The organism is Pseudomonas syringae pv. tomato str. DC3000 (assembly GCF_000007805.1).
In the GTDB taxonomy this organism is placed as follows: Bacteria; Pseudomonadota; Gammaproteobacteria; order Pseudomonadales; family Pseudomonadaceae; genus Aquipseudomonas; species Aquipseudomonas avellanae.
This window is the reverse complement of sequence record NC_004578.1, coordinates 2906634-3021233: the sequence shown is the minus strand read 5'-3', so window position 1 is coordinate 3021233 and position 114600 is coordinate 2906634. Positions and strand designations below refer to the sequence as shown.

Annotated in this window: 100 protein-coding genes, 2 tRNA genes and 6 pseudogenes (2 of these 108 running past the window's edge); 52 read left to right on the top strand and 56 right to left on the bottom strand. The window is 59.7% G+C overall.

Features of this window, described 5'->3' with window-relative positions:
• Both PSPTO_RS14075 and PSPTO_RS14070 read left to right on the top strand, forming a co-directional pair.
• Positions 1–63, top strand: the 3' portion of a protein-coding gene (locus PSPTO_RS14075) for a Gfo/Idh/MocA family protein (RefSeq protein ID WP_011104158.1). The gene continues 1086 nt to the left of window position 1, outside the view; only the last 63 of its 1149 coding nucleotides appear in the window; the start codon falls outside the window, past its left edge; its stop codon occupies positions 61–63.
• Between the two features lie 105 nt (positions 64–168).
• Positions 169–948: a TSUP family transporter gene (locus PSPTO_RS14070; protein ID WP_005737718.1), complete on the top strand. Its 780-nt coding sequence runs from the start codon at positions 169–171 to the stop codon at positions 946–948.
• Here the strand turns inward: PSPTO_RS14070 and nudC are convergent.
• Both nudC and PSPTO_RS14060 read right to left on the bottom strand, forming a co-directional pair.
• Positions 916–1752, bottom strand: a complete 837-nt coding sequence (gene nudC, locus PSPTO_RS14065) for an NAD(+) diphosphatase (protein WP_005762586.1) — start codon at positions 1750–1752, stop codon at positions 916–918. The two genes, PSPTO_RS14070 and nudC, sit on opposite strands and share 33 nt — an antisense overlap.
• A 52-nt stretch (positions 1753–1804) precedes the next feature.
• Complete coding sequence (locus tag PSPTO_RS14060) at positions 1805–2617, bottom strand: crotonase/enoyl-CoA hydratase family protein (RefSeq protein ID WP_011104157.1); 813 nt, start codon at positions 2615–2617, stop codon at positions 1805–1807.
• Between the two features lie 220 nt (positions 2618–2837).
• Here PSPTO_RS14060 and PSPTO_RS14055 point away from each other — a divergent pair, with 220 nt between their 5' ends.
• Together PSPTO_RS14055 and PSPTO_RS14050 are read left to right on the top strand one after the other, a co-directional pair.
• A complete protein-coding gene (locus PSPTO_RS14055; protein ID WP_007244012.1) occupies positions 2838–4322 on the top strand; it encodes an ATPase domain-containing protein in 1485 nt (494 codons plus the stop codon).
• Positions 4319–6349: a response regulator gene (locus PSPTO_RS14050; protein WP_011104156.1), complete on the top strand. Its 2031-nt coding sequence runs from the start codon at positions 4319–4321 to the stop codon at positions 6347–6349. The genes PSPTO_RS14055 and PSPTO_RS14050 overlap by 4 nt, the downstream gene beginning before the upstream one ends.
• Positions 6350–6376: 27 nt before the next feature.
• Here PSPTO_RS14050 and PSPTO_RS14045 read toward each other — a convergent pair whose 3' ends face one another.
• The 5 genes from PSPTO_RS14045 to PSPTO_RS14025 all read right to left on the bottom strand — a co-directional run bounded on the left by PSPTO_RS14045 (position 6377) and on the right by PSPTO_RS14025 (position 13039).
• Positions 6377–6754, bottom strand: a complete 378-nt coding sequence (locus PSPTO_RS14045; protein ID WP_003382842.1) for a response regulator — start codon at positions 6752–6754, stop codon at positions 6377–6379.
• 91 nt (positions 6755–6845) lie between these two features.
• On the bottom strand, positions 6846–8027 hold the full coding sequence (locus PSPTO_RS14040) for a hybrid sensor histidine kinase/response regulator (RefSeq protein ID WP_011104155.1): 1182 nt from the start codon (positions 8025–8027) through the stop codon (positions 6846–6848).
• Positions 8021–8635 carry a chemotaxis protein CheB gene (locus tag PSPTO_RS14035; RefSeq protein WP_011104154.1) on the bottom strand — a complete coding sequence of 205 codons (615 nt, stop codon included), beginning with the start codon at positions 8633–8635 and terminating at the stop codon, positions 8021–8023. Before PSPTO_RS14035 ends, PSPTO_RS14040 begins: the two co-directional genes overlap by 7 nt.
• Positions 8632–9453 carry a CheR family methyltransferase gene (locus PSPTO_RS14030; protein ID WP_046463499.1) on the bottom strand — a complete coding sequence of 274 codons (822 nt, stop codon included), beginning with the start codon at positions 9451–9453 and terminating at the stop codon, positions 8632–8634. The genes PSPTO_RS14035 and PSPTO_RS14030 overlap by 4 nt, the downstream gene beginning before the upstream one ends.
• Before the next feature lie 73 nt (positions 9454–9526).
• On the bottom strand, positions 9527–13039 hold the full coding sequence (locus PSPTO_RS14025; protein ID WP_011104152.1) for a response regulator: 3513 nt from the start codon (positions 13037–13039) through the stop codon (positions 9527–9529).
• Positions 13040–13385: 346 nt separating this feature from the next.
• Here PSPTO_RS14025 and PSPTO_RS14020 point away from each other — a divergent pair, with 346 nt between their 5' ends.
• Positions 13386–13745: a response regulator gene (locus PSPTO_RS14020; RefSeq protein ID WP_005762602.1), complete on the top strand. Its 360-nt coding sequence runs from the start codon at positions 13386–13388 to the stop codon at positions 13743–13745.
• A complete protein-coding gene (locus PSPTO_RS14015; RefSeq protein WP_005762604.1) occupies positions 13738–15060 on the top strand; it encodes a glycosyltransferase in 1323 nt (440 codons plus the stop codon). The genes PSPTO_RS14020 and PSPTO_RS14015 overlap by 8 nt, the downstream gene beginning before the upstream one ends.
• Here the strand turns inward: PSPTO_RS14015 and cobF are convergent.
• A complete protein-coding gene (gene cobF, locus PSPTO_RS14010; RefSeq protein ID WP_005762606.1) occupies positions 15045–15830 on the bottom strand; it encodes a precorrin-6A synthase (deacetylating) in 786 nt (261 codons plus the stop codon). The two genes, PSPTO_RS14015 and cobF, sit on opposite strands and share 16 nt — an antisense overlap.
• Positions 15831–15957: 127 nt before the next feature.
• On the opposite strand from cobF, the gene PSPTO_RS14005 reads away from it, so the two are divergent.
• The 8 genes and pseudogenes from PSPTO_RS14005 to PSPTO_RS13970 all read left to right on the top strand — a co-directional run bounded on the left by PSPTO_RS14005 (position 15958) and on the right by PSPTO_RS13970 (position 25390).
• Positions 15958–16863, top strand: a complete 906-nt coding sequence (locus tag PSPTO_RS14005; RefSeq protein ID WP_005762608.1) for an AraC family transcriptional regulator — start codon at positions 15958–15960, stop codon at positions 16861–16863.
• 240 nt (positions 16864–17103) lie between these two features.
• Positions 17104–18426, top strand: a complete 1323-nt coding sequence (locus PSPTO_RS14000; protein ID WP_003382856.1) for an ABC transporter substrate-binding protein — start codon at positions 17104–17106, stop codon at positions 18424–18426.
• 87 nt (positions 18427–18513) lie between these two features.
• The gene (locus PSPTO_RS13995) at positions 18514–19446 is read left to right on the top strand and encodes a carbohydrate ABC transporter permease (protein ID WP_011104151.1); all 933 of its coding nucleotides are present in this window, start codon (positions 18514–18516) and stop codon (positions 19444–19446) included.
• A 10-nt stretch (positions 19447–19456) separates the two neighbouring features.
• Entirely contained in the window at positions 19457–20290 is an 834-nt protein-coding gene (locus tag PSPTO_RS13990; protein WP_003382858.1) for a carbohydrate ABC transporter permease, read from the top strand.
• A 31-nt stretch (positions 20291–20321) separates the two neighbouring features.
• Positions 20322–21435 (top strand): annotated as a pseudogene (locus PSPTO_RS13985) (ABC transporter ATP-binding protein).
• 18 nt (positions 21436–21453) lie between these two features.
• Entirely contained in the window at positions 21454–22935 is a 1482-nt protein-coding gene (locus PSPTO_RS13980; protein ID WP_005762615.1) for a mannitol dehydrogenase family protein, read from the top strand.
• Positions 22936–22945: 10 nt separating this feature from the next.
• Positions 22946–24427, top strand: a complete 1482-nt coding sequence (gene xylB, locus PSPTO_RS13975) for a xylulokinase (protein ID WP_005762617.1) — start codon at positions 22946–22948, stop codon at positions 24425–24427.
• A 24-nt stretch (positions 24428–24451) separates the two neighbouring features.
• A complete protein-coding gene (locus PSPTO_RS13970; protein ID WP_005762619.1) occupies positions 24452–25390 on the top strand; it encodes a carbohydrate kinase family protein in 939 nt (312 codons plus the stop codon).
• A gap of 487 nt (positions 25391–25877) precedes the next feature.
• On the opposite strand, the gene PSPTO_RS13965 is transcribed toward PSPTO_RS13970, so the two are convergent.
• Both PSPTO_RS13965 and PSPTO_RS13960 read right to left on the bottom strand, forming a co-directional pair.
• Entirely contained in the window at positions 25878–26432 is a 555-nt protein-coding gene (locus tag PSPTO_RS13965; RefSeq protein WP_005762621.1) for a hypothetical protein, read from the bottom strand.
• Positions 26433–26611: 179 nt separating this feature from the next.
• Positions 26612–29506: pseudogene (locus tag PSPTO_RS13960) on the bottom strand (EAL domain-containing protein).
• A gap of 290 nt (positions 29507–29796) precedes the next feature.
• Between PSPTO_RS13960 and PSPTO_RS13950 the strand changes: the two are divergent.
• From PSPTO_RS13950 to PSPTO_RS13940, 3 genes are all read left to right on the top strand, one after another.
• Positions 29797–30873, top strand: coding sequence for an NAD(P)-dependent alcohol dehydrogenase (locus PSPTO_RS13950; protein WP_005762626.1), 1077 nt, complete (start codon positions 29797–29799; stop codon positions 30871–30873).
• 323 nt (positions 30874–31196) lie between these two features.
• Positions 31197–31583, top strand: a complete 387-nt coding sequence (locus tag PSPTO_RS13945) for an NUDIX hydrolase (protein WP_005762628.1) — start codon at positions 31197–31199, stop codon at positions 31581–31583.
• Positions 31584–31694: 111 nt separating this feature from the next.
• Entirely contained in the window at positions 31695–32756 is a 1062-nt protein-coding gene (locus PSPTO_RS13940) for an SDR family oxidoreductase (protein ID WP_005762629.1), read from the top strand.
• Positions 32757–32881: 125 nt separating this feature from the next.
• Here the strand turns inward: PSPTO_RS13940 and PSPTO_RS13935 are convergent.
• Both PSPTO_RS13935 and PSPTO_RS13930 read right to left on the bottom strand, forming a co-directional pair.
• A tRNA-Val gene (locus tag PSPTO_RS13935) sits at positions 32882–32958 on the bottom strand.
• Between the two features lie 165 nt (positions 32959–33123).
• Positions 33124–33200, bottom strand: a tRNA-Val gene (locus PSPTO_RS13930).
• A 182-nt stretch (positions 33201–33382) separates the two neighbouring features.
• Here PSPTO_RS13930 and PSPTO_RS13925 point away from each other — a divergent pair.
• Positions 33383–34666 carry an NAD(P)/FAD-dependent oxidoreductase gene (locus tag PSPTO_RS13925; RefSeq protein ID WP_007246020.1) on the top strand — a complete coding sequence of 428 codons (1284 nt, stop codon included), beginning with the start codon at positions 33383–33385 and terminating at the stop codon, positions 34664–34666.
• 71 nt (positions 34667–34737) lie between these two features.
• Here PSPTO_RS13925 and PSPTO_RS13920 read toward each other — a convergent pair whose 3' ends face one another.
• Complete coding sequence (locus PSPTO_RS13920) at positions 34738–35433, bottom strand: peptidase C39 family protein (protein ID WP_011104148.1); 696 nt, start codon at positions 35431–35433, stop codon at positions 34738–34740.
• A 219-nt stretch (positions 35434–35652) separates the two neighbouring features.
• Here PSPTO_RS13920 and PSPTO_RS13915 point away from each other — a divergent pair, with 219 nt between their 5' ends.
• Complete coding sequence (locus tag PSPTO_RS13915) at positions 35653–35832, top strand: hypothetical protein (protein WP_011104147.1); 180 nt, start codon at positions 35653–35655, stop codon at positions 35830–35832.
• A gap of 101 nt (positions 35833–35933) precedes the next feature.
• On the opposite strand, the gene PSPTO_RS13910 is transcribed toward PSPTO_RS13915, so the two are convergent.
• Positions 35934–36695 carry a TerC family protein gene (locus tag PSPTO_RS13910; RefSeq protein ID WP_011104146.1) on the bottom strand — a complete coding sequence of 254 codons (762 nt, stop codon included), beginning with the start codon at positions 36693–36695 and terminating at the stop codon, positions 35934–35936.
• Between the two features lie 34 nt (positions 36696–36729).
• On the bottom strand, positions 36730–36972 hold the full coding sequence (locus tag PSPTO_RS13905; protein WP_011104145.1) for a lipoprotein: 243 nt from the start codon (positions 36970–36972) through the stop codon (positions 36730–36732).
• Positions 36973–37104: 132 nt separating this feature from the next.
• On the opposite strand from PSPTO_RS13905, the gene nhaR reads away from it, so the two are divergent.
• On the top strand, positions 37105–38007 hold the full coding sequence (gene nhaR / locus PSPTO_RS13900; RefSeq protein ID WP_011104144.1) for a transcriptional activator NhaR: 903 nt from the start codon (positions 37105–37107) through the stop codon (positions 38005–38007).
• Here nhaR and PSPTO_RS13895 read toward each other — a convergent pair.
• Both PSPTO_RS13895 and PSPTO_RS13890 read right to left on the bottom strand, forming a co-directional pair.
• Entirely contained in the window at positions 38004–39158 is a 1155-nt protein-coding gene (locus PSPTO_RS13895) for an MFS transporter (RefSeq protein WP_011104143.1), read from the bottom strand. The two genes, nhaR and PSPTO_RS13895, sit on opposite strands and share 4 nt — an antisense overlap.
• 263 nt (positions 39159–39421) lie before the next feature.
• The gene (locus tag PSPTO_RS13890; RefSeq protein ID WP_005762644.1) at positions 39422–39931 is read right to left on the bottom strand and encodes a DUF1993 domain-containing protein; all 510 of its coding nucleotides are present in this window, start codon (positions 39929–39931) and stop codon (positions 39422–39424) included.
• 155 nt (positions 39932–40086) lie between these two features.
• On the opposite strand from PSPTO_RS13890, the gene PSPTO_RS13885 reads away from it, so the two are divergent.
• On the top strand, positions 40087–40752 hold the full coding sequence (locus PSPTO_RS13885) for a YceH family protein (protein ID WP_005762646.1): 666 nt from the start codon (positions 40087–40089) through the stop codon (positions 40750–40752).
• Positions 40753–40776: 24 nt separating this feature from the next.
• On the opposite strand, the pseudogene PSPTO_RS13880 reads toward PSPTO_RS13885, so the two are convergent.
• Positions 40777–41593: pseudogene (locus PSPTO_RS13880) on the bottom strand (shikimate 5-dehydrogenase).
• Between the two features lie 201 nt (positions 41594–41794).
• On the opposite strand from PSPTO_RS13880, the gene PSPTO_RS13875 reads away from it, so the two are divergent.
• Positions 41795–42151, top strand: a complete 357-nt coding sequence (locus tag PSPTO_RS13875) for a hypothetical protein (protein ID WP_003410180.1) — start codon at positions 41795–41797, stop codon at positions 42149–42151.
• 172 nt (positions 42152–42323) lie between these two features.
• Positions 42324–42506 carry a hypothetical protein gene (locus PSPTO_RS13870; RefSeq protein ID WP_005737770.1) on the top strand — a complete coding sequence of 61 codons (183 nt, stop codon included), beginning with the start codon at positions 42324–42326 and terminating at the stop codon, positions 42504–42506.
• A gap of 102 nt (positions 42507–42608) precedes the next feature.
• On the opposite strand, the gene PSPTO_RS13865 is transcribed toward PSPTO_RS13870, so the two are convergent.
• Complete coding sequence (locus PSPTO_RS13865) at positions 42609–43169, bottom strand: hypothetical protein (RefSeq protein WP_007246013.1); 561 nt, start codon at positions 43167–43169, stop codon at positions 42609–42611.
• Between the two features lie 261 nt (positions 43170–43430).
• Between PSPTO_RS13865 and pbpG the strand changes: the two genes are divergently transcribed.
• Positions 43431–44372 (top strand): D-alanyl-D-alanine endopeptidase, encoded by a 942-nt coding sequence (gene pbpG / locus PSPTO_RS13860; RefSeq protein WP_010213291.1) that lies wholly within the window; start codon positions 43431–43433, stop codon positions 44370–44372.
• A gap of 75 nt (positions 44373–44447) precedes the next feature.
• Here pbpG and PSPTO_RS13855 read toward each other — a convergent pair whose 3' ends face one another.
• From PSPTO_RS13855 to PSPTO_RS13835, 5 genes are all read right to left on the bottom strand, one after another.
• On the bottom strand, positions 44448–45878 hold the full coding sequence (locus PSPTO_RS13855; RefSeq protein ID WP_011104140.1) for an NAD-dependent succinate-semialdehyde dehydrogenase: 1431 nt from the start codon (positions 45876–45878) through the stop codon (positions 44448–44450).
• Positions 45803–46015: a hypothetical protein gene (locus PSPTO_RS13850; RefSeq protein WP_285390681.1), complete on the bottom strand. Its 213-nt coding sequence runs from the start codon at positions 46013–46015 to the stop codon at positions 45803–45805. Before PSPTO_RS13850 ends, PSPTO_RS13855 begins: the two co-directional genes overlap by 76 nt.
• Positions 46016–46314: 299 nt before the next feature.
• On the bottom strand, positions 46315–47160 hold the full coding sequence (locus PSPTO_RS13845) for a lytic transglycosylase domain-containing protein (RefSeq protein ID WP_032640670.1): 846 nt from the start codon (positions 47158–47160) through the stop codon (positions 46315–46317).
• 330 nt (positions 47161–47490) lie between these two features.
• Positions 47491–48351, bottom strand: a complete 861-nt coding sequence (locus PSPTO_RS13840; protein WP_007246009.1) for a glucose 1-dehydrogenase — start codon at positions 48349–48351, stop codon at positions 47491–47493.
• A gap of 94 nt (positions 48352–48445) precedes the next feature.
• Positions 48446–49585, bottom strand: a complete 1140-nt coding sequence (locus tag PSPTO_RS13835) for a glutathione-independent formaldehyde dehydrogenase (RefSeq protein WP_011104138.1) — start codon at positions 49583–49585, stop codon at positions 48446–48448.
• 286 nt (positions 49586–49871) lie between these two features.
• Between PSPTO_RS13835 and PSPTO_RS13830 the strand changes: the two genes are divergently transcribed.
• The 6 genes from PSPTO_RS13830 to PSPTO_RS13805 all read left to right on the top strand — a co-directional run bounded on the left by PSPTO_RS13830 (position 49872) and on the right by PSPTO_RS13805 (position 54830).
• Complete coding sequence (locus PSPTO_RS13830) at positions 49872–50462, top strand: amino acid synthesis family protein (RefSeq protein ID WP_005762667.1); 591 nt, start codon at positions 49872–49874, stop codon at positions 50460–50462.
• 34 nt (positions 50463–50496) lie between these two features.
• Positions 50497–51345, top strand: a complete 849-nt coding sequence (locus PSPTO_RS13825; protein ID WP_007246008.1) for an alpha/beta fold hydrolase — start codon at positions 50497–50499, stop codon at positions 51343–51345.
• Positions 51342–52823, top strand: coding sequence for an aldehyde dehydrogenase (locus PSPTO_RS13820; RefSeq protein WP_011104137.1), 1482 nt, complete (start codon positions 51342–51344; stop codon positions 52821–52823). Before PSPTO_RS13825 ends, PSPTO_RS13820 begins: the two co-directional genes overlap by 4 nt.
• 13 nt (positions 52824–52836) lie before the next feature.
• Complete coding sequence (locus tag PSPTO_RS13815) at positions 52837–53322, top strand: flavin reductase family protein (RefSeq protein ID WP_003382778.1); 486 nt, start codon at positions 52837–52839, stop codon at positions 53320–53322.
• Between the two features lie 190 nt (positions 53323–53512).
• On the top strand, positions 53513–54265 hold the full coding sequence (locus tag PSPTO_RS13810; RefSeq protein WP_011104136.1) for a GntR family transcriptional regulator: 753 nt from the start codon (positions 53513–53515) through the stop codon (positions 54263–54265).
• Position 54266: 1 nt separating this feature from the next.
• On the top strand, positions 54267–54830 hold the full coding sequence (locus PSPTO_RS13805; RefSeq protein ID WP_005762680.1) for an NUDIX hydrolase: 564 nt from the start codon (positions 54267–54269) through the stop codon (positions 54828–54830).
• Between the two features lie 99 nt (positions 54831–54929).
• Here the strand turns inward: PSPTO_RS13805 and PSPTO_RS13800 are convergent, their stop codons facing one another.
• Positions 54930–55220 carry a DUF1330 domain-containing protein gene (locus PSPTO_RS13800; protein ID WP_005762682.1) on the bottom strand — a complete coding sequence of 97 codons (291 nt, stop codon included), beginning with the start codon at positions 55218–55220 and terminating at the stop codon, positions 54930–54932.
• Positions 55221–55314: 94 nt separating this feature from the next.
• Here PSPTO_RS13800 and ribBA point away from each other — a divergent pair, with 94 nt between their 5' ends.
• The 5 genes from ribBA (at position 55315) to PSPTO_RS13775 (ending at position 60653) form a co-directional block, all read left to right on the top strand.
• On the top strand, positions 55315–56424 hold the full coding sequence (gene ribBA, locus PSPTO_RS13795) for a bifunctional 3,4-dihydroxy-2-butanone-4-phosphate synthase/GTP cyclohydrolase II (protein WP_011104135.1): 1110 nt from the start codon (positions 55315–55317) through the stop codon (positions 56422–56424).
• Between the two features lie 289 nt (positions 56425–56713).
• Positions 56714–57739, top strand: coding sequence for an ABC transporter substrate-binding protein (locus PSPTO_RS13790; protein ID WP_005762684.1), 1026 nt, complete (start codon positions 56714–56716; stop codon positions 57737–57739).
• Complete coding sequence (locus tag PSPTO_RS13785) at positions 57724–58680, top strand: ABC transporter permease (RefSeq protein WP_005762686.1); 957 nt, start codon at positions 57724–57726, stop codon at positions 58678–58680. Before PSPTO_RS13790 ends, PSPTO_RS13785 begins: the two co-directional genes overlap by 16 nt.
• 6 nt (positions 58681–58686) lie before the next feature.
• A complete protein-coding gene (locus PSPTO_RS13780; RefSeq protein ID WP_011104134.1) occupies positions 58687–59502 on the top strand; it encodes an ABC transporter permease in 816 nt (271 codons plus the stop codon).
• Positions 59499–60653, top strand: coding sequence for an ABC transporter ATP-binding protein (locus PSPTO_RS13775; RefSeq protein ID WP_005762690.1), 1155 nt, complete (start codon positions 59499–59501; stop codon positions 60651–60653). Before PSPTO_RS13780 ends, PSPTO_RS13775 begins: the two co-directional genes overlap by 4 nt.
• 46 nt (positions 60654–60699) lie before the next feature.
• Here the strand turns inward: PSPTO_RS13775 and PSPTO_RS13770 are convergent, their stop codons facing one another.
• Positions 60700–61605, bottom strand: a complete 906-nt coding sequence (locus PSPTO_RS13770) for a LysR substrate-binding domain-containing protein (protein ID WP_007246000.1) — start codon at positions 61603–61605, stop codon at positions 60700–60702.
• A 112-nt stretch (positions 61606–61717) separates the two neighbouring features.
• Between PSPTO_RS13770 and PSPTO_RS13765 the strand changes: the two genes are divergently transcribed.
• Positions 61718–62812: a tartrate dehydrogenase gene (locus PSPTO_RS13765; protein WP_011104133.1), complete on the top strand. Its 1095-nt coding sequence runs from the start codon at positions 61718–61720 to the stop codon at positions 62810–62812.
• A 5-nt stretch (positions 62813–62817) separates the two neighbouring features.
• On the opposite strand, the gene PSPTO_RS13760 is transcribed toward PSPTO_RS13765, so the two are convergent.
• Complete coding sequence (locus PSPTO_RS13760; protein ID WP_005762697.1) at positions 62818–63696, bottom strand: putrescine utilization regulator PtrR; 879 nt, start codon at positions 63694–63696, stop codon at positions 62818–62820.
• A 102-nt stretch (positions 63697–63798) separates the two neighbouring features.
• On the opposite strand from PSPTO_RS13760, the gene PSPTO_RS13755 reads away from it, so the two are divergent.
• Positions 63799–65190, top strand: coding sequence for an aldehyde dehydrogenase family protein (locus PSPTO_RS13755; RefSeq protein ID WP_005762699.1), 1392 nt, complete (start codon positions 63799–63801; stop codon positions 65188–65190).
• A gap of 282 nt (positions 65191–65472) precedes the next feature.
• Here PSPTO_RS13755 and PSPTO_RS13750 read toward each other — a convergent pair whose 3' ends face one another.
• Positions 65473–66057 carry a flavin reductase family protein gene (locus PSPTO_RS13750; RefSeq protein WP_005762701.1) on the bottom strand — a complete coding sequence of 195 codons (585 nt, stop codon included), beginning with the start codon at positions 66055–66057 and terminating at the stop codon, positions 65473–65475.
• A gap of 142 nt (positions 66058–66199) precedes the next feature.
• On the opposite strand from PSPTO_RS13750, the gene PSPTO_RS13745 reads away from it, so the two are divergent.
• Entirely contained in the window at positions 66200–66823 is a 624-nt protein-coding gene (locus PSPTO_RS13745; RefSeq protein WP_005762703.1) for a nucleotidyltransferase family protein, read from the top strand.
• Here the strand turns inward: PSPTO_RS13745 and PSPTO_RS13740 are convergent.
• From PSPTO_RS13740 to PSPTO_RS13725, 4 genes are read right to left on the bottom strand one after another with little or no spacing between them, the layout of a single operon-like run.
• Positions 66804–67772: an XdhC family protein gene (locus PSPTO_RS13740; protein ID WP_007245995.1), complete on the bottom strand. Its 969-nt coding sequence runs from the start codon at positions 67770–67772 to the stop codon at positions 66804–66806. The genes PSPTO_RS13745 and PSPTO_RS13740 overlap by 20 nt on opposite strands.
• Positions 67773–67774: 2 nt before the next feature.
• A complete protein-coding gene (locus PSPTO_RS13735; protein WP_007245994.1) occupies positions 67775–69991 on the bottom strand; it encodes a xanthine dehydrogenase family protein molybdopterin-binding subunit in 2217 nt (738 codons plus the stop codon).
• 9 nt (positions 69992–70000) lie between these two features.
• Positions 70001–70984, bottom strand: a complete 984-nt coding sequence (locus PSPTO_RS13730) for an FAD binding domain-containing protein (RefSeq protein WP_005762709.1) — start codon at positions 70982–70984, stop codon at positions 70001–70003.
• Positions 70984–71661 carry a (2Fe-2S)-binding protein gene (locus PSPTO_RS13725; protein ID WP_005762712.1) on the bottom strand — a complete coding sequence of 226 codons (678 nt, stop codon included), beginning with the start codon at positions 71659–71661 and terminating at the stop codon, positions 70984–70986. The genes PSPTO_RS13730 and PSPTO_RS13725 overlap by 1 nt, the downstream gene beginning before the upstream one ends.
• Positions 71662–72542: 881 nt before the next feature.
• Here PSPTO_RS13725 and mqo point away from each other — a divergent pair.
• The 3 genes and pseudogenes from mqo to PSPTO_RS13710 all read left to right on the top strand — a co-directional run bounded on the left by mqo (position 72543) and on the right by PSPTO_RS13710 (position 77897).
• Positions 72543–74180, top strand: a pseudogene (gene mqo / locus PSPTO_RS13720) (malate dehydrogenase (quinone)).
• Positions 74181–74541: 361 nt separating this feature from the next.
• The gene (locus tag PSPTO_RS13715) at positions 74542–77523 is read left to right on the top strand and encodes an ATP-binding protein (protein ID WP_011104130.1); all 2982 of its coding nucleotides are present in this window, start codon (positions 74542–74544) and stop codon (positions 77521–77523) included.
• Positions 77520–77897: a response regulator gene (locus tag PSPTO_RS13710; RefSeq protein ID WP_011104129.1), complete on the top strand. Its 378-nt coding sequence runs from the start codon at positions 77520–77522 to the stop codon at positions 77895–77897. Before PSPTO_RS13715 ends, PSPTO_RS13710 begins: the two co-directional genes overlap by 4 nt.
• A 28-nt stretch (positions 77898–77925) precedes the next feature.
• Here the strand turns inward: PSPTO_RS13710 and PSPTO_RS13705 are convergent.
• The 5 genes and pseudogenes from PSPTO_RS13705 to PSPTO_RS13685 all read right to left on the bottom strand — a co-directional run.
• A pseudogene (locus PSPTO_RS13705) lies at positions 77926–78057 on the bottom strand (hypothetical protein); the annotation flags it as partial.
• Between the two features lie 63 nt (positions 78058–78120).
• Positions 78121–78972, bottom strand: coding sequence for a CAP domain-containing protein (locus PSPTO_RS13700; protein WP_046463494.1), 852 nt, complete (start codon positions 78970–78972; stop codon positions 78121–78123).
• Positions 78973–79091: 119 nt separating this feature from the next.
• Positions 79092–79559, bottom strand: a complete 468-nt coding sequence (locus PSPTO_RS13695) for a hypothetical protein (protein WP_005762727.1) — start codon at positions 79557–79559, stop codon at positions 79092–79094.
• A complete protein-coding gene (locus PSPTO_RS13690) occupies positions 79559–80299 on the bottom strand; it encodes a hypothetical protein (protein ID WP_005762729.1) in 741 nt (246 codons plus the stop codon). Before PSPTO_RS13690 ends, PSPTO_RS13695 begins: the two co-directional genes overlap by 1 nt.
• 63 nt (positions 80300–80362) lie before the next feature.
• Complete coding sequence (locus tag PSPTO_RS13685; RefSeq protein WP_005762731.1) at positions 80363–81091, bottom strand: TetR/AcrR family transcriptional regulator; 729 nt, start codon at positions 81089–81091, stop codon at positions 80363–80365.
• A 288-nt stretch (positions 81092–81379) separates the two neighbouring features.
• Between PSPTO_RS13685 and PSPTO_RS13680 the strand changes: the two genes are divergently transcribed.
• The 4 genes from PSPTO_RS13680 to PSPTO_RS13665 are packed head-to-tail and all read left to right on the top strand — an operon-like array spanning position 81380 to position 85882.
• Positions 81380–82969, top strand: a complete 1590-nt coding sequence (locus PSPTO_RS13680) for an FAD-dependent oxidoreductase (protein ID WP_005762732.1) — start codon at positions 81380–81382, stop codon at positions 82967–82969.
• 59 nt (positions 82970–83028) lie between these two features.
• Positions 83029–83808 (top strand): MipA/OmpV family protein, encoded by a 780-nt coding sequence (locus PSPTO_RS13675; protein WP_005762734.1) that lies wholly within the window; start codon positions 83029–83031, stop codon positions 83806–83808.
• A gap of 50 nt (positions 83809–83858) precedes the next feature.
• Positions 83859–84560: a response regulator transcription factor gene (locus PSPTO_RS13670; protein WP_011104125.1), complete on the top strand. Its 702-nt coding sequence runs from the start codon at positions 83859–83861 to the stop codon at positions 84558–84560.
• Positions 84557–85882, top strand: coding sequence for a sensor histidine kinase (locus PSPTO_RS13665; RefSeq protein ID WP_005762738.1), 1326 nt, complete (start codon positions 84557–84559; stop codon positions 85880–85882). The genes PSPTO_RS13670 and PSPTO_RS13665 overlap by 4 nt, the downstream gene beginning before the upstream one ends.
• Before the next feature lie 96 nt (positions 85883–85978).
• Here PSPTO_RS13665 and araH read toward each other — a convergent pair whose 3' ends face one another.
• The 4 genes from araH to PSPTO_RS13645 form a co-directional block, all read right to left on the bottom strand.
• Complete coding sequence (gene araH / locus PSPTO_RS13660; RefSeq protein WP_003377005.1) at positions 85979–86944, bottom strand: L-arabinose ABC transporter permease AraH; 966 nt, start codon at positions 86942–86944, stop codon at positions 85979–85981.
• A 40-nt stretch (positions 86945–86984) separates the two neighbouring features.
• A complete protein-coding gene (araG, locus tag PSPTO_RS13655; protein WP_011104123.1) occupies positions 86985–88508 on the bottom strand; it encodes an L-arabinose ABC transporter ATP-binding protein AraG in 1524 nt (507 codons plus the stop codon).
• A gap of 55 nt (positions 88509–88563) precedes the next feature.
• Complete coding sequence (locus PSPTO_RS13650) at positions 88564–89577, bottom strand: substrate-binding domain-containing protein (RefSeq protein ID WP_007245978.1); 1014 nt, start codon at positions 89575–89577, stop codon at positions 88564–88566.
• 161 nt (positions 89578–89738) lie between these two features.
• Positions 89739–90611, bottom strand: coding sequence for an SMP-30/gluconolactonase/LRE family protein (locus tag PSPTO_RS13645; protein WP_011104122.1), 873 nt, complete (start codon positions 90609–90611; stop codon positions 89739–89741).
• Between the two features lie 299 nt (positions 90612–90910).
• Between PSPTO_RS13645 and PSPTO_RS13640 the strand changes: the two genes are divergently transcribed.
• Positions 90911–92059, top strand: coding sequence for an aldose epimerase family protein (locus tag PSPTO_RS13640; RefSeq protein WP_007245976.1), 1149 nt, complete (start codon positions 90911–90913; stop codon positions 92057–92059).
• Between the two features lie 49 nt (positions 92060–92108).
• On the opposite strand, the gene PSPTO_RS13635 is transcribed toward PSPTO_RS13640, so the two are convergent.
• From PSPTO_RS13635 to PSPTO_RS13590, 10 genes are all read right to left on the bottom strand, one after another.
• Complete coding sequence (locus PSPTO_RS13635; RefSeq protein WP_011104121.1) at positions 92109–93005, bottom strand: metal ABC transporter substrate-binding protein; 897 nt, start codon at positions 93003–93005, stop codon at positions 92109–92111.
• A gap of 11 nt (positions 93006–93016) precedes the next feature.
• Positions 93017–93886 (bottom strand): metal ABC transporter permease, encoded by an 870-nt coding sequence (locus tag PSPTO_RS13630; protein WP_003376994.1) that lies wholly within the window; start codon positions 93884–93886, stop codon positions 93017–93019.
• Positions 93883–94632, bottom strand: coding sequence for a zinc ABC transporter ATP-binding protein AztA (gene aztA, locus PSPTO_RS13625; protein WP_011104120.1), 750 nt, complete (start codon positions 94630–94632; stop codon positions 93883–93885). The genes PSPTO_RS13630 and aztA overlap by 4 nt, the downstream gene beginning before the upstream one ends.
• On the bottom strand, positions 94629–94775 hold the full coding sequence (locus PSPTO_RS13620) for a hypothetical protein (protein WP_154072970.1): 147 nt from the start codon (positions 94773–94775) through the stop codon (positions 94629–94631). Before PSPTO_RS13620 ends, aztA begins: the two co-directional genes overlap by 4 nt.
• Positions 94776–94843: 68 nt before the next feature.
• Complete coding sequence (gene metC / locus PSPTO_RS13615; protein ID WP_011104119.1) at positions 94844–97639, bottom strand: cystathionine beta-lyase; 2796 nt, start codon at positions 97637–97639, stop codon at positions 94844–94846.
• A gap of 197 nt (positions 97640–97836) precedes the next feature.
• The gene (locus tag PSPTO_RS13610; protein WP_011104118.1) at positions 97837–98430 is read right to left on the bottom strand and encodes a cysteine dioxygenase family protein; all 594 of its coding nucleotides are present in this window, start codon (positions 98428–98430) and stop codon (positions 97837–97839) included.
• Between the two features lie 27 nt (positions 98431–98457).
• The gene (locus PSPTO_RS13605) at positions 98458–99294 is read right to left on the bottom strand and encodes an amino acid ABC transporter ATP-binding protein (RefSeq protein ID WP_011104117.1); all 837 of its coding nucleotides are present in this window, start codon (positions 99292–99294) and stop codon (positions 98458–98460) included.
• A complete protein-coding gene (locus tag PSPTO_RS13600) occupies positions 99281–100069 on the bottom strand; it encodes an amino acid ABC transporter permease (protein WP_005762766.1) in 789 nt (262 codons plus the stop codon). The genes PSPTO_RS13605 and PSPTO_RS13600 overlap by 14 nt, the downstream gene beginning before the upstream one ends.
• Positions 100059–100793 carry an amino acid ABC transporter permease gene (locus PSPTO_RS13595; RefSeq protein WP_011104116.1) on the bottom strand — a complete coding sequence of 245 codons (735 nt, stop codon included), beginning with the start codon at positions 100791–100793 and terminating at the stop codon, positions 100059–100061. The genes PSPTO_RS13600 and PSPTO_RS13595 overlap by 11 nt, the downstream gene beginning before the upstream one ends.
• A 43-nt stretch (positions 100794–100836) precedes the next feature.
• On the bottom strand, positions 100837–101679 hold the full coding sequence (locus PSPTO_RS13590; RefSeq protein WP_011104115.1) for a transporter substrate-binding domain-containing protein: 843 nt from the start codon (positions 101677–101679) through the stop codon (positions 100837–100839).
• A 242-nt stretch (positions 101680–101921) separates the two neighbouring features.
• On the opposite strand from PSPTO_RS13590, the gene PSPTO_RS13585 reads away from it, so the two are divergent.
• From PSPTO_RS13585 to PSPTO_RS13575, 3 genes and pseudogenes are all read left to right on the top strand, one after another.
• Positions 101922–102794: a LysR substrate-binding domain-containing protein gene (locus tag PSPTO_RS13585; RefSeq protein WP_005762770.1), complete on the top strand. Its 873-nt coding sequence runs from the start codon at positions 101922–101924 to the stop codon at positions 102792–102794.
• Positions 102795–102865: 71 nt separating this feature from the next.
• Positions 102866–104084: pseudogene (locus PSPTO_RS13580) on the top strand (putative DNA modification/repair radical SAM protein).
• A complete protein-coding gene (locus PSPTO_RS13575) occupies positions 104081–104920 on the top strand; it encodes a TIGR03915 family putative DNA repair protein (protein WP_011104114.1) in 840 nt (279 codons plus the stop codon). The pseudogene PSPTO_RS13580 and the gene PSPTO_RS13575 overlap by 4 nt, the downstream one beginning before the upstream one ends.
• A gap of 141 nt (positions 104921–105061) precedes the next feature.
• Here the strand turns inward: PSPTO_RS13575 and PSPTO_RS13570 are convergent, their stop codons facing one another.
• Positions 105062–105904 carry a PhzF family phenazine biosynthesis protein gene (locus tag PSPTO_RS13570; protein WP_005762776.1) on the bottom strand — a complete coding sequence of 281 codons (843 nt, stop codon included), beginning with the start codon at positions 105902–105904 and terminating at the stop codon, positions 105062–105064.
• A 166-nt stretch (positions 105905–106070) separates the two neighbouring features.
• Here PSPTO_RS13570 and PSPTO_RS13565 point away from each other — a divergent pair, with 166 nt between their 5' ends.
• Complete coding sequence (locus PSPTO_RS13565) at positions 106071–106916, top strand: NAD-dependent protein deacetylase (protein WP_011104113.1); 846 nt, start codon at positions 106071–106073, stop codon at positions 106914–106916.
• Here the strand turns inward: PSPTO_RS13565 and PSPTO_RS13560 are convergent.
• A complete protein-coding gene (locus PSPTO_RS13560) occupies positions 106913–109276 on the bottom strand; it encodes a DNA polymerase II (protein ID WP_011104112.1) in 2364 nt (787 codons plus the stop codon). The two genes, PSPTO_RS13565 and PSPTO_RS13560, sit on opposite strands and share 4 nt — an antisense overlap.
• A gap of 224 nt (positions 109277–109500) precedes the next feature.
• Between PSPTO_RS13560 and PSPTO_RS13555 the strand changes: the two genes are divergently transcribed.
• Positions 109501–109941, top strand: a complete 441-nt coding sequence (locus tag PSPTO_RS13555) for a CBS domain-containing protein (protein ID WP_005762782.1) — start codon at positions 109501–109503, stop codon at positions 109939–109941.
• Positions 109942–109995: 54 nt separating this feature from the next.
• Here PSPTO_RS13555 and PSPTO_RS13550 read toward each other — a convergent pair whose 3' ends face one another.
• Both PSPTO_RS13550 and PSPTO_RS13545 read right to left on the bottom strand, forming a co-directional pair.
• A complete protein-coding gene (locus tag PSPTO_RS13550) occupies positions 109996–110529 on the bottom strand; it encodes a DUF4174 domain-containing protein (RefSeq protein WP_005762784.1) in 534 nt (177 codons plus the stop codon).
• 123 nt (positions 110530–110652) lie between these two features.
• Entirely contained in the window at positions 110653–111855 is a 1203-nt protein-coding gene (locus PSPTO_RS13545; protein WP_011104111.1) for an aspartate aminotransferase family protein, read from the bottom strand.
• 103 nt (positions 111856–111958) lie between these two features.
• Here PSPTO_RS13545 and PSPTO_RS13540 point away from each other — a divergent pair, with 103 nt between their 5' ends.
• Positions 111959–112864 (top strand): LysR family transcriptional regulator, encoded by a 906-nt coding sequence (locus tag PSPTO_RS13540; protein ID WP_005617775.1) that lies wholly within the window; start codon positions 111959–111961, stop codon positions 112862–112864.
• Positions 112865–112940: 76 nt separating this feature from the next.
• On the opposite strand, the gene PSPTO_RS13535 is transcribed toward PSPTO_RS13540, so the two are convergent.
• Positions 112941–114600, bottom strand: partial view of a HAMP domain-containing methyl-accepting chemotaxis protein gene (locus PSPTO_RS13535; protein WP_046463299.1) — the 3' portion only. The gene runs 266 nt beyond the window's last position; the window shows 1660 of its 1926 coding nt (coding positions 267–1926); the start codon falls outside the window, past its right edge; it ends in the stop codon at positions 112941–112943.

The window sequence follows — 114600 nt, the reverse complement described above, 5'->3', positions numbered from 1 at the left end:
CTGGCCACCGCCATTCGCCTCGCCGCGCACGAACAGCGCTGGGTCGCGCTCGACGATATCTGAGGTGCTGTAACAGGCTTCCTGCAACAGTGAGCCAAGGGGTAGAATGCGCCACGTTCGGGCAGCCATTCTGCCCCTTGCCGCTTTCTGCCATAAGCCTCTCGCCTCATGCCTTTTGAACTTAGCGTAGACCTGACCACCCTCGCCATTCTGGCTGTCGTCGCCTTTGTGGCGGGCTTTATCGACGCCATTGCCGGTGGCGGCGGACTGCTCACCACCCCTGCATTGATGACCGCCGGCCTGCCGCCGCATCTGGTGCTGGGCACCAACAAGCTCAGCTCGACCTTCGGCTCGGCGACCGCCAGCTTCACCTTCTACCGCCGCAAGCTGTTTCACCCCCGGCAGTGGCTACACGCGATCGTCGGTACAGCCGTGGGTGCGGCACTGGGCGCGATCATCGCCCATTACCTGCCCGCCGAATGGCTGAACCAGATGCTCCCGGTGATTGTGTTCGGTTGCGGGCTGTACCTGCTGTTCGGTGGCACGCCCAAGGCACCGCTGGACAGCGACGCGCCCATCAAGAAGAAATGGCAACTGCCGCAAGGGCTGGGCCTGGGTTTCTACGATGGCGTCGCCGGGCCAGGCACCGGCGCTTTCTGGACGGTCAGCACCCTGCTGATGTACCCGGTGGATCTGGTCAAGGCCAGCGGCGTTGCGCGAAGCATGAACTTCGTCAGCAATATCGTGGCGCTTTCGGTGTTCATCTTTTCCGGTCAGGTGGACTACATCATCGGCCTGACCATGGGCCTTGCGGTAATGCTGGGTGCCTACTTTGGCGCAGGCACGGCAATCAAGGGCGGTGCAAAGTTCATCCGCCCGGTGTTCATCACCGTGGTGCTCGGGCTGACCGTGCGCCTAGCCTGGCAGCACTGGTTCGGGGGCGCCTGAGCGCTCGGCCAGATACGCTTCGATCAGGTAACGAGCAATAGACCTATTGGCCGGTAATGGCGGCAGGTCATCGATATGGAACCAGCGCGCGTCTTCGATTTCGTCGACCTGGGGTACGATGTCGCCGCCTGCATATTGCGCATGAAAACCGAGCATCATCGAATGCGGAAACGGCCAACACTGGCTGCCCATGTACTTCAGGTTCTTGATGCGCACCTGAACCTCTTCCATCACCTCGCGATGCACGCAGTCTTCGGCAGACTCGCCCGGCTCTACAAACCCGGCCAGCGCGCTGTACATCCCGCTGACAAAACGCGGTGAACGGGCAAGCAGTACTTCATCGCCCCGGGTGACCAGCACAATCATGCTCGGCGAAATACGCGGGTACAGACGCAGATTATCGTGCTCGCAGTACATCGCCCGCTCGCCCGCAATCTGCACCGTTGCCCGCCCGCACGCCCCGCAAAAGCGGTGTTCCCTGGCCCAGGTAGCGACTTGCGCGGCGTAACCGAGCATCTGGAAGACCGCAAAGTCACCTTCCAGCATGAACTGACGCAAACCCTGCCAGGCACACCCCTCGACAACCACCGAGTGTTGCAGAACCAGCAGGTAGACCGGCTCACCGTCGAAGTAACCGATACCGTGCTCGCTCTGCACCGGCAGATCCAGCGCCCGCAACCAGCTTCGGGGAAACAGTGCCCCGTTACTGTCCAGCAAGAAACCCTGATCCCCCTGAACCACGGCCAGACCACCGTCGGCCTCGACATCCAGAACTGCAGTTGTCCAGCGCTGCGGGCGTGTCATGAAAAAACTCCTTTGCCAACACTCAAATACTCGGACGTAATAGTGTCGAGCTTCAATTATCAAAGACCGGCTTGTGCTTGCTCATCTGCGCAACCATTGCCAGTTTCAGGTCAGGTGATTGCAGCATGGCTGCGTTCCAGATGGCAACGTGTTCAAGGCCGTCTTCGACCCTGTGGTCACGCATATAGCTGATCATTTGCTTGGTGCCTTCGATGGCCAGCGGGGATTTTTCGGCTATCTCCCGCGCCACCGCAAATACGCCCTGCAAGAGACCTTCGGTGTCATCGAAGGTGCGATTGACCAGGCCAATGCGCTGCGCTTCCTCGGCACCGACGGTGCGCCCGGTGTACGCCAGTTCACGCAGCACACCGTCGCCGATGATCCTCGGCAACCGTTGCAATGTCCCTACATCGGCAGCCATGCCCATGTCGATCTCGCGAATGGCAAACTGCGCATCAGCGGCGGCATAACGCATGTCGCAGGCCGAGATCAGGTCGATGGCACCGCCCAGGCAATAACCCTGAATGGCGGCGAGTACCGGCTTGCGGCACGTGTCCACGGCAGTGAACGACGCCTGCATGTCACGAATCTTGCGCCTCAACAGCCGCGCGTTGCGTCCGGGATCCTTGCCCATCTGGCTGGCGACCGACGCCAGCAAGGCCAGATCGATACCCGAGGAAAAATGCTTGCCCGCGCCGCTGAGCACCACCACGCGCACTTCATCGTTGCGCTCGATCCAGTCGAATATCTCGATGATTTCGGTCCAGAACGCGTCATTCATGGCATTGAGCTTTTCAGGCCGGTTTATCTGTACGTGAGCAATACTGTCAGCCAGCTCGAACCGGAAACTCTGATAATCGGACACGACGTTTTCCTCAGGCTTTTTTTATGTTCAGACGCCGGACTATAACAATAGTCGGCTGCCTGTCGTAACCGGACTGAAGTGCCATTTACTGTGCCCTCGCCCCCCAGTACGAATATGTTCAGCGGCCCAGCTACCCTTAAATAGGGTGAACGGTCAGAATATCGAGCGGTCCAGTGGTGTAGTGATATCAAAACCGATAATGGTTACTAGAGGGTGATACTTGAATACGTCAAAAGCGGAAACCGGGATTGAAGGTCTGGATGACATCCTGTCGGGTGGTCTTTCACGCAGTCATGTTTTCCTCCTTGAGGGAGAGCCCGGAACCGGTAAGACAACCGTAGCTTTGCAATTTTTGCAGGCCGGTGCAGCGGCGGGAGAAATCTCGTTGTATATCACCTTGTCCGAGACCGAGCGCGAACTGCGCGCCGGGGCTGCGTCGCACGGATGGGAGCTTGACCCGCAGATCCATATATACGAGCTGACGCCGCCTGAAAGCCTGCTCGATGCGGAGCACCACCAGAGCCTGCTCTACTCGTCGGACCTGGAGCTGGGCGAAGCCACACGGCAGATATTTGAAGTGGTCGAACGCATCAAACCGTCAAGGGTGGTGATCGACAGTCTTTCGGAAATCCGCCTGCTGGCGCAAAGCTCGTTGCGCTACAGGCGGCAGATTCTGGCGATCAAACATTACTTTACGCGTTATAACGCGACTGTATTGCTGCTGGACGACCTGACCACCGAAGCGCTCGATAAAACCGTGCACAGTGTTGCCCACGGCGTCATTCGCCTTGAGGCACTGACGCCCACTTACGGTGCCGAGCGCAGGCGTTTGAAAATCGTCAAATACCGTGGCCAGAAGTACCGTGGTGGTTTTCACGACTTCACGATTGCCGAGGACGGCATCCATGTATTCCCGCGCCTGGTGGCCGCCGAGCACCGCTCGAATTATTCACGCGCCCAGTTGAGCAGTGGCATTCGAGAACTGGACAACCTGTTGGGTGGCGGCATTGAAAGCGGCTCCAGCACCCTGATTCTCGGCCCCGCCGGTACTGGCAAGTCGCTCATCTCGCTGGTCTTCGCCGTGCAGGCAGTGGCCCGTGGCGAACGCGTCGGGTTGTTCATATTCGATGAAGAGATGGGACTGCTGTTCGAGCGCATGCTCAAACTCGGGATTGACCTGCGCGCGCTGCAAGAAACCGGCAATCTGGTCGTCGAGCAGATCGACGCAGCAGAACTGTCTCCCGGCGAGTTCGCGCACCGGGTACGAAGCGCAGTGGACCGCAAGCAGATAAAGACCGTGATCATCGACAGTATCAACGGTTATCAGGCAGCAATGCCCGAGGAGAGCGCACTGGTGCTGCACATGCACGAACTGTTGCTGTACCTCAACCGTCAGGGGGCTGCTACCTTCATGACCGTCGCGCAGCATGGGCTGGTGGGCGACATGCGCTCGCCGGTCGATATCACTTACCTTGCCGACAGTGTGATTCTGTTGCGCTACTTTGAGGCACTGGGCCAGGTGCGCCGTGCCATTTCGATCATCAAGAAGCGTACCGGCACTCACGAATCCACCATCCGCGAGTACCGCATCAATTCCAGCGGACTGAAAATAGGTGAGCCGCTCGAAGCGTTCCAGGGCGTTTTGCGCGGTGTTCCTTCGTACCTTGGTGACATGAAACCCTTGTTGGCGGACGACGACCAGTGAGCGCTAACGGATTACTGTCGGAACGCGCGATCATTCTGGCCCCCAGAGGCCGCGACAGTCAGATTGCCCTGCGCATTTTGAACGAAGCCGGCTACCCGGCGACGGCGGCGGCTGACCTGTTCGAGCTGGTCAAAGAGCTGACCGCCGGGGCCGGTTTGGCGATTATTGCCGACGAAGCGCTGCGCAACGGCGATATCAGCCCGTTGCTGGCGCTGCTCGGCCAGCAGCCCGCCTGGTCCGACCTGCCGATTGTCTTGCTGACCCATCACGGCGGCCCTGATCACAACCCGTCTGCGCGGCTGGGCAACATGCTGGGCAACGTGACCTTTCTGGAGCGCCCTTTTCATCCGGTGACGCTGGTCAGCCTGGTGACCACAGCGGTACGTGGCAGACGGCGCCAGTACGAAGCCCGCGCACGCATGGAAGACCTGCACGAAAGCGAGGGACGCCTGCAAAACGCGCTGAAAGCCGGCAGGCTGGGGTCATGGGTGCTCGAAGCAGAACATCTGCGGCTGACTTCCTCGACCATCACCAAAGCTCACTACGGTCGCGACGATGGGGACAGTTTTGATTATCGCGACTGGCTTGCCGCCGTTTATTCTGAAGACCAGCCGCGAATGCAGTCTGCGCTCCAGCGCAGCCTGGATACCGGCGTCGATTTCATCATCGAATACCGCAACGTCTGGCCTGATGGCTCGCTCAGTTGGGTCGATGTGCGCGCTCGTGCCATCCGCGGCAAGAACGGCATGGTCAGTTCCCTGGCAGGCGTGACCTCGGACATCACCGAGCGCAAGCAGGCTGAATCGCAATTACGACGCCTCAACGAAACGCTGGAACATCAGGTCGAAGAGCGCACCTCTCAATTGCGGCAAAAGGAAGAGATTCTCCGCCAGTCGCAGAAAATGGAAGCCGTCGGCCAGTTGACCGGCGGGATTGCCCATGACTTCAACAATATGCTGACCGGCATCATCGGCAGCCTGGAATTGATACGAAGGCGGGTATCACGAGGCCATACCGAAGACCTGAACAGCCTGGTCGACCTCGGTGTGACATCGGCGAACCGTGCCGCAGCCCTGACTCATCGCCTGCTGGCTTTTTCACGGCGCCAGTCGCTGGACTCCAAGCCGGTCGAAATAAACCACCTGGTCGACGCGATGGACGAACTTCTCCAGCGCAGCGTCAACGAGAGCATTCACTTGCAGCTGCGTCTTGCCGGTGATCTGTGGACCGCTGAAGCCGACCCCAACCAGCTGGAAAACGCCCTGCTCAACCTGGTGCTCAACGCCCGCGATGCCATGCCTGACGGCGGCACGCTGGTGGTCGAGACCTCCAATCAGCAACTGGACACATCCTTCACCAACGCCCACGAAAACCTGCTGCCGGGTGACTACGTGGTGCTGAGCGTCAGTGACAATGGCTGCGGCATGCCAGAGACGGTCATCAGTCGGGCCTTCGATCCGTTCTTTACCACCAAGCCCATTGGTCAGGGCACCGGCCTGGGCCTATCGATGATCTATGGCTTCAGCAAGCAGTCGCATGGTCACGTTTCGATCAAGAGCGAAGTCGGTCTGGGCACTACCGTGCAGCTGTTTCTGCCACGCTTTCAGGGGCTCAAGGAAGAAGCCGAGCCAACCTTGCAGAGCAGTGCACTGTATGCCGAGAACGGCGAAACGGTGCTGATCGTCGAAGACGACCCTGCTGTTCGGGCGCTGGTCAGTGAAGTGCTCAGCGAGCTGGGGTATGCGTTTATCGAGGCCAGCCAGGCGACAGATGCAGTGCCGATACTGGAATCCGCTCAGCGTATCGACCTGCTGATCAGCGATGTCGGGCTACCGGGCATGAACGGCCGGCAACTGGCAGAAATCGCCCGGCAACTGCGCCCCGCACTCAAGGTGCTGTTCATTACCGGCTATGCAGAACACGCCGCCGTGCGCGCAGGCTTTCTGGACACGGGCATGGAACTGATCACCAAACCCTTCGCCTTCGACCACCTGACCTCGAAAGTGCGGCAAATGATCGAAGCCTGAGCACCGCTCAAGGGCTCAGGCTGCTGGTCAGGCCAGCAAGCGCTGAATCTGCGACTGCAGCGTTTCCATGGTGAAGGGTTTGGCGAGGATCGGCGCTTTCAGCGCAATGGGGCTGCCTGAATCGAGAATTTCCGCCGGATAGCCGCTGATGAAAATCACCTTCAGTTCAGGCCGTAGCATGACCGCGGGCTCGGCAATCTGCACACCCGAGATACCACCGGGCAATCGGTAATCGGTGATCATCAAATCAAGGTGGGGCTTGGTTGCCAGAATCTCAAAAGCCTGCTCGCCATTCTCGGCCTGCAGAACGCGATAGCCCTCACCAGACAGATAATCGGCCAGCAACATCAGGATCAGGGGTTCGTCTTCGACGATTAGTACGACGTTTTCTGCATCAGCGCTCATTGGAACTGCCTTCGATCGTGTAGATAGCTGCCATTACGACCACGGCTTGCATGGGAGGTTGCGCCGGCCTGTGATTTAACTTGATCGCTCGTCACAAAGGCAGGCAAATCCGGAACACCGAGCCCTGGCCCTCTTCACTTTCCACCTCGATACGGCCGCCATGCGCCATGACGATCTGCTCGGAAATAAACAGCCCCAGGCCCAGCCCGGCGACCGCATGATTGCTCGTGACCCGCTCGAACTGTTGAAAGATGCGCTTCTGGTTTTCAGCGGTAATACCGATGCCCTGATCCCTGACCTCGATGAAAGCCTCGGCTTCCTTGCTGTACACATGCACTTCGATCGGCTTGCGCGCGCCATAGCGCAGCGCGTTGGTCAGCAGGTTGGCGACCACCTGCTCGATGCGAAACTCGTCCCAGACGCCAATCACCGGCCCGTCGGCAAACTGTCTGATGGTGGAGTTGGCGGCGGCGATCTGCGCGGCGAAGCTTTCCAGCAACTGACTGACCAACTCGCTCAAATCGAACGGGCTGGGCCTGATCGACAACTTGCCGGTGCGGATCCTGGATACATCAAGCATGTCTTCGATCAGGCGGATAAGGCTCTGAATCTGCCGCTCGTCGCGATCGACCATGGCGCGCAGTTTTTCCATGGTAAACGCCGATTCGTTGTCCTTGGCCAGGTGCAGCTTGCGTAGCTGGGTTTCCAGAATCAGGCCATTGAGGGGCGTGCGCACCTCATGGGAGACGATGGACATGAAGTCGTCACGCATGCGAATCGCGTGCTCCAGCTCGCCCTGAGTCGATTGCAGGCGTTTGAGCAACACCTCCTGCTCCTGGCGGCTGCGTTCCAGCTCCTCGACCTGTATTTTCATCGCCTTGCGCTGCCGATACAGATCAACGAACACGTTGACCTTGCTCTTGACCGCATGAATGTCCAGGGGCTTGTGCAAGAAGTCCACTGCGCCGCTTTCATAGCCTTTGAAGGCGTAATTGAGTTCGCGACCGGCGGCGCTGACGAACACAATCGGGATGCTCTTGGTCTTTTCGGTACTGCGCATCATCTCGGCCAGTTCAAAGCCGTTCATGCCGGGCATTTGTACGTCAAGGATGGCCAGGGCAAATTCGTGCTGCAACAGCAGCGACAGCGCCTCGTCCGCCGACAGCGCCTTGTAGACGATGCGATCGGCACGCTTGATCAGCGCTTCGAGCGCCAGCAGGTTTTCCGGCAGATCGTCAACGATAAGCAGTTTTGCCTGAATTTCACTTAACATGCGGTTCGTTCCAGCTCGACCAGCAAACGGCCAATATCGTTCAGGGAAAGAAGGTAATCCGGCGCATGCAGCGCCAGGCCAGCTTCGGGCATGGTCGACACCTGCGCCTGCGAGGGGTCCTGAATCACCGTGAAACCACCATACTTCTTGATCTGCATCAGCCCTCGAGCGCCGTCATTATTGGCGCCGGTCAATAATATGCCAGCCAGTCGCGGGCCATAGGCATCGGCGGCCGAGCCGAACAGAATGTCGATGCTGGGCCTTGAATAAAACACCCGATCCTCCTGGCTCAATGACAGAGAAAAATCAGACTCCACCGACACGTGATAACCCGGCGGCGCGAAATACAGGGTGCCCGGCACAATATCCTCCTTGTCATCGGCTTCCTTGACCGGGATCGCCAGACGATTCTGAAACACATGGGCCAACTGGCTGCGGCGATCTTCCGGCACGTGCAACACCGTCAGGATCGGCAGACCGAAATCCGGTCCCAAATAACTGAATATCTTCAGCAGAGCCTCTACACCGCCTGCCGAGGCACCGACAACGATGGCATCGACCACAGGCAGGTCATGAGAAGACGGGGCATCGCCAAACGTAGTTCTCATCGCTTTCGGTAAATCCGCTCGGGCTTTACCAATGTCTCGAAGGCATCGCCGTAGGCAGAGAAATCCACGGTTTCCTTGCTGCCCAACGCCAGAAAACCGCGATGACACAGCGAGTCATGGAACAGCCCGAAAGCCCGGTCCTGTAATTTTTTATTGAAGTAAATCAATACGTTACGACATGAAACAAATTGCGTTTCGGAGAATACACTATCTGTTGCCAGGCTGTGATCGGCGAAGGTGACGTTCTCGCACAGGGTCTTGTCGAAAATCGCGTAATCGTAGGCCGAGGTGTAGTAATCGGCAAAATTGCGCTGGCCACCCGAGTGGCGGTAGTTCTCGGTGTAGGCCCGCAGGTTGTCCATGGAAAAAATGCCCTGCTTGGCCTTGGCCAGCGAGCTGGGGTTGATGTCGGTCGCGTAAATGATGGTGCGTTCCAGCAACCCCTCTTCGCGCAACAGAATGGCGGTGGAGTACACCTCTTCCCCGGTGCTGCACCCGGCAATCCAGACCTTGATCGAGGGGTAGGTGCGCAGTACCGGCACGACTTCCTTGCGGATCGCCAGAAAGTGCGACGGGTCGCGAAACATCTCGCTCACCGGAATGGTGAGAATCTGCAGCAACTGCATGAACGCCGCTGGGTCGTGCAGCACCCGTTCCTGCAGGGCCGAGATGGTCGCGCAGTCGAACTGACGCAACGCATGAATGACCCGGCGCTTGATCGATGCCCCGGAGTAATCGCGAAAGTCGTAGCTGTACTGAAGATAGATCGCCTCGATCAACAGACGCAGCTCGATCTCGACACTACGGTCAAGGTGCATGGTGACGTCCGTTACTGTCATCGGAAGCATTCTCGAAAGCAGCATCGAAAACACGCCTGCGTTTTACGCCCATTCAAATGCGCTCCATTTTCGGCAGCCAGACGCGAATCAGCGAAAACAGCCTGTCCAGATCGATAGGCTTGGCCAGGTAGTCGTTGGAACCGGCCTGCAGGCAGCGCTCCTGATCGTCCTTCATGGCCTTGGCGGTCACGGCGATGATCGGCAGCTTGCGCCAGCGTGGGTCCTTGCGAATCTCGATGGTGGCTTCGTAGCCGTCCATTTCGGGCATCATCACGTCCATCAGCACCAGATCGATGTCCTCGACTTCATTGAGTTTGGCAATCGCCTCCAGGCCATTACGGGCGATTTCCACCACGGCGCCCTTGTGCTCCAGCGCGCTGGTCAGGGCAAAGATGTTGCGCACGTCGTCATCGACCACCAGAATCTTGCGCGCCTCGAAGACCTTGTCGCGGCTGCGCGCGGTCTTGAGCATTTTCTGCCGCTCGCTGGACAGCTGCGACTCGACCTTATGCAGGAACAGCGTGACCTCGTCGAGCAGGCGTTCCGGGGAGCGCGCGCCCTTGATGATGATAGAGCGCGAATATTTCATCAGCTCGGCTTCTTCATCGCGGGTCATGTTGCGCCCGGTATAAACGATTACCGGTGGAAAGGCGCAGATATCTTCGGTGGACATGCGCTTGAGCAGCTCGTTGCCGAGCATGTCCGGCAGTTTCAGGTCGATGATCATGCAGTCATAAATGTGGTCGCGCAGCAGGTCCAGCGCCTGTTGCGCGAAACCTACGGCGGTGATTTCGATGTCATCGTCGCCGATCAGCCGCGCAATACTGTCACGTTGCAGGTCGTCGTCTTCGACCAGCAGGATGCGCTTGACCTTCTGGGTCAGCTTGGCCTCCAGCTTGGCAAATACATCCTTGAGCTCTTCGCGGGTTGTCGGCTTGACCGCATAGCCGATGGCGCCCATGTGCAATGCCGCTTCCTGACGGTCCTCGACGGAAATCACATGCACCGGAATATGCCGCGTGGGGGCGAGCTCCTTGAGGCGCTGCAGCACGGTCAGGCCCGAGTGATCCGGCAGGCGCATGTCCAGTAGAATCGCGTCCGGCGTGTAGCGCGACGCCAGGTTGAAACCGTCATCGGCGGCATGCGCCACCAGACAGTCGTAACCCAGTTCATGGGCCAGATCGAAGAGGATCTGGGCGAACCGCACTTCGTCCTCGATCACCAGAATGCAGCGCCGCTCGAACGGCGCCTTGTCACGGTCATCGGCAAATACGGCGATAGGCGTCTCGACAGGCGCTGGCAGCGGCGGCTGGATGACCGGCGCCGCGGGAACCGACAGTTGCAACACGGCAGGCGTGTGCATGACCAAAGGCTCGCTGCCCGGCGCCTGAGGGTCCTGCTCGACATACTGCTCCGGCAGCACCAGGGTAAAGATACTGCCCTGCCCCGGAGCACTGGTAACACTGATCGATCCGCCCAGCAGCGCGGCCAGATCGCGGGAAATCGACAGGCCCAGCCCCGTACCGCCATAACGCCGGTTGGTGGTGCCATCCGCCTGACGGAACGCCTCGAAAATACCTTGCTGATGCTCCTCGGCAATGCCGATGCCCGAATCGCGCACACTGAACACGATGCCAGCGCCCGGCTGGCGCGAAACCACCATGCTGACCGCGCCCGCTTCGGTGAATTTGATCGCGTTGGACAGCAGGTTCTTGAGGATCTGCTCCAGACGCTGGCGATCGGTGAACAGCATGGTCGGCGCGCCGGCCTGGATGTCGACCGTGAACGCCAGCTTCTTCTCCGCGGCCAGCGGCTGGAACAAGCCACGCAAGCCCTCGACCAAGCGTGACACGCTGCTGTTTTCCGGGCGCACTTCAAGTTTGCCGGCTTCGACCTTGGAAATGTCCAGAATGTCGTTGATCAGGTTGAGCAGGTCATTGCCCGCCGAATAGATCGATTCAGCAAACTTGACCTGCTCGGCGGTGAGGTTTTCGCTCGGGTTCTCGGCCAGCAACTTGGCAAGGATCAACGAACTGTTGAGCGGCGTGCGCAGCTCGTGGGACATGTTGGCAAGGAACTCGGACTTGTACTTGCTGGCACGTTGCAACTCGTCGGCACGGGCCTGCAACTCGCCTTGGGCAATATTCAGCTCTTCATTGTTGCGGTCCAGCGCATCGCGCTGATCGGCCAGCGCCTGACTTTGCTCGGCGAGTTGCTCGTTGGTCTGTTCCAGCTCGGCCTGCTGGGTCTCCAGGTGCGCCTGGGACTCCTTGAGAATGCGCGACTGCTCTTCCAGCTCTTCGTTGGCCGTGCGCAGTTCTTCCTGCTGCACCTGCAACTCTTCGTTGAGCTGTTGAGTCTCGGCCAGGACTTCCTGCAGACGCTGGCGATAGCGAGCCGCTTCGATGGACGTACCGATGTTATCCGACACCAGTTCAAGAAACTCGACGTCCTGCTCGGTCAGAGGGCGCAGAAAACCCAGTTCAACCACGCCGTTGACCTGATCGTCATTGCTGATAGGCACCACCACCACACTGCGCGGTGAACCCTCGCCCAACCCGGAAGCCACCTTGAAATAATTCTCCGGCAGCTCGTCCAGCGTAATGATCCGGTCCTGCGATGCGGCCTGTCCCACCACGCCTTCATCGCTGTGAATGGTCTGATCCTGTTGCTCCTGCTCGCGGGAAAACCCGTAGGAAGCCGCACGCGTCAAGCCGCCGTGGTCCTGACGGATGTACATCGCCGCCACCGAAGCGCCGAGGTATTGCGTCAGAAATTGCAGAATATTGCGGCCCAGCATGTTCAGCGTCAGTTGCCCGAGCACCTGTTCGGCCAGCTCGCTCTGGCCGTTGCGCAGCCATGCCACTTTCTGCAGACGCTCGGCATTGACTTCCTGCTGCCTCAGATTTGCGCTGTAGGTGGCCGAAAGAGACAGCAGATCCCTGCGTCCTATGTACGCCAGAATGCCGCTGACGATCACCACAAATATCAGGTACAGCGTGACGGAAATGACCGTGCTGCGCGTGACCTCGGCATTGCGGGTCAGGCGAAGTTGCTGCTCCATCTCGACAGCCTGTTCGTACTCGGTGCGAATCTGATCGGTAATGCGCTTGCCACGTCCGGCCAGCACCGGCGTCTGAAAGTCGCCGTTGTTGCGCCGCAGGTCGATCATGTCCTGAGCAAAGACGTTCCACTCCTGCTGCATGGTGAACAAGCGCCTGAACCGGTCCTGTTGCGTCGGGTTGTCCTTTACCAGGTCCTGGAGGCCGTTGAGTTCGGCAACCAGCAACGGCTTGGCGATTTCATAGGGATCGAGAAAATGCTGATCGCCTGTGAGCAGGAAGCCGCGCATGCCGGTTTCCATGTCAATCGACAGCTTCATCGAGCGGTTGGTGTTGTTGATCACGCGGTCCGTATGTTCAACCCACTGAATGGCGTTAAGCAGATAACTGATCAGCAGAATGAAAAAAACTGCGCTCAGTACGCCGACACCCAGCGGCAACCCGACATTGCGCCCCAGCAATTTTCGAAAGCGCTGCTCATCGACGGAAGGCGTCCGATTCATGAAATATCCCTGACAAGTGGATCAAAACCACGGAGTTTGCCGTAAACCTACAAAAAACACTCTTATTTCTGACATAGAGGATTGAAATTTCACACATAAATCGGCGATAAGCTCGGGCACGTTCTGTGTGCTGGCTCAGTGATGGCTGGGCAGGCTGTGAATCGTCGCCACGATTCTCGGCATTTGTCGGTTGATTGAACTTCCATGCAGGTTTTATTTACTGATACAGGGACGATATCAACAGTGAACAGGCCGGGCTCGGTTATGCTGAGTCGGCGAGAAAGGATGCATGGCATTCCACTCTGTTTGCGCTACAACCATTTTTCAGGTTTAAAAGGAGTCAATCATGCCGGACACCGCCCGCACCATTCTCGTGGTCGAGGACGACGCCATTGTGCGCATGCTGATTGTCGACGTGCTCGAGGAGCTGGAATACACCGTCCTGGAGGCCGAAGACGCCACCACAGCCCTTGCCATCGTTACCGACAACGCTAATCACATTGATCTGCTGATGACAGATCAGGGGCTGCCGGACATGAAAGGCACTGCACTGGCCAAAAAGGTCATTGAGCTGCGCCCTGAACTGCCGGTACTGTTCGCCAGCGGCTACTCCGAAAACATCGACGTGCCGCCAGGCATGTACGCGATAGGCAAGCCGTTCTCGATCGACCAGTTGCGCGACAAGGTAAAAAGCATCCTTGTCTGATATCGATACTGCCGCTGCGCACCGCAGTGAAGCCCCCACAACCCGTTTGCTGATCATTGGCTACGTCTGGCCCGAGCCTGGTTCGTCGGCTGCCAGCGGTCACATGATGCAGCTGATTCAATGCTTTCTCGAACAGGACTGGCACATCACCTTTGCCAGCCCTGCCACCGAAGGCGAGCACCGGGCCGACCTGATCAGCCTGGGCATCCACGAAGTCCGTATTGCGCTCAACGACAGCAGCTTTGACGTATTCGTGAGCGAGCTGCAGCCGCACGTGGTGCTTTTCGACCAGTTCATGATTGAGGAGCAGTTTGGCTGGCGCGTCGAACAGCAGTGCCCTGACGCTCTGCGCATTCTGGAAACGTCGGACTTCCAGAGCCTGCGTCACGCCCGCCATCAGTTGGTCAAGAGCGCGCCGGATGATCTGCAGAGCGTTTTCGGCTGCTCGCAAAGCGCACTGTTTCGCGAGATAGCCGCCAGTGACCTGGCGCAACGCGAAGTCGCCTCGCTCTACCGCTGCGACCTCAACCTGATGACCTCAGACGTTGAAATAGCCCTGCTGACCGGCATGTTCAGCTTGCCCGCCGCGTTGCTGCACTGGTGCCCGTTGATGATCGACGGCGTACCCGACAGCTTCCGGCCGTTCGCCGAGCGCGCGCACTTTCTCAGCATCGGTAATTTCCGTCACGCGCCCAACTGGGACGCCGTGCTGTGGATGAAAACCGCCATATGGCCGCTGATCAGGCAACAACTGCCGGCCGCGCAGTTGCACATTTACGGGGCCTACACGCCACCCAAGGCAACGGCCTTGCACAACGCAGCGCAGGGTTTTCACGTGAAAAACCGGGCTGAGGATGCCTTGCAGGTGATGGCCGGTGCGCGGGTCTGCCTCGCCCCCCTGCGCTTCGGTGCGGGCATCAAGGGCAAGTTGATGGACGCCATGGTGTGCGGCACCCCGTCAGTCACCACCCCGATTGGCGCGGAAGCCATGAGCGGAGATCTGGCCTGGCCCGGGCTGATTGCCGACAACCCGCAGCAGATCGCCGCAGCAGCGGTCAGGCTTTATCAGGACGAGAATCTCTGGCTGGAGGCGCAACACGCAGGCCAGGCGCTGCTGCAGTCGCGCTTTCAGCACCGGCAACACTGCGAGAGCCTGATGGCGCGTATCCAGACGTTGCGCGACGAACTGCCCGAACACCGGCTGGCGAACTTCACCGGCAGCATGCTTCGGCACCATCACCATAAGAGCACCAAGTACATGGCGCAGTGGATCGAAGCCAAGAATCGCAACCCGCTCAGTCAGCCAGACGCCTGAACGGGTTTACGCAACAGATAGGTGTCCATGATCCAGCCCTTGCGACTGCGTGCTTCGGTACGCAGTTGCTTGATCTGCTCGCAGACCTCATCGAGTCGGCCCGCCACCAGTAGTTCATCCGCAGTGCCCAGGTACGCCCCCCAATAGATGTCCAGCCCCTGCCCGACGTAACGCTCGAACGTGCAGTGCGCATCCAGCATCACCACCACATTGTGGTGGCTTTCAGGCGGATCGGCCGCCAGACGCCGACCGGTGGTGATCAGAATCGACTCGCCAATGCGATTGAGCGGTATCCGGTGCTGCGCCACCAGGCTTTGCACGCTGGTAATGCCCGGTATCACCTGATACGTGAAGGCCTGCGCACCGCGCGCCAACACCTGGTCCAGAATGCGCATTGTGCCGTCATACAGCGCCGGATCGCCCCAGACCAGAAACGCGCCGACCTGATCATCACCCAGCTCATCGGTCAGCAGCCGCTCGAACAATACCGCGCGCTGGTGATGCCAGTCCTCGACGCCTTGCGCGTAGGCGCCGGATTCGCCTTCACGGCCTGCATGCCCGCGAACCGGGTCCTGAACCTGAACCAGCCGATAGCGATCGTGAGTGATGTAGCGCTGACAGAGCGCCTTGCGCAGACGCAGCAGCTCGTCATCGACATAGCCCTTGTCGATGATGAAAATAACCTCGGCGCGATTCAGGGCAGTGACGGCCTGTAAGGTAATCTGCTCCGGATCACCGGCGCCCATGCCGATCAGGAGGATCTGTTTCATTGGATAACCACTCCATTGTGGCAGTCATGTCAGGTGCCTGATCGTAGGCGATTTTGCCAACGACCGGGCATCGAAACAAAAAATCAGGCACATTAACGCGCTGGCAACTGCTGAATAGAATGACGCCATGAGTAAAACAACAAAAATTACTGACCCTTCCTACGAGCTGATGGACGACCATAACGGCTTGTCGATCATTTATCGCGAGCATGGTTTTCCGTGCCCGCTGGTGCGCTGGCACTTCCACAAGGAATACGAGCTGCATCTGATTGTCGCCAGCTCCGGCAAGGTCTTCGTCGGTGACTACATCGGTAACTTCAACCCTGCCAGCCTGTTCCTGACCGGGCCTAACCTGCCGCATAACTGGATCAGCCAGGTTGACGAGGGTGAAGTCGTGGCGCGGCGCGACATGCTGGTCAATTTCACCGATGAACTGCTGGAAAGTGGCAATCAGGTGTTTGCCGAACTCAAGACCCTCACCCCACTGCTGGAACGCGCCCGCTACGGCATCGAATTTCGCTGCAAGCGCACAATTCGTCAGGCCATGAAGCAGATGCAGAAAATTGCCGACTCGCGCGGCATTACACGTCTGGGGCACTTTTTCATTCTTCTCGAGCTGTTGGCCGCCAGCGATGATTATCAGTTGCTGTCAGGCACCGCCGTCGCCCACACGGCCGATGAGCACAGCGTCGATCGTACCAACCGCGCAGTGGATTATATTTTTGCTCACTACAGCCGGGAGCTGCCGCTGGAAGAAGTTGCCGAGTACCTGGGCATGAAACCCACTTACTTTTCCAGGGTATTCAAGCAGGCCACGGGGCGCTGTTTCGTCGAGTTCGTCAATCGGTTGCGCATCAGCAAGTCCTGTGAACTGCTGGCCGACGGCGACAAAACGGTCACTGACGTGTGTTTCGAGTCCGGTTTCAACAATATTTCCAACTTCAATCGGCGTTTCCAGCAGCTCAAGGGCATGACCCCCTCGCACTATCGTCGCCTCGCCGTTCAGCGCCTGACCGAACAAAACCTGTACTGATTTGCCCTGCCGTTGCGCTCAGCGTCTACGCTTGCGTTGCGCCGAAGCCAGCCTATGGGCGATTCAGCGATGTTTACATTTTAGGTCGCAGTGCAAAAAAGTATCAGTCAGAGTGCTGCGCAGGATTTGTCTTTCGACCCGAACGCCGTTGTAATCAATACACATCTTCCTCACCTCCGGAAGAGAAAAAAACAATAACCATCCTTCTGCAGCCTGTTGGGCGTAGAAGAGGAGTGATCAATGAAGACCTCAGCAAAGCTTCTGCTCGCCAGTTCCGTCCTCAGCACCTGTTTCGTGTTCAGTGGCAGCGCCACGGCCGGGACCGTGACCATCGCCACGGTCAACAACAGCGACATGATCCGCATGCAGCGCCTCTCCAAGACCTTCGAAGAAAAGCACCCTGACATCAAGCTCAACTGGGTTGTGCTCGAAGAAAACGTGCTGCGCCAGCGCCTGACTACCGATATCGCCACCAAAGGCGGTCAGTTCGATGTATTGACCATCGGCATGTACGAAGCCTCACTCTGGGGGCAGAAAGGCTGGTTGCAGGAAATGAAAGACCTGCCCGCCAGTTATGAGCTGGACGATGTATTCCCTTCAGTGCGCGATGGCCTGTCAGTGGACGGCAAGTTGTTCGCCCTGCCGTTCTACGCTGAAGCGTCTATCACTTACTACCGTACCGACCTGTTCAAGGCCGCTGGCCTGACCATGCCGGAACGCCCGACCTGGACCCAGATTGCCGAATTCGCCGGCAAACTGACCGACAAGTCCAAGGAACAGTACGGCATCTGCCTGCGCGGCAAGGCGGGTTGGGGCGAGAACATGGCGCTGATCACCACCCTGGCCAACGCCTACGGTGCACGCTGGTTCGACGAGCAGTGGAAACCACAGTTCGACCAGCCGGAATGGAAGAACGCGCTTAACTTCTACGTCAACACCATGAAGCAATCCGGCCCGCCGGGTGCTTCCAGCAATGGTTTCAACGAAAACCTGGCGCTGTTCAACAGTGGCAAGTGCGCCATCTGGGTCGACGCCAGCGTTGCCGGTTCGTTCGTGACCGACAAGAAGCAAAGCAAGGTTGCCGACAGCGTCGGCTTTACCTACGCCCCGCACGAAGTGACCGACAAGGGTTCTGCCTGGTTGTATTCGTGGTCGCTGGCGATCCCGACCAGTGCCAAGAACACCAAGGACGCTGCCGAATTCACCCAGTGGGCGACCTCCAAAGAGTACGCCAAACTGGTGGCCGACACCGACGGCGTGTCCAACGTACCGCCAGGCACCCGTGCCTCGACCTACAGCGATGCCTACAAACAGGCCGCGCCGTTTGCCAATATCACGCTGGAGTCGCTCAAGGCTGTGACGCCCAAGTCTCCGACGCTCAAGCCTGTGCCTTACGTCGGTATTCAGCTGGTTACCATCCCTGAATTCCAGGCCATCGGCACCAGTGTCGGCCAGCAGTTCTCGGCCGCGCTGATCGGCCAGTCCACGGTTGAAAAAGCCTTGGAAAATGCGCAGACCGCCACCGAGCGGGACATGAAACGAGCCGGTTACCCTAAAAAGTAAACGCTCTGCAACAGGGTGAAGGCCGCGGCTTTCACCCTGCCGCTCAACTGCGCAACAACCCTGGTGCAATCCGGTTCGGAGCTCCCCATGAATACCTCAGCCTCCCCTGAACGCTCGGACCTGTCCGGCGAACAGCCACCGCTCAAAAGTCGTCGATTCAAACCTGGCTGGTTTCTGGTCAGCCCCTCTGTGCTGCTTTTGCTGGTATGGATGATCGTACCGCTGGGCATGACCATTTATTTCTCGCTGATCCGCTACAACCTGCTGTCACCCGGCGAAAACGAATTCGTCGGGCTGGAAAACTTCCAGTATTTCGTGACCGACAGCGGCTTTCTTCCCGGTGCCGGCAATACCTTGTTGCTGGTCGGCAGTGTGCTGGCGATCAGTGTGATCCTCGGCGTACTGATTTCGGCGCTGCTCGAAGCCAGCGAGTTCTTCGGACGGGGCATCGTTCGCGTACTGCTGATCTCGCCCTTCTTCATCATGCCCACGGTCAGTGCGCTGATCTGGAAAAACCTGATTTTCCACCCGGTCTCCGGCGTGCTCGCGGCGGTGTGGAAATTCTTCGGTGCGCAGCCCATCGACTGGTTTGCCCATTACCCGATGCTGTCGATCATCATCATTGTGTCCTGGCAGTGGCTGCCGTTCGCCATCCTGATTCTGATGACCGCCATGCAGTCGCTTGACCAGGAACAAAAGGAGGCCGCGCGCCTGGATGGAGCCGGCCCCATCGCGATCTTCTGGCACCTGACCCTGCCGCACCTGGCGCGGCCGATAGCCGTGGTGGTCATGATCGAAACGATCTTCCTGCTCTCGGTGTTCGCTGAAATCTTCACCACCACCAACGGTGGCCCTGGCTTTGCCTCGACCATCCTGGCGTATCTGATCTACATCCAGGCGCTGCTGCAGTTCGACGTCGGCATGGCCTCGGCGGGCGGGCTGATTGCCGTTGTCATCGCCAACATCGCGGCGATCATCCTGATTCGGATGATCGGCAAAAACCTCACCGACAAGTCATGAGGACCTTGCCATGATGACCCTTAAACAATCGCGTCGTTTACAAAGCCTGCTGCTCGGGACCTTGTCTTGGCTGATCGCCGCCCTGGTGTTCTTCCCGATCTTCTGGATGGTGCTGACCAGCTTCAAGACCGAGATCGACGCGTTTGCGACACCGCCGCAGTTGTTCTTCACCCCGACCCTGGAAAACTACCTGCACATTCAGGAACGCAGCGATTACTTTCACTTTGCCTGGAACTCGGTGCTGATTTCCTTCAGCGCCACGGCGCTGGCCATGCTGATCGCCATCCCTGCGGCGTATTCCATGGCATTTTTCGAGACCAAACGCACCAAAAGCACGCTGCTGTGGATGCTCTCGACCAAAATGCTGCCGCCAGTGGGCGTGCTGATGCCGATCTACCTGCTGGCCAAGACCTTCGGCCTGCTGGATTCGCGATTGGCGCTGATCATCATCTACACGCTGATCAATCTGCCGATCGTGGTGTGGATGATCTACACCTACTTCAAGGACATTCCCGGCGAAATCCTCGAAGCCTCGCGCTTGGACGGCGCCAGCACCCGGCAGGAGATCTTTCGCGTGCTGATACCGATCTGCAAGGGTGGTCTGGCATCCACCGCGTTGCTGTCGCTGATTCTGTGCTGGAACGAAGCGTTCTGGTCGCTGAACCTTACCTCGTCTGCCGCTGCGCCCCTTACCGCGCTGATCGCGTCCTACTCCAGCCCCGAAGGGCTGTTCTGGGCCAAGCTCTCGGCGGTCTCGACCCTGGCGTGTGCGCCCATCCTGATTTTCGGCTGGATCAGTCAGAAACAACTGGTTCGCGGCCTGTCGTTCGGCGCTGTCAAATAGCCCCGGCCCCAAGAACAATAAGGAGTCCAACATGGCTAACCTGAGCATCCGCAATCTGCAAAAAGGCTTTGACGGTCACCAGATCATCAAAGGTATCGATCTGGACGTGAAAGACCGTGAGTTCGTGGTGTTCGTCGGGCCGTCGGGCTGTGGCAAGTCCACCCTGCTGCGGCTGATCGCCGGGCTCGAAGAAGTGACCTCGGGCACCATCGAACTCGATGGCCGCGACATCACCCAGGTCACTCCGGCCAAGCGTGACCTGGCGATGGTGTTCCAGACCTACGCGTTGTATCCGCACATGACAGTGGGCAAGAACCTGTCCTTTGCGCTGGACCTGGCCGGGGGCGACAAGGCCGAGATCAAGAGAAAGGTCGATGAAGCCGCGCGCATTCTGGAGCTCGGCCCGCTGCTGGAGCGCAAACCCAAGCAGTTGTCCGGCGGCCAGCGCCAGCGTGTGGCCATCGGCCGGGCCATCGTGCGCAACCCGAAAATCTTTCTGTTCGACGAACCGCTGTCCAACCTCGACCGCCCGCGCTGCGCGTGCAGACCTCGTCTGGAAGCCTGTCGCGCCCTGCACAAAGAAGCTGCAGGCCACCATGATTTACGTGACTCACGATCAGGTCGAAGCCATGACCCTGGCCGACAAGGTGGTGGTGCTCAATGGCGGCAAGGTCGAACAGGTCGGTTCGCCGCTGGAGCTGTATCACCACCCGGCCAACCTGTTCGTCGCAGGTTTTCTCGGCACGCCGAAGATGGGCTTTCTCAAGGGCAAACTCAGCCGCGTCGACAGCGCCAGTTGCGAGGTCGAACTGGACGCCGGAACGCGCATCAGCCTGCCGGTCAACGGTGCGGGCCAGAGTGTCGGCGCGCCGGTCACGCTGGGCATTCGCCCGGAGCACCTGAATCTCGCCCAGAACAACGACTGTCAGTTGCAGGTCATCGCTGATGTCAGCGAGCGTCTTGGCAGCGACACCTATTGCCACGTGCGTACCCGCTCGGGCGAGCCGCTGACCCTGCGTATTCGCGGTGACCTGGCCAGCCAGTACGGCGAGACGCTGAACCTGCACCTCGATAGCAGCCAATGCCATCTGTTCGACGCTCAAGGCCTGGTGATTGCCAAAGCCTTGCAGACTGCCGCCGCCTGAGTTCCGGAGAGCCTTTTCATGAAACTGAACAAGAACAATATTTCACGACTGGACGCAGACATCGCCCTGCCCGCCTACAGCGCCGACGACACCCGCCAGGGCATTGCCCATATCGGCGTCGGCGGTTTCCACCGGGCGCATCAGGCGTTTTACACCGATGCACTGATGAACAGCGGCGAAGGCTTTGAATGGAGTATCTGCGGCGTAGGCCTGCGTGCCGAAGACCGCGCCGTGCGCGATGCGCTGGCGCAACAGGATTATCTGTACACGCTCTATGAACTGGGCGACACGCCAGATACCGAAACCCGCATCATTGCCTCGATCAGCGGCATGCTGTTGGCCGAAGACAGCCCTCAGGCGCTGATCGACAAGCTGGCCAGCCCGGACATCCGCATCGTCTCGCTGACCATCACCGAAGGCGGCTATTGCATCGACGACAGCAACGGCCAGTTCATGGCCCACCTGCCGCAGATCCAGCACGACCTCGCCAACCCCAACCAGCCGAAGACGGTATTTGGCTTCCTCTGCGCGGCGCTGGCCCGCCGCCGCGCCGAAGGCACGCCCGCGTTCACCCTGATGTCCTGCGATAACCTGCCGCACAACGGCGCAGTGACCCGCAAGGCACTGCTGACGTTTGCGGCCTTGCGCGATGCCGATCTGCATGACTGGATCGCCGCCAACGTGAGCTTTCCCAACGCGATGGTCGACCGCATCACGCCGATGACCAGTGCGGCACATCGCTTGAAGCTGGCGGACGAAAAGCACATCGACGACGCCTGGCCGGTAGTCTGTGAGCCATTTGTGCAGTGGGTGCTGGAAGACAAGTTCGTCAACGGCCGTCCGGCCTGGGAAAAGGTCGGCGTGCAGTTCACAGACGACGTGACGCCCTACGAGGAAATGAAGATCAAGCTGCTCAACGGCAGCCACTTGGCCCTGACCTACCTGGGCTTTCTCAAGGGTTATCGTTTCGTCCATGAAACCATGAACGACCCTTTGTTCGTGCGTTACATCCGTGCCTACATGGACAAAGATGTCACCCCGCAACTGGCGTCGGTGCCCGGCATCGATCTGGAAGGCTACAAGGACACGCTGATCGAGCGTTTTTCCAATCAGGCGATTGCCGACCAGTTGGCGCGGGTCTGCTCGGACGGCTCATCGAAATTCCCTAAATTCACGGTCCCAACCATCAATCGGCTGATCGTCGATCAGGGCAATTTCCAGCGCGCCTCGCTGGTGGTCGCTGCCTGGGCCCTTTATTTGAAGGGCGTTGACGAAAACGGTGTGACCTACACGATTCCCGACCCACGCGCCGAGTTCTGTCAGGGGCTGGTGGCTGACGATGCACTGATTGCCCAGCGCCTGTTGCAGGTGGAAGAAATATTCGGTCTGGCCATTCCTCAGTCGCCCGAATTTGTTGCGGCGTTCGAGCAGAACCTCGCTGATCTGCGCGCGCTGGGTGTAAGTGGCACACTGGAAAGAATTCTGGCCAACGGCCTCTGAGGGACGCCCCATGTTTCTTGGAATCGACTGTGGCACACAGGGCACCAAGGTGCTGGTGCTCAATGCCGAAAGCGGCAAGGTACTGGGCGAAGGTTCAGCACCCCATAGCCTGATCAGCGACCATAACGGCCGCCGTGAGCAGGACGTCCAGCAGTGGCTGGACGCACTGCAACAGGCGACCCGCGATGCCTTGGCGCAGGCGGGCGTGTCAGGGCAGCAGATTCAGGGCATCGGTGTTTCGGGCCAGCAACATGGCCTGGTGCTGCTTGATGCTCAAGGTGAAGTGCTGCGCCCGGCCAAATTGTGGTGCGACACCGAGTCCGCCCCGGAAAACCAGCGTTTACTGGATTATCTGGGCGGCGCACAGGGTTCGCTGCAACGCCTCGGTCTGGTCATCGCGCCGGGCTACACCGTGTCCAAGCTGTTATGGACCAAAGAGCAGCACCCACAGGTGTTCGAGCGTATCGACAAGGTGCTGCTGCCCCACGACTACCTGAATTACTGGCTGACCGGGCGCTGCTGCACCGAGTTCGGCGACGCGTCGGGCACTGGTTATTTCAACGTGCGCAGCCGCGAGTGGGACCTGCCATTACTCGCCCATATCGACCCTAGCGGACGGCTGGGCAAAGCGCTGCCTCAATTGCTTGAGGCCGACGCGCCGGTTGGCACGCTGCTTCCCGACATCGCCCGGCTGCTGGGCCTCAACCCGGACGCCCTGGTGTCCAGTGGCGGCGGCGACAACATGATGGGCGCGATTGGCACCGGCAACATTCAGCCAGGGCTGATCACCATGAGCCTGGGCTCGTCGGGCACGGTGTACGCTTATGGCGATGAGGTGCGGGTCAGCGAACATGAGTCGGTCGCCACGTTCTGTTCGTCGTCCGGCGGCTGGCTGCCGTTGATCTGCACCATGAACCTGACCAACGCGACCACGGCCATCCGCGAGCTGTTCGCCCTGAACATCAAGGATTTCAATCAGGCCATCGCTCAGGCACCGATCGGCGCAGAAGGCGTGTTGATGCTGCCGTTTTTCAATGGCGAACGCGTGCCCGCCCTGCCCGACGCTACCGCCAGCATCGTCGGGCTGGACAGCACCAACCTGACCCAGGCCAACCTGTGCCGCGCCGTGGTCGAAGGCACCACGTTCGGCTTGCGCTACGGCCTGGACCTGCTGCGCGACAGCGGCATCAAGAGCGAGAAGATCCGGCTCATCGGTGGCGGTTCGAAAAGCGCAGTGTGGCGACAGATCGTCGCAGATATCATGAACACCCCGGTCATCTGCACCGTGCAGCCGGAAGCCGCCGCGCTGGGCGCGGCCATTCAGGCGGCCTGGTGCCGGTCGAAGGCTGACGGTACGCCCGAGGCGCTGCTACAGCTGTGCGAACGGTGCGTAAGCCTCGATCCAGACAGCGAGACCCACCCGGTTGCGCAGAACGTGGCAACCTATCAGCAGGTCTATCAGCGTTATCAGGCGCAATTGCGCAAGGTTTGAACCCAGTCTTTTCATGGAGCACTTATGTTTCTGGTTTGCGGCGAAGCACTGTTCGATATTTTCACCCGCGCTGACGACGGCGGTTCCCTGAACAGACTGGGGTTTGACGCCATTGCCGGCGGCTCACCCTTCAATGTGGCCATCGGTTTGCGCCGGCTTGGCGTGGAGGCGGCATTTTTTGCCGGGCTGTCCACCGACTATCTGGGGCGCCGCCTGCGCGCCGTGCTGGAACAGGAAACGGTCAATGCCGAGCACCTGATCGAATTCGATGCGCCTACCACACTGGCGATGGTTGCGGTGGGCAGCGACGGTTCGCCTACCTACAGCTTTCGTGGCGACGGCTGCGCAGATCGACAGTTACGACTGGAACACTTGCCGGAACTCGATGAGCGGGTACGCGGGATTCATGTGGGGTCGTTTTCGCTGGTGGTGCAGCCAATTGCCGACACGTTGCTGGCACTGGTCGCCCGTGAGAGCGCCAGGCGCCTGATCTCGCTGGACCCCAATGTGCGTCTGAACCCGGCACCGGACATCCAGCGCTGGCGCACGCAGATTGCCGCGTTCGCCGAACATGCGCATCTGATCAAGGTCAGTGACGAAGACTTGCACCTGCTGTACCCGGACAGTGATCCACAGCAGATCGCCGAGGGCTGGCTTGGCAAGCGTACGCAACTGGTAATCGTCACCCGTGGCACTCAAGGCGCCAGCGTGTTTACCCGCCAGCACGGCACCTGGTCAGTGCCCGCCAAAACCGTGGTGACTGCCGATACAGTGGGTGCTGGAGACACGTTTCAGGCCGCACTGCTGACCTTTCTGAGCGAACGTCAGCTGGACACACCGCAAGGCCTGTCGACGCTCTCGCGAGAAACGCTGGATGAGATGCTCAATTTCGCCGTCGGCGCAGCCGCGCTGACCTGCACCAAAGTCGGCCCGGATCTGCCGTATCGGCATCAGTTGGGCTGAGAAGGCTTAAACCCAATGACTGGCGGGCCGATTCCAGGCACGCGGTGCTTTTGCAGGAGCTTCAGGAGGTTACGACGGCTGCGATGGGCTGCGAAGCGGCCCTTCTCGGTTGCTTCAACTATCGTGCGACGCTCCGCGTCGCATGCAGTTCTGGACGCTCTGCGTCCTCTTTGTGGCGCTCCGCGTCACACAGCGGTTCTGCAAGGTCAGTGATGTTTGTTTACGGCTCAAGGCACCTTTTCGCCCCTCTGCGCCCTGTCGCTTACGTCGCACTCTGCGTCGTCAGTGATATCGCGGCGAAGAAGCGCTTTGTTTATGTGCAGTGAATACGGGGCAGGCGTGACGTTGCGTGGCAGCTTGGTTGTGACGCAGAGCATCACGGATGCATGCCAATGCGGGCATTGGCACGATCGTCAAAGACAGGCTTCGTGAGCAAGTGAAGAGGCCATTACAGTCAATGAACAAACAACTGAGCAGGTTACCTCGATCAGGCCACCATTCCGGCCTTGATACCCCTGATGCGCGTGTTGATGTCATCCGCCACATCGTTCTGTTTGTCCTTGAGCGCGTCCTGGACTTTCTGGTCGATTGCCAGTTGGTCCTGAGGTGCCATGGCGTCGTAGTCTTTCTGGCTGACGCCTGTCAGCTTCTCGCGCACTTTCTCTTCGGCTGTCTGCTTCAGAGAGTCCATGAATTTCTGTTCTGCCGAACCCGTCGATGCGACATCGTTGGCGCTGGTGGTGTTAGCCACTGAACCGATGACGCCGTTGTCGCGATCAGCCGTCTTTTCCGACAGTGACGTATCACCGGCAGACTTGAGGTTGATCATCATCCGTGCAAAGGATTCGTTGTAACCGCTGTTGTCCTGCTTGCTGTCCTGCGATGTCGAATTGCTGGTTTGCGCAACGACCGGTGCCGTGCCTGAATTCAGGCCAGCGGCGGCGACCGCGCTGAAAGCGTCCTGGGACACCTCATCGACGGTCTTGTGCCCAACCACAGCCCGGGAAACAAGCTGTTCAAGCGCACTCGTGCCAATAATCATCTTTCACCTCCTGATGAACATGCTGCGCAGGTTCAAAAGCAAGTCTGGTGCCAAGTACGCACTATGGCGCTAACCTGTTGATTCTTATGGTGACCCTAAAAATGCACGGTGGTTGATACCGTCAATAATCGGATAAGCCTTGCCCTGTGCGGCAAGTCTTCGCCGGAAAAACGTGTTTTTCAGCCTGCCGCACGACCCGCGCTGATCACCAGTTGCTCAATCGGCAAGGGCGCCGAGAAGTAGTAGCCCTGGGCCTGGGTCGCGCCAATCTCGCGCAGCAGCTCCAGCGTTTCGAGGTCTTCGACGCCTTCGGCAACCACGGTCAGGTCAAGTGACTCGGCCATCCGCACAATGGCGCGAACGATCGCCCGGCTGCGCACGCTGGAGGCCAGGCCGAAGATAAATGACTTGTCGATCTTCAAACCGCTGAAATGATACTGATGCACGTAGCTGAGGGAAGAGAACCCCGCGCCGAAATCGTCCAGCATCACCGACATACCTTGCTCGGCCAATTGTTTCATGGACAGGCGCGCCTGCTCCGGGTCAGCCACCAGCGCGCCTTCGGTAAGCTCCAGACACAGACGCCCGGGCGCGACATTGTGCTCGGCGAGCATGGCCAGCACTTCAGCGGCGAATGCCGGACGGGTGATGCTGTAACTGGAGCAGTTCACATGCACCGGCGGCCAATGGCCGTTTTCGGGTTGCGCGAGAATGGTGATGACCCGCTTGAGCATGTAAAGGTCCAGACGACCAATCAGACGAAGCCCCTCCAGCGCTGGCAAAAAACTTTCCGGCGCGATGATTCGCCCGTCGGGCATGCGCCAGCGAATCAGCGCCTCCAGCGCCAGCAGGTCACCGGTGTTGACACAGATCACTGGCTGAAAATAAGGGATCAGTTGATCGGTGCGTTTCAGAGCCGTGCGCAACGCGCCTTCCTGCTCGACCTGATCCGAAACCTCCCGGCGCAGCGCTTGATTGAACACTGCGAAGCTGTCACGGCCGCCATTCTTGACTCGGTACATGGCCGTATCGGCATCGCGCAGCAGGTCTGCCGGCTCTTGATGAAACTGGCTGTCGGCACCCACCACACCGATGCTGCACGAAGAAAAAATCGTATGGTCGTCAATCACGAACGGCTGCTCGAACGCCGTCAGTATTCGCTGGGCGATGCACGTGCCGGTCTGCAACGGCGTATCGATGCTCAACACAGCAAATTCGTCGCCACCCAGGCGGGCCAGCAGGTCCTCTTCGCGCATGCAACTGCGCAATCGCTCGGCAGCCTGAATCAGCAGGATATCGCCGCAATGATGGCCGAGGCTGTCGTTGATCATCTTGAAGCGATCCAGATCGATGAACATGACAACCAGTTGCCGGCCGTTTCGGCAGAAGTCCTGCCATGCCTGTCGCAGACGATGTTGCAACTGACTGCGGTTGGGCAAACCGGTCAGCGAGTCGTGGGAGTTTTCGTGTTGCAGCCTGGCATTGGCCTGATCCAGCTCGCGGGTACGGTCACGAACCCGCGCCTCGAGCAGTACGTTGGCGGTGTGAATCGCTTCGGCGGCGCTGCGACGGGACAACGCCGTGTCGATATGGCGTGACACAAAGGTCAGCAGTTCCTGATCGCGCAGGGTATAGCTGACATCCTTGGAATAACTCTGCACCACCAGTACGCCACGCACCTGCCCGCTGTCGAACAATGGAATGCCCAGCCAGGAGGACGATCGACCGGCGTCTCTCTGCACTTCGATTTCCCCGAGGCTCTCCAGCCTGCGGGCGTCGTCGTAATCGATCAGGCACGGCCGCCGCTGGCCGATCACGTATTCGGTAAAGCCACGTTGCCCGCGCCGTGATCGCGGTGGTGTGTGCTGGTGTTCGTCGATGTAGTAAGGAAAGGTCACTTCGCCGGTGGCGCCGTCGTATAGCGCGATGTAGAAGTTGAGCGCCACCAGCAGTTCACCAACAATCATGTGCAGGCTACGAAACAGTTCGTTCATGTCACCGGGCTGGCTGGACAGCGCAGCGATCTGGAACAGGGCGCTTTGCAAGTGCTCGGCGCGCTCGCGATCTTTCACTTCCTGGCGCAACGCGTCGTTGGCGGCCGACAGCTGTTGCGTGCGCAGCGCCACGATCTGCTCCAGGTCCGTGCGGCGCAACAGGCGGTCCAGCGCCATTGCCACATGCCGCGACACCACGGCAAACAAGGCGCGGTCCTGAGCGCTGTAGACCCGGGACACGTCGTAGACCTGCATCGCCACCATGCCGAACACTTCATCCGAGGCGTTCTTCAAGGGCGCCCCCATCCAGAACTCGGGGAGACGTCCCACCCAGAAAAAACGCCCGTCAACCTTGGCCTGCTCGATACAGGACGCATTGAGAAACATGGGCTGCCCGCTGCTCAGGACATACCCGGTCAGCGAGATTCGATCGGTATTGATGAACTCGAACGCTTCGTGCGCCATCGCTTCGTCGTCGAACCGATCGATGTAATATGGGTAGGTGATCTTGCCGCTCTGCTGGTCGTAAAGCGCCACGTAAAAGTTCTCGGCATCGATCAGCGTACCTAATTGCTCATGAATGCCCCGTAAAAATGCGCCGCGATCAAGGGTCGAACTGGCCAGAAGGCTGATTTCATAGAGCACTCGCTGAGTGTTCTGCGCCCTGATCAATGCCGTCGTCTGCAGCAGTGAACCCAGGCTGGCAGCCAGTTCCACCAGCAGCGGATGATCTTTATCGGCGATGGGCGCCAGCAACCAGCCCAGCACGCCCTCGCCCTGGCCGGCGACTCAGCAATGAAGCTGCAAATGATTACAGAAGGTATCAAAGTCTTCAGCGGCGATGTGCGCGGGCCAGACGACCTTGTCGTCGCCCTGCCCCAGCAGGCATTTCAACTCACCGGCCGCGTAGGCCGCCCAGGCAATGTCTGGCATCTGCTGGTGTGCGGCGCTCATCAGTGCGGCGATGGAGCCATGACGGGCAAACGTATCGTGGCTGGCGGCCGGAGTGGAGCCAGCATCGGAGTTGGACGCGCAAGCGACGCTTGGACACAGGCCTGTAGCCAGATGTGAGACTGTCATGAAAACACCAGATACATGAGCCAACGGCGGTCATGTGAAAACCCCATGACCAAAAGTTACAAGTGTGTCGCGACATTGTTGCAAAGTTCATACCTTTTTGGCAGATCTCTTGACTCTCCAGCGGCATGTATAAGGTGCCTATGTGACGTGCGGCACTGTTCAATCGCACTATCGGGCCGCATTACCGGTCAGATTCAAGCATGTCGCGAGGTTAAAAGGGAAAATCAGCGAAGCTCTACTACGCTGACCTGCGATGTAAAACTCATCTATCCATTAAACAGGTGACACTCATGGTCAAGGCTTACAGCTATGCAGCACAATCTGCCCAGGACGTGCTCCAGCCGTATCAGTTCGAGCGCCGCACGCCAGGCGACGATGATGTGCAGATCGACATTCTCTACTGTGGCGTGTGCCACTCCGATCTGCATACTGCGCGCAATGAATGGCACAACACACTTTATCCTTCGGTCCCGGGTCACGAAATCGTCGGTCGGGTGACTGCGGTGGGCGCAAACGTCAAGCAATTCAAGGTCGGCGACCTCGCCGGTGTCGGCTGCATGGTCGACAGCTGCCAGCAATGTGCCTCCTGTACAGAGGGCGACGAGCAGTATTGCGAGAGCGGTTTTACCGGTACTTACAACGGCCCGGTATTCGGCGGTGAAAATACCTTGGGCGGCTACTCAGACAAGATCGTGGTCAAGGAGAAATTCGTTCTGCGCATCTCCCATGACGATAATCTGGCCGCTGTCGCGCCACTGCTGTGCGCGGGCATCACGACGTACTCTCCACTGCGGCACTGGAAAGTCGGACCGGGCACTAAAGTCGGCATCGTCGGGCTCGGCGGCCTGGGCCATATGGGCGTCAAGATAGCCCACGCAATGGGTGCCCATGTGGTGTTGTTCACCACCTCGCCTGACAAACGCGAAGACGGCTTGCGTCTGGGTGCAGACGAAGTGATCGTGTCCAGAGACCCTGCGCAGATGGCAACGCAGGTCAACAGCCTGGACTTCATTCTCAACACGGTCGCAGCGCCCCATGACCTGGATGCCTTTCTCTCGCTGCTCAAGCGCGATGGCACCATGACGCTGGTCGGTGCCCCGGCAGAACCGCACCCGTCGCCCGCCGTCTTCAACCTGATCTTCAAGCGCCGCAGCCTGGCCGGTTCGTTGATCGGTGGCATTCAGGAGACCCAGGAAATGCTGGATTTCTGCGCTGAGCACGGCATTGTTTCAGACATTGAAGTGATCGACATGCAGTACATCAACGAGGCTTACGAGCGGATGCTCAAGGGCGACGTGAAGTACCGTTTCGTCATTGATATGGCCAGCCTCAAGCAGGAAGTGTCTGCCGACTCGAACGCGGCGTAACGCATCGCGCGGCTTATCGCAGGAGCAGGCCTGTCGCCAAGGATGGCAAGGCGTTCTGAGAACATGCCGTACGTCGCAATACGGGAACTGTTTTCTGGCAATGGCCCACTGACGTCCATACTCCTTGTAAGGAGATAGTACTGAGACAATCTCTCGCTTTCACGCTGCATTCAGCCCGTTTCAATGCGCTGCATGGTTGACCTCGTCAAATATGTGAACTTTTTATTACAAGCTAGTGACTATTGTTGACTGCCTTTGGGTCTCAAGTTCACAAAGTCCTTGCAGATACTGATGGCAACGGACGTTCGACAGGTGAACGAATTATGAAACAACGAGCGACAGTCATCTGCAAACGTGACGGCCAGGTGCTTTACGTACGCAAACCAAAATCCCGCTGGGCTTTGCCAGGTGGCAAGATTGAAGCCGGGGAAACGCCTTTCCAGGCTGCCGTGCGCGAGCTTTGCGAAGAAACCGGTCTGGAAAATCTCGATCTGTTGTACCTGGCGGTGTACGAGAAAGGTGAGGTCACGCACTACGTGTTCACCACTCAGGTTCCTGCCTACAGCGAGCCTTCGCCCCAGAACGAGATTTCTGCCTGCAAATGGCTTGCGCCCAAAAATCTTGGCGACCTTAAGGCCAGCAGCGCGACCAAGGCTATCGTCAAGTCGTATGGCCGCCAGGCTGAAGACGGTTTACTCAGCGCTAACTAGAACAGCCATGTTGTATGGGTAATCATGACGATCGGGTTGAACGGTATGGCCTGATGCTGTTCTGAAACAGCAGACGGTTCATTACTTTCACCCCCGTCTCAGGAGATCCCCATGACTCAGACCGCCCTGGTTGTAGGCGCAAGTGGCATTGTCGGCAGCGCAATCACGCAGTTGTTGCTGGAAAACGATTGGCAGGTTGCCGCCCTCTCCCGAAGCCCATCGACCCGGCCCGGCGTGATTCCCGTCGCGGCAGACCTTCAGGACCCCGCGTCCGTCACTGCTGCGCTGGCCGATCTGCGGCCCACCCACATTTTCATCACCACTTGGTCACGCCAGGCGACAGAAGCGGAGAATATCCGCGTCAACGCCGCAATGGTGCGCAATGTACTGGACGCTGTACGGCCTGCTGGCAGCGTGAAACACGTGGCGCTGGTCACCGGGCTCAAGCATTACCTCGGCCCGTTCGAGGCCTACGGCAAGGGCACCTTGCCGCAAACGCCTTTCCGGGAGTCGCAGCCGCGCCTGGATATCGAGAACTTCTATTATGCGCAAGAAGATGAAGTGTTCGCGGCAGCTGAAAAAGACCGGTTCACCTGGAGCGTGCATCGTCCGCACACCGTGACAGGCGTCGCCGTCGGCAACGCAATGAACATGGCAACCACCCTGGCCGTTTACGCATCGATCTGCAAAGCCACTGGCCGACCTTTCGTGTTTCCTGGCTCGCGCGTTCAGTGGGACAGCCTGACGGACATGACCGATGCGCGCCAGTTGGCCCATCAGCAGTTGTGGGCCGCGACGACCCCGGCAGCGGCCAATCAGGCATTCAACATCACCAACGGCGACGTGTTCCGCTGGAGCTGGATGTGGGGGCAGATTGCCGGGTACTTCGGCCTGGAACCGGCAGACTTCCCAAGCCAGCCTGCGCTGCTGGAAACTCAGATGGCAGATGATCAGACAGCCTGGACCCGCATCGCCCAGGAGCATCAACTCAAGGAAAGCGACATCAACCGGCTGATCTCACCGTGGCACACCGACGCCGACCTTGGCCGGCCGATCGAAGTGGTCACCGACATGTCGAAAAGCCGCAAGCTGGGCTTTACTGCATTTCAGGCAAGTGATGATGCGTTTTTCGAGGTGTTTGAAAAGCTGCGTCGTGATCGGCTGATTCCCTGAGGCTGCTTGCCCTCTTGTGCCAAGGCTCTGCGTTGGCACAAAAGCCGGGGGCGAAACAGGTACAACAAAAAAGGGTCAACCTCTCGGTTGACCCTTTTTTTACCGCCCAGCAGAGCGGATTTGTTTGGTAGGCGCGATTGGACTCGAACCAACGACCCCCACCATGTCAAGGTGGTGCTCTAACCAACTGAGCTACGTGCCTGCTGTGGGTCGGCATTCTACGGATATTCGAATACCTGTCAAATTCTTTTTTGCAGTAACTCTCTGAATACGTGAAATTTTTGCTCCCTGCGCATAGAGCAAAAACAAAAAAGGGCCAACCTCTCGGTTGACCCTTTTTTTACCGCCCAGCAGAGCGGATTTTGTTTGGTAGGCGCGATTGGACTCGAACCAACGACCCCCACCATGTCAAGGTGGTGCTCTAACCAACTGAGCTACGTGCCTGCTGTGGGTCCGCATTTTACGGATATTCAACTGCCTGTCAATGCGTTTTTATCCTAAGCCCATGAATTACAGCGTTTTTTGCAGGGGATCAGGCCAGAACTGTTTTTCTGTGTTGCTGGCAGCGGCTCGGTATCTCGGGTACGATCAGCGCCATCGTCAAGAATATTAAACGGAGTCTCAGGATGGCGAACACGCCCTACCCTCAATCCTATTACGCAGCTTCGGCCAATCCCGTACCGGAACGTCCCGCCTTGCAGGGCGAGGTCGAGACTGACGTGTGTGTCATCGGGGCTGGCTATACAGGCCTGTCCAGCGCGCTGTTTCTCCTGGAAAACGGTTTTCGGGTCACGGTGCTCGAAGCGGCGAAGGTCGGGTTTGGCGCATCGGGCCGTAACGGCGGGCAGATCGTCAACAGTTACAGCCGCGACATCGATGTGATCGAGCGCACCGTAGGGCCGCGTCAGGCGCAGTTGCTGGGGCAGATGGCATTTGAAGGTGCGGCCATCATTCGTGACCGGGTTTCCCGCTATGGCATTCAGTGCGACCTGAAGGACGGCGGTGTGTTTGCGGCGCTGACCAGCAAGCAACTGGCGCACCTGGAAGCCCAGCAACGGCTCTGGGAACGCTACGGCCATACCCACCTGGAATTGATGGACAAGCGCCGGATCAACGAAGTCGTGGCCTGCGATCAATACATCGGGGGGTTGCTGGACATGACCGGCGGCCATATTCACCCGCTCAATCTGGCGCTGGGCGAAGCGGCGGCGGTCGAAACCCTGGGCGGCACCATTTACGAGCAATCGGCGGCCATTCGTATCGAGCGTGGCGCCAACCCGGTTGTTCATACAGCGCAGGGCAAGGTCAGGGCCAGGTTCATTATCGTGGCAGGCAACGCCTATCTGGGTAACCTGGTACCGGAACTGGCGGCAAAATCGATGCCGTGCGGCACTCAGGTGATTACCACAGAACCGTTGAGCGATGAGCTGGCTAAGACACTCCTGCCGCAGGACTACTGCGTCGAGGACTGTAATTATCTGCTCGATTACTACCGCCTTAGCGCCGACAAGCGCCTGATATTCGGTGGCGGCGTGGTGTATGGCGCACGAGATCCGGCCAACATCGAAGCCATTATTCGCCCGAAGATGCTCAAGGCATTCCCACAACTCAAGGACGTGAAGATCGACTACGCATGGACCGGCAATTTCCTGCTGACCCTGTCTCGCCTGCCGCAGGTTGGCAGGCTTGGCGACAACATCTATTACTCGCAGGGTTGCAGCGGGCATGGCGTGACGTACACGCATCTGGCCGGCAAGGTGCTGGCCGAAGCCCTGCGCGGGCAGGCCGAACGTTTCGATGCGTTCGCCGATTTGCCCCATTACCCGTTCCCCGGCGGGCAGATGCTACGCACGCCGCTCACGGCACTGGGTGCCTGGTACTACAGCTTGCGTGACCGTTTGGGTTTCTAGACTCAATTCGGGTCGCAGGTACTAAAAACGGCACCTTCATGGGTGCCGTTTTCATTAACGCTGCGTTGATTTCATTTAACGCTTCGTTCCAGAGTCCTTTTCGCCTCGCCGGCCGCCTGCTCTTGCCCTGCTTTGGACAATGCGTCAGCTGCCTGCAGCCAACGCTGCTGATCGACCCCGGCAGGCAATTGCCGAGGCGACTGAACCAGCACTGCCCAACTGCCGGCGTCTTTCCAGGCAGACGTGAAGCTGCTGAAGCTCATCGAATGGCGACGGTCCATGCCCGCATTCAGCAAGACGGTTTCCTTTACCCGGTTGTAACCGATCAATACGCCATAACGCGGTCCTTTCCAGAGAACAGAACCCTGCGCAAACCGCAGCATCACCGGATACCCCGCCGATACCTGAGCCAGCAGATCCTGCAGTTCGCCACCCAGCGGGTAGACCATAAAGCCGTATTCCCGCGCGACGTTCTGCATGTTCTGCTCTAAACGGTCTTCGCCAGCCGGCAGTTGCAGCGGCTTGTCGAGCAGGCCGGGCGTGGTCTGCACGTGCTGGTTGGCCAGCATGCTTGCTAGCGCGCCCGGCCCGCTCTGATAGGCATTACCGCGAAAGAACGGCACCGAGGTCAGTTCGACCCGGTCCGGCAAGCGTTTGATCTGGGGCGTCACCATCGATGAACAGCCGGCAAGGCCGACGATAAGCGCCAAAACCAGCCACGGACGCCTGGCGCCGGTAGTAGCGGCAAAAAGAGAAAACGACAACATGTTCACTCACTTCAACTGATGCCGAGCAACCCGCGACCCGGCCTGAGTGCCGATCATAGAGCCGTCGGCGATCGGGGTATAGCGTTGTGCAGCAGTCCGCTGGTGTTCACAGCACAAATCGTTCATAGCCCGATGCCATTGGTCAACTAACCGAAACATGCTTCGTACTAGACTGTCAGTTATCAAGACCGCAAGAAAAGCAGGAATGGGGAGGCACTTATGAGCCTGGAACTGACAATAGTGATGCTGATCGCTTCGTGGCTGGCAGTGGCCAGCGCCATGTTATGGGGCGTCATGCGTGTTTCGCGTCGTTATCACCCACGCGGTGTCGAGCCGCCTGCACCACAGCGGCCGGTCGTGGCAAAACCTGTGAAGGCTCATGCTGCCGTCATCAGTTGAAACCTGCCTGCCGATTGGCATGCGCCTGAACAAAACGTGGAATGCAAAACGGTCGATCCGGGTAGCCGGGTCGACCGTTTTTTCTTCAGTGAAACCGTTTATCAGTGAGTGGATGCCTGAGCAGCGGCAGCCTTTTTGCGTCTTGCCTTGCGCACCAGCATGTTCAGGCCTTCAATGGCTGCCGAGAATGTCATGGCAGCGTAGATGTAGCCTTTCGGTACGTGGGCACCAAAACCTTCGGCGATCAGCGTCATACCGATCATGATCAAAAAGCCCAGTGCCAGCATGACCACAGTCGGGTTGTCGTTGATGAACTTCGCCAGCGGGTTGGCGGCAACCAGCATCACGACCACAGCGGACACCACGGCGATGATCATGATAGGCAGGTGTTCGGTCATGCCGACGGCAGTAATGATACTGTCGATGGAGAACACCAGGTCCAGCATCAGGATCTGCACAATGGCCGCGCCCATGCTCAATGCCACAACCGAACCCAGGGCCTTCTCTTCATCGGTCTTGATGTCCATGCTGTGATGGATTTCAGTGGTTGCCTTCCAGACCAGGAACAGACCACCGGCGATCAGGATCATGTCTTTCCACGAGAACGCCTGGTTGAACACCTCGAACACAGGTTCTGTCAGCTGGACGATGTAAGCGACGGTACTGAGCAAGCCCAGGCGCATCACCAGAGCCATGCCGATACCCAGCTTGCGGGCCTTTTCGCGCTGATGTTCCGGAAGCTTGTTGGTGATGATCGAAATGAAAATCAGGTTGTCGATGCCCAGCACGACTTCCATCACCACCAGTGTCGCCAAGGCGATCCAGGCTGCGGGACTTGTCGCCAGTTCCAATAGGTATTCCATAGATCACTGCCCTGCCTGAGCCAATAGTTGTGGGTTAAATGTCTTTATCTGAATTTTTTTCGGTTTCAGCCGAGCTTTGTGGTAGCTCCTGTACCGAAAGTTCCTGTCTGGCCTCATCAAGCGCTTTGGTCGCGGCCTGATGCGTGTCATCAATCGCCTGTTTGGCAGTGTTGGCTGCGGTACCCAGCACCTGTTTAGTAGACGACTCTATCTGATCGCATCCTGCCATTACCAGCAGCGAACAGCTCAACAGCGCAGCGTAAATGGATTTATTCATGGGCTCCTCGATAGGACAGGGCCAGACGGTGTGTCCGGTCCGGCGTTGAGGCGGATTCTAGATATTTTGAAACATAAGGAAAATTCGATTTTATGGGGTGTATACTTCGGTTTTAACGAATCGGCAATCAGTATGCTCAATTATCGACAATTGCACTATTTCTGGGTTGTGGCCAAGACCGGGAGCATTGTGCGCGCCTGCGAACAGCTGAACCTGACAGCGCAAACCGTGAGTGGGCAGATCAGCCTGCTGGAAGCGGCGCTGGGGGTCGATCTGTTCCAGCGCGTCGGGCGCCGGCTGGAAATGACCGAAGCCGGTCGCCTCGCCCTGCCCTACGCCGAACAAATGTTTCAGTTGGGCGATGAACTGGAAAGCCTGCTGCGTTCGCAACCTGACGAGCAGCAACTGCTGTTGCGCATCGGCGTTGCTGATGTGGTGCCCAAATCCATCGTTTACAGGCTGATTGCACCGACGATGGAGCTTGCTGAACCCATTCGCATCACCTGCCGCGAAGACAAACTCGAACGGCTGCTGGCTGACCTGGCCATCCAGCGTCTGGACCTGGTGATATCGGACAGCCCCATGCCGCCGCATCTGGACATCAAGGGCTACAGTCAAAAACTGGGGGAATGCGGGGTCACTTTTTTCGCGACCCGTGAAGTGGCCGAGCGCGTCGGCAGCGACTTTCCACAGTGCCTGCACGGCGCACCGCTGTTGATTCCGGGGCAGGAGACCGTGGTTCGAGGCAGACTGATGCGCTGGTTTGCCGAGCAGAAAATTCAGCCACGCATCATTGGCGAGTTCGATGACAGTGCGCTGATGAAGGCTTTCGGCAAATCCGGCAGCGGCATCTTTGTCGCGCCCAGCGTGATTGTCGACGAAGTACAGGGCCAGTACGGCGTGCAGGTGATTGGCCAGACCGATGCGGTAACGGAGTCGTTTTACGCCATCACCGTGGAGCGCAAGGTCAGGCACCCCGGCGTTGTCGCCATTGCCGAAAGTGCCCGAAACCAGCTGTTTACCGATGCAGGCTAGGCAGCGAGCGGGCCGGGATCACGTTTGATCAGCAAAAGCGCCAGCACAATGGCCAGAACGATGATGCCCGCAGCGGCGAAACCGACGTTACCCAGCCCCAGATGATCAATGACCCTGCCACCGATGAACGCTCCGATGCCGATGCCCAGGTTCGCCCCGGCGATATTCAGCGAGGCAGCGAACGCAGGCGCCTGGGGCGCGGCCTTGATCAGCCGCACGTGACTGACCAGAAACAGCGCCGCCTGGGTGATGCCCCATACCGCCAGCGCGAGTGGCAAGGCAAATACCGAATGAATGCTCGGCACCACGGCAGTCATGCCGACCACCATGAAGGCGCAGAACACCAGACTGGCCATCAACGGATGCCGGTCGACCATGCGCCCGCCCAGCGAGTTGCCGAGCAAACCGACCGCACCAAAGCCCATCAGGCACCAGCCCACCAGATTGCCGTCGAACCCGGCCAGCCGCTCGAGCATGTCTGCCAGGTAGGTATAGGCCGTGAACATACCGCTGAACACCAGAACCGACAGCAGCACATGCCCCTGCATGATCGGACTGCGCAAAATGCCGAATTGCTTGAGGATTGAAACCGGGTTTTTCTTTGCGGCCGTCCTTGGCAGATACACCGCCAGCAACAGCGCCTTGGCAAACGCCAGCCCGGACAGCACGAAGAACGCGCTGCGCCAGCCGAACGCATCCGAAATCAGGGTGCCAACGGGGATGCCGAACACCGTGGCGCAGACAATCCCGAAACCGATGCGGGCAATCGCCCGCCCGGCGAACTCCGGTCCGACGATGTCCACGGCGGTTTCGCTGGCCAGCGCCCAGAACACCGGCAGGCCTAACGCCGGAATCAAGCGCGCGACGCCCATCACCGCAATATCAGGGGCCAACGCAGCCAGCGCATTGGCCAGCCCGAACAGGATGAGGATGCTGATAAACAGACGCTTGCGCTCGAAGCGCGAAAAATACGCGGTCAGAAACGGGCCAAAGGCTGCGACGGTGAACGCAAACAGCGTCAGCAGCAGCCCGGCCTGCGAAACCGAGACGTCCAGGTCGCGGGCAATGGCGGGTAAAAGACCGACGATAACGAACTCTGTGGTCAGCACGGTGAAACCGGCGGCCGACAACAGCAGTATGGGCAACAACATGAAAACTCCAGAACAACGATACAGGTTGCGATGACGGCGCAACCTGCGAGGGATTAAAGCGGGGGGCTAGCGCTTTTCACTATGCACAAATGCCAAAGAGCCCGAAAGACCGGGCTCGTATCCTGATCGACAAGTACGGTCTTTGTGGGAGCGAGCTTGCTCGCGAAGGCAATGGCCGAAATGCCCCATACTCATGGCCTGCACCAGCTCCTTCGCGAGAGTGCGGAGCGCCGCCCCGGTCGCTCCCACAAGACGGGTGGACTTTAGAACTTGCCCATGAAGTCACGTTTGCCGATTTCGACGCCGTTGTGGCGCAGCAGGTCGTAGGCCGTGGTGACATGGAAGAAGAACTGCGGCAAGGCATAGCTGAGCAGGTAAGCCTGACCGTTCAGGCGTTTTTCCTTTTCAGTACCAGGGCGCAGAACGATTTCGATGCTTTCCTTGCCGTCGACTTGCTCGGGCGTGATGCTGCCGATGAACGCGAGCGTCTTGGCCAGCAGTGCCTGCAATTCGGCGAAGGTGGTTTCCGTGTCGTCGTATTGCGGGATCTCGACGCCTGCCAGACGGGCCGAAGCACCCTTGGCGAAATCGACGGCAATCTGGACCTGACGAGTGAACGGCAGCATGTCCGGGAACAGGCGCGCCTGCAACAGAGCGGGCGGCTGGATTTTCTTCTCGGTCGCGTAGGCTTCGGCCTTGGTCAGAACGTCGCTCAGCGCATTGAGCATTTGCTGGAAGACAGGAACGGAAGCGGCGTACAGGGAGATAGACATGACATATCCTGATGTGAGAAAGACGCGATTATAGACCCACCCGGCGCAGAACACCGTGACACTTTTCTGCAGCCGCGCAGATGAGTGCAGCGCACGCTGGCAATAATCCCTGTCAGACCCTACGCTGATCCACCGTCATTACTCAGGGAAGCGTCATGTCCATCGAATCGTCCGCCACCCCAACCACCCCGAATGCCGAAGCGTTGCAGCTCAACAGCACCGAAGTGCGCATTCTGGGCTGCCTGATCGAGAAACAGGCGACCAACCCGGAAACCTATCCCCTGACCCTCAATGCACTGGTCATCGCCTGCAACCAGAAGACCAGCCGCGACCCGGTCATGAACCTCACCCAGGGTCAGGTCGGCCAGAGCCTGCGCGCGCTGGAAGGCCGTGGCCTGACACGTCTGGTGATGGGCAGTCGCGCTGATCGCTGGGAACACAAGGTCGACAAGGGCCTGGAACTGGTGCCTGCGCAGGTGATACTGACCGGCCTGTTGCTGCTGCGTGGCCCGCAAACAGTCAGTGAACTGCTGACCCGCAGCAATCGCATGCACGATTTCGAGGACAGCGAGCAGGTCGTTCATCAACTGGAGCGCTTGATCGCCAGAGGCCTGGCAACGCTGGTGCCGCGTCAGTCCGGCCAGCGCGAAGACCGCTATATGCACCTGATCGGTGACCCTGAGGACCTGCAGGACCTTCTTGCCGCCCGCCAGCAAGCGCCGGAGCGCGGCAACGCGGCAAGCCCTGCTGCCACTCAGCGTCTGGATGAGCTGGAAGCGCGCATCGCAGCACTCGAAGAGCGGCTGGCCAGACTGGAATAAGCTGATGCCTGGCTCACCCCGAGACTAGCCGGCGCGGGCAAATGCCACCGCCTGCTGATACTGCTCATCGGTCGGGCGAATGGCCGGTGTACAGCACGAACTGCTCAAGCGCCTGGATAGCGGCCACCTCATCGCCGCTCACGAGCCGCTTGCCCAGACGACGTGCAGCCTGAATCAACGGTGTATCGGCGGGCGTGGCGACCACATCGAAAATCGTGTCAGCGGCTTCGATTGCCTGCATATCAAACGCCAGTTCATCGCCCTGCGGGCCTTGCATACCCAGCGGCGTGACATTGACCAGCAACGGTGGGCGCGCGCTTCCCAGGTCAGCCTGCCAGCGAAAACCACACGCCTCTGCCAGGCGCTGCCCGGCCTGCTGGTTACGCGCCACGATCAACCCGTCGGTGAAACCTGCATCGCGCAGGGCAAACGCCACCGCTTTGGCCATTCCGCCGCTGCCGCGCAGGGCAAATGCGCTGTGTGGCACGGCATGGCTTTCCATCAGTTGCGCCACGGCAATGTAGTCCGTGTTGAACGCCTTCAAGTGCCCGTCGGTATTGACGATGGTATTGATCGACTGGATCGCGGCCGCTGATACGTCCAGCTCGTCGACCAGCTCGATGCAGGCTTCTTTGAACGGCATCGACACCGCGCTGCCGCGTATTCCCAGTGAGCGTATACCGGCAACAGCTGCCGTCAGGTCATTGGGCGAAAATGTTTTGTAATAGAAGTTGAGGTCCAACTGCTGAAAAAGGTGATTATGAAAACGTACGCCGAAGTTTCCGGGACGTGCGGCCATCGACATACACAGCTGCGTATCCCTGTTGGCGATAACGGGCATGTAAATTCCTCCAGACGGTAATGGCTTGAATCTTCCACAGAAGCGTAAGCTACGCAGTGCAAGCGCCCTGTTGAGCACCTTACATAAAATTTACTCAGCACTTTCGCAGATTCTTACAATTTCGATGTCATAGTGTTATCCCGTGGCAGTGCTTGAGAGTGATGCAGGCGCGCGACAACGGGTTGAGAGCGAGGAACAGTCATGATTCGTCAAATCCCCAAGATCGCCTTGTTTGTAGGTGCCCTGGCCCTTGCTGGCCAGGCGAATGCTGACCGTGGCTGGGGTGGCCCTGCCGTGGTAGGTGCTATCGTAGGCGCTGCCGTTGTCGGGGCGGCGGTATCTTCAGGCCGCGACAGGACGGTGTACGTCGAGCGCGAGCCGGTTTATGTACAACAGCAACCGGTCTACTACGCGCCGCCGCCTGTCTACTATCAGCCGGCCCCGGTTTATCAGGTGGTCGAGCGCTACCCGCCACCGCCACCGCCAGGCTACTACCATCGCTATGGCCCGCCTCCAGGCCCCGGCTATTACTACGGCCCGCCACGCGGTCGCTGGTAACGGAACAAAAAACCCGCCCCTTCAGGCGGGTTTTTTTATGGCTGTGCGCACACCATTGCCTGCGCATGCAAGGCAGGCAACCGCTGTTGTTATCAATGACGACTATTGAGAGCGTCGATTTCTGCCTGGCCTCATTGCCCCTTACAGTAGCGACATGATTGAGGAGGCAGTTATGACCAAGGTACACATCATGTCCGTCGTCGGTAGCGCAGTTCCCGCCACGCTCAGAGCACGGGGCCTGTTGGCCTGCTGGTACCTGATTCAGGATGGCGAGCCGGTCAGCGGCCCGCTGGCATCGTTGCCAGTCGCCGAGGCGCTGTCCAGGCAGATGCAGCCGCACACCCTCAACAGCTGAATGTTCTCGAACTTCGTGCGTTGCTCCGCACATCCCCTTGCCCGCCTCTGTTGATGCGGGTTTTTTTTGCGCTGTGATTTGCTGTTCTGTGCGATATCGCGTTCAGCCACGTTCAGCCATGGCCGCATTGACCTGGCACCGATGGGCCAGTTTCTGCAGGCGCTTTTCCAGGGCCATGAACACCACGCGGTCAGTGCGGCCGCTGTCGAGTTCATCAATAAGGTCATTGGCCACCTGGCGCAGCTCGTGAGCGAGCACCACGCGGTCATCGTTCAGGTCCTGTTTATGGGACTCGAACAGACGGTGCAGATAGTCCTGCAAGGTATATTTCAGACTGTGTCGGTCACTGGCGCGCAGATGAGTCAGGTTCAGGCTGATGCGCCCTTGCAGCTCGCTCAGTTCACCGCACAGATATTGCATGCGCCGGGCGTAGCCCACTTCGCGGTCCCGCAGTTGCTTGCGCGCAACGGCGGCTTCCTGCTTGCGCTGAATGGCTGGCACGGCAACGGCGGCCATCAACCCGACGATCAGACCAATTGCCTGCATCCAGCCCGCCCAGTCAGACGGCCGGGACGTAAAGCCGACGCCCAGCAACAGCACGACAATCAGAGAAGCGACGATCACCAGTACCACGTAATCCTTGCTGACAAACCCCTTGAGCATTGCATGACTCCTTGAATCGGTGACCAGAATGGCTGGAATGCTAATCGGTGCGAGCGTCTCACACCACGACTATTCAATTTACGGGCGGTTTTTAGCTCCAGTGAAAGCGGAACGCCACTTAACCGCGACTTAACGAAATCCATATTCCCGCACTTATTGACGAAACGCCCTATAGCGCCCATCGACACGCATCAAAGTCTGCTCATAAAATGCAGCGTTTTGACGCGATCCATTCCATTACCACACTTTATCGAGTGAGCCTTGCTCTTGAAAATTCGTCTGTCTCTTCTGGGCCTATTATGTGTACTTACCGGCCCGGCGTTTTCCACCACCGCTCTGGCAAACGAATCCGCTGTTCTGAATCGTGATCCTTCCAACCTGCACCTGGCCTCGGGCAGCGCAATGGTCGTCGACTTGCAGACCGACAAGGTCCTGTATTCCAGCAACCCTGACGTGATTGTGCCGATTGCCTCGGTCACCAAGTTAATGACCGCGATGATTGTCCTTGATGCCAAACAATCGATGGACGAAGTCATTCCCGTCAATATTTCCCAGACGCCGGAAATGAAAGGCGTCTTTTCACGCGTCAAACTCGGCAGCGAAATGAACCGCCGGGACATGCTGCTGATCACCCTGATGTCGTCTGAAAACCGCGCGGCGGCCAGCCTGGCGCACAGTTACCCCGGCGGTTATCCGGCGTTCATTCTGGCCATGAACGCCAAGGCCAAGGCATTGGGCATGAAACACACGGCCTATGTCGAACCTACCGGCCTGTCGGTCTACAACGTGTCGACCGCGCGCGACCTCACCAAGCTGGTGATGGCGGCCCGCAAATACCCGCTGCTCAGCGAACTGAGCACCACCGAACAGAAAACCGTCACGTTTCGTAAACCGACCTACATCCTGGGTTTCAGCAACACTGACCACCTGGTGCGCAAGGAAAACTGGGACATCAAACTGACCAAGACCGGCTTTACCAATCAGGCGGGTCATTGCCTGGTGCTGCTGACGAGCATGGCCAATCGTCCCGTGTCCGTGGTGATTCTCGACGCCTTCGGCAAATACACCCACTTCGCCGATGCCAGCCGCATACGCAAGTGGATGGAAACAGGCCAGAGCGGCCCAGCGCCGGAAGTCGCGCTGCAGTACAAGAAAGAGAAGAATCTGGTCATGAAGCAGACCGGCATTCAGGCCAGGGACTGATCAGTCCTGACGCGGTAACGAAAAATGGTCGCGATGCTTGCACATCGCGACCGTTTTGTTTTAACCGAACCGCACTCAGCTGTATTGAGTGACCAGTTTGGTGTTCAGGTAGGCCTCGATGGCCTCGGTGCCGCCTTCGGAACCGTAGCCGGAATCCTTGATCCCGCCGAACGGCACTTCCGGCAAGCCGATGCCCTGGTGGTTGATCGACAGCATGCCCGCTTCGATGTAGGTGCTCAGCGCCTGAGCGGTCTTCATCGAGGTCGTGAAGGCGTAGGACGCCAGCCCGAACGGCACCCGGTTGGACTCGACAATGGCTTCTTCCACGGTGTCGAACGGCACCAGTAGCGCAACCGGCCCGAACGGTTCTTCGTTCATGATGCGCATGGCTGGCGTCAGGCCACTGAGTACGGTCGGCTCGAAGAAGTAGCCCTGTCCCTCGACAGCCTTGCCACCTGCAGAAACGGTCGCGCCAGCACTGACTGCGTCTTCAATCAGATCAACCAGCGCCGGGATACGTCGATCATTGGCCACCGGGCCCATGGTCGTACCCGACTCCAGACCGTTGCCCACTTTGATCTCACGGGTCAGGCCGACGAATTTCTCGGTAAACGCCTGCAACACCTTGCGCTGCACCAGAATACGCGTCGGCGATACGCAGACCTGCCCGGCGTTGCGGAACTTGGCGGTGGCCAGCACGCGAGCCGCCAGGTCAATGTCGGCGTCGTCGAACACCAGTGCTGGCGCATGCCCGCCCAGCTCCATGGTGGCGCGCTTCATGTGCTTGCCGGCCAATGCCGCGAGTTGTTTGCCGACCGGCGTAGAGCCGGTAAAAGTCACTTTGCGAATAACCGGGTGCGGAATCAGGTAGCCGGAAATTTCCGCCGGATCGCCATACACCAAACCAATGACGCCTGCCGGAACGCCCGCATCGGCAAACGCCCGAATCAGCTCGGCAGGTGACCCCGGAGTTTCTTCCGGGGCTTTGACGATGATCGAGCAACCGGCTGCCAGCGCCGAAGACAGCTTGCGCACCACCTGATTGATCGGGAAGTTCCACGGTGTGAACGCAGCAACCGGGCCGACGGGCTCCTTGATAACCTTCTGCTCGATGGACACGCCACGCGACGGCACGATACGGCCATAGCTGCGACGGCCCTCTTCAGCCAGCCAGTCGATGACGTCAGCAGCCGACAGGGTTTCCATGCGCGCCTCAGCCAGCGGCTTGCCTTGTTCCTGAGTCATGATTCTGGCGATGCTGTCCGCCCGCTCACGAACCAGATCGGCGGCTTTCTGCATCAGCTTGTAACGGTCATACGCCGAGGTCGCGCGCCAGGTGGCAAAGCCACGCTCCGCTGCTGAGAGTGCTTCATCAAGATCGGCGATACCGGCATGCGCCACGCTGCCCAGCGACTGGCCGGTAGCAGGGTCTATAACAGGAATGGAGCGACCATCGCGGCTCGCGCGCCATTGGCCATCGATATAAAGCTGTACGTCTGGATACATGAAAATCTCCATAGGTAGTGGAACGAAAACGAATTAGCCGACTGGTCAGGCCTTTTGTTCATGGCCCGACAGCGGCTCTGCGTGTTCTGGATCAAGAAAGCTATAGGGGATGTGGTGATGGTAGTCGAGGTATTGATAATGAACTGCCAGATATCGTTGCAGTGAAATCACAGGGCTGTAAATGCCCACAGGCAATTCAGCACAACGGCGCAAGCAAATGTATCCGGGCTGCCTCCACCTCAAAAGTGGACGGACAAATCTTGAAAACCTTATCAATGGGTGCCTGAACACGTGACTCTTGAATGGACACCCGCGTGGCTTGAAATGTCCTGCTGTCCGTCACCCGTTCAGGTTATCGACAGCTTTGTCGGTCAGGTGCACCCTGCCCTGTGCAGTTAAAAACGGCCCGCGTTGCGCGGGCCGTTCGACACAGGCATCAAGCGGGTAAATTGCCCTGCCCACTCTCGATGATTTTCGCGAAGTTCAGTACGTCCGCCGGGTAGCTGCTGCCGCCCACGCCTCCCGTGTCGCTGAGGTCGGCTTTATTGACCTTGTCGGGCCCGGAGTTGTATGCGCGAAGTGCTGCCCCCATGTCGCCGAACTCCTTGTTCTGGTCTCGCAGGTAGAGCGCGCCCGCCATGATGTTGGTGTGCGAATCGTTGACGTCGTTGCCCAGCAACCCCGGGTTTTGCTGCTGCAATGACTTGAACGTGTCTGCGTTGACCTGCATCAGGCCCGCATCGGCCTTGCCGTTGACATTGGTGGTGGCCGCATTCAACTGACCGCGCGACTCAGCCCATATCTGCCCGGCGATCACGCTGGGCGGCACGCCGGTGGCTTTGGCGGCGTCCATAATGTCGCCTCGATACTGCTCAAGCTGTTGAGGCAAATGCAGCCCACCGCTACCCGTGAGTGAAGTATCCGAGGGCACACCATCGGCCGCGCTCGTTGTTGGCGTGCTGCCCGCGTCGCCTAAACCGCCGTTACCGACACCGGACGTTTCGTCGCCACCGTCACTGCCTGCGAGACTGCTTCCAGTACCGCCGCTCCCGACGCTGTTGCCACTGCCGACGCCTGGCGTTGACGAATCAGTCTGAGGGTTACCGGAAGCATTGTTGTTTTGCATCAGCATCTGCATCAATTGTTTCAGCAGGCTCATGATTTGCTCGACCAGGCCGGACGCCGTATTGCCTGACGCAGCGTTCACACCGCTGGTTGAGGAGTCCGTGCTGTTGGGCGGAGCGAAATTGACCTGCGTCTGCCCTTGATTGCCGAACAACAACGTACTCGGGTCGATAGTCGAATTGTCTCCGCTGCCCAGCCCGTTATGCCCGCCACTCTTTGCGCTCAACGACGAAAAATCGATCGGCAGGGAGTTTGAGTTACGAATAGGTGAAACACCCATGGTCATAGCCAGTTACCTCACTCAAGTGATGGATCAATACCTCCTGGAATGTGCCGTGGCGCGACAGAGGCATAATCGAAATAAAGACAAACACAACTGAGTGGTTCACTGAGTGACTCGGTTCCCCGGAGAATGGAGCTGCTGCTGACAGGGACAAAAAAAACGGTGCCTGTTCAGGCACCGTTTCAACCGCACACGTTTTCGCTGCTACAGAATAGGCTTGCCGCCCGTCACGCCATAGCGCGAACCAGAGATGTAGCTGGCTTCGTCAGAGGCCAGCAGCACATAAATCGGCGAAACCTCGACCGGCTGGCCTGGGCGGCCCAAGGGTGTCTCGCTGCCGAAGGTTTTCACGTCTTCATCGGTCATGGTCGCAGGGATCAGCGGCGTCCAGATCGGGCCGGGAGCCACGCTGTTGACGCGGATGCCCTTCTCGCCGAGCAATTGCGCCAGGCCGCCGGTGAAGTTGGCAATTGCACCTTTGGTGGCGGCATAGGCCAGCAATGTCGGCTTGGGCATGTCGGAATTGACCGAGCTGGTGTTAATGATCGAACCGCCGCGCGGCATGTGCGGGACTGCGGCCTTGCAGATGCGAAACATCGCAGTGATGTTGATATCGAACGTCTTGACCCATTCTTCGTCGGAGATGTCTTCCAACGCCTCATGGGTCATCTGGAATGCAGCGTTGTTGACCAGCACGTCAATGTGGCCGAACTCGGCGACAGTCTTGCTGACGATGTCTTCGCACTGCTGTTTGTGCGCCAGGTCACCGGGCAGCAGCAGGCATCTCATGCCCGCCTCTTCAACCCAGCGCTTGGTTTCCTGAGCGTCTTCGTGCTCGTTCAGGTACGAGATCGCAACCTGCGCGCCTTCGCGGGCAAAGGCAATCGCGACAGCGCGGCCGATGCCGCTGTCAGCGCCGGTGATCAGCGCGATCTTGCCTTGCAGACGTCCTGAGCCTTTGTAGCTTTTTTCTCCGCAATCCGGGTACGGATCCATCCGGCCTTGCTCGCCAGGTACATTCTGGGGCTGACTGGCAAACGGCGGTTTGGGATAGTCTTCATTCATGTGGGTATCTCCTCGAAAAGGGTTTTCGGTCGGTCAGCGAGCCCTGTCGGTGGCGTTACCAGCACGACAGGGCTCACCAGAGGCGCGCGGTCGATCAGCCGTTTGGCTTGAGCACGACCTTGGTCCAGCCATCGTCACGAGCATCGAAGTGCTGGTAGGCAGCCGGGCCTTCTTCTAGCTTCAGGCGATGGGAAATGATCTGCGAAGGCTTGGCGCGATCATGGTGGATCAGCTCGGCCAGGCGACGGTTGTAGGCCTTGACGTTGGCCTGACCGGTACGGATCTGCTGGCCCTTGAACCAGAACGAGCCGAAGTCGAAGGCCATCTTGCCTTCCTTCGCCAGGTCGCTGTGAGCGCCCGGATCCTGCGGTACAAAGACGCCCACGACGCCGATCCCGCCAGTGGCCTTGGTCGAGGCCACGAGGTTGTTCATGGTGACGTGGTTGGCTTCATGACCGTGCCGGTCGCAGCACTGATAACCGACGCATTCGCAGCCGCGGTCGGTACCTCGGCCGTCGGTGAGATTGAGAATCTGGTCAACCGCGCCCTGCTCCAGCGAGTTGATCGGAGTGGCGCCCATCTTCGCTGCAAGCGCGAGGCGATCCGGGTGGTTGTCCACGACAAATACCTGCGACGCGCCTTTGATCATTGCCGAGTGGACGGCCATTAGCCCGACCGGGCCTGCGCCATAGATGGCGACGCTTTCGCCGGGCAACAGGCCCGCCAGCTCGGTGGCGTGCCAGCCGGTAGGGAAAATATCCGAGAGCATCACGTAATCGTCTTCACGCTCGGCGGCGTCTTCGGGCAACAGCAGGCAGTTGAAATCAGCGTAAGGCACGCGCAGCAGTTCGGCCTGGCCGCCTTCGTGGCTGCCCATTTCAGCGAAACCGTAGGCAGCACCTGCGCTGCCGGGGTTTGCGGTCAGGCAGTAACCGGTCAGGCCTTTTTCGCAGTTTTCGCAGAACCCGCAGCCAATATTGAATGGCAGGCAAACCCGGTCGCCCACCTTGACACGGTCCACGCCTGCGCCGACCTCGATAACTTCGCCCATGTTTTCATGACCGAAAATACGTCCGGTCTCGAATGACGTACGACCTTCGTACATGTGCAGATCCGAGCCGCAGATATTGGTGGTCGTCACTCTGACAAGAGCATCTGTCGGCTTCTCTATCTTCGCATCCGGCACGTTTTTGACACTGACGTCGCGCGGACCGTTATAGACGATGGCTTTCATGTAGGGCTCTCCTGACGTGTAAATTTGCGAAGTGAAAAATTCAGTGAAGCTTTTTATGACTCACTGAATGTCTGTCAAAACGAGAGCAGCCCTGTTCAAAGCGATTGCCCCGAGACCTGACGAGTGGTCGTCGGCGCAGGCAGTGCAATGTCGTCATTGCCTTATGTTTTGCGACGGCGCAGCCAGGCGAAGAGGCGCGGCAAGACCTGCAAATAAAGCGCTTGCATGCCCAATCTTATGGTATACCATCATACGAAATACAACAGTGATCGATCCGGGAGTCGTCATGAGTTTTGAAATTCGCAAGATCGTCAATTACACCGAAGAAACCTTCATCGAAGGCGGCAAGGCCACCGACAAACCGGTCACCATGACTGGCCTGGCGGTGGTGATCAAGAACCCGTGGCTGGGTCGCGGGTTTGTCGAAGACCTGAAACCGGAGATCCGCGCCAACTGTTCGGACCTCGGTGAATTGATGGTCAAGCGCCTTACCGATGCCATCGGCGGCGCAGACAACATTGAGGCCTATGGCAAGGCTGCAGTGGTCGGTGCGGACGGCGAGATCGAACACGCTTCGGCGGTGATTCACACCCTGCGCTTCGGCAATCATTACCGTGAGGCGGTGAAGGCCAAGAGTTACCTGAGCTTTACCAACAAACGCGGCGGCCCGGGCACGTCCATTCAGGTGCCGATGATGCACAAGGACGATGAAGGCCTGCGCTCGCACTACATCACCCTGGAAATGCACATCGAAGATTCGCCACGCGCCGACGAAATCATCATCGTCCTGGGCGCTGCCAACGGCGGACGTCTGCACCCGCGCATCGGCAATCGCTATATCGATCTGGAAGAACTGGCCGCTGAAAAGGCTCAGTAACCCACCCCTCTCAACGTCTGCGCAGGAGCGATCCATGATTCAGCTCACCGCTGAGCGCACCCCGGCAGGTACCAGCTACCTGGCTACCGGCCAAGGCCATCCCGTGGTGTTGATTCACGGGGTGGGCCTGAACAAAGAGATGTGGGGCGGCCAGATCGTCGGGCTGGCCCCGCGTTATAGGGTTATTGCCTACGACATGCTGGGCCACGGCGCCAGCCCGCGGCCTGATCCGGACACCGGCCTGCCGGGCTACGCCGAGCAATTGCGCGAACTGCTGGCACACCTTGGCGTGCCGCAGGCATCGGTTGTCGGCTTCTCGATGGGCGGGCTTGTGGCGCGGGCGTTCGCGCTGCAATTCCCTCAGCTTTTGTCGGGGCTGGTCATCCTCAATAGCGTGTTCAATCGCAGCCCGGAACAGCGGGCGGGCGTCATTGCACGCACCAGCCAGGCAGCCGAGCACGGCCCGGACGCCAACGCAGGCGAGGCGCTGTCGCGCTGGTTCAGCCACGAATACCAGGCGGCCAACCCGGCACAGATCGCCGCCATCAGGCAGAATCTGGCGAGCAATGATCCGCAGGGCTATCTGACCACCTACAAGCTGTTTGCCACACAAGACATGTACCGTGCAGAGGATCTGGGCGATATTCGTGCGCCGACGCTGATCGCCACCGGTGAACTCGACCCTGGCTCCACGCCGGGAATGGCTCGCGAGCTGGCCATGCGTATTAGCGGTGCAGACGTCGCGATATTGCCCGATCAACGCCATATGATGCCGGTTGAGTCGCCACGCCTGGTCAACCAGGTGTTACTCGGGTTCTTTGAAAAAATCGGCCTCGCCAACCCGGCATCCGCCGACAGTTCGATAAAGGGGAGCGTTGCATGAGCCTTACCCGCTTTCAGATGTGCATCGACGGCCAGTGGGTCGATGCGCTGTCCGGCAAGACCTTCGACAGCCTCAACCCGGCACTGGCCGAACCCTGGGCGCAGTTGCCCGACGCGGGTGAGGCGGATGTCGAGCGCGCCGTGCAGGCGGCGCAAAAAGCGTTTGAAAGCCAGGAGTGGCGAGGCCTGACTGCCACCGCACGCGGCAAGTTGCTGCGCAGGCTGGGTGATCTGATCGCCGAGAACAAGGAACACCTGGCGCAACTGGAAAGCCGCGACAACGGCAAACTGATTCGCGAAACCCGTGGCCAGGTCAGTTACCTGCCAGAGTTCTTTCATTACACCGCCGGGCTGGCTGACAAACTCGAAGGCGGCACCCTGCCCCTCGACAAGCCGGACCTGTTTGCCTACACGGTGCACGAGCCGATGGGCGTGGTTGCCGGGATCATCCCCTGGAACAGCCCGCTGTACCTGACCGCCATCAAGCTGGCACCCGCACTGGCTGCCGGCAATACCATCGTCCTCAAGCCTTCGGAACACGCGTCGGCCACCGTGCTGGAACTGGCGCGACTGGCGCTTGAAGCCGGCATTGCGCCCGGTGTGGTCAACGTTATCACTGGCTACGGACCGACCACCGGCGCAGCCCTGACCCGCCACCCGCTGGTGCGCAAGATTGCCTTCACCGGCGGCGCAGCCACGGCGCGTCATGTGGTGCGCAGCAGCGCCGAAAACTTCGCCAAACTGTCGCTGGAACTGGGCGGCAAATCACCCAATATCATTTTCGCCGACGCCGACCTGGACAGCGCCATCAATGGCGCGGTCGCTGGCATTTATGCGGCGTCCGGGCAAAGCTGCGTGTCCGGCTCCAGGCTGCTGGTGCAGGACGAGATCTACGATGAATTCGTCGAGCGTCTGGCTGAACGCGCCAGCCGTATCCGCATCGGCAACCCGCTGGATGAAAGCACCGAAATGGGCCCGATGGCCACTGCCCAGCAGTTGGCTGTGGTGGAAGGCCTGGTGGCCGACGCGCTTGCCGAAGGTGCACGCCTGCGCCTGGGCGGCAAGCGCCCCGAACTGGACAGCAAAGGCTGGTTTTATGAGCCGACACTGTTCGAGTGCGACCACAACTCGATGAAGATCATGCAGGAAGAAGTGTTCGGCCCGGTCGCGTCTGTGATCCGCTTCAAGGACGAAGCCGAAGCGCTGGCGATCGCCAACGACTCGCAGTTCGGTCTGGCTGCCGGGATCTGGACCCGCGACCTGGGCCGCGCCCACCGGCTGGCACGGGACATTCGTTCAGGGATCATCTGGGTCAACACGTATCGCGCCGTATCGGCGATGGCGCCCATCGGTGGTTTCAAAAATAGCGGCTACGGCCGCGAGAGCGGGATAGACTCCGTGCTGGCCTACACCGAGCTGAAAACGGTGTGGATCAACCTTTCGCAGGCGCCCATGCCTGATCCATTTGTCATGCGTTAACGAGGCCGCTGCGATGATCGAACCCAGTATCTATAAAGAAGTCATGGCGTCATTCCCGTCGGGCGTGACGATAGTCACCACGCTGGACCCTGAAGGCAATCTGGTCGGCATCACCGCCAGTGCCTTCAGCGCGCTGTCCATTGACCCGGCGCTGGTGCTGTTCTGCCCCAATTACGCCTCCGACACCTACCCGGTGCTGCGTGACAGCAAGAAGTTTGCCATTCACCTGTTGTCTGCCGACCAGCAGGTCGAAGCCTATGCGTTCGCCAGCAAAGGCAAGGACAAGACCAAAGGCATCGAGTGGCACCTGAGCGAGCTGGGCAACCCGCTGCTGGGCAAGGCAACCGCGATCATCGAGTGCGAGCTGTGGCGCGAATACGACGGCGGCGATCATGCAATTATCGTCGGCGCGGTGAAAAACCTGATTCTGCCCGCCATTCCCGTGACGCCGATGATTTATCACCGGGGCAAGATGGGGGCACTGGCGCCGATCGTCTGAGGCGGCATCGGGCGCTTTTGGTGGTTGCGGGCATGAGCGTGATAAACTCGGCCGCGCTCCGGGTCTGAACTTTCGGGGCACGCAGCAGCCCGCGTACTCAGCGGGCTGCCGATAGGATTCAGGCTATGCTTAAGGTCACTTCTTCACATTGCCAGCCTTCTACATTGACAGCCCATTTCGAGCACACCCGATGAAACGCCTGCCACTCGACGACACCTTCAAAGTCAACCGCAACCCCGTCACCCTGCGGGAGATTGTGCTGGACAAGCTGCGCAGCGCGATCATGAACTTCCAGCTGCTGCCGGGCGATCGTCTGGTCGAGCGGGACCTGTGTGACCGGCTTGGGGTCAGCCGTACATCGGTACGCGAAGCACTGCGCCATCTGGAGTCCGAAGGGCTGGTGGAGTTCGCCGACGCCAAAGGCCCACGGGTGGCCATCATTACGCTGGAAGATGCCTGCGATATCTACGAGTTGCGCTGCGTGCTGGAAGGCCTGATCGTCCAGTTGTTCACCCTGCGCGCCAGCCCCAGGGACATCCGCGCGCTGGAAAAGGCGCTGGAAGTGAATCGCCAATCGCTCAAGGAAGGCGAGTTGCAGCAGGTCATCGATTCGGTGCAGGGTTTCTACGACGTATTGCTGGAGGGCTCGGGCAACCACGTTGCAGCCACCCAGCTACGTCAGTTGCAGGCACGCATCAGCTACCTGCGCGCCACCTCGGTCTCTCAGGAAAACCGCCGCGGTGCCAGCAACAAGGAAATGGAACTGATGGTCGAAGCCATCAAGAGCGGCGACCCGCTGGCCGCGCATCAAGCGTCGGTCGATCACGTCCGCAACGCTGCCAGAGTCGCGCTGGAATACCTGAAATCCAAGCAGGCCGAAGGCACCAAAGTCCGCGAGATCGTCGCGCCTGTGGTCATCAAAGAACCGCGCATAGGTCGCTGACATGGTGACACCGCGCTTCTGTCCTCAATGCGGTAGCGCTGACCTGGCTCAGCGCATCCCCGGCGGCGACACCCATGCGCGGCTGATATGCGGAAGTTGCCAGTACATTCATTACGTCAACCCGAAGATCATTGCCGGCTGCATCATCGAACAGGAAGGCAAGTACCTGCTCTGCCAGCGCGCCATACCGCCGCGCCCCGGCACCTGGACACTGCCAGCCGGCTTTATGGAAAGTGGCGAAACCACCGAGCAGGCGGCGCTGCGTGAAGTCTGGGAAGAAAGCGGCGTGCGCGCCGAAATCGTCTCGCCCTACTCCATCTTCAGCGTGCCGCGCATCAGCGAGGTGTACATCGTGTTCCGCGCCATCGCGCTGGAAGTCACTGGTCAGTTCGGCCCGGAAACCCTGGACTACAAATTCTTCGCCCCCGAAGACATCCCCTGGGACAGCATCTACTACCCCGCCATCCGCCAGATTCTTGAGCGCTACATTGAAGAACGCCATGCCGGTGTGTACGGCATCTATATCGGCAACGACGACACCGGCAAGGTCCACTTTATTCGTTAAGAGCAGCTTCAAGCGGTTAGCTGCAAGCTGCAAGCGAAGCGGTCCGAGGCGTACCTGGTTTTGCTTGAAGCTTGAAGCTTGTGGCTTGCAGCTGACACCCTAAGGCTGCCCCTCAACTATCACGATTTCGGCCTTTGCCGCGCCCTGCCGATGGCTCATGGCATTCTGGTATTGGGGCGAGTGGTAACAGGCAACTGCCTGTTCGTAGGATTCAAATTCGATAATCACCGTGCGTTGCGGCGTTGCTCGCCCTTCAATCGCTTCCGAGCGGCCGCCCCGGGCGAGAAATTTGCCGCCAAACAGCTGGAAAGCGGCTGGCGCGCGCTGGGTATATTCGCTGTACTGCTGAGGGTCGGTCACATCCACGTGGGCAATCCAATAAGCCTTCATCACGATCTCGCTGTTTCAATGATAGGGAATCTATGAAATATTCTGTCTTATGGTATACCACGATTCATTCATCCATAAAACCGGGATCATGAGCATGGCATTCGATCGCATCGAAGACATCATTGAAGACTATCGCCAAGGCAAGATGGTGTTGCTGGTCGATGATGAGGACCGTGAAAACGAAGGTGATCTGCTGCTTGCCGCCGATTGCTGCACAGCCCAGGCGATCAGTTTCATGGCCCGCGAAGCACGCGGGCTGATCTGCCTGACGCTGACCGACGAGCACTGTAAAAGCCTCGGGCTGGAACAGATGGTGCCGAGCAACGGCAGCGTTTTCGCCACCGCGTTCACTGTGTCCATCGAAGCGACGACGGGCGTGACCACCGGCATCAGCGCAGCAGATCGCGCGCGCACCGTGCAGGCGGCGGTCAATCCGGGGGCAGTGCCTGACGACTTGGTGCAGCCGGGCCATATTTTCCCGTTACGCGCTCGCGACGGCGGCGTGCTGACCCGCGCCGGGCACACCGAAGCGGGTTGCGACCTGGCACGCATGGCAGGTTTTACCCCCGCCTCGGTGATTGTCGAAGTCATGAATGACGACGGCACAATGGCGCGTCGCCCTGACCTGGAGCTGTTCGCCGAAAAACACGGCATCCGTATCGGCACCATCGCCGACCTGATCCATTACCGGCTGAGCACCGAGCACACCATCGTCAGAATCGGCGAGCGCGAGCTGCCCACGGTGCACGGCACCTTCCGCCTGTTCAGCTACGAAGACCGCATCGAAGGCGGCGTGCACATGGCCATGGTGATGGGCGATATCCGTCGCGAAGACCCGACGCTGGTGCGCGTGCACGTGGTTGACCCGCTGCGTGATCTGGTCGGCGCCGAGTACACCGGTCCGGCCAACTGGACGCTCTGGGCCGCCTTGCAGCGCGTCGCAGAAGAAGGCTGCGGCGTGGTCGTGGTGCTGGCCAATCACGAATCGTCACAAGCGTTGCTGGAGCGCATTCCGCAGTTGACCCAGCCACCGCGCCAGTACACCCGCTCGCAATCACGTATCTATTCCGAGGTCGGCACCGGCGCGCAGATTTTGCAGGACCTGGGGATCGGCAAGCTGCGCCACCTCGGCCCTCCGCTCAAATATGCCGGCCTGACCGGCTACGATCTGGAAGTGATTGAAAGTATTCCATTTCCCGGCTGAGCCAGATGATCAGGCCAGGCAAGCACGATAACCGGCCACTGGCAGCCTCTGGTATTCACCGTTGAAAACAGGCGATGAAGGCATTTTGACAGGGCAAAACGCTTGCAGAAAGCTTGGAATACCATAATATGACATTCCATCAACCGAATGTTTTGTCAGGTACATCGGCAAGCAAAAACACCAATAAAAGCACCTGACAGTTTTCAGTTTCAAGGCCCATTGGACCTACTGCTCCCGACTAAGCGGGCGACAAAAGCCCGCTCAAAACACAACAAATGAGGGCGTGAACATGGTGTTGAACAAACGTGCAACGGCAGTCCTGGCAGCAGGCGTGCTGGCTTTTTCCAGCGCCGCCGCCTTGGCTGCCGACAGCGTCAACTTCGTCAGTTGGGGCGGTTCGACCCAAGACTTTCAAAAAGAGGCCTGGGCGGCACCGTTCAGCAAGGCCAGTGGTATCACGGTCGTGCAGGATGGCCCGACCGACTACGGCAAACTCAAGGCCATGGTCGAAAGCGGTAACGTGCAGTGGGACGTGGTCGATGTCGAAGCCGACTTTGCCTTGCGTGCCGCCAGTGAAGGTCTGCTGGAGCCGCTGGATTTCAACACCATCAAGCGCGACGAAATCGACAAACGTTTCGTGACCGATCACGGCGCCGGTTCGTTCTTCTTCTCCTTCGTGCTCGGCTTCAACGAGAGCAAGGTAGGCGCCAAGCCGCCTGCGGACTGGTCTGCCATGTTCGACACCAAGACCTACCCCGGCAAACGCGCCCTGTACAAATGGCCAAGCCCCGGCGTGCTGGAACTGGCCCTGCTGGCCGATGGCGTAGCCGCCGACAAGCTTTACCCGCTGGACCTGGATCGCGCCTTCAAGAAACTCGACACCATCAAGAAAGACATCGTCTGGTGGGGCGGCGGTGCACAGTCGCAGCAACTGCTGGCTTCCGGCGAAGTGTCGATGGGCCAGATGTGGAACGGCCGTGTCTACGCCTTGCAACAGGACGGCGCACCGGTGGGCGTGAGCTGGAAACAGAACCTGGTCATGGCTGATTTTCTGGTCGTACCCAAAGGCGCAAAAAACAAGGACGCAGCGATGAAGTTCATCGCCAACGCGACCAGCGCCAAAGGCCAGGCGGACTTCTCCAACCTGAGTGCCTACGCACCGGTCAACACGCAAAGTGTGGCGCGTCTGGACTCCACGCTGGCGCCTAACCTGCCGACCGCGCATGTCGCCGACCAGATCACCCTCGACTTCGCCTACTGGGCCAAGAACGGTTCCGACATTGCGACACGGTGGAACGAATGGCTGGTCAAGTAAAAATGACGGCTGCCGTTCCTCGTCAACCCATCCCGGCCGATGGTGCACCCAGCACCGCCGGCACGGCACACCACAAGGCGACGAGCATGCAGCCATCCCCTTCCCTTGCGCAGCGCTGGCGTGGCAGCCGCAACCTGCTGCCGGCGCTGATCTTTCTGGGCCTGTTTTTCTTCGCTCCGCTGATCGGCCTGTTGCTGCGCGGGGTACTTGAACCGGTGCCCGGCCTTGGCAACTACGAGCAACTGTTCGCCAACTCGGCCTATTCCAGGGTCTTGCTGAACACCTTCTCGGTTGCCGGGCTGGTCACGCTGTTCAGCCTGCTGCTGGGCTTTCCGCTGGCCTGGGTCATCACGCTGGTGCCACGCGGCTGGGGCCGCTGGATTCTGAATATTGTGCTGCTGTCGATGTGGACCAGCCTGCTGGCGCGCACCTACTCTTGGCTTGTGCTATTGCAAGCGTCCGGGGTCATCAACAAGGCGCTGATGGGCATGGGCATCATCGATCAACCGCTGGAAATGGTCCACAACCTGACCGGTGTGGTGATCGGCATGAGCTACATCATGATTCCGTTCATCGTCCTGCCATTGCAGGCGACCATGCAGGCCATCGATCCGATGGTGCTGCAGGCGGGTTCGATCTGCGGGGCCAGCCCGTGGACCAATTTCTTCCGGGTGTTTTTGCCGCTGTGCCGTCCGGGGCTTTTTTCCGGGGGACTGATGGTATTTGTCATGTCGCTCGGTTATTACGTCACCCCGGCGTTGCTGGGTGGCGCGCAGAACATGATGCTGCCCGAATTCATCGTCCAGCAGGTGCAGTCGTTCCTCAACTGGGGGCTGGCCAGTGCCGCCGCCGCGTTGCTGGTGCTGATCACGCTGGTGCTGTTCTACTTCTACCTGAAGCTCCAGCCGGAATCTCCGGTCGGCGCCAGCAACGCGAGGTAAACCGCCATGCTCCTGACGCCCAATGCCATGAGCCCTGGTCTGCGCACGGGTCTGTACCTGACCACCGCGCTGATCGCGCTGTTTCTGTTGCTGCCGATCCTGTTCATCATCCTGTTGTCGTTCGGTTCCTCGCAGTGGCTGGTGTTTCCGCCGCCCGGCTGGACGCTGAAGTGGTATCAGCAGTTTTTCTCAAACCCTGACTGGATGGCCGCCGCCATGTCCAGTTTCAAGGTGGCGATTCTGACCACCATCGCGTCGGTGGCGCTCGGCCTGCCGACCGCGTTCGCACTGGTACGCGGCCGCTTTCCGGGACGCGACATCCTGTACGGCGTGTTTACGTTGCCGATGATCGTGCCGCTGGTGATCATCGCCGTGGCGGTCTACGCGCTGTTTCTCAAGCTGGGCTATACCGGGACGCTGTTTTCCTTTGTGGTCAGCCATGTGATCGTCGCCTTGCCGTTCACCATCATCTCGATTATCAATTCGCTGAAGCTGTTCGATCAGTCCATTGAAGACGCTGCGGTGATCTGCGGCGCGTCACGCTTGCAGGCGATCTACAAGGTGACCTTCCCCGGCATCCGTCCGGGCATGATGGCCGGCGCGCTGTTCGCGTTTCTCGTGTCGTGGGATGAGGTGGTGCTGAGCGTGATGATGGCCAGCCCGACCCTGCAGACCCTGCCTGTCAAGATGTGGACCACCCTGCGTCAGGACCTGACCCCGGTCATCGCTGTCGCCTCAACGTTGCTGATCGCCCTGTCGGTGCTGATCATGTTCATCGCCGCGGCCCTGCGTCGCCGCAACGAAGCCAGGAGTACGTCATGAGTGCCGTGATCAAAGACCCCGCCCCAGCGCATCAGAAACCGCTGGTTGCGCTGTGCAACCTGAACAAGCATTACGGTGACTTCGCAGCCGTCGATGATATTTCTCTGGAGATTCAGGACGGTGAATTCCTGACGTTTCTGGGCTCCAGTGGCTCGGGTAAAAGCACCACGTTGTCGATGCTCGCCGGTTTCGAGACGCCCAGTTCAGGTGAAATCCTGGTCAGCGGCAAATCGCTGGTCAATGTGCCGCCGCACAAGCGCGACATCGGCATGGTGTTCCAGCGCTACTCGCTGTTCCCGCACCTGTCGGTTCGCGACAACATTGCCTTCCCGCTGGCGATCCGCAAGCTGCCAGCAGCCGAGCGCGAAAAGAAGGTCGATGCCATGCTCAAGCTGGTTCAACTGGAAGCCTTCGCTCATCGTCGCCCTTCGCAATTGTCCGGTGGCCAGCAGCAACGGGTCGCCATTGCCCGGGCGCTGGTTTACGAGCCACGCATCCTGCTGATGGACGAACCCCTCGGTGCGCTGGACAAGAAGCTGCGCGAAGACCTGCAGGACGAATTGCGCCAGTTGCACCGCAGGCTAGGCATCACCATTGTCTACGTGACCCACGATCAGGAAGAAGCCATGCGCCTGTCCCAGCGCATCGCGATTTTCAGCCACGGCAAGATCGTCGGTCTGGGCACCGGTTACGACCTGTATCAGAACCCGCCGAATGCCTTTGTCGCCTCGTTTCTGGGCAACTCGAACTTCCTTAAGCTCAAGGCACAGGGCAACGCCGTTGCGACGTTTGAAGGCAGTTCGCTGGCGATTCGGCTGACCTCCAACCTCAAAACCGATCAGGACGTGCTGCTGATGGTGCGCCCGGAAAAAGCCCAGGCACTGAGTGTGGCCCAGGCCGCCGCCACGCCGCTGGAAGCCGGCTGGAACGAGGTCAGCGCCACTGTCACCGAGGTGCTGTTTCTCGGCGAAAGCCAGACGTGCTCGGTGGTGACCACTGGCGGCACAGCGATGACCGTCAAAGCGCTGTCCGCCACCGGCATGCCCTTAAAAGCCGCAGATCCGGTGCGCGTGCGCTGGGCCGCCGCCGATGCGTGTATCTACACCGAATGGACCGACAGCGACCTGAACAAGGCGGCTGGCGCGCACTGATTCAGAGTCATGATTCAGAGTCGTACCACACAATCACGACCCAGAATCAGACAGGCGCGTGGTGCACGGCAAAATACTCACGCAAGAACTCCACCGTGACACGGACCTTGGCCGAACTCATCAGCGGCGAGGTGTGAACTGCCCAGATATCGGCATCCTGCCGGTATTCGGGCAGCACTGGAACCAACCGGCCTTCAGCCAGATCGGTACGCACATCCCACAGCGAACGCAACAACACCCCGCGCCCGTCCAGACACCACTGCCGGGCGATTTCGCCGTGGTTGGTGGAAAGGCTGCCGGTCACCTTCACGGTTTCAGCACCCTGCGAGCCGTTGAGATGCCAGATACCGAACGGCCGGTCACGCTCCTTGATCACCAGGCAATCGTGGTTGGCCAGTTCAGCCAGACTGAGCGGAACGCCGTGCTGCTGCACATACGCGGGGCTTGCGCACAGCACGCGCCAATTACTGGCCAGATGCCTGGCGCGCAGGTGCGGGGCGATGTCGTTGCCGACGCGAATGTCCAGATCCACGCCCTCCTCGATCAGGTCCACCAACCGATCCTGAATGTCCAGGCGGATATCCAGCTTCGGGTAACGCGCCGCCAGCTCCGACAAGGCCGGTGCCACGAAGCGGCGACCCAGGCCCTGACTGCTGACCACTCGCAACAGGCCGCTGGGCTCGCCGTGCAACGCCGCGACCTCATCGCCCATCTGCTGCACAGACTCCAGAATGCCCTTGGCCCACTCATAAACCCGCTCGCCATCTTCGGTAATCGACACTTGCCTTGTGGAACGGTGCAGCAACACCACGCCCATGTTCTGCTCCAGCAGCTTGACGCGCTTGCTGACGTACGCGGCAGACATACCCAGTTCATTGGCAGCGCCAACAAAGCTCGAGCGTCGAGCGACGTGAATGAACACGTTCAGGTCATCGAGGTTTGGATAATTCATGAATCGTGTTTTCTCAATCCATTAATCGGCTGATTATCTTTGCATCGTGTGCTTATAGCATGGGCAGCCTGTACTACCCACCCCTACAAGCCGCCCAACGAGAGTGCCCGATATGAACAACAAGAAATTGCGCATTGCTGCCATCGCCGGAGACGGAATCGGCCTGGAGGTGCTGCCCGAAGGCGTGCGCGTGGTGCAGGCTGCCGCCGCCAGACACGGGCTGGAGCTGCAGTTCGAGTACTTCGAATGGGCCAGCTGCGATTACTACCTGGAACACGGCAAGATGATGCCGGACGACTGGTTTGATCAGTTGAAAAGCTTTGATGCGATTTTCTTCGGTGCTGTGGGCTGGCCCGATAAAGTGCCCGATCACATTTCCCTGTGGGGCTCGCTGCTCAAGTTTCGTCGCGAGTTCGATCAGTACGCCAACATCCGCCCGGTGCGCCTGTTCCCCGGCGTACCCTGCCCGCTCGCCAACCGTAAACCGGGCGACATCGATTTTGTCGTGGTCCGGGAAAACACCGAAGGTGAATACTCGTCGCTGGGCGGGATCATGTTCGAGAACACCGACAACGAATTCGTGCTGCAGGAATCGGTGTTCACCCGTCGCGGTGTCGACCGCATTCTCAAGTTCGCTTTCGAGATGGCCAGAAAGCGCGAACGCAAGCACGTCACCTCCGCGACCAAATCCAACGGCATGGCCATCAGCATGCCCTACTGGGACAAACGCACCGAGGCGATGGCCAGCCACTACCCGGAGATCAGTTGGGACAAGCAACACATCGACATCCTGTGCGCGCGTTTCGTGCTGCAACCGGAGCGCTTCGACGTGGTGGTGGCCTCCAACCTGTTCGGCGACATCCTCAGCGACCTCGGCCCGGCCTGCGCAGGCACCATCGGCATTGCGCCGTCGGCCAACCTCAACCCGGAGCGCCGCTTCCCGTCGCTGTTCGAACCGGTTCACGGCTCGGCGCCCGACATCTTCGGCAAGAATATCGCCAACCCGATCGCCATGATCTGGTCCGGCGCCCTGATGCTGGAATTCCTCGGCCAAGGCGACAAGCGCTTCACGGCGGCGCATGACGAAATCATCATGGCCATTGAACAGGCCATCGCCAGCGGCGAGGTAACCCCTGACCTGGGCGGCCAGCGCTCGACGCAGGAAGTGGGTGCGGCGATTGCGGGGCGGGTTGGCGCGGCGCGTTAACAGCGTTACTCGAGGCTTGCTGGCGTTGCCCGCTCTTCCAGCAACGCCACAAAGCGGGTCAGGCTGCGTGAAACCGTGCCGCGCCGCCAGATCAGCCAGGTGTGCAGGTAGCGAAACTTCTCGGACAACGGCCAGATGCTGACCGTGGCGCAACCGGGCATGCTTTCCAGCATGCTGCGCGGCATCAGCGCCAGGCCGGCACCGGCGCTGACGCAGGCGAGCATGCCGTGGTAGGACTCCATTTCGTGGATCTTGCCCGGCACGGCGGCGTCGTCGGTGAACCAGCGCTCGAAGTGATGGCGGTACGAGCAATTGGCGCGAAACGCATAGATGCTCTCACCGCTGACATCACGCCCGCGTTTGACCGGCGCATGATTGAACGGCGCAATGATGACCATTTCCTCCTCGAACACCGGCACGCCCTCAAGAGCCGGGTGCAGCACCGGACCATCGACAAACGCGGCGACCAGTCGCCCGGCAAGAACGCCGTCGATCATGGTTCCGGACGGTCCGGTGGAGAGGTCCAGTTCGACTTTTGCATTTTGCTGGTTGTAGGCCGCCAGCAGCGCGGGGATCCGTACAGCCGCAGTGCTTTCCAGCGAGCCCAATGAAAAAGGCCCTTGCGGCTCTTCTCCCGACACCGCCAGCCGCGCCTCCTGCACCAGGTCCAGAATACGCCGCGTGTAATCGAGGAAATTCCAGCCGGCGGGCGACAGGCGCAAGCGGTGCTTTTCGCGGATGAACAGATCCACGCCCAGGTCCTGTTCCAACTGCTTGATGCGCGTGGTCAGGTTCGACGGCACTCGATGAATCTGCTGCGCGGCTGCGCTGATGCTGCCGTGTTCAGCGACAGCCTTGAATATTTCGAGCTGAACCAGATCCACAGTATTCTCCAAACGTGAACGATTCGATCATTATTATTCAGTTTTAGAAAACATTGCACGCCTATATTCTGGCTTCACTCCCCACCTCAACAGGATGGCGCAATGACCACTGTTTCCAGCAACACCCACGCGATCTCGATCAACCCGGTTTCGGGCGAACAGATCGGTAGCTATGCCTTTGAATCCGATGCTGTACTGAACCGCACACTTTCCCGCGCGGCGGCAGGCTTTGCAGGCTGGAAGCGTACACCTGTCCAGCAACGCGCGCAGTTGATCATCGCCATGGGCCAGGTGTTGCGCGACGACGCTGAAAACATCGCCCGGATGATCAGCCGGGAAATGGGCAAGCCCGTGGCGCAGGCCAGAGGCGAAGTCGAGAAATGCGCGCAGTTGTGCGACTGGTATGCGGCGCACGGGCCGGCGATGCTGATTGCCGAACCCACCCAGGTCGAGCATGACAAGGCACGCATTGAATACCGCCCGCTGGGGCCGATTCTGGCGGTGATGCCGTGGAATTTCCCGATCTGGCAGGTGCTGCGCGGTGCGATCCCGACGCTGCTGGCGGGTAATACCTACGTGCTCAAGCATGCGCCCAACGTGATGGGCTGTGCCTACTTGATGCTGGGCGCGTTCAAGCGTGCAGGTTTTCCAGAAGGTGTGTTTGAAGTCATCAACGTGACCCCGGAAGGTGTTTCAAAAGCTATTGCCGACCCACGCATTGCCGCTGTCACGCTGACCGGCAGCGTGCGTGCCGGGCAGGCGATTGGTGCACAGGCCGGTGCTGCGCTGAAGAAGTGTGTGCTGGAGCTGGGCGGTTCCGACCCGTTTATCGTGCTCAATGATGCGGATCTGGATCAAGCCGTGAAAGCAGCGGTGATCGGTCGTTTCCAGAACACCGGGCAGGTCTGTGCGGCGGCCAAGCGTTTGATCATCGAGCAAGGCGTGGTCGAGGAATTTACCCGCAGGTTCGTTGAGCAGACTCGCCAGTTGGTGATCGGCGATCCGCTGTGCGGCGAGACGTATATCGGCCCGATGGCACGCGTTGATCTGCGTGACGAACTGGATGCCCAGGTTCAGGACACCCTGGCCGAAGGCGCGACGCTGTTGCTGGGCGGCAGGAAGGCGGATGGCCAGGGCAATTACTACGAGCCGACGGTGCTGGGCGATGTTACCGACCAGATGACCTCGTTCAGGCAGGAACTGTTCGGCCCGGTGGCTTCGATCATCACCGCACGCGACGCGCAGCACGCCCTGGAACTGGCCAACGACAGCGAATTCGGCCTGACCGCGACGGTGTACACCCGTGATCTGGAGCTTGCGCAACGCATGACCGAAGAACTGGAAACCGGTGGTGTGTTTATCAACGGCTACAGCGCCTCAGATCCACGGGTGACCTTTGGCGGTGTGAAAAAAAGCGGCTTTGGTCGCGAGCTCTCGCACTTCGGTTTACGCGAATTCTGCAATGCACAAACCGTGTGGCGCGATCGTCATTGAGGGTCGGGAGAACATCTCATGCCCATGCGGCTCGGCGCATATCTTGACGAGTGCAGAGAATGGGCTTCTGCCCGGAGGGCGTAGGAGTGGACTTGTCCACGAAGGGTTGCGAAGCGGCCCTGAAACCGGTCACATTGGCTGTGTCTGGCACACCGAGGCGGCCGATTTTACTGCCGGTTCCCGGCAGTTCGCGGACAAGTCCGCTCCCACGAAAACCGAGAGATCGTGGGCAAGCGAAGCGTCGCCCGATCCGCTACCACGCAGTACCCGGCGCGTCGCTGATTACTCCTCGCCCGTTTCCACCACCGCAGGCTCGCCAATCGTGTAGAAATGCCCGCCTGCGATGTAGTGCAGGCTACGCCATTTCGGATCGGCTTTTTCGAATTGCCAATGCCCTTCGTTGAACACGCGGTTATCCGCCCAGGCACCGACCACTTCGCCAATGAACAGGTCGTAGGTCTGTTCATTGTGCGGCTCGGGGATGACTTTGCAGATCAGCCAGGCGGAGCATCCGGCCACCAGCGGGGTGTGGTGATCCTCAATGCGAAACAGGTCCACATTGGCCTTGTCCAGCTTGTCGGGGGTAAACACCTTGCTTTGGGTGCCGACGTCGAAGGTCATCTGCAATTGATCCAGATTGGGCACCTGCAGCGCAAAGTAACCGCTTTTTTCCACCAGCCCACGGGTCTTGGTGATCTTGTCAATCACCAGCGTCACTTTGGGCGGCGAGAAGTCCAGCGCGCAAGCCCAGGCCGCAGCCATGACGTTATGGGTGCCTTCATGACTGGAGGACACCAGCACGGTCGGGCCATGGTTGAGCAATCGGTAGGCCTTTTCCAGCTCGACCGGACGAATGTGATTGTCCACTTGTTACCCTCGGAAAACATGGTTCGTGCCGCTACCGGCAAGGCAGCGAAATAAGGCATTGTGCGTTCGCCACGCCATACTGCATTGTGCAGCGGCAGACAGACTGCACAACCCTGCCCCCACCCACGCATAAGGTTTCGGATTGAGCAGCATAGACAGCCAGATACCCAAAGTGTTCGCCCTGGTCCTCGCCGCAGGCCGCAGCAGGCGTTTTGACGGTGATAAACGAAAGGCGCTGCTGCCCTGCGGGCGCACCTTGCTGACGGCCTGCCTGGAAACGGCCGGCAAGGTATTTACCGAAACAGGCGTCGTCCTGCGCGAGGACGATGAGGTTCAGACACTGGGCATTCCGTCGAAAGTGACGATTATTCGCTGCAAACACGCAGATCTGGGCATGGGCCATAGCCTTGCAGCCGGCATTGCCGCAGCGCTGAATTCATCCGCCGACGCAGTGGCCATTCTGCTCGCGGACATGCCGTGGATTGAGCCGCAGACCCTGCGCGATCTGGCCAGACTGGCTGACCCACAGCGCATCGCCCTGCCGATGCATGAAGGGCAGCGCGGTCATCCGGTGATCATCGGACGACGGTTCTGGCCCCGATTGCTGGCACTTGAGGGCGACCAGGGCGCGAAGGCCCTGATCACGAACAACCCCGCATTTTGCGACGTCATGAACTGCGACGACCCCGGCGTGCTGCGCGATGCAGACACCCGGTCAGCGTTGGCAATCGCTTGCCGGCAACACCTTACAGCCGGGCGCGACTGACGCCGTTGGCGACCCGAAGGATATCGGCCATCACCGCGATGGCGATCTCCGCAGGTGTCTTGCTGCCCAGGTTCAGGCCGATGGGTGCATGAATTCGCTCCAGCACCTCGCTGTCTAGCCCGCCGATTCTGGCCAGGCGCTCGATACGCTTGCTACTGGTGCGCATCGAACCCATCGCGCCGATGTAAAACGCCTCGGTGCGTACAGCCTCAAGCATGCTCAAGTCATCCAGTTTCGGGTCATGAGTCAAGGCCAGTACCGCCGTCGAACTGTGACAGCCGCCCTCGGCGATGAATACCGCAGGCAATACCCCGCGCACTTCAACGCCCGGCATCGAAAACCCTGCCGTAACCTCGACACGCGGGTCACAGACGATCACCTCATAGCCCATCGCGACGGCAAAGCTGGCGCAGAACTCGGCGACCGGCGACAACCCGGCCAGCAGCACGCGATACACCGCCCCCATGCGAATGCTGATGCGCTCGCCGTCTACCTGCACCCGCGCCTCGCCCAGCGTGGCAGGCCCGATGTCTCTCAGCCCACCGCCCAACTGCACTTCCCGGCTTACCAGCTCACGCCCGGCAAGCGCCTGTTCGATAGCCGCCAGATGCGCGTCGGCGTCCAGGCTCGGCGCGATGAACTCGATCAGGACATCCAGTACCCCACCGCAAGGCAAGGCGCGCGTGGGTGCAAACCCGCCATCGCCGTAGCGAACCACCTGATTGAGCGGCTGAAACTGCCCGGCAGCCACACGCTCGAGAAAATCCTCCTCTACACAGCCGCCAGACAGCGAACCACGATGCTCGCCGCTGCCGAGCGCCACCAGCATGGCCCCCGGTCCACGCGGGGCCGAGCCGAACGTGGAGAGCACCGTGCACAGCCAGACCGGTTTGCCACCGGCCAGCCAGTCCCGTGCCTGTTGTACAACCTGCAAGTCGAGCTGTTTCATCGTTACAACCCTGCCATCAGTTTTTCCTTGGTGATGGGAAGACTGCGCACCCGTTTGCCAGTTGCGTGATAGACAGCGTTGGCCACCGCAGCGGCCAGCCCGGTCACACCGATTTCTCCAATGCCCCGCGCGCCGAACTCGCCCAGGTTGTAGTCGGGGTAATCGAGCAGCATGACGTCGATGTCCGGCTGATCCGCATGCACCGGCACCACGTACTCGGCGTAGTTGTTATTGACCGGCATGCCGCTGCGCGGGTCGTATTCACCGGCTTCGAACAGTGCCATGCCAATGCCCATGACAATCGCGCCCTCGACCTGATTGCGCGCCGCCAGCGGGTTGATCACCTTGCCCACATCAATGGCGCTGACCACCCGCGACACGCGCAGGCTGGAAATGCCCGGATCCCAGCGCACCTCCACAAAATGCACGCCAAACGAACGGAAAGAATACTTGCCCGCTTCAGGCATACCGCTCTGGAAGTTGCCCTCGGCGCGCGACAGGCGCTGCCCCTTCAGAACATCGACGAAGCTGGCGCGCTGTTCACCCATCACCAGTTGCCCGTTCTCGACCTTGATCGACTCGGGGTCCTGCCCGGCAAACACGGCATCCTTGCTGATGGCGTACTGACGCAGCTTCTGCAACGCTTCACGCGTGGCCCCGGCAATGGCCGGCATCACGCTGGCGGTCACCCACGAACCACCCGAAACAGGGCCTGGCGGAAAGGATGAGCTGCCCAATTCCACTTCGACACGCTCAATCGGGATGCCGGTCAACTCGCTGACGGTCTGGGCGACGATGGTGTAGGTTCCGGTGCCAATGTCCTGCAAGCCACATTGCGCCAGCGCCGTGCCGTCGGAACGCAGGACCACCCGCGCATCGGTCGGCACTTGATGGGCTTCCCAGTTACACGCGCCCATGCCGTAACCGATGATTTCATCGCCTTCGCGCATAGAGCCCACAGCGGCCTTGCGCGCCTGCCAGCCGAAACGCTCGGCAGCCTTGTCGATGGCCTCCGGCAAGTGGTTGCTGGACCACGGCAAGCCGACGCTCTGATCCTTGTCGGACAGATTAAGCTTGCGAAACGCCAGCGGGTCCATGCCGCTGGCCAGGGCCATTTCGTCAATGGCCGACTCCAGCGCAAACAAGCCAGGTGCCGCGCCCGGCGCACGCATCGACGTTGGTGTGCCACGGTTGATCGGGCTGATCTTGTGGCTGACCATTACGTTTTCGCACGAATACAGGCTTTTGGTCACGCCACCGCAGTTTTCGGTGTAATCATCGAGCATCGAGGTGTTGTTCAGCGACTCATGACGAATCGACGTCAGCTTGCCGCTGGCATCGGTAGCCAGGCGCAGGCGCTGACGGGTTTCGGGGCGATGGCCCACCGTGGTGAACATCTGCGCACGCGGCAGCACCAATTGCACCGGGCGACCAGTGACCTGGGCAGCCGCACAGGCGGCCACCGAGTGCGGCCACGGCCACAGCTTGCCGCCGAAGCCTGAGCCGATGAACGGTGCCCGCACTTCCACACGGTCGGGCGACAGGTCAAACACGTTGGCCAGCAGGTTGCGGTGGTTGACCACCCCTTGGGTGCTTTCGTAGACGAAAAGTTTGCCGTCCTGCCACCATGCGGTGCTGGCGTGCATTTCCATCGGGTTATGCACTTCAACCGGCGTGGTATAGGTCTGATCGACTTTCACTTTTGCGCTCTGGAACGCGCCGTCCGGGTTGCCACGGTTGTGGCCGGCGCCGCCATCACGGGTGCCGTTCACGCGCAGGCCTTCCTGCAGGTCCTTGACGGCCGGACGCTGGTCGTAATCGACCGTCACGCGATGGGCAGCCGCCCTCGCCTGCTCGAAACTTTCAGCCACCACCAGCGCCACAAACTGGCCGGGGTAGTACACCTTGTCGTCCTCGAACGGCAGCCTGTGCTCGTCAGCCTTGCTGGCCGAGAGCATTTTGGCAAAGCTCAGCTTGGTGTTCGGGGTGCGGTGCAGGGTGGGAAAGTTGCCGTGGTGAAAGATGTCCACCACGCCGGGCATCGCCTTCGCCTGCTGATCGTTGATGGCAACCACGCGGCCATTGGCAATCGTGCTGTAGACGCCATAGGCATAGAGCATCTTGTCCATGGCGTGATCAGCCGCGTAGCGCGCCTGACCACTGACTTTCTGGCCGCCGTCGATGCGACGCTGCGGCTTGCCGATGATGTTATCGCTCATGAGAAATTCCTAGGCCGTGAGGTCACGAAGGTTGCGGACGATGACCTGCTGACCCAGCGGGATCTTGAAGGCGTTGTGTTCGTAGGCACGGGAGCCCTTCATCGCCTGCGCTGCGACCTGAGCGAAGGTGCCCATGTCGGCGCGCTGGCCGATCAAGGCGCGCTCGGCCTCAACGGCCCGCCACGGCTTGGTGCCCACGCCACCCAGCGCGATACGCGCATCGGTAATGCGCTTGCCGTCCATCACCACAATCACTGCACTCGACGCCAGCGCGAACTGGTAAGACGTGCGGTCGCGCAGTTTCAGATAGGAAGAGCGACTGCCTGCCAGCGGTGCATCCAGGGTCACATGAGTGACCAGTTCGTGGGCCGCCAGTGCGTGTTCGCGTTGCGGGGAATCACCCGGCAACAGGTGAAAGTCGGCAAACGGGATATCCCGCGAGCCGTTGACGCCCTGAACGGTAATCTGCGCACCAATAGCCGCCATGCCCACACACATGTCCGAGGGGTGCGTCGCAATGCAGTGATCACTGGTGCCCAGCACCGCATGCACGCTGCGGTTCAGGCCGCCGATGGCTGCGCAGCCAGAACCGGGCTGGCGCTTGTTGCAAGCCGAGACGTTGTCGCGAAAATACGGGCAACGCACGCGCTGCAGGAGGTTACCCGCGGTGGTGGCCTTGTTGCGCAACTGGGTCGAGGCGCCCGCCAGAATCGCTTCGGACAATACCGGGTAACGCTGCTGCACCAGCGGGTGGCTGGCCAGGTCAGTGTTGCTGACCAGCGCACCGATACGCAGACGCCCATCAGGCAGCGATTCGACCTGTTTCAGCGCCAGGTGGTTGATGTCCACCAGTTGCTCGGGCTGCATGACGTCCAGCTTGACCAGGTCCAGCAACGTGGTGCCGCCTGCCAGATAGAAACGCTGACCCTGACCCGACGCCGTGCTGAAAGCCTGTGCGGGCGACGCGGCCCGTGAATAATCGAACGTGCGCATCAGACTGCTCCCATCTTCGAGCGCGCCGACTGCACGGCCGACAGAATATTCTTGTAGGCACCGCAGCGGCAGATGTTGCCGCTCATGGCCTCCCTCACGCTGGCATCATCGGACCCAAGATTGGGATCCTTGAGAATCGCGACTGCGCTCATGATCTGCCCCGAAGTGCAGTAGCCGCACTGGTAAGCATCGTGTTCCCAGAAGGCTTCCTGAACCGGATGCAGCTTGCCGTTCTCGGCCAGACCTTCGATGGTGGTAATGCTGTCGCCCTGATGCTGCACCGCGATGGACAGGCACGAGTTGATCGCCACGCCGTTGACCAGCAACGTGCAGGCACCGCACTGGCCGTGATCGCAGCCTTTCTTGGTGCCGGTCAGTTGCAGGCGGTCACGCAGTACATCGAGCAGTACTGCATTGGCCGGAACGTTCAGGGTATGCACCTGGCCGTTGACCTTCAGCTGAATACGGTGCTCTCCGGCGGCGGGTGCGTCGCGGTCTTCCACAACCGGCAGCACCGGTGCAACGGGCGCTGCCTGAAGCATGCCGTCGGAAGGTATCCAGGTGGAAAGCGTGGCTGCAGCAATGCCTGAAGCGCCAAACTTGAGAAAATTTCGGCGCGATGGCTGCACGGCACGGTCGTCCACAGCAGCGTCCTTGTGCTTCTTGGGTTCACTCATCAGGGTCACTCGGTATTAGCCGACGCTGCTATAAAGCGACGGACGTTATGGTGTGGTCAGCGGCCCGGACCTTGAACCGTATGCTTACAAGCCGCTCGCTGACACGTTGCTGTCGTCGGCAATAAGAACCAAAACGCTATCACCGGTAACTGTTTAACTGGCGAGCGCGGCTAAAGTTCCAACTCATTGACGGGGTACCTGTGTCCAGAGATTGCATCCTCTGTACACGACAGCCGACTGTTGACCCTAACAGCCGGCAGGAGCCTTGATTAGCCGCGCGCACCCACAAGCCCTTGTGAACCAGGCTCATGAATGCCATTGATTGGGATCAAGTTCGGGAAGATTTCATGGGTGATTCCGTCAGACGGGCTAAAGACTGGGGGCGAAATGACGATACAGACAGCGGCTAGATCAACCTTGAAGCGTCTAAATCAGGGCATTCAAGCCTGATTTGATGATGGCATCTCGCAACGGGGGTGCACATTATGCGAAAATGCCGCGTCTTTGCCGATACGGCACCGTGGGTGTGGCGCAGCATGCGTGCATAAATGACGCGTCAAACGTGCCTCCACGCCCCAATGCGGCGTCTCAGACTCCGTGAACAGGCTGACAAGGCGTGTCTGCAGCAGCTCTAAGGGTAACGATTCCCGGTGCAGCGCAGTATGCCAATAGAGCAAATGTCACTCATGACGCTGAATCCAATGATGATAAGAAGTCAGCGCAGCAGGACATAAATTGAGGTCTCGAGCGGTATTATATTGGCCTTGTATGTCCACCTCTAGTCCCTTTGGGTGCGAGCGTTTGTCGCATGCTTCGATGCGTGTGACAGACCTGATCCTGAGGAACAGTCGGCGGATGGCGTTTATCAAATGGATGGCAGAATGTTTAAAAAAGTGAATACGGCCCTTTTGGGTATGGCCATTTCCATGGGCTTGATGCCTGTGCAGGCGGCTGAAACCAAGAAAGTCGACGTACTGCTCGTCGGCGGCGGCATCATGAGTGCAACCCTGGCGGTCTGGCTCAACGAGCTGGAGCCAAGCTGGTCGATGGAAATGGTCGAGCGCCTCGATGGCGTCGCCGAAGAAAGCTCCAACGGCTAGAACAACGCCGGTACCGGTCACTCGGCACTGGCCGAACTGAACTACACCCCGGAAGACAAGAACGGCAACGTTGATATCTCCAAGGCTATCGAGATCAACGAAGCGTTCCAGATTTCCCGTCAGTTCTGGTCCTGGCAGGTCAAGACCGGCGTTCTGAAGAACCCGCGTTCGTTCATCAACTCCACACCGCACATGAGTTTCGTGTGGGGTGACAACAACATCCAGTTCCTGCGCAAGCGCTACGCAGCCCTGCAAGCCAGCCCGCTGTTCAGCGGCATGCAGTACTCCGAAGACCACGAGCAGATAAAGAAGTGGGTCCCGTTGATGATGGAAGGTCGTGACCCGGCGCAGAAGCTGGCCGTGACCTGGAGCCCGATCGGCACCGACGTCAACTTCGGCGAGATCACCCGTCAGTTCGTCGGCAACCTCAAAACCAAGTCCAACTTCAACCTGCAGTTGTCGAGCGAAGTCGAAGACATCACTCATAACGACGACGGCACCTGGCGCGTCAAGTACAAAAACCTGAAAGACGGCACCACCACCGAAACCGACACCAAGTTCCTGTTCATCGGCGCCGGCGGTGCTGCTCTGCATCTGTTGCAAGAGTCGGGTATCCCGGAAGCCAAGGAATACGGCGGCTTCCCGGTTGGCGGTTCGTGGCTCGTCACCGAGAACCAGGACCTCGCCATGCAACACATGGGCAAGGCCTACGGCATCGCGTCGACCGGTGCCCCGCCCATGTCGGTTCCCCACCTGGACACCCGTGTTCTGGATGGCAAGCGCGTGATCCTGTTTGGCCCGTTCGCGACCTTCTCGACGAAGTTCCTGAAAAACGGTTCGTACTTCGATCTGCTGACCAGCACCACCACGCACAACGTGTGGCCGATGACCCGCGTCGGTATCGAACAGTACCCGCTGATCGAATACCTGGCCGGTCAGGTGATGATGTCTGACGACGATCGCTTCGCTGCTCTGCAACAGTACTTCCCGAACGCCAAGAAAGAAGACTGGCGTCTGATGCAGGCTGGTCAGCGCGTGCAGATCATCAAGCGTGACGAAGAAAAAGGCGGCGTTCTGAAACTGGGTACCGAAATCGTTGCTTCCAAGGACGGCTCCATTGCCGGTCTGCTGGGCGCATCGCCAGGTGCTTCGACTGCCGCGCCGATCATGCTCGGCGTGCTTGAGAAGGTCTTCAAGGACAAGGTAGCGACCCCGGCCTGGCAGGAAAAACTGCGCCAGATCGTGCCTAGCTACGGCACCAAGCTGAACAACAACCCGGATCGCGTTGCCGAGGAATGGGCTTACACCGCCGAAGTCCTGCAACTGACTCCACCACCGCCGGTAAACAAGACAGGCACGGCTCCAACGCCTGCTGCCCAGCCAGCGAAAAGCAATCCAGCCAGTGACATGGCGCTTTAAGGCTTTCAACGCTTGAAGCAGAGCCCCGCCAGACCTTGTCTGGCGGGGCTTTTTTGTATCTGCGGTATACCATCCGCAAAAATCAGTTAAAACCACGCATCTCCCCGGCACCTGTTATGGTGGCCAGCTTCCTTCGATCTCTGGCTTGCATCAGCAGAGCGCATTATCCAGGTCTCCACGCCGCACCTTCGCGGCAACCTCGCATTTTCTTGCGCTGTCAATCTGGGCCGCTAGCTGCCCGAAGCTTCGCTGTGGCTGACGAAAACCTCTCCAAATTCCTCGTACTGCATGACAAATGCATTGTGTGGCAACTGCAGCGGCCGGCTGTTTCCGGGTGAAATATCAGATGGAGTTGATGCATATGATCGAGCACACACTGGACGCGAATCCCGATGCAGCGCTTGAAGCAGCGCTTGCTGAATGTGCACGTGAGCCGATCCGGATCCCTGGCGCGATTCAGCCTCATGGCGTCTTGCTCAGCGTCGCAGGTGATCCGCTTTGCATTGAACAGGTCAGCGCCAATTGCGCGAAGAGTCTTGGCCTGGAAAGCGCCGAGCTGCTGGGCCAACCCCTGTCGATCCTGCTGTCAGCGGCACATTCAATGCTCATCAATCAGGCGTACAGCCAGCCTGCGATGCCCAACAGCGATCCGATACGACTGACGGTGAGGGCCGTGGATTACAATGCGTCGCTGAGCCGTGCCGGGGATGTACTGATCATCGAGCTGGAGCCCTTTGTCGAAGCCGCTCACGAACAGTCCAGAATCATCACCCGTGTGTTGCGCAATCTGCAGGCCGCCACAACCCTGGAGACGCTGTTCGATATCGGCGTGCACGAGATTCAGGCGCTCACCGGTTACGACCGGGTCATGATTTACCGGTTCGAGCCCGAGGGTCATGGCAAGGTCGTTGCCCAGGCACTTACCGGCCCCCTGCCCAGCTACAGCGGCCTGAACTTCCCGGGCTCCGACATTCCCGCCCAGGCGCGAGAACTGTATCGCCTGAACTGGATTCGGCTCATTCCCGATGCCACCTACGTTCCTGTGGCCTTGATACCGACGTTGCGACCCGCGACCGGGCAACCGCTGGACTTGAGCCTCTCGACACTGCGCAGCGTGTCTCCTGTTCACTGCGAGTACCTGAAAAACATGGGCGTGCGCTCATCCATGAGTATCTCGCTACTGGACGGCGGCGAGCTGTGGGGGCTGATTACCTGCAGCCATCCCGAGCCGCTGCTGGTGTCCAGAGAACTGCGCGATGCCTGCGCTATGATCGGCCAACTGTTGTCAGTAAAGATTTCCGCAATCGTCGCCACTCATATTCAGCGCGAGCGCGAAGAAAAAGTCGTCCTGCTCGGGCAACTGGCGGATGCCATGAACCGCGCCGACCATGAAATTCTCCACGGTCTGGTAAGCCGTCCACAGCTGCTTCAGGCCCTGACGCAGGCCGATGGCGCGGCCGTGCTGATTGACGACCAGGTTCATCTGTTCGGTCAATGCCCCACATCCGAGGAGGTTCGAGCCCTTTACCAGTGGATTCGTGACACCGGCCTCACCCGCCAACGGTCCAAAGAGCGTGCCACGGGCCTGCAAGGGCTGGGCGTGTTTCACACTGACTCAATGCAAAGAGAACGTCCCGAGAGCGCCGCCTACCGCGAGACTGCCAGCGGGGTCATTGCCTTCACGCTGCCCAAGCCGGTCGACAATGCCGTCATGTGGTTTCGCTCCCAGCTTGCCTCCACCATGAACTGGAGCGGCAACCCGGCACATCATGTCAGCACCCGCGCGGCAGGCTCGGCAAGCCATGGCCTGCGTCCACGGCAATCGTTCGATGTCTGGAAGCAGGAAGTCACCGGCATCGCCCGCCCTTGGTCGCGGGCAGATCTTTATGGCGCCGAAGACATTCGCCGTTCAGCCCTGGAAAGTGACCTGGAACGCCAGGTGCAGCGCGAGCAGGAAGCGGTTCGCTTGCGTGACGAACTGGTTGCGGTGGTTTCCCACGACCTGCGCAACCCGATGTCTATCATCATCATGCAATGCGGCATGATGCAACGCTGGGCGGTCGACGACACGAACTTTGAAAACCGCAACATCCGTCGCGCCCTGGGCACCATCGAGAAAGCCACAACGCGCATGAACAGCCTGCTCGAGGATCTGCTCGACACCGCGCAGATCGAGGCTGGCCGTTATCAGTTGTCGCGCCTTGCATTGAGTGTCACCAGCCTGCTTGAAGAAGCCTGCAGCCTGCTGGTCATGCTGACGACCGAGAAGAATATCGAGCTCAATTGCACCTCTGCGCAGGGCCTGGTGATCGACGCGGACCCGGAACGGATCTTTCAGGTGCTGTCCAATCTGGTTGGCAATGCCATCAAGTTCACCCCCAAAGGCGGTCGAATCAATATCGACGCAGTGGCCGATGGTGACGACGTGCTGTTCAGGGTCAGTGATGACGGGATCGGCATTCCGGCGCAACACCTGCCCTATATTTTTCAGCGGTATTGGTCAGTGAAAGAAGGCAACCCGCGTGGCAACGGCCTGGGGCTGTACATCTGCCAGGGCATTATCACCGCTCACGGCGGGCGTTTATGGGCCGATAGCTCGCTTGATTCAGGCAGTGTGTTTTCCTTCACGCTGCCCATGCACCAAGGGCAGGACACGATTGGCGAGTCGACCTTCCTGAAACAGAGCGGCACCACACACCGCCTGGCGCAATCGATTTCCAGCAAGCTGGAGCGTCAGCAACTGGAAGATCGCCTGACCCGCGCGGGGTTGTTGAACGAGTTGAATCACCGGGTCAAAAATACGCTGGCAACCGTTCAGGCTATCGCTTCTCTTACGGTAAACAGCTCGACCTCACTCGATTCCTTTCGCAAAAGCTTCGATGCACGCCTGTTTGCACTGAGTCAGGCGCGCGCAGAGTGGATGTCCACCGAGCTGGCCGATCTGCTGGCACAGCTGCAAGACGTGAACGGCGGGCAGCACCGGATTACCTTCACAGGAGACCCGGTCAGACTCGAACCGCGGATTTCCCTGACGCTTTCAATGGTGCTTCACAAACTGATGGCCAATGCATTGCAACATGGCGCGCTTTCCTCGCCTGCAGGTCAGGTGACGGTGGCGTCCACCTTGAACAGTCATCACAACCCGCCCACGTTGAGTATCGACTGGCTGGAAACAGAAGGCCCGCCGGTCGTTGCGAGCAACGTAAAAGGCTTTGGCCTGCGTTTGATACGCCGCAGTATCGAGCGCGAACTCAAAGGCAAGGTCGACATCAAGTTCGCCAGTACAGGTGTCAGTTGGTCAATGCTGATCCCGTGGCCAGAAAAGCCGGAAAGCAGTCTATGAATTCAAATGCAGACAACCAGCGCCCGGCCCAACGGGTGTTGCTGGTGGAAGACGAGACGATGCTCGCGATGCTGATGGAAATGATGCTCGAAGACCTGGGTTTCGCTACGGCCTATCACGCCAGCACGCTGGACGACGGCATCGAATACGCCCGCCATGGCGACTACGACCTCGCCATACTGGACGTCAACATCATCGGCGGTAATTCGTTTCCGATCGCCGCCGCTATCGCCCATCGCGGCATCCCCTTCATGTTTTGCTCGGGGTACGGGCGCCTGGGGATACCCGACGTATGGATCGACCAGCGCTGCGTTGCCAAACCGTTCAGCGCCGAGCAACTGGACAAGGCACTGAGCGAGTTGCTCAACGTGTGAGCACTGCAGTTTTGCGGTGGCGATTGTCGATCAACATGGCGATCAGAACCGTGGAGCCCATCGCGTAGCCAAGCCCGAGCGTGCGGTCCATGAAGTCCGACATCGTGGTGCCAGCAGTGCTGGTTGAAAGAATGACCAGCCAGTAAAGCACCGGGTGATAATAAAAACCTGATCAAGGCCAGGCCAGAGGCAAGCCGCCCGCTGCAGGCGGCTTTCTGGTTGATCAGGGCGCGCCGAACAGCATGGTCCAGTAAATACCGTATTCGGTGTCGCTGCCCTTCGCGTACGCCGCGCCCACTTCGGTGAACATCGGGTTCATCAGATTTGCGCAGTGTCCTGGACTGGCCAGCCAACTGGCCATGGCTTTGCTCGCAGAACTCTGCCCTGCAGCGATGTTTTCCCCAATCTGCCGTCCGCCATAGCCCGCCGCCCGTGCACGATCGGCGGGTGAATCGTTATCGAAGCCGCGATGGGTGAAGTAGTTTTCGCTGGCCATCGACTGGCTGTGTCCCTGCGCGGCCATTTCCAGTGTGGTGTTCCAGGTCAGCGGGCGAGCCGACGGAAAAGGTCGTTTGCCACACATCCGCGGCTTGGCCCGCGCAGCATTGACCTGCGCCAGCAACAGTCGGCCAGCAGAACGCGCATCTTCCAGCTTGCTGCTGTCGATCAACGGCTTGGCCAGCACCACACGCCAATCGGCTCCCTCCTGAGTAATGCCGATGTCAGCGTATTGCGGGTCGAGCAAAGCGCTGCAGTAGCGGCTTTTGAGGATGCCGAACGCTTCGCTTGCGCTCTGCGCACCGACCAGCCGAAGGGTCCGCACCGTCACCGCCTGGTAACCCGAGGTCTTGAGCGCATCGCGAGAACTGCCGGAAAAATCGATTGGCAGGGCCACGTTCGCCTTGAGCACCAACGGCCTGGAGGCCTTGGGCGTGTTTGCTTCACAACGCTGCGGCTGAGCACGATAGTCGTTGATCGACTCGACCAGCTGTCGCTCGCCACCGGCAATGGCGGCGCCGGCAAGCGGTGCCAGCAGCGCGATAAGAGGCCAGGAAAGAAAACGCATTTGAGGCATTGGGGGCTGGCTCTGGAGGGATGGTAACCGCTGTGCACCTTGATTTTCAGGGCCCGAATAGGACCCTGAAAAGCGCACAAGGTTCATGCCTTCTTTCTGGCTGTGAGCCACTCGACTCGCTATCGAGGGCGAGCAGCCCGCACCTCGGGTTTGGCCAGCTCGGCACGGCACGCCGCGACTTCGTTGAACGAAGGCAGCCAGAAATAGACTGCCCCTGCCACGCAGGCCACCAGCGCGAGCTGTGCGGTAAGAAAGTAAATCCAGCTACGTTTGTCGAGCGCCTTGGCTGAAGCGTTGTAGAGCCTGGCAGCCCTAATCGCCGCAGCGTCTGCTTCATCGAACTTTTCGCAGAGCAGCTTGGCCGCTTTGGTAGAGGTGCGGTCCACGGAGCTGTCGATACTCTCTGTGACGGTGCCTTCCAGCTTGCTTAGCCTTTGCTCGAAGCCCTTTTCAAGCGCTCTCAAGGACTCGGCTGTTTTGATGGAAGCATCCTGATTGGCTTTGGCAGCTTCGAGTATTTTCTGTGCAGCGCCAAAGATCAGCTCAAAATTCCGGTCGTGATCCACTGCCTGGTTTTCTCTGTTCATCATCGCTCCATGCCCTTTTTGCTCAGCTTGTGTACAGGTCCTTTACGCTCGAGTTCCGGCATTTGCCTTTGCAGCTCGATGGACCGGTCAAAATTCTTGTTGTACTCGATCCACTGGCCGTGCGGCAGGTTCAATTCCATCAAATCGCGCAACGCGGCGAAATGCAGCCCGCCGCCACTGCCCGCGATGAGCACCAGCCCGGCCGTACCGATGTCTTCCGGCCCTTGAGCCAGCCTGACAAGGTCCAGATAATCTCGCTCGTTCTGGCTGCCCTGGGCCGTAACGCCCTGCAAAATCCCCTGAGCCAGCTCCTGTATGAAGTCCTGAAACCTCTCGGGCGTCTTGGGTCTCAGACGATGACCCTCACCGAGTGCATCAAGATAAGGTTCTATCCGGGCCTTGAGCGCAGCCTCCGGCACAGGCGCTGTTTCGATGTACCAATGCACCCTGCGTGATACGTCAGGCAGGCTGGGTAATTGCTCGAGTCGCTGCGACAGAACCTGGCACAGGAAGGCGTGGCGGTTTTGTTCTTTCATGGATTTGTTGGCTTCGGTCTTGAACTCGATCAGCCTGACCGTTCCCGGAAACGCCATCAGCACATCACCCAGCCTTTTGTCATCGGGGGTCTGCTGGAGCAGATTGACCATACTGGGCAACTGTCCCGATTTGAGCTGCGCGCCAAGGGCGAACCCTAATCCGTAGAGAAAATTCCCGATGACGACGTTCTCGTAGAGCTTCATTTCACATCCCGTGTGAGAGTAAAAACTTCGTTCGCAAAACTTGCCTTCAAGCAACTGCAGGCTTCAACACCCGTCAGCCTTTCGCCAGGCCGACGCGGCGAGTTCCAGCCCGTCGATTATCAGCTTCAAGCCGAACCTGAACTCCTCCTCCACCGAAATACCGGGCAGATGGCGTCCGGCGGTGGCAATGGCCGGGTATTCGCTCGCATCAAGCGCGGCGAAAAACTCGACCAGTTCCTCGCCTTCCGCAGCCTCGCTTGAGGCGCTTGAGTGTTGTTGTATGGCAAAACCCAGTACGTAGTGGGCGACCGACGTGTAGGCACGGGCAGCCAGTTCGGCAGGGAAGCCGTTGGCCAGAAACAGCGCAATACCCTGCTCGCGGCGCTTGAGCCCGTTAGGCCCGATGGGTATCTGCGACACCAGCAACGGCAAGATACCCGGATGCCTGCGCAACACGCCATAAAGGCGCTCGGCCCCGGATGCGCAGGCCTTTTGCCAGGAATATCCTTCGCTGCCCTGCCCTTGCGGTACGAGTTCAACCGCCTCGGGCTGATCCGCAAGCAGTTCGCCCAGCACGCTATCGACCACGTAAATCAGTATCTCGTCCTTGCTGGCGAAATGCCGATAGAGCGTCGCCGTCCCGGACCCAAGGCGCTCGGCAAGCATGCGCATATTGAATGCCTGCGCACCCACCTCATCGACCGCTTCAAGTGCCGTGGCAACAATCCGCTCGACCGACACGGAAGGACGACCCCGCCCTGCGCTTTTTTCCACGCGGGGTGCGCGATTCATCCACCAGCGAGGGCTCCCGGGAACGGCTTGGCACTTCAAGTCTTCAGTCATGCGCAGATTATAAGCCCAACATGAGCGCTTACGGCTAGCCCCTGTTTTGCCGCCAACGCTGTCGCCGTTCGTCTGTTTTCCCGTTTGGCGAGGTATCGGATTCGTTGACAGAAACAATTTATGGATACATCGTATCCGAAATAAAAAATAAACGATCAGCCGCTGGAAGTGGCTCCCACACATGCGGAGTTCAGATGCGTCAGAAGACGATATTTTCTCCAGGCAGGCACCTTCAAAATGCATACATACCCACCTGTTGAGCAGGACATTTGCGACGTTCTGATTATCGGCTCCGGACCCACCGGCCTGACCCTTGCCTGCGACCTGGCCCGGCGCGGTATCAACGTCAGAATCATTGAAAAAGCGGCGGCGCCGTTCAATGGCTCTCGCGGCAAAGGTATACAGCCGCGCACTCTGGAAGTGTTCGATAGCCTTGGCGTCGCAGCGCCTCTATTGCGCGCCGGGCAGCTGTATCCGCCGATGAAGTTTCATGTTTCGTTCCTGAGCATCAAATGGAACATGATGAAGTACCAGAAACAGGCAGCAGATATCCCCTACCCGAACGCATGGCTGGTGCCGCAATGGCGCACCGAGCAGGTGTTGCGTGACCGACTGGCAGAACTGGACATTCAGGTCGAATGGGCAACTGAAGCCTGCGACATCAAACAGAATGCCGAAGGTGTCACTGTGCAGCTCGATTGCCGAGGGCAGACTTGTACGGTGCACGCACGCTATCTGGTCGGCGCTGACGGTGGCAAAAGTTTCGTGCGCAAGCAACTGGGCGTTAACTTCGCAGGCGCGACGTCTCGGGAAGGCCGGATGATCGTCGGCGACCTGGAGGTGGACGGGCTTTCACGGGATGCATGGCATATATGGCCGATGCGCAAAGGCGCGATGATCGGCCTGTGTCCAATGCCGCATTCAAACCTGTTCCAGCTGATGATGCGCCTGGACGCCGACGAACCCGTTCCGGAGCTGTCAGAGCACACCCTTCAGACCCGCTGGCTGGCAGCCACCGGCCAGAAGAAGATTCGCCTGCACAGCCCGACGTGGCTTTCAGTGTTCCGGCCCAATGTGCGCCTGGCCGAGCGCTATCGGGTCGAACGGGTGTTTCTCGCGGGCGACGCTGCCCATGTGCACACCCCCGCCGGCGCGCAAGGCCTCAATACCGGTGTGCAGGACGCCTGGAACCTGGGCTGGAAACTCGCAGCGGTGCTGGGGGGCGCGCCCGAGGCACTGCTCGACACCTACGAAGAGGAACGCAGACCGGTGGCGGCGGCAGTGCTGGAGTTGTCCAGCGAACTGTTCAATAACACCACCGGGGCAGGCATCCCCAGGTTCAGGCGTGGCGACAAGGAGCGGCAATTGTTGCTCAACTACCGCGGCAGGTCGCTTTCACTGAACAGTACAGACAACGTCGACGGCAAGGTCCAGGCAGGCGACCGCGCACCCGATGCCACCTGCTCGCAGCAGCGCTGCGGGAGCACACAGCTGTTCGACGTCTTCCGGGGCGGGCACTTCACACTGTTGGCGTTTGGTGCGCATGCCATCGCTGCGACGCAAGCGTTCGACAGCCACGACAAGCACTGCCTGCGGACCTTTGCCGTGCGGCCCAAGCACGTCGGTGATGACCGCGACGGTCTGGTTGATGAAGCCGGTCAGGCGTGCGAAGCCTATGGCGTGAGCGCTGAGGAAAACATCATCTTTCTGGTACGTCCCGACGGGTATGTCGGTCTGGTGGCCGTGGGCGACTTTGTGGCGGCAATCAAGCGCTATCTGGCCAGGGTGACCGGCCCACCCGGCCAGATCACCGGCCGCGACATGTAAACGACACGCGCCATCGCACACTGATACACGCCAGAAAGATCACTCAGAGAGCCGCCGTCATGAAACACTTTTTCCTTCCCGCACTGACCGTTGTTGCTTTTCCTGCCCTGTCGTTGCCGTTTGCCCACGCTGAACCGGGCGATTTCAGCCTGGGCCTGGGCGCGGCAATCAGCGAAAGCCCTTATGCAGGCGTCGGCACACAGGTCAACCCGATTCCGTTGATTAAATATGAAGGCGAACGTTTTTACGTGAACGGCGTAACCGCGGGTTATCACCTGATCAACACCGAGTCGTTCTCCCTCGATGCCATTGTTGCCCTGCAGATGGACGGCATCGATCGTGACGACTTCGGTCGCCGCGAACTGGCCAGAAACGGCATCGACCGCGACCTGCTGGAAGACCGCGACAATGGCATCGACGCAGGCTTGGCCGCCAAACTGCGCGGCGCTGCCGGCCAGCTTGAAGGGGTCGCCAAAAACGACATCAGCGGTGCCAGCGATGGCTACTCGCTGAACCTTGAATACGCGTACCCCTTCACCTGGGGCAAAACCCGCTTCAAGCCCAACATCGGTGCCACCCATATGTCTGGCAACCTGGTGAATTACTACTACGGTACGCTGAAAGAAGAAGAGCAACGCGGCATTGCCCGGTACCGTCCAGGCAGCGCCACGGTGTCCTATGCCGGTCTCGGTTTTTCCCGGTCCATCGGCAAACAGTGGGAAGTCTCGGGCAACCTGCGCTACAGCGCACTGCCGGATGAACTGAGCGACAGCCCGCTGGTGGAGCGTGACACGGACAGTTCCACGTCGATGTTTATCGGCATATCAAGAAAGTTCTGATGCCCGGCGCCGCCTGTGTGGCCCTGAAGTCGACTCACCGCGAGCCCATCATGATCGAACGATCACTGAGTGTTTTAATCGTCGAAGACAATCTGGCGCTGGCCGCCAATATGTTCGACTACCTGGAAGCCTGCGGACATACGCTGGATGCGGCGCCCGACGGCAAATCCGCGATGCGTCTGATCAGCGAAAACCACTACGACGTCATCGTGCTGGACTGGATGATGCCGCGCATGGACGGCATCAGCCTCCTGCGTCACCTGCGCACCCAATTGCGCAATCCGGTGCCGGTGATGCTGCTGACCGCCAAGGACCAACTGGACGACAAGCTGCTGGGCTTTGAGTCGGGTGCGGACGATTACATCGTCAAACCGCTGGCCCTGCCTGAGCTGGAAATTCGTCTGCGGGTGCTGGCTGCCCGCCGTCATCAGCGCTCGGATGTGCGGCAGGTGCTGGAAGTCGCCGATCTGTGCTTCGACCTGGGCACACAAACCATCATGCGCGGCGGTGTCCAACTGCCCTTTTCGCCGATCAGACGAACCCTGCTGGAGGTGCTGATGCGCAACTCGCCGCACGTTGTTACGCGCACGCAACTGGAGCTGCTCATCTGGGGCGACAGCGTGCCCGACGGCGACCTGTTGCGCTCGCACATGCATTTGCTCAGAAAGACCATCGATGGCGAGCGGATCGCCGAGCAAAAGCTGCTCCATACAGTAACGGGCATTGGCTTTCGCCTGTGCATGTGCGCATGATCAGTCTCCCTGGCCGCCGGGGCAGCCTGCATCGTCTGATCAGCGCAATTTTGCTGGGTTTCGGACTGTTGATGACCACCGGCCTGGCGACTCAGGGGTTCATGAGCCAAGAGCTCATCGATCACCCGATCTGGAAAGAATTGCTTGAAACCGCGACAGCCAATGCCCTTGCAGACACGCCACAGCCCAAACCCCAGAAAGGCGACAGAATTCAGATATGGAAACTGTCGAACGACACCCACACTGATACTGCCGCGACCGGCATGCCGCTTTTTCTCGCATCACTTGCACCAGGTTTCTACAGCGAGGGCGATCTGGACCGTAGAGCTTCAGGCTTTTCCGACCCCGACTACGCCGTGCTGGTCACCTCGCTGGGCAAGGAACGTTTGGTAGCGGCCATCGACATCAGCGATCTGGAGCGGGAGCAGAACCTCATCGCAATCATCGGAGCGACTTTTCTGGTCATGAATCTGATGCTGATCATTGCCGTGATTGCCTGGCTGTACGTGCGCCTGCACCGCCCGGTTCAAGCGCTTGCGCTGGGCATGAAGCAACTCGACCCGGAACGCCTCTCGCAACGACTGCCGATGCACTATGAACAGGAAGAACTCAAGGACATTGCCTGGGGCATCAATGCACACCTGGAACGGGTCGAACAGTTCATGGCTCGTGAACGCGCCCTTCTCGATCAGGCCAGTCATGAGTTTCGCACGCCCATTGCGGTGATCAGCGGCGCGCTGGATGTGCTGGCCAGGCAAACGCTGCCAGCCTGTGCCGCGCCGCCGATCCAGCGCATGCGGGCAACTGTGGACAACCTGACCGAAATCATGGTCGCGCTGCTGTACCTGTCGCGCGAACCTGTGGCCTCAAGCCCGGACGACCCTGTCGAACTGGACCGCTTGTTGCCCGGCCTGATCAAGGATCACCAGCACTTGCTGGACGGCAAACCCGTGCAGTTTTCGGTGCACATCCACCAGACGCTCAGCCTGCGCGTGCCGGAGGCGATGTTGCGCATCGCCATTGGCAACCTGTTGCGCAATGCCGCCGAAAATACCTACGACGGAACAATTGCCGTGCGCCTCAAGGAAGGCGTGTTGAGCGTGACCGATTCGGGCGAAGGCTTCGACACGGCGCAAGCCGCCCGCCACTACCTGTCACTGCTGAGAAACTCGACCAGAGCAGGCACTGGAAAGGGCCTGGGGCTGTTTCTGGTGCGGCGCATCTGCGAGCGTTTTCAATGGAGGCTGACGCTGGAGTCAATGCCGACACTGGGCACCCGAGCGGGGCTGGATTTCCGGGTTCAGGCAGTGATGGGCGAGTGAGCCCAGTGTCGAATCCGCAGCGCCACACAGGCGCTGATCACGTACAGGCCGTAGGAGAGAAACCCGTGAATCCCCCCACGGACCAAGGTATCGGTGTCAGCGACGCTTCATCCGGTCAATGATCACCGCCAACAGCAGAATCGTGCCGCGAATCACGTACTGGTAGAAGGTGTCGATGTTCTTCAGGTTCATCGCGTTCTCGATGATTGCCAGAATCAGCACGCCAGCGATCACATGACGAATCATGCCGATACCGCCACTTAGCGAGACCCCGCCCAGCACACAAGCCGAGATGATGGTCAGCTCAAAGCCCTGGCCGATCATCGGTTGGCCCGAGGTCATGCGGGAAGCCAGTACCACACCCGCCAACGCACCGATCAGGCCGTGTACTGCGAAGATGATGATCTTGGTGCGATCGACATGCACGCCCGCCAGCAGCGCGGCTTCCTGGTTACCGCCGATGGCCATCGTGTTGCGCCCGTAGGTGGTGTAGTTGAGCAACCAGCCGAAGAACATGAAGCAGGCGATGGTGATCAGAATAGGCACCGGCACGCCGTAGATCTGGCCATTGCCGAAGATGAAGAAGTCTTCGTTGGAAACACCGACGGCCTTGCCGTTGGAGAAGATATAGGCCAGCCCGCGCACGATCTGCATGGTCGCCAATGTCGCAATCAGCGCATTGATACGCAGCTTGGCGATGACGATGCCGTTGATAAGGCCAACCACCAGCCCCAGCGCCAGCGCTGCCGACACACCGAGAAACACGCTGTCGGTGTCGCGAATGACGATACCGGCGATGACCCCGGAGCAGGCCAGCACCGAGCCCACCGACAGGTCGAAGTGCCCGGACGCCAGGCAGAACAACATGGTGCAGGCGGCAATGCCCACGGTAGAAATCGCCAGGCCAAGACCGCGCATGTTCAGCGGTGACATGAAGTTGTCGATGAACACGGCACACAGCAGGAAAATTCCCACGGCAGCCAGGAGCATCACCCAGTCATCGACAAAACGACGCAGGTTCATGCCCTGACGGGGAGCCTGAAGGCTGGATTCGGTAGACATACGCACCTCTTTTTTATTGTTCATGGTCAGGGGACCGTTTTTAGCCGCGCGTGCGTGGCAGAGCCAATTGCAGAAGTCGCGACTCGTCAGCCTCGTCGCGGTTGAGTTCACCGGTAATGGCGCCTTCACTCATCACCAGAATACGATCGGAAATGCCCATGACTTCCATCAGGTCGCTGGACACCACGATCACGGCAATGCCATCGGCGGCCAATGTGTGAATGATCTCGTAGATCTCGGATTTGGCTCCGACATCGATCCCGCGGGTCGGCTCGTCCAGCAGCAGGACTTTCATCGGCATCGACAGCCAGCGACCGAGAATGGCTTTTTGCTGATTACCGCCGGACAGAAACATGATCTGTTGCTCGGGCGATGGCGTCTTGACGTTCATCGACTTGATCTGAGCACGCGCGTTGTCCCGCTCCCAGCCGCCCTGGATCAGGCAGCCAAGATTCACATGCCGGGGCCGCGCACCGATGTTGATGTTCTCCGCGACGCTGGACAGCGGCACGATGCCTTCTTTCTTGCGGTCTTCCGGGCAGAGCAGCACCCCGGCCGCAATGGCATCACGTGGCGACTTCAAAGTCAGCGGCTGACCGTCCAGTTGCAGGCTGCCGGCGGTACTGCGCGTCAGCCCGGAAAGAATGCGAAACAGCTCGGTACGACCTGCGCCCACCAGACCGAAAAAGCCCAGCACCTCGCCTTTCTGCACGGCGAAACTCACTGGCTCCTGCAAGCCCAGCCCCAACAGACCGGTGACCCGCAGGCTCGGCCCCTGATGCTGACGTGGACGATAGTTGTAGATGTCCTGAATATCGCGACCGACCATGCAAGTCACCAGCCGGTCGTGGTCCAGATCAGCCATCTGCTCGAAGGTTTTGACAAAGCGCCCGTCCTTGAAGACGGTCACGGCATCGCAGACCCGGAAGATTTCTTCCATACGATGCGACACATACAGAATCACCCGCCCCTCATCCCGCAGCCGCACGATGATCGCCATCAAACGGTCGATCTCGCGCGCCGACAGGCTGCTGGTGGGTTCGTCGAACGCGATGACATGAGCGTTGCGCGACATGGCCTTGGCGATTTCCACCAGTTGCCGCTGGCCCAGCGACAGGTCGCCCAAGCGCGTGCGCGGGTCGATCTCGTCGGCCAGACCTTTGAGCAGCTCACCGGCTCGACGGTACATGGCGCCACGATTGATCAAGCCGAAACGATTAGGCATGTGCCCGAGCAGCAGGTTCTCGGCGACGGTCATTTCCGGCACCAGATGCAGCTCCTGATGAATCACCGCCACACCCGCCGCGATACTCTCGGCGGTGGATTTGAATTGATAGCTGTGCTCACCGATCTGCAGGGTGCCGCTGTTGGGCTGATAAGAGCCGCCCAGAATCTTCAGCAGCGTGGATTTGCCTGCGCCGTTCTCCCCCATCAGCGCATGGACACTGCCAGGGCGGGCCTCGAAGCTGATGTCCGAAAGCGCCTTGACGCCGGGAAATACCTTGCAGATGCCATTGAAGCGCAAGGCACCGCCTGTGGCTGTTTGCTCGATAGCCTGTTGCATGAAACCAACCTCCTCGCACGTGTGAGGGGCCTGAAAATCAGGCCCCTCGTTCAGCTCACTTCCACAGACCGATCTTGGTCAATACTTCCTGGAAGTTGGCGCGGGTGATCAATGTCACGTCGTCCATGGCGGTGTATTTAGGCGGCTCCACACCTTCGGTGACCCACTTATACATATACAGCGCGGTGTTGTAGCCTTCCTTGTCCGGGCTTGGCAGCATCGAGCCAAAGAAGCCGCTTTCCTTTTTCTTCAGTTCGTCGATGGCATCGGTGCCGTTGATGCCGATACCGATCACGTTTTTGGCGCTGAAACCGTTGCTGGCGGTAGCGCGTACGCCACCCAGTACGGTGTTGTCGTTCATGCCGCCGATGATCAGGTTTTTCGCATCGCCCGGCAGTTTTGGCAGCGCCGAGTTGGTGGCGTCCATGCTGCCCGGAACATCAAGGGTTTTCTGCGCGGTGAACAGGATGTGATCTTTCGGCAAACCGGCCTCTTCAAGCGCCTTCACAGAACCGTCGGTGCGTTTCTTGCCGGTGTCCAGTTCGTTGTAGGTGTTGATGATCGCGTAGGTGCCTTTCCATCCGCCCTCATCCCACTTGCGGTTCTTCGCTTCGGTGGCCATGGCGGCCCCCTGCTTCTGACCCACTTCGAAGGCTGCCATGCCCAGATACGGCACGTCCTCCATAAAATTGCCTTTGGCGTCGACAAAACGATCGTCCACGGCCATGACTTTCAGGCCGAGCGCCTTGGCCTTGGCCACGATTGCAGGGCCCAGAGAAACATCGGGCGGGCAGATCACAAAGCCCTTGGCGCCGTTGGCGGCCAGGCTGTCGATAGCGGAAAGGGTCTTTTCACCGTCTGGCACGGCAATCTTGAGCACCGTAAAACCATGCTCCTTGCCGGCTTTTTCGGCAAATGCCCATTCAGTCTGGAACCAAGGCTCTTCAGCCTGCTTGACCAGGAAGCCGATTTTGACTTCTTCAGCAGCAGAGGCAACACCACTCATGCCGAGAATGGCAGTGGTGACGGCGGCACAGCACAAGGAACGAATCCCGTGACGACTCAACATAGCTAACTCCTTATTTTTATTGAATAGCTACAACATTCAGCGAGGTGGCGGTCGAGAACGCAGATGCGTCCAGAACCGATCAAATAGTCATACCATATAATGAATGACTGCTATGTAACCGAATGTCACTCTTGTAAATGCGGGCGGCCGCGAACGCTCCGTCAGCCTGCAAAACGCTGACATGCTTTGCCGCTGACACCGACGTGCGCCGTCAGTACCGCGCCGTCGAACTGCCCCAGCGCATCGCCAGGCGCTGCGCTGGTGACATACAGCGTCTGCAGGTCGGGACCTGCGAACACGCAACTGGTGGGATGGCTGACCGGTAAATCGACAATCCGGTCGACGCTGCCATCGGGCGCAAAACGGATCAGGCAACTGCCGCCCCAGCGCGCGTTCCAGACATAGCCTTGGGCATCCATCGCCGAACCGTCGGGCGAACCACGGCTTTGCTCGGCCGCCCAGACCCGGCGGGGCCCCAGCGTGCCATCTACCAGCACGGGGTATTGGTAGATAACCTCGTCGAGGGTATCGGCGCTGTACAGCACGCTGCCGTCGGTGTTCCATAGCAAGGTGTTGACGATGCCCTGCCCATCCAGCAAACGCGTCACGCTCGCGTCGGCATCGACCCGGAACAACCCGCCCGAACGACGAACCAGAGGTACATCGCCGCCTCCGGCGTCAATATTGTTCTGCATGCTGCCCAGCCAGAGGCGGCCGTTCGCATCGCAACGGGCTTCATTGGCGCGATTACCGGGGGTCGGGTCTGCGACACAGAACAACGACAATGAGGTTCTTTCAGAGGTCAGGTCCAGGCGATAGACGCCGCTGGCCAGTGTCACCAGCGCATCGCCCTGTTCAGTGGGGATAAACGCGGACACCGGCTCAGGCATGCGCCATTGACGATACTCCCCGGCGACCAGCCGACAGGCCAGAAATCCGGCGATGTCGACCCAGTACAGGGCCTCTGCTTCGGCATCCCAGAAGGCGCCTTCAGCCAGTTTGAAACGGTGCTCGGAAACGGGCAGCCAGTTCATGAAAAATGTCCTTTGTTATTGTTGTAAAGGCACTTTTTTAGGTGTGTATTGCTTCAATGCTCATAACACAGGCCTTGCCAGCCCGAGCCTTCAGTCGGCCGGTCAGCTGTAAAACCGGCCTGTCCGGCAAAAAAATGTCAGATCGGCTAAGGTGATCTCGTCAGCCTTCAGTGCCGCTTGCGCTACTAAATAGTATTACAATTCATTTTTCAAGCGGCATTTTATCGACTATAAATGCATGCATCGGAAGAAATCCGGTCAAATAGTCTTACCAATAACAATAAAAGCGGGTAGATCAGATGAAAAAGCATGCTCTTCTCAGCACCTTTGGACTGTCCTTGATGATCAGTACCTTGACCGCACAGGCCGCAGCACTCTCCAGCGAACACAGCGCGTTTGGGCAACTGCCCGATGGCAGCGCCATCGAGAAATATACCCTGCGCAACAGCCATGGCGTGCAGGCCAGCATCATCACTTATGGCGCAACCCTGCAATCACTGCTGGTGCCCGACAAGGCTGGCAAGGTGGAAGACATCGTGCTGGGCTTCGACGATGTGCAGGGCTATCAGAGCAACGGCACGGTTTATTTTGGCGCGACCATCGGCCGTTTCGGCAACCGTCTGGCGGGCGGCAAATTCAGTCTGGATGGCAAGACCTACCAGGTTCCGCTCAACGACAAGACCAATGCCCTGCACGGCGGCGACAAGGGTTTCGACAAGCGACTCTGGAAGGCGGAAGAAACCAGGACCGGTGATTCGGTCGGCGTGAAACTGACCTACGTGTCGCCGGATGGCGAGATGGGTTTCCCGGGCACGTTGCAGACTGAAGTCACCTACAGCCTGAACGACAAGAATGAACTGAAAATCGACTACCGCGCCACCACCGACAAACCCACGGTGCTGAACCTGACCAACCACAGCTATTTCAACCTCGCGGGCGCAGGCAGCGGCGATGTGCTCAAGCAGGTCGCCACCCTTCACGCTTCGCACTACACCCCGGTCAACGACAAGCTGATCCCGACGGGCGAACTGCCCGCCGTCGCCGGCACGCCGATGGACTTCCTCAAGCCCACCGCGTTTGGCAAACACATCAAGGATGACCACCAGCAGCTGAAATATGCCGAACCCAAACAGGGCGGCTTTGATTTCAACTGGGTGCTGGACAGCAAAGGCGATGTGAAGAAACTCGCCGCCGAGGTCAGCGACCCGCAATCGGGCCGCACGCTGCAATTGTTCACTACCGAGCCCGGCGTGCAGCTGTACACCGGCAACTTCCTGGATGGCAGCATTCACGGCAAGGGCGGCAAGGTCTATCCGCACTGGGGCGCTTTCACGCTGGAAACCCAGCACTACCCTGACGCGCCCAACCAGCCGAAATTCCCCAGCACGCGACTGGACCCAGGCAAAGCCTACACCCAGACCACTGTGTTCAAATTCCTGAACAACTGAGGCGTTGACGCGCGCAGCTCCGGGAAACCTTAGCTGCGCGACTGTCCGTTTATTGATTGCGCTTCATGGCCGCTGTCAGGGTATCGACGTTGTAGCGAAACATCTTGGCGTAAGTCGCTGCCGGGCCGTCAGCTGGCGACAACGACTCCACATACAACTCGCCGCCCGGCTGAGCACCGCTGGCTTGGGCAATCTGCTTGACCAGACGCGGGTCACTGGAGTTCTCGAAGAAGTAGGCGCTGACATGCTCGGCCTTGATCTGACGGATCAGTTTCGAGACATCGGCTGCAGAGGCTTCAGACTCAGTGGACAGCCCCAGCGGTGACAGGAACGTCACACCGTAGGCATCGCCGAAATAACCGAACGCATCATGGGAGGTGAGAATCTTGCGATTGGCCGCAGGAATCGAATGAATCTGATCGCGGGCGTATAGATCCAGTTGTTGCAATTCAAGAATGTAGCGCTCGCCATTGGCCTGATACTCACTGGCCCCTTGCGGATCAGCTTTTTTCAGCGCAGCGATGATATTGCGCACGTAAACCACCCCGTTCGCCGCGCTGTTCCACGCATGCGGGTCAACAATGCGCTTACCGTCTTCGTCCATGCTGCGGGTTTTTATGCCATCGGAAAGCACCACCGGCTGGCCCTTGTAGCCCGACGCTTTGATCAGCCGGTCCATCCAGCCTTCCAGATGCAGACCACTGACAAACGCCAGGTCGGCATTCTTCAGCGCCTGAGCGTCGCCGGGCGTCGGCTCGTAGACGTGCGGGTCGCCATTGGGGCCGATCAGCGATTTGACATGGACACGGTCGCCGCCGACGGTGCTGACCATGTCGGCGATTACCGTGAACGAGGCCACCGCTTCCAGCGGTTTGGCCTGGGCAAGGCTGGCAAATGCCGACAACGCCAGTGCAGCTATGGAACTCAACACCACCAATCGTTTCATGACATACCTTTTCAGTGAGCCAGGTGAGGTTTGGGAAACAGTCGACGCACGATGCCCGTGCGCCCGAATAACAGGGACAAACCGTAGAACGCGCTGGCGGTAAGGACGATGGCCGGCCCCGAAGCGACGCCAAGGTGGTAGGAAACGATCAGGCCGATCAGGCCGGAGAGAGTGGCAATCAGCGTTGAGATGACCATCAGGCCGCTCAGCGAATTGCTCCAGAAACGTGCGGCGGTGGCAGGCAGCATCATCATGCCCACCGCCATCAGGGTGCCCAACGCCTGAAAACCTGCGACCAGATTCAGCACCACCAGCAACAGGAACAGCACGTGGTACAGCGAGCCGCGCCCGCCGACTGCTCGTAGAAACCCCGGATCGAAGCACTCCAGCACCAGCGGGCGATAGATCACCGCCAACAGCACCAGCGTGAACGACGCAATGCTGCCCACCATGTAGATGGCGGTGTCGTCAATGGCCAGAATGGTGCCGAACAGCACATGCAACAGGTCAACACTGGAACCATGCAGCGAGACGATCAGCACCCCGGCAGCCAATGAAGTCAGGTAAAAACTGGCAAAACTGGCGTCTTCACGCAGCGAGGTCAGCCGGCTGACCAGCCCGGACAGCAACGCCACCGCCAGCCCGGCGATCAGCCCGCCAAAGCCCATCGCGGGGAGCGACAGGCCGGCGATCATGAAACCCACCGCAGCCCCTGGCAGAACCGCATGGCTCATCGCATCGCCGACCAGGCTCATGCGCCGCAGCATCAGCAACACGCCCACCGGGCCTGAGCCAATGCCCAATGCCAGGCACGCCACCAGCGCGCGGCGCATGAAACCGAACTCGACAAACGGCTCGACAATCAGGCTATACAGCATCATGAGCGTTCATCCTCGGCATCACACAGCGAGGCGTCGGGGCTCCAGTACTCAGCCATGTTGCGCGCCTTGCGCAGGTTGGCGTCGCTGAGCACATGCGAGGTCTCACCCCAGGCAATGGCTTCGCGGGCCATCAACAGGGTTTGCGGAAAGTGCTGACGCACCTGTTCGATATCGTGCAGCACGGCGATCACCGTCCTGCCCTGCCCGTGCCAGACCCGCACCAGCTCCAGCAGGTCGCGGGTGGTGCGTGCATCGATGGCGGTAAACGGTTCGTCCAGCAGGATCACCGAGGCGTCCTGCAACAACAGCCGCGCAAACAGCACACGCTGAAACTGCCCGGACGACAGCGAGCCGACGCTGCGCGCTTCAAACCCTTCCAGCCCGACCGTGTGCAAAGCCTCTTGGGTCAGGCGAGCATGATTGCGCGTCAGGCTGCGAAATGGCCCGATGCTGTGCCAGGCACCCATCGAAACCGTGTCGGCAACACTCAGCGGAAAGCTGCGGTCGATCTCCGCGGCCTGCGGCAGGTAGCCAATCGTGCGGGTCGCCAGACGGCCCCGGTCGATATGCCCCTGAGCCGGTTTCATGGTGCCGGCGATGGCTTTGATGAGGGTCGATTTGCCCGCGCCATTCGGCCCGACAATTGCCGTCAGGCTGCCCGCTTCGAAGCGCCCGCTGATGTGGTGCACCGCCGGGCGACGCTCGTAGGCGACGGTCAGGTTTTCCAGGCCAATGGCAGCGCTCACGGAATGGCCACCGACCAGCCGATGGCCAGCCACAGCAACGCCAATATGGCCAGAGAAAACAGGACCCGCTTCCAGGCTGGTTGGGCCAGAACGGAGCCTGCTATCGAAGCACTTGCGACTGAAGAGGTAGAAGGAATTTTCACGCGAGAGTAACCTGCAACTATTCGTTACAGTATTACATAGCAGTCTTGCAAATGTTATTAAATAACATTCATCCTCGCGTTCGAGCCTCCATGCAGGCCAAAAACCCGCGCTGTAAATCTTCGATCAGCGCCGAGCCATCCTCCAGGCCGATGTGCAGGCGCAGCACGGTGTTGAGCTGCCTGTCTTCTTCGCTGCTCCGCGCCGTGAGCTCGGCCACTGTGATCAGGCTCTCATAACCGCCCCACGACGCCCCGAGGCCGAACAGCTGCAAGGCGCCGATGAAGTGCTCTGCCAATGCGGGATCATCGTCACGCAACTCGAACGACAGCAGACCGTTACTGCCACTGAAATCGCGCTTCCACAGCCAATGCTGCGGATGTGTGGGCAAGCCCGGATGAAACACCCGGCCAACCTGCGGGTGGGCGTCAAGCCACAGCGCGACCTCCAGCGCCTGGCGCTCATGCACCTCCACGCGCGAGGCCAGCGTGCGTGCGCCGCGCAGTATCAGCCAGGCATCATCAGGGCTGGTCGCGTTGCCCAAAGTGTCGCCCATCCGTCCAATTGGCGCCCAGACGTCTTCGCGGGTGCAGACGCTGCCCATCACCACATCACTGTGGCCACACAGGTATTTGGTCAGGGCCATGATGGAAATGTCCGCACCCAGCGCCAGCGGCCGGTACAGATAGCCACTGCCCCAGGTGTTGTCCACCGCCAGCAGAATTCCACGCGGCCGACACAACGCCGCAAGTGCAGGCAGGTCGCACAGCTCATACAGCAGTGAGCCGGGCACTTCGGCGTAGACCATGCGTGTGTTGTCCTGCAACTGCGCTTCCAGCCCTCGACCGTCGGCGGCGTAATAGCTGACCTCGATCCCGAACGGCTGCAAAAACTCCTGCGCCACACGGCGTACCGGTGAATAGACGGCGTCGGTCAGCAACACATGATCGCCGGGGCGCAGGTAGGCCAGAAACGTCTGCGCCACCGCAGCCAGGCCGCTGCTGAACAGCCGGGTGCGATAACCACCTTCCAGCTCGGTGACCAGGTCTTCAAGGGCAAAGCCCGTCGGATTGCCTCGCGCGCCATAACTCAACAGCCGCTCGCTGTCGCGACGCTTACGCACATCGCGCATCTCGCTCAAACTGTCGAACAGCACCGTACTCAGACGCGTGACGGGCACATTGACACCGCGCATTCCATCGCCCTTGGCCGTACGTGCTGCATGCACCAGCCTTGTACGTAGCAAAGGATCGCGCAGCGACGGATTGCGCGGCCCGCCAGACGCCGGTTCGAGTTGCAGGGGCTTGAAGCTGGCAATCTCCTGCGCGGTCATTTGCCCCAGCAAGCCTATCTCCCAGGCCAGGTACTGACGTGCAGCGTCCTTGTTGCCCGAGTGCCGATCATGGGTGAAGAACAGAAAATCGATACAGTGCTCGTCTGCCAGACTTGCGCTGCCTTCGCGCACTGGCCGCCCGGCCGCCTGCCAGGCCTCAACGCCGCCTTCAAGCACGCGAGTCTGCTGACGCTGCGCCAAAGGCAATTCCTGCACGGCCAGTTGCGCAATCAGCGGATCGTCGGCGACCAGCACCACCGGCCTGATTTCCTGCGCCAGAACACCTGCGAGCAACGGGCGAATCGACCAGCGCGAGCCGTCGATATGTGCCTTGCGGTAGCGCGTGCTGGAACGCAGATCGATCAGCGCAACCGCCGCGTCTTTCAACGCGTCTTCCAGTGCCTGAATGCTGATCGGCACGTCTGCCGTGGCCACGTTAGCTTCAGCCACCGGCAGCGACAGGCCGCTCTCGACGCCGTCAGCCAGCACATATGCATCATGCCCCAGTTGCCTTAGCCAACTGGCGACAATGGGCGCGCGAATGCCATCGGCGTCCAGCAACACCAGCCGTGCGTTGCGCACCCCAACGTACAGATCGGTGGCCTGAATCAACTGTCCGCCAGGCGTGTGTTGCGCGCAGGGCAGGCTGCCTGCGGCAAATTCTTCGGCGCTGCGTACATCACACAGAAACAGGCTGCGACCGGACTCCTCAGCCCAGCGCTGCACTTGTCCGCCCGTCACGGTCTGCACCTGCGCGCGCCTGGCCAGCGCCTCGGCAGCATTGCGCTGTCGGGTCAGCGCCGCTGCGGACACCTCATCCGGGTAGCGCCGGACACTGCCGTGTTCCAGTTGCAGATCGGCCAGGTACCAACCCTGTGTACCGTTCTCGAGTGCATATACAGGGTTTTTCAGGCCCATATCGATCAGCGTCTGAGCGCCGATGATGCTGCGTGTGCGCCCGGCGCAGTTGACGACAATCGGCGTGCTGTCATCGCCAACCAGTTCCCGAATGCGATAACCCAGCTCGCCATTGGGGCAGCACACGGAACCTGGGATGGTCATCTTGCGGTACTCATCGAACGGCCTGCCGTCCAGCACCACCAGCGGCTCGCCGCGCGCCTGCCACTGTGCCAGTTGCGTGGCCGTGACATGCGGCGTGTGGCTGACCTGCTCGACCAGCTCGCCAAATGCCTTGGACGGCACATGCACGCCTGCAAACAGCTGTCGGCCCGATTCTCGCCAGCCCTGCGCGCCGCCCTGCAGAATGTGCACGTTGCCGTAGCCCAACGCAGCGAGTCGCAGGGCTGCTCGCGGTGCGACATCGCTGCCGCTATGGTCGTAAATCACCAGGCGCACGGCAGTGTTCGGTGCCAGACGGCGGATGTCCAGTTCCAGACGGCTGTAGGGCAGCGTCACCCCGTGAAACAGATGCGCTTCGCCATACTGGCCATGCTCACGCACATCGAACAGGGCAATTTCCTGCCCGTCGAACAGCCATTGTTGCAGGTGCGCCGGGGTGATGTTCTGGCTCATTGGGTGGCTCATTTGAGTTGAAAGAAAACGCTATCGCACGCACCTCGCACCGGCTTAGGCTCTGTACGAAAAGTGGCTGCGCTCGGTGATGCTGCGTTAAAAACAGGCTCGGAATGCTCATTTACAACCCGTAGACTCCGCTTCCTCGTCTGTTTTTGCCTTGCCTGACCTTCGCTCGCCGACTTTTCGTACAGAGCCTAATACGCCTGAATCGAAGGTGCCATCTGCGAAGCGTTGTAATTGAGCACGCGCCCTTCCTGATTGACGCCATAGCGGCCGTTGAGTGATTCCAGCGGACGGCCGTAGAGGTGGAAATGCAAGGTGGGCTGATCGCCCTCGACCTTGATGCCGTGCAGGTCTTCACCTAGAAACGAAATCGGCGTGCCGGGCTGAACCACCACCTCTTTCTCCAGCTCAAGCCGGGCGAAGGCCGGGTCACTGCCGTCATCGGTGCGAGCCCATACGTAATTGATTTCCTGACCCTGCACCGCGACGATCACCGCCCAGGTTTCATGGTTATGCGGCAAGGTGCTTTTGCCGGGCAACAGGGAATTCATGTACAGCGTCGGGGCTTCGCCATCGTCGTTGAGCCGGTAGCGAAACGCGGTATCACCCTCGCCCGCCACCGGAGCGGGAAAACCGGCGAAATTGAACAGGTCATGCCGCTCGGCCAGCGTCTCCAGCAACGTGACAATTTCAGCCAGTGCCGCACGGTCCACGCCGCGCTCGTGGATGACGCGCACTTGCTGCAGAAACGCTTCTATTACGTGGGTTCGGTCATCAAGGCTCATACAGGTGCTCCCTTTTTTGGTTCTGATTTAGACGGACAGGCTGTAGCGGCTGATATTGCTCAGCAGAAACGGGTCGCCCGCCGTGTGGTTTCGACGTCCCGCATCCCCCAGTGCATGGCGCAAAAACGCGGCCGTGCGCTCGCTGGTCGGGCGCTGGAATATCTGCTCGGCGCTGCCGTGTTCGACAATCAGGCCGTTCTCGGTGAAATACACCTGGTCACTGATCTCCTCGGCAAAACGCATCTCATGAGTCACCAACACGCAGGTCATGCCCTCCTCGGTCAGCTCGCGAATGACGGTCAGCACCTCGCCGACCGTTTCCGGGTCCAGCGCCGAGGTCACTTCATCGAACAGGATCAGTTCCGGACGCATGGTCAGGGCGCGAGCGATGGCCACCCGCTGTTGCTGCCCTCCGGACAACTGCCCCGGATACGCATCGGCCTTGTGCTCCATGCGCACCTTGGCCAGCAACGCCCGCGCCTGTTTTTCTGCCTCGCCGCGCTCGATGCCCAGCACCTTGCGGGGTGCTATCACCAGGTTTTCCAGCACTGACAAATGCGGAAACAGGTTGTATTGCTGAAACACAAACCCGACCCGCTTGCGCAACTCGATGCGCTCGGCTTCACGCGTCAACTCATCAACCCGGGTCTGACCGACGCGAATGCTGCCGCGCTGCGTCTGCAACAAGCCGGTAATGCAGCGCAGGATGGTCGACTTGCCCGAGCCCGACGGGCCGATGATCGACACCGCCTGACCACGCTCGACATCCAGATCGATCCCCTTGAGCACACGGTTATTGCCGAACGACAGGTGCAGATCACGCAGACTGACCAGTGACTGGGCGCCAGAATCAATGGAAGGCATAGCGTCGCTCCAGGTAGTGAGTCAGACGGGAAATGGGGTAGCAATAAGCGAAGAACAGCACCAGCAGGCTGCAATAGATAACCACCGTGAAACCGGTCTGGTTGACCGTGTTACTGGCAATCTGCGCGGTATCGATCACATCATGCACGCCCACCAGCGACGCCAGCGCCGTGCCCATGGTGATCACCGCGTACAGGTTCATCCACGGCGGCAACATGCGTTTGAAGCACTGCGGCAGGATGATCGAGCGAAAAATCTGCCCCCGCGTGAAGGCCAGCGAACGTGCAGCCTCCCACTGGGTGCTGGGGATAGAGGCCACTGCGCCGCGAAAGATCTCGGCCACATTGGCGCTGGCAGGCAATGCCAGGCCGAGGGTGACTTTCACCCAGTCAGGAAAGGCGATGTAGGTTCCGGCAATCTTGATCTCGAATGGGAACACATAAGTGGTGAAGTAGATCAACACCAGCCACGGCGCATTACGAAAGACCTGCACCCACAGACGCGCTGGCAAACGCAGCAAGCGGAACGGCGAAAGCCCCAGCGCCCCGACCAGCAGACCGAACACCGAGCCCAGGCCGATGGCAACCAGGCTGATCAGAATGTTCTGCGCAAAACCGCCCGCCAGTGCGGGCGACCACTGCACCAAAGCGTTGAATATCGGGCGTCCAGACGCCCAATAAAACAGCGCGCTCACCAACAGCACTGCCAGGCTCACTGTAACCAGGCGGCGACGCGGCCAGGCGGGCGGCGTGGCGAGTGACGAGTCAATCGCCATAGCCGGGCATCCTCAAGCGAGCTTCCAGGGCACGCCCTGCGCAATTAACTGCAAAACTGAGCACCGCGAAAAAGCTCAGCAACAGAATCATCAGTTCCAGCACGTTGTCACTCTGAGTCCAGATCATGATCGAGGCGTAGGTGATGTCATTTACCGCAATCGCCGACGCCACCGCCGTCATCTTCACCAGATCGATCAGGTTGTTGACCAGCGACGGCAAGGCGAAACGCACGGCCAGCGGCAACTGCACATTCCACAACAATTGACGGCTGCTGAACGCCAGTGAACTGGCCGCCTCAAGCGTCACGGCGGGCACCGCTTCGATACCGGCCCGCAGTGCTTCGGCATGAAATGCACCCTTGTGCAGGGAAATCACGATCACCACCCAGGCAAACGGGGTCAGCGGATTCGCTGCGCCAACCGCCTGGGTCAGCAACATGTTCAATACCAGAAACGCGCAGTAAAGCTGCACCAACGTAGGCGTGTTGCGCGTGACTTCAATGAATATCCGCGCAGGCATGGCCAGCCAGGCTTTGCCCGAGGTCAGCATTGCCGCCAGAGCAACGCCGGCCAGCAGGCTACCGATGATGGTGAGCAGGCACAGCCACAGTGTGGTCACGGCACCTTCCAGCATCGTGCCGCGCTGATAGGCGTCGAGCAAAAAGGCGTAGTTCAGACCGATACCGGCAGCCCACTGCACCGCAGATTCAAGCCAGTGGTTCATGAGGTTCTCTCGCAGGAGGGTAGTGAACGCCGAAGCAAGAGAATCAGGCGCCTTTGCCCTTGAACTGCTCATGCAGTTCAACCAGTGCGGGTGATGCAGGGGTGATGTTGTAGCGTTTTTCCAGCTCGATCAGCCAGCCGCTGCGGTGCCAGTCCTGAACGATGCTGTCGAGGCGATTCTGCGTGTCGGTTTCACCGGAACGGGTCCAGATCACCGATGGCGCAGGATTGAGCTCTGGTGCGATGGCGCGATAGCCCTTCCACTCATCATTACCTGCCAGCAACGGATTGATCAGCGTGGCGTCGTGCACGGCCGCGACACAATTGTTGCCGCGCAACGCAAGCAACGATTCGGACGAACTTTTGAAGGCTTTGATGTCGGCACCAAACTCAGTCAGTGCCTTGATGTAACTGCTGCCTTGCGAGGTGCAGACTGGTTGGCCCTTGAGGTCTTCCCAGCGCGTGATCGCGCTGTCCTTGAGCACGGCAGCAGTCCCACCCACGCGGTAAAACGGGGTGGGCACCGAGCCGAGAAGCTGGCCGCGCTCAGGCGTCCATTCCATGTTGGCGATCAACAGGTCCACCTTGCCCTGCTGCAAAAACTGCACGCGGTTGGCCGTCAATACCGACACCAGTTCGACCTCGACACCCAGCCGCTTGCCTATGTCCTCGGCCAGCTCCACATTGACGCCTTGGGGTTTGCGGGTCTGGGGGTCGATGGAGCCGAACGGGCCACCTGACAGCAACACCCCGACCACCAGACGATGACGCTCTTGAACCTTGTCCAGCGTTGCATCCGCCAGTACAAAACCACTAACAGCGATGCTGGCCAGAACGCCCAGCATCGCTGGAAGAAAACCTGAAACGGATGAGCGCTTGTTCGACATGAAATACCCCGGTTGATGATCGGCGAGCCCCGACCTGATGCAGCGACACTACGGATCGCCGCCCGTTAACGGAAATTCAAATATCAAATATGGTTATAACTTTAAGTTCACTTATGCCTATTCAACTTATAATTCCCTGCAAACATTGGCGATAAATTGTAAAGATCTAAGGACCTACACAAAACACATTAATTTTCGTAATGTATTCCTCAGCCATCCTGATATGAGTTCGACCCGAGACCATGCCCGACTCACCCACAACAACCTCGACGCTCGATCTGGAACTGCTGCGCACCTTCGTTGCCGTGGTCGACCAGCACAGCTTTGCTCAGGCCGGCGCTCACCTGGCGCGAACCCAGTCTTCGGTCACGCAGCACATGCAGCGCCTGGAGCAGCAGACCGGTGTCAGCCTGTTTCAGAAGAAAGGACGGCACAAGCAATTGACCGAGTCGGGTCGGCAACTGCTGAGGCACGCCAGGCAGATGCTGTCGCTCAATGACGATGCGCTCAATTCATTGCGCGACAGCAGCCTGAGCGGCGTGCTGCGCATCGGCTCGCCCCATGACATCGCCGACACCATTTTGCCGCCGCTGCTCAGCCACATCGCCCGTTCGGCGCCAAGGCTACGCCTGGAGATCGATGTGGGGCGCAGCCCGTTCCTGATGGACGACCTGCACCGCGGCAAAGTCGACATGGTGATTTCTACCCGCGAAGACCCGACGCTGGAGGGCTTCGCCCTGCGAACCTCACCGGTCTGGTGGATCTGCTCGGCGCAGTACATTCATGTGCCGGGCGAGCCCCTGCCGCTGATTCTGGTCGATGAGCCCAGCATCTATCGGCGCTATGCGCTGCACGCGCTGGAGGCGGCCAACATTCCATGGCGCCAGGCCTATCTGGCTTCCAACCTGATCGGCATCAAGGCCGCCACCCGCGCGGGGCTTGGCGTGACGCCACGCAGCATGGAAATGCTCGGCCCGGACATGCGCGTGCTGGGGGAAAGCGAAGGCCTGCCGCGCCTGCCGGACGTCACCTACCACTTGTGGATCAGGCCCAATACCTTGAACCCGCTGGCGCGCAAGGCCTATGAGCTGATACGCGCAAGCCAGAGCCTGTAACTCCGCCGTGCGGTACTTGTGAATAGCCAGTCGACCCTATACTGTACATCCAAACAGTTAAGGGGCACTTCATGGAGCTCATCGACAAGCTCAGCATTCTGGCCGACGCCGCCAAGTACGATGCGTCGTGCGCCAGCAGTGGAGCACCCAAGCGCAGTTCGCAGAACAAATCCGGCCTGGGCTCCACCAACGGCATGGGCATCTGCCACAGCTATACGCCTGACGGGCGCTGCGTTTCACTGCTGAAAATCCTGCTGACCAACTTTTGCCTGTACGACTGCCAATACTGCGTCAATCGCCGCTCCAGCGATGTGCCCCGCGCGCGCTTCACGCCCGAAGAAGTGGTCACCCTGACCCTGGACTTCTACCGTCGCAATTGCGTGAGCGGGCTGTTTTTGAGTTCCGGGATCATCCGCTCGGCGGATTACACCATGGAACAGTTGGTTGAAGTGGCGCGGTTGCTGCGCGAAGTGCACGAGTTTCGCGGCTACATCCACCTCAAGACCATCCCCGACGCTGACCCGGCCGATCGAAAAAGCCGGGCGTTACGCGGACCGCCTGAGCGTCAATATCGAGCTGCCAACGGACGTCAGCCTGCAAACCCTTGCGCCGGAAAAAGATGTCGCATCCATCAAGCAGGCCATGCAGACGATTTACACCGGCGGGCAGACCGTGCGCAACGAACCGCGCTCGCCGCGTTTTGCCCCGGCCGGGCAAAGTACCCAGATGATCGTTGGCGCCGACGCCACCGATGACAGCACCATCCTGCACAGTGCGCAGACGCTGTATAGCGACTTCAAGCTGCGCCGCGTCTATTACTCGGCGTTCAGCCCGATCCCCAACAGCCCCAACAGCGTGCCGCTGGCCGCGCCGCCCTTGATGCGCGAGCACCGGCTGTATCAGGCTGACTTTCTGCTGCGCGGCTACGGCTTTACCGCAGGCGAACTGCTAAGCGGCCCCGGCGATCTGGCGCTGGACATCGACCCCAAACTGGCCTGGGCGCTGGGTAACCGACAAGTGTTTCCGCTGGACCTGAACAAGGCAGACGCGGCACTGATTGCACGGGTGCCGGGTATTGGTATCCGCACCACGCAGCGATTGGTCGAACTGCGCATGCAGCGGCGCATCCGCTACGAAGACCTGGCCCGCATGCGCTGCATACTCGCCAAGGCCAAGCCGTTCATCATCACCAGTGACTACCACCCGCCGCATGCGGAAACCACCAGCGAGTTCCTCCATCACCAGTTGCGTGACCGGCCGCAGCCTCAGCAAATGGGGCTGTGGGGATGATCTGCCTGGACTGTGACGACCTTTTCGACACCTGGCGGCTGCAAGCGCGCTGGTTGTTAAGTCATGAAATTGACCCCAGCCAGGTCAGCTGGAAATCCCCGGACGCCGCCGACCTGTTTGGCAGCGAAGAACAATACCCCGAACAATCCGGCCCGTTTCAGGCCCGCGTGCCGCTGGAGTTGCTGCAGTTGCTGCAAAGCACATCGCGCTATCGAGGCGAACAGCGCTGGAGTTTGCTGTACGAAGTGCTGTGGCGCGTCACTCACGGTGACCGCACGGCCATGATGGCCGGCGACAAACTGGGCAGCGAGCTGCATCGACGGCTCAAGGCTGTACGCCGCGAGGCGCATCACCTGCATGCTTTTTTGCGTTTTGTCGCATTGCCGCCGGCCGACAACGATGCAGCGATCATGCGCCCGCAATACGTGGCCTGGCATGAACCGGCCCACGATATTCTGCACAGTGCCAGCGAGCACTTCATCGGCCGCATGGGCCAGCACCGCTGGATGATTGCCACACCACAAGACGGCGTGTATTACGACGGCAAGCAATTGATCCACGAGCGCCGCTGCCCTGAAGCCTGGCAAACGATGGCCAGACAGGTCGAAGACCCGCACGGTGAATTGTGGCTGACCTACTACAGCCACATCTTCAACCCCGCCCGCCTCAATCCCAAGGTCATGGAAGGCCACTTCCCTTCGCGCTTCTGGAAAAACCTGCCCGAAGGCTCGCTTATCCCGGCACTCATCACCCAGGCCCGCACGGGCAAACAACGCGACGGCCAGGCCAGCGATATCGCTGCGCGACGCGGCAAGAAGATTGCGCTCAGGGATTGAGTCTTTGACGTTGCGACGCTCTTGCCCTGGCCAATGCATCGAGGATCGGACGCAGAGCGTCCAGAACAGCATGCGACGCAGAGCGTCGCACGATAGCCGGGATTATCGGCAATGCCTTGATTGATGCATCACGCTCAGCGTCTAGAGCGAAACCCGCCCTTCAATACAGGTCACGGTCGAGCCGCCCACCCAGATATCGTCACCCAAGCGCTGGATGGACACACGGCCCTTGCGCCCGAGCGCGGTGCCCTGGCTGACGACGTAACGAGCCGGCGCCAGCCCTTCTTCCAGAAACCAGCGGGCGATGCCAGCATTTAGGCTGCCTGTCACCGGGTCTTCGGCCATGCCGTCACCCGGAACAAAAGCGCGCACTTCAAACTGCGCCTCGTCACCGTCCACCACCGGGTCCCATGGCGCAACGACGCCGAGTTTCAGGCCGCTCAGTTGCGCGTAGTCGGGCTGCAACCTCAGAACACTGGCGCGATCAGCCAGCCTGAGCGCGACCCAGCCCGGGCCGTTATCTACCCAGCGCGCATCCAGAATCTCACCCGCGCCCAGCTTCATGCCGAGGCGGATCTGCTCGATGAGCTCAGGGTCTACCGCACCCGAACGCAACAACGGTGGCGCGGTAAATGCCAGCCCGCTGCCCTCGCGGCGAATGCGTACCAGACCGATCCCGCACTCCTGAATGATTTCCTCACCTCGCGCCACGCCGCCGCTTTCCAGCCACGCATGGCAGCTGCCCAAGGTGGGATGACCGGCGAACGGTAGCTCTTCAAGGGTGGTAAAGATACGTACCCGATAGTCGGCACGCGGGTCTGTGGGTTTGAGCAGAAACGTGGTTTCACTCAGGTTGGTCCAGCGTGCGAAGGCTGCCATCTGCTCGTCGGTCAGACCCTCCGCACCCAGCACCACGGCCAGCGGGTTGCCGAGCAACGGCTGATCGCTGAAAACATCCAGTTGCTTGAAATCAAACGAACGCATCAAGGCTTCCTTTCCAGAAGTAAAAACGCAGATTGCCACGCCGGGTGCGGGCCAGACAACGGGATATTGAACCAACCTTCGCCGCGACGGCTCACAGTTCTGACTTGCCGAGAAGCTATCTGCGACGCTTGACGTCAATCTCCACGCTCGCCGCCCGAGGTCCAACATGCTCGACAGCCCAACCCTTGATCTGCTTGATAGCCTGCGCCGGACAATGGCCGAAAAATCGTTTCTGGTGGTCACCGGCGCGGGCATCAGCACCGCGTCCGGCATCCCGGACTATCGCGACAAAGACGGCGTGCGACGTGGCGCACAGCCCATGATGTATCAGGAGTTCGTCGGCAACCCCGCTGCCCGCCAGCGTTATTGGGCACGCGCCATGCTTGGCTGGCCGCGTATCAGCGCCTCGCAGGCCAACGCCGCACACCGGGCGCTGGCGGCACTACAGGCTGAAAACCTCATCAAAGGGTTGATCACGCAGAATGTCGATGCGCTGCACACCCAGGCCGGCAGCCAAGACGTTATCGAGCTGCACGGCAGCCTGCACCGCGTGCTGTGCCTGGATTGTCAGCAGCGCAGCGACCGTACGGCCATTCAGGAGCAGATGCTGGCGCACAATCTGTACCTGGCCGATGTGCATGCGACCCAGGCACCCGATGGTGACACCCTGCTGGACCCCGCCTACGAAGCCGGTTTCAAGGTGCCCGAATGCCCGCATTGCCAGGGCAAAAGGCTCAAGCCGGACGTGGTGTTCTTTGGCGAAAATGTCGCTTCGCACACCGCAGCCAGGGCGACGCTGAGTGTCGAGCAGGCCGAAGGTTTGCTGGTCGTCGGCACTTCGCTGATGGCCTGGTCAGCGTTCCGGCTGTGCAAGGCAATGGCCGAACAGGGTAAACCGGTCATCGCCATCAATCATGGCAAGACCCGCGCAGATGAATTGCTGCGAATGAAGATCGAAGCGCCATGCGAACAGGTGTTGCCCTGGCTGGCCGAGCAACTGATTACCCGCTAAAAAAGCCCGAGCTGCCCACCGATCAACGTGCTGAAATCATCGTCCACAAAGGGCAGGATGGCATCGGCCAGCGGTTGCAGCTGGCGCGTCACGTAGTGATCGTAGTCAATCGGCGCATGACGAATTTCCAGCGGTTCCGGCCCCACGGTGGTCATCACGTAGCTGATCCAGCCGCCGCTCTGATACTGCCGGGGTCGGCCCTGCTGGTCGTTGTACTCGTCGGCGAGACGCGCAGCACGCACATGCGGCGGCACGTTGCGCTGGTAGTCATCAAGCTTGCGTCGAAGGCGCTTACGGTAGATCAGCAGATCATCCAGCTCGCCTGACAGGGTGCGCTGCACGTAATCACGCACATAATCCTGATACGGCTGGCGCTTGAAAATGCGCAGGTACAGTTCCTGCTGAAACCGCTGGGCCAGTGGCGACCAGTCGGTGCGCACCGTTTCCAGACCTTTGTAGATCATTTCCTCAGCACCGTCGGCGCGTGTGACCAGCCCGGCGTAGCGCTTCTTGCTGCCCTCTTCCGCGCCGCGCACGGTCGGCATCAGAAAACGTCGAAAATGTGTTTCGTACTGCAGTTCAAGGGCGCTCTGCAGGCCATATTCGTTCTGCAAGTGCTCGCGCCACCACTGATTGACCTGCTGCACCAGCGCTTTGCCGATCCCTGCCGCTTCTTCCTGCCCGTGCGGGCGTCCCAGCCAGACGAAGGTCGAGTCAGTGTCGCCGTAAATCACGGTGTAGCCCTGCGCCTGAATCAGGTCGCGGGTCTTGAGCATGATTTCATGTCCGCGCAGGGTGATGGACGAAGCCAGCCGTGGATCGAAAAACCGGCAACCGCTGGACCCCAACACGCCATAAAAGGCGTTCATGATGATTTTAAGGGCCTGGGACAGCGGCGCGTTGTGCTCACGTTTGGCTGCCTCCCGGCCCTGCCAGACACGCTCGACGATGGCCGGCAGGCTGTGCCGCGTGCGAGAAAAGCGTGCGCCGCGAAAACCGGGCACCGATTCGCTGTCTCCAGGCTGGCGCATGCCTTCGATCAGGCCCACCGGATCGATGAGAAAAGTGCGGATGATTGCCGGATAAAGGCTTTTGTAGTCCAGCACCAGCACCGATTCATACAGCCCCGGCTGCGAATCCATCACAAAGCCACCGGGGCTGGCTTCAGGCAAGCGTTCGCCCTGATTGGGCGCGACAAAGCCCTGACGGTGCATCAGCGGAATATACAAATGGCAGAAGGCGGCCACCGAGCCACCGCTGCGGTCGGCAGGCAAACCGGTCACGGTGGCGCGTTCAAGCAGAAAGGTCAGCAACTGGGTCTTGGCGAAGATACGCGTCACCAACTCGCAGTCCTTGATGTTGTAACGTGCCAGTGCCGGCTTATCCTCGGCGAACATGCGGTTGATTTCGTCCATGCGCTGATACGGCGTGTCGATGGCCTTGCCTTCGCCCAGCAAGGTTTGCGCGACATTCTCAAGGCTGAACGAGGGAAAGCTCCAGGTCGCCGAGCGCAGTGCCTCGATACCGTCAATGATCAGCCGCCCGCTGACTTCGGCGAAAAAGTGGTTGTTGCGGCTGCCATGCTCACGCCAGCCCATCGCTTCCCCGCCACGCCCGAGCCGCAGCGGCACCTGCAGGCGCTGAGCATGTTCGTGCAAGACCCGCAGGTCGAACTGCACCACGTTCCAGCCAATGATCGCGTCGGGGTCGTGCAGCGCCAGCCAGTCGTTCAGACGCTCGAGCAACTGCGCGCGGGTGTCGCAATAGTCGAGCTGAAAATCCAGCGCCTCGTCGCCACCATTGGCCGGGCCGAGCATATACACCTGGCGCTGGCCACAGCCCTCCAGCGCAATGGAATACAACTCGCCCCGCGCCGTGGTTTCGATGTCCAGCGACACCAGTTTCAGCCTGGGCCGGTAATCCGCTGCCGGCCTTATCTGCGCGTCACAGAGCACACCATCGGCATTGGGCGTGCCGCCGAACTGCACGGGCGCGGTGATGAAGCGCTCCATCAGGTAGCGTTCAGGCGGGCGAATGTCGGCTTCGTAGACGTCCACGTTGCCTCTGCGCAGCAGTTTTTCGACGTTCATCAGCTGTCGATGCTGCTGGCAGTACACCCCCAGCACCGGTCGATGGCGGAAATCGCAGAGTTCCAGCGGGCGCAAATCGACTCCACGCTCGGTACGCAACAACGACTGCGCGCGCTCACCCTGCTCAGCAGGAATAAAAGCGACAGAGGGCTGGCAAGGCAAACGAATGTGGCGAGGACCGTGATCAGTGGCCAACCAGAAGTCGACTTCTGTCCCGGCGGGCGTGTCTTGCCAGTGCCGACTCAGGATAAAGCCCTGCTGTAACTCCAACGCTGCAACCTCAACTGTAGATGGACACGCTGATTCTACGTGGCTATTGGCGTAAAGGCGCGGCTGGCGATCGAATTGAGAGCACATTGACAGGGCACTGACCATTGATTGCGTCTATGCCCTTCATCCTTATTTAACGCTTGATCGCTTACACCGGCTGCATGATTCTGTAGCGGTCCCGCACATGCACTACAGTTATCCAGGTCCTGATCACGGAGAGCTCCATGAAAACCGTTGCCCAACTGCTGAAATTGAAAGACCTGCACAACCAGCACGTGCATACCATTGGCCCGAATCAGATGGTGCTCGATGCACTCAGGCTGATGGCGGACAAAAATATCGGGGCGCTGCCAGTGGTGGAAAACGGCACGGTGGTCGGTGTAGTCAGCGAGCGCGACTATGCACGCAAGGTGGTGCTCAAGGGGCGTTCGTCGGTGGGCACGCCGGTCAGTGAGATCATGAGCAGCAAAGTCATTACCGTCGACTCGCAACAGACCGTGGAAACCTGCATGGGCATTATGACCGACAGCCATTTACGCCATTTGCCGGTTGTCGAAGACGGTCAGTTGTTGGGGCTGCTGTCCATCGGCGACCTTGTGAAGGAAGCCATCGCCGAGCAGGCCAGCCTCATTCAGCAGCTTGAACAATACATTCGCGGCGAGTAATCAGAACACGTTACACGCACGCGACGCGCGGTGACCCGCGCGCAACGTGATCTTTCAGTCGTCCAGCGTCTTGCCGGGCGCACCGCCTTTCGCTGGCTTGCCCTGTTTTTCAGCCGGTGCAGGCTTGGCTTCCGGCTCGGGCGGTGGCGCGGCGGCCTCTTTTTCGCGCATCGGCATTTGGTCGATGGTGGCGAAGATCTCCTTGGGGTCTATCGCGCCAGACTTCTCGATTTTTTTCTCGCCATCCTTGCCCACCAGAATCACCTTGGTCTGCGCACCTGCCCCCAGTTTCAGCTCACGGATCAAGGCCATGGTCGACTGTGCGTCGAGGGTCTTGCCGTTGCGTTCACCAATCGTATTGACCACTGTGAACAAGACCATGTTGCGTTGCGCAAAGGCTTCGCGGTTGGCAGGCTCGTCCAGCGCCTTCTTGAGGCTGACCAGCGTGGGGTCAATCGTGCTCGGCGCGATGATGATCAGAGGGCGCGACTTGCCGCGCTCCTGCGCCAGAGGGTTGTCGCTGTCAGCGGCAAACGCTGTACCGGCAGCGACGAGCAGGCTGGCAAGGGTCAGGGACCGGATCAACATGGTGGGCTCCTTTCAAATCCATTGGGTAGCCATCGCGCGCAGACAGACGCGATGCTGGTCTGTTCTACCGCATATGGGTCATCCCGGTACAGCCCGATGTAGTCCTTTTCCGTAATCCCTTGTTCAGGCAGAGCGCTCGAGCGCACGGTAGCTCGCGCTGTCGAGGCTTGCCGCCAGGCCTTGAACAATCTGCTCCACCTCGGCAGCCTCCAGCACCAGGGGCGGCAGAAGACGAATGACTTTGCCCCGCGTGACGTTGATCAACAAGCCATGTTGCTCGGCTGCGATGCGGGTCAGTTCGGGAATAGCCTCGCGCAGTTCGATACCGATCATCAGCCCCCTGCCACGTACCTGCATGACCTGCGGATGGCCGCCCAGCACTTCCTGCAAGCGCCCGAGCAGGTGCTGCCCTCGAACCCCGGCGTTTTCTACCAGCGCCTGCTGTTCGATGATGTCGATGACCGTGCAACCGACCCGGCACGCCAGCGGGTTGCCGCCAAACGTGCTGCCATGACTGCCGGGCGTGAACAACTCTGCGGCTTTGCCTCGCGCCAGACAGGCGCCGATCGGTACGCCATTGCCCAGCCCTTTGGCGAGGGTCATGACGTCCGGCACAATGCCTTCATGTTGAAAGGCAAACCACTTGCCGGTACGGCCCATGCCGGTCTGAATCTCGTCGAGCATCAGCAGCCAGTCACGCCGCGTGCAACGTTCTCTCAACGCCTTGAGATAACCAGCCGGCGCGACCTGAGCGCCGCCCTCGCCCTGAATCGGTTCGACCAGCACGGCAGCAATCCGGTGGCCGTGGGTTACACAAACCTTGTCGAACGCGAGCAGATCACCGAACGGCACCTTGATGTAATCACCCGGCAAGTCGCTGTAACTCAGGCGCACCGCCGGCCCGTCGCTGGCGGCCAGGGTGCCCAGCGTGCGCCCGTGAAAGGCGTTTTCCATGACCACCACCAAGGGCTGCTCGATGTACTTGTGCCAGCCATGCAGGCGCGCCAGTTTAAGTGCGGTTTCGTTGGCCTCGGCACCGGAATTGTTGAAAAACACCCGGTCCATCCCTGCCAGCCTGGTGAGCTTTTGCGCCAGCCGCTGTTGCCAGTCAATGCTGTACAGATTGGAGGTGTGCAACAGCAAACCCGCCTGATCGCGAATGGCATCCACCAGCATAGGGTGGGAATGCCCGACATTGGTCACCGCCACGCCTGCCACCGCGTCCAGGTATTCACGACCGCTCTGGTCCCACAGGCGCGTGCCCAGGCCACGGGTGAAACTCAGGGCCAGAGGTTGATAAGTGCTCATCAGGCAGGCGGTGGTCATGGCGTGAAGCTCCTTGGGTATGTGTCGGTTTATGCAGTATCGTTAACCACCTGTTCTGGATAAACGGCGAAATACTTCAATCATTTTAAAGCTGAGATTGATAATGGATTTGTTTCTGGCGATGCGCGTGTATGTAAAGGTTGTCGAAACCGGCAGCCTGACGGCAGCGGCGCAGGCATGCTCGATTTCCACAACGATGGTCGGCAATCACTTGCGCGCGCTGGAACAGCGCCTGGGCGTCAGCCTGTTGCAGCGCACTACTCGCCGCCAGCGGTTGACCGAGTTCGGCACTGCGTATTACCAGCGATGCCTTGAGGTGCTGGGGCTGGTGGCGCAGTCCGAGCAACTGGCCGAGCAGGCGCAGGGCGAGCCGACCGGCACGTTGCGCATCACCGCACCTCTGACCTTCGGCTCGGAGCTGCTGGCCCCTGCCCTGGTCGGGTTCTCGCAGCGCTTTCCCGACGTCAAACTCGACCTGGTGCTGACCAACCAGCGCCTCGACATGATCGACAACGGTTTCGACGTCGCCATTCGCCTGGGCAACCTTGCGCAATCATCGCCCTTGATTGCCCGCCCGTTGCAGGACTACACCCTGACCATCTGCGCTGCACCTGATTACCTCGCTCGGCACAGCGCGCCCACCCGGCCCGAAGACCTTCGCGCGCACAATTGCCTGGCGTTCGCCTACCCGGCCGGCGATGAGTGGCGCACAGCAGGCACGCAATGGCGCATGACCGGGCCCGAAGGCGAGGTTCTGGTGGACGTGGACGGCTCGATGGTGGCCAACACATCAGCCGGTCTTTATCAGGCGGCGCGCGCCGGGATGGGTGTGGTGATGCTGCCGGATGCGCTGGTCCAGCGTGACTTGCAGGAGGGCCGACTGGTAGCGCTGTTGCCGGACTATCACCTGCCCAGACGGCCGATGAACCTGCTGTATGTGCAAGACCGTTACCGGCTGCCCAAGCTGAGAAGCTTTGTGGAGTTTGCGACAGCGCTATGGGGGCGATAGGTGCTGGCAGGGTGTGACGTAAAGTTGCATCCGGTGCGAGACGTTGCGCCTGCACCGGATTTTTCGCGCTAAATACTCAGACCTTGAAGCGGCTGACCATACTCTGCAAATGAACACCCAGGCGGGCGAGTTCAACGCTCGATGCGGCGGTTTGCTCGCTGGCCGACGCCGTCTGTTCGGAAATATCCCGAACATTCAGCACGCTGCGGTTGATCTCTTCGGCAACTGCGCTCTGCTCTTCAGCCGCCGCAGCAATCTGGTGATTCATCGTCTCGATGGTCGAGATCGCCTGGGTGATATTACCGATAGAGACGCCCGCGTTACGGGTCAGCTCGACGCTGTTGGCGGTTAGCGCCTGGCTGTTGTCGAGGATTGTCGCCACGTGCGAGGTGCGGCTGTGCAGCCCGCTGATCAACGCAGCGATTTCTTCTGTCGATGTCTGGGTGCGCTGCGCCAGGCTTCGCACTTCGTCAGCAACCACCGCGAAACCTCGCCCGGCTTCCCCGGCGCGCGCTGCTTCGATAGCAGCGTTGAGCGCCAACAGGTTGGTCTGCTCGGCCACCGCCTTGATGACGTCCAGCACACCACCAATCTTGTTGCTTTCGCTTTTGAGCTCGTCCATGGCGGATTTGGAGTTCTGCACTTCAGTCGCAAGCTTCTCGATCTGCGTCACCGCCTTGGAAACGACGCCGTCGCCTTCACGCGCCTCTTTCGAAGCGTTGACCGCCGCATGGGATGCCTGCTCGGCGTTTCTCGCGACTTCCTGAACGGTGGCCGACATCTCATGCATGGCGGTCGCCACCTGATCGGTCTCGCTTTTCTGGCTGTTGACACCGGCGCTGGTCTGCTCGGTCACTGCCGACAACTGCTCGGCAGCGCTGGCAATTTGCGTCACGCCGTCACGCAGCCCACCGATCAGCTCGCGCAGGTTGGTGGTCATGCGCAGCATGCTGCCTTGCAAGCGTCCCAGCTCATCCTTGCGGGTAACCGCCTGGTTGTGGGTCAGATCACCATCAGCCACACGTTCGGCCAGTTTCAGTGTTTCGAGCAACGGGCCTACGATCAGGCGGGTTATCACCCACGCAGCCAGGAAACTCATAATCAGCGCCGCAACCAACCATACCGAGAGCAGCGTCCGGGCCTGATCAACGTCTTCTATGCGCAGACTGACCTGATTGGCAGACAATTGGTCGGCCGATTTGAAAAGAACCCCGATAACTTTGGTGATACCCGCCTGAGCCTGATCGATGGATGCCTGTGCGGCGGTGAATTGATTCATGGTGTTCTGGTAACTGACCATGGAATCCACGAGGTGCTTGATCGTTGCAGACTGACTGTCGAAGCCTTGCAGGCCTTTGACAAAGTTAATGACTGCGCTCATTGAAGCTTCTGCGGGCGCCCTGTTCTCAGCCTTCAAAGAATAGGTATAACCACGCAGATCGAAACGCATTTTCTGAAACAGTGTCATTGCCTGAACAATGGCGTCGCGCTGTGAGGCGCTGCCCTCGTCCGACCTGGCGAAGGCGTTCAGCTTCTGCAAGTCCTCAGCCCCGGCATCGGCGTACTGGCCAAACGCTCCACGGGTTGCCTCGCGGGCGGCTGTTGCGCGCATCAGGTTGTCATAGTGAACCCGGTATTCAACCAGCGCTTCGGCGGCAGCGTTCACCAGCGGTATGTTCAGCGGAGAGTCGAATACCTCTTGCGCATACTTGACGTGGGCTTCGAGGCGTTCAAGA

Coding starts and splice junctions, on each gene's coding strand:
- PSPTO_RS14070 (WP_005737718.1), top strand. CDS start 169: ATGCCTTTTGAACTTAGCGTAGACCTGACCACCCTCGCCATTCTGGCT.
- nudC (WP_005762586.1), bottom strand. CDS start 1,752: ATGACACGCCCGCAGCGCTGGACAACTGCAGTTCTGGATGTCGAGGCC.
- PSPTO_RS14045 (WP_003382842.1), bottom strand. CDS start 6,754: ATGAGCGCTGATGCAGAAAACGTCGTACTAATCGTCGAAGACGAACCC.
- PSPTO_RS14040 (WP_011104155.1), bottom strand. CDS start 8,027: ATGTTAAGTGAAATTCAGGCAAAACTGCTTATCGTTGACGATCTGCCG.
- PSPTO_RS14035 (WP_011104154.1), bottom strand. CDS start 8,635: ATGAGAACTACGTTTGGCGATGCCCCGTCTTCTCATGACCTGCCTGTG.
- PSPTO_RS14030 (WP_046463499.1), bottom strand. CDS start 9,453: ATGCACCTTGACCGTAGTGTCGAGATCGAGCTGCGTCTGTTGATCGAG.
- PSPTO_RS14025 (WP_011104152.1), bottom strand. CDS start 13,039: ATGAATCGGACGCCTTCCGTCGATGAGCAGCGCTTTCGAAAATTGCTG.
- PSPTO_RS14020 (WP_005762602.1), top strand. CDS start 13,386: ATGCCGGACACCGCCCGCACCATTCTCGTGGTCGAGGACGACGCCATT.
- cobF (WP_005762606.1), bottom strand. CDS start 15,830: ATGAAACAGATCCTCCTGATCGGCATGGGCGCCGGTGATCCGGAGCAG.
- PSPTO_RS14005 (WP_005762608.1), top strand. CDS start 15,958: ATGAGTAAAACAACAAAAATTACTGACCCTTCCTACGAGCTGATGGAC.
- PSPTO_RS14000 (WP_003382856.1), top strand. CDS start 17,104: ATGAAGACCTCAGCAAAGCTTCTGCTCGCCAGTTCCGTCCTCAGCACC.
- PSPTO_RS13995 (WP_011104151.1), top strand. CDS start 18,514: ATGAATACCTCAGCCTCCCCTGAACGCTCGGACCTGTCCGGCGAACAG.
- PSPTO_RS13990 (WP_003382858.1), top strand. CDS start 19,457: ATGATGACCCTTAAACAATCGCGTCGTTTACAAAGCCTGCTGCTCGGG.
- PSPTO_RS13980 (WP_005762615.1), top strand. CDS start 21,454: ATGAAACTGAACAAGAACAATATTTCACGACTGGACGCAGACATCGCC.
- xylB (WP_005762617.1), top strand. CDS start 22,946: ATGTTTCTTGGAATCGACTGTGGCACACAGGGCACCAAGGTGCTGGTG.
- PSPTO_RS13970 (WP_005762619.1), top strand. CDS start 24,452: ATGTTTCTGGTTTGCGGCGAAGCACTGTTCGATATTTTCACCCGCGCT.
- PSPTO_RS13965 (WP_005762621.1), bottom strand. CDS start 26,432: ATGATTATTGGCACGAGTGCGCTTGAACAGCTTGTTTCCCGGGCTGTG.
- PSPTO_RS13950 (WP_005762626.1), top strand. CDS start 29,797: ATGGTCAAGGCTTACAGCTATGCAGCACAATCTGCCCAGGACGTGCTC.
- PSPTO_RS13945 (WP_005762628.1), top strand. CDS start 31,197: ATGAAACAACGAGCGACAGTCATCTGCAAACGTGACGGCCAGGTGCTT.
- PSPTO_RS13940 (WP_005762629.1), top strand. CDS start 31,695: ATGACTCAGACCGCCCTGGTTGTAGGCGCAAGTGGCATTGTCGGCAGC.
- PSPTO_RS13925 (WP_007246020.1), top strand. CDS start 33,383: ATGGCGAACACGCCCTACCCTCAATCCTATTACGCAGCTTCGGCCAAT.
- PSPTO_RS13920 (WP_011104148.1), bottom strand. CDS start 35,433: ATGTTGTCGTTTTCTCTTTTTGCCGCTACTACCGGCGCCAGGCGTCCG.
- PSPTO_RS13915 (WP_011104147.1), top strand. CDS start 35,653: ATGAGCCTGGAACTGACAATAGTGATGCTGATCGCTTCGTGGCTGGCA.
- PSPTO_RS13910 (WP_011104146.1), bottom strand. CDS start 36,695: ATGGAATACCTATTGGAACTGGCGACAAGTCCCGCAGCCTGGATCGCC.
- PSPTO_RS13905 (WP_011104145.1), bottom strand. CDS start 36,972: ATGAATAAATCCATTTACGCTGCGCTGTTGAGCTGTTCGCTGCTGGTA.
- nhaR (WP_011104144.1), top strand. CDS start 37,105: ATGCTCAATTATCGACAATTGCACTATTTCTGGGTTGTGGCCAAGACC.
- PSPTO_RS13895 (WP_011104143.1), bottom strand. CDS start 39,158: ATGTTGTTGCCCATACTGCTGTTGTCGGCCGCCGGTTTCACCGTGCTG.
- PSPTO_RS13890 (WP_005762644.1), bottom strand. CDS start 39,931: ATGTCTATCTCCCTGTACGCCGCTTCCGTTCCTGTCTTCCAGCAAATG.
- PSPTO_RS13885 (WP_005762646.1), top strand. CDS start 40,087: ATGTCCATCGAATCGTCCGCCACCCCAACCACCCCGAATGCCGAAGCG.
- PSPTO_RS13875 (WP_003410180.1), top strand. CDS start 41,795: ATGATTCGTCAAATCCCCAAGATCGCCTTGTTTGTAGGTGCCCTGGCC.
- PSPTO_RS13870 (WP_005737770.1), top strand. CDS start 42,324: ATGACCAAGGTACACATCATGTCCGTCGTCGGTAGCGCAGTTCCCGCC.
- PSPTO_RS13865 (WP_007246013.1), bottom strand. CDS start 43,169: ATGCTCAAGGGGTTTGTCAGCAAGGATTACGTGGTACTGGTGATCGTC.
- PSPTO_RS13855 (WP_011104140.1), bottom strand. CDS start 45,878: ATGTATCCAGACGTACAGCTTTATATCGATGGCCAATGGCGCGCGAGC.
- PSPTO_RS13840 (WP_007246009.1), bottom strand. CDS start 48,351: ATGAATGAAGACTATCCCAAACCGCCGTTTGCCAGTCAGCCCCAGAAT.
- PSPTO_RS13835 (WP_011104138.1), bottom strand. CDS start 49,585: ATGAAAGCCATCGTCTATAACGGTCCGCGCGACGTCAGTGTCAAAAAC.
- PSPTO_RS13830 (WP_005762667.1), top strand. CDS start 49,872: ATGAGTTTTGAAATTCGCAAGATCGTCAATTACACCGAAGAAACCTTC.
- PSPTO_RS13825 (WP_007246008.1), top strand. CDS start 50,497: ATGATTCAGCTCACCGCTGAGCGCACCCCGGCAGGTACCAGCTACCTG.
- PSPTO_RS13820 (WP_011104137.1), top strand. CDS start 51,342: ATGAGCCTTACCCGCTTTCAGATGTGCATCGACGGCCAGTGGGTCGAT.
- PSPTO_RS13815 (WP_003382778.1), top strand. CDS start 52,837: ATGATCGAACCCAGTATCTATAAAGAAGTCATGGCGTCATTCCCGTCG.
- PSPTO_RS13810 (WP_011104136.1), top strand. CDS start 53,513: ATGAAACGCCTGCCACTCGACGACACCTTCAAAGTCAACCGCAACCCC.
- PSPTO_RS13805 (WP_005762680.1), top strand. CDS start 54,267: ATGGTGACACCGCGCTTCTGTCCTCAATGCGGTAGCGCTGACCTGGCT.
- PSPTO_RS13800 (WP_005762682.1), bottom strand. CDS start 55,220: ATGAAGGCTTATTGGATTGCCCACGTGGATGTGACCGACCCTCAGCAG.
- ribBA (WP_011104135.1), top strand. CDS start 55,315: ATGGCATTCGATCGCATCGAAGACATCATTGAAGACTATCGCCAAGGC.
- PSPTO_RS13790 (WP_005762684.1), top strand. CDS start 56,714: ATGGTGTTGAACAAACGTGCAACGGCAGTCCTGGCAGCAGGCGTGCTG.
- PSPTO_RS13785 (WP_005762686.1), top strand. CDS start 57,724: ATGGCTGGTCAAGTAAAAATGACGGCTGCCGTTCCTCGTCAACCCATC.
- PSPTO_RS13780 (WP_011104134.1), top strand. CDS start 58,687: ATGCTCCTGACGCCCAATGCCATGAGCCCTGGTCTGCGCACGGGTCTG.
- PSPTO_RS13775 (WP_005762690.1), top strand. CDS start 59,499: ATGAGTGCCGTGATCAAAGACCCCGCCCCAGCGCATCAGAAACCGCTG.
- PSPTO_RS13770 (WP_007246000.1), bottom strand. CDS start 61,605: ATGAATTATCCAAACCTCGATGACCTGAACGTGTTCATTCACGTCGCT.
- PSPTO_RS13765 (WP_011104133.1), top strand. CDS start 61,718: ATGAACAACAAGAAATTGCGCATTGCTGCCATCGCCGGAGACGGAATC.
- PSPTO_RS13755 (WP_005762699.1), top strand. CDS start 63,799: ATGACCACTGTTTCCAGCAACACCCACGCGATCTCGATCAACCCGGTT.
- PSPTO_RS13740 (WP_007245995.1), bottom strand. CDS start 67,772: ATGAAACAGCTCGACTTGCAGGTTGTACAACAGGCACGGGACTGGCTG.
- PSPTO_RS13735 (WP_007245994.1), bottom strand. CDS start 69,991: ATGAGCGATAACATCATCGGCAAGCCGCAGCGTCGCATCGACGGCGGC.
- PSPTO_RS13730 (WP_005762709.1), bottom strand. CDS start 70,984: ATGCGCACGTTCGATTATTCACGGGCCGCGTCGCCCGCACAGGCTTTC.
- PSPTO_RS13725 (WP_005762712.1), bottom strand. CDS start 71,661: ATGAGTGAACCCAAGAAGCACAAGGACGCTGCTGTGGACGACCGTGCC.
- PSPTO_RS13715 (WP_011104130.1), top strand. CDS start 74,542: ATGATCGAGCACACACTGGACGCGAATCCCGATGCAGCGCTTGAAGCA.
- PSPTO_RS13710 (WP_011104129.1), top strand. CDS start 77,520: ATGAATTCAAATGCAGACAACCAGCGCCCGGCCCAACGGGTGTTGCTG.
- PSPTO_RS13700 (WP_046463494.1), bottom strand. CDS start 78,972: ATGCCTCAAATGCGTTTTCTTTCCTGGCCTCTTATCGCGCTGCTGGCA.
- PSPTO_RS13695 (WP_005762727.1), bottom strand. CDS start 79,559: ATGAACAGAGAAAACCAGGCAGTGGATCACGACCGGAATTTTGAGCTG.
- PSPTO_RS13690 (WP_005762729.1), bottom strand. CDS start 80,299: ATGAAGCTCTACGAGAACGTCGTCATCGGGAATTTTCTCTACGGATTA.
- PSPTO_RS13685 (WP_005762731.1), bottom strand. CDS start 81,091: ATGAATCGCGCACCCCGCGTGGAAAAAAGCGCAGGGCGGGGTCGTCCT.
- PSPTO_RS13680 (WP_005762732.1), top strand. CDS start 81,380: ATGCATACATACCCACCTGTTGAGCAGGACATTTGCGACGTTCTGATT.
- PSPTO_RS13675 (WP_005762734.1), top strand. CDS start 83,029: ATGAAACACTTTTTCCTTCCCGCACTGACCGTTGTTGCTTTTCCTGCC.
- PSPTO_RS13670 (WP_011104125.1), top strand. CDS start 83,859: ATGATCGAACGATCACTGAGTGTTTTAATCGTCGAAGACAATCTGGCG.
- PSPTO_RS13665 (WP_005762738.1), top strand. CDS start 84,557: ATGATCAGTCTCCCTGGCCGCCGGGGCAGCCTGCATCGTCTGATCAGC.
- araH (WP_003377005.1), bottom strand. CDS start 86,944: ATGTCTACCGAATCCAGCCTTCAGGCTCCCCGTCAGGGCATGAACCTG.
- araG (WP_011104123.1), bottom strand. CDS start 88,508: ATGCAACAGGCTATCGAGCAAACAGCCACAGGCGGTGCCTTGCGCTTC.
- PSPTO_RS13650 (WP_007245978.1), bottom strand. CDS start 89,577: ATGTTGAGTCGTCACGGGATTCGTTCCTTGTGCTGTGCCGCCGTCACC.
- PSPTO_RS13645 (WP_011104122.1), bottom strand. CDS start 90,611: ATGAACTGGCTGCCCGTTTCCGAGCACCGTTTCAAACTGGCTGAAGGC.
- PSPTO_RS13640 (WP_007245976.1), top strand. CDS start 90,911: ATGAAAAAGCATGCTCTTCTCAGCACCTTTGGACTGTCCTTGATGATC.
- PSPTO_RS13635 (WP_011104121.1), bottom strand. CDS start 93,005: ATGAAACGATTGGTGGTGTTGAGTTCCATAGCTGCACTGGCGTTGTCG.
- PSPTO_RS13630 (WP_003376994.1), bottom strand. CDS start 93,886: ATGATGCTGTATAGCCTGATTGTCGAGCCGTTTGTCGAGTTCGGTTTC.
- metC (WP_011104119.1), bottom strand. CDS start 97,639: ATGAGCCAGAACATCACCCCGGCGCACCTGCAACAATGGCTGTTCGAC.
- PSPTO_RS13610 (WP_011104118.1), bottom strand. CDS start 98,430: ATGAGCCTTGATGACCGAACCCACGTAATAGAAGCGTTTCTGCAGCAA.
- PSPTO_RS13605 (WP_011104117.1), bottom strand. CDS start 99,294: ATGCCTTCCATTGATTCTGGCGCCCAGTCACTGGTCAGTCTGCGTGAT.
- PSPTO_RS13600 (WP_005762766.1), bottom strand. CDS start 100,069: ATGGCGATTGACTCGTCACTCGCCACGCCGCCCGCCTGGCCGCGTCGC.
- PSPTO_RS13595 (WP_011104116.1), bottom strand. CDS start 100,793: ATGAACCACTGGCTTGAATCTGCGGTGCAGTGGGCTGCCGGTATCGGT.
- PSPTO_RS13590 (WP_011104115.1), bottom strand. CDS start 101,679: ATGTCGAACAAGCGCTCATCCGTTTCAGGTTTTCTTCCAGCGATGCTG.
- PSPTO_RS13585 (WP_005762770.1), top strand. CDS start 101,922: ATGCCCGACTCACCCACAACAACCTCGACGCTCGATCTGGAACTGCTG.
- PSPTO_RS13575 (WP_011104114.1), top strand. CDS start 104,081: ATGATCTGCCTGGACTGTGACGACCTTTTCGACACCTGGCGGCTGCAA.
- PSPTO_RS13570 (WP_005762776.1), bottom strand. CDS start 105,904: ATGCGTTCGTTTGATTTCAAGCAACTGGATGTTTTCAGCGATCAGCCG.
- PSPTO_RS13565 (WP_011104113.1), top strand. CDS start 106,071: ATGCTCGACAGCCCAACCCTTGATCTGCTTGATAGCCTGCGCCGGACA.
- PSPTO_RS13555 (WP_005762782.1), top strand. CDS start 109,501: ATGAAAACCGTTGCCCAACTGCTGAAATTGAAAGACCTGCACAACCAG.
- PSPTO_RS13550 (WP_005762784.1), bottom strand. CDS start 110,529: ATGTTGATCCGGTCCCTGACCCTTGCCAGCCTGCTCGTCGCTGCCGGT.
- PSPTO_RS13545 (WP_011104111.1), bottom strand. CDS start 111,855: ATGACCACCGCCTGCCTGATGAGCACTTATCAACCTCTGGCCCTGAGT.
- PSPTO_RS13540 (WP_005617775.1), top strand. CDS start 111,959: ATGGATTTGTTTCTGGCGATGCGCGTGTATGTAAAGGTTGTCGAAACC.